Annotated in this window: 67 protein-coding genes and 5 pseudogenes; 32 read left to right on the top strand and 40 right to left on the bottom strand. The window is 62.9% G+C overall.

The genetic code is table 11. The annotated features are described in order from the left end of the window. Positions 1–130, top strand: a pseudogene (locus tag CHB75_RS21425) (IS3 family transposase); the annotation flags it as partial. Beyond that, positions 129–655: pseudogene (locus CHB75_RS22145) on the top strand (IS3 family transposase); the annotation flags it as partial. The pseudogenes CHB75_RS21425 and CHB75_RS22145, both read left to right, overlap by 2 nt. Positions 656–722: 67 nt before the next feature. Here CHB75_RS22145 and CHB75_RS22140 read toward each other — a convergent pair. The 7 genes and pseudogenes from CHB75_RS22140 to CHB75_RS17150 all read right to left on the bottom strand — a co-directional run. Next, positions 723–1,068, bottom strand: a pseudogene (locus tag CHB75_RS22140) (IS481 family transposase); the annotation flags it as partial. Continuing rightward, the gene (locus CHB75_RS17175; protein ID WP_089272743.1) at positions 1,034–1,990 is read right to left on the bottom strand and encodes a glycosyltransferase; all 957 of its coding nucleotides are present in this window, start codon (positions 1,988–1,990) and stop codon (positions 1,034–1,036) included. The gene CHB75_RS17175 and the pseudogene CHB75_RS22140, both read right to left, overlap by 35 nt. Before the next feature lie 6 nt (positions 1,991–1,996). Continuing rightward, positions 1,997–2,890: a glucose-1-phosphate thymidylyltransferase RfbA gene (gene rfbA, locus CHB75_RS17170; protein ID WP_089272741.1), complete on the bottom strand. Its 894-nt coding sequence runs from the start codon at positions 2,888–2,890 to the stop codon at positions 1,997–1,999. Then, entirely contained in the window at positions 2,887–3,738 is an 852-nt protein-coding gene (gene rfbD / locus CHB75_RS17165) for a dTDP-4-dehydrorhamnose reductase (RefSeq protein ID WP_089272753.1), read from the bottom strand. The genes rfbA and rfbD overlap by 4 nt, the downstream gene beginning before the upstream one ends. A gap of 2 nt (positions 3,739–3,740) precedes the next feature. Further along, on the bottom strand, positions 3,741–4,781 hold the full coding sequence (rfbB, locus tag CHB75_RS17160) for a dTDP-glucose 4,6-dehydratase (protein ID WP_089272739.1): 1,041 nt from the start codon (positions 4,779–4,781) through the stop codon (positions 3,741–3,743). 3 nt (positions 4,782–4,784) lie between these two features. After that, on the bottom strand, positions 4,785–5,339 hold the full coding sequence (gene rfbC / locus CHB75_RS17155) for a dTDP-4-dehydrorhamnose 3,5-epimerase (RefSeq protein ID WP_089272737.1): 555 nt from the start codon (positions 5,337–5,339) through the stop codon (positions 4,785–4,787). Between the two features lie 94 nt (positions 5,340–5,433). Beyond that, the gene (locus CHB75_RS17150) at positions 5,434–6,444 is read right to left on the bottom strand and encodes a glycosyltransferase family 10 domain-containing protein (RefSeq protein ID WP_089272736.1); all 1,011 of its coding nucleotides are present in this window, start codon (positions 6,442–6,444) and stop codon (positions 5,434–5,436) included. Positions 6,445–6,668: 224 nt separating this feature from the next. On the opposite strand from CHB75_RS17150, the gene CHB75_RS17145 reads away from it, so the two are divergent. From CHB75_RS17145 to CHB75_RS17120, 6 genes are all read left to right on the top strand, one after another. Beyond that, positions 6,669–7,610 (top strand): hypothetical protein, encoded by a 942-nt coding sequence (locus CHB75_RS17145; protein ID WP_141135135.1) that lies wholly within the window; start codon positions 6,669–6,671, stop codon positions 7,608–7,610. Between the two features lie 65 nt (positions 7,611–7,675). Then, the gene (locus CHB75_RS17140) at positions 7,676–8,980 is read left to right on the top strand and encodes a hypothetical protein (protein WP_141135134.1); all 1,305 of its coding nucleotides are present in this window, start codon (positions 7,676–7,678) and stop codon (positions 8,978–8,980) included. Further along, a complete protein-coding gene (locus CHB75_RS17135; RefSeq protein WP_089272730.1) occupies positions 8,977–9,909 on the top strand; it encodes a sulfotransferase in 933 nt (310 codons plus the stop codon). Before CHB75_RS17140 ends, CHB75_RS17135 begins: the two co-directional genes overlap by 4 nt. Before the next feature lie 71 nt (positions 9,910–9,980). Continuing rightward, positions 9,981–10,145 carry a hypothetical protein gene (locus CHB75_RS21750; protein WP_176439179.1) on the top strand — a complete coding sequence of 55 codons (165 nt, stop codon included), beginning with the start codon at positions 9,981–9,983 and terminating at the stop codon, positions 10,143–10,145. Continuing rightward, positions 10,142–10,861, top strand: coding sequence for a hypothetical protein (locus tag CHB75_RS17125; protein WP_089272726.1), 720 nt, complete (start codon positions 10,142–10,144; stop codon positions 10,859–10,861). The genes CHB75_RS21750 and CHB75_RS17125 overlap by 4 nt, the downstream gene beginning before the upstream one ends. Beyond that, positions 10,861–11,925, top strand: coding sequence for a hypothetical protein (locus CHB75_RS17120; RefSeq protein ID WP_089272724.1), 1,065 nt, complete (start codon positions 10,861–10,863; stop codon positions 11,923–11,925). Before CHB75_RS17125 ends, CHB75_RS17120 begins: the two co-directional genes overlap by 1 nt. A gap of 35 nt (positions 11,926–11,960) precedes the next feature. On the opposite strand, the gene CHB75_RS17115 is transcribed toward CHB75_RS17120, so the two are convergent. The 6 genes from CHB75_RS17115 to gmd all read right to left on the bottom strand — a co-directional run bounded on the left by CHB75_RS17115 (position 11,961) and on the right by gmd (position 21,856). After that, positions 11,961–15,770 carry a glycosyltransferase gene (locus tag CHB75_RS17115; RefSeq protein ID WP_089272722.1) on the bottom strand — a complete coding sequence of 1,270 codons (3,810 nt, stop codon included), beginning with the start codon at positions 15,768–15,770 and terminating at the stop codon, positions 11,961–11,963. Positions 15,771–16,128: 358 nt separating this feature from the next. Further along, a complete protein-coding gene (locus tag CHB75_RS17110; protein WP_089272720.1) occupies positions 16,129–17,550 on the bottom strand; it encodes a mannose-1-phosphate guanylyltransferase/mannose-6-phosphate isomerase in 1,422 nt (473 codons plus the stop codon). Between the two features lie 363 nt (positions 17,551–17,913). Continuing rightward, positions 17,914–18,810, bottom strand: coding sequence for a hypothetical protein (locus tag CHB75_RS17105; RefSeq protein WP_141135133.1), 897 nt, complete (start codon positions 18,808–18,810; stop codon positions 17,914–17,916). Between the two features lie 225 nt (positions 18,811–19,035). Further along, positions 19,036–19,662, bottom strand: coding sequence for a class I SAM-dependent methyltransferase (locus CHB75_RS17100; RefSeq protein ID WP_089272716.1), 627 nt, complete (start codon positions 19,660–19,662; stop codon positions 19,036–19,038). Between the two features lie 93 nt (positions 19,663–19,755). Then, positions 19,756–20,727: a GDP-L-fucose synthase gene (fcl, locus tag CHB75_RS17095; RefSeq protein WP_089272714.1), complete on the bottom strand. Its 972-nt coding sequence runs from the start codon at positions 20,725–20,727 to the stop codon at positions 19,756–19,758. Positions 20,728–20,731: 4 nt separating this feature from the next. Continuing rightward, positions 20,732–21,856, bottom strand: a complete 1,125-nt coding sequence (gene gmd / locus CHB75_RS17090) for a GDP-mannose 4,6-dehydratase (RefSeq protein ID WP_217898804.1) — start codon at positions 21,854–21,856, stop codon at positions 20,732–20,734. Positions 21,857–22,045: 189 nt separating this feature from the next. On the opposite strand from gmd, the gene CHB75_RS17085 reads away from it, so the two are divergent. The 4 genes from CHB75_RS17085 (at position 22,046) to CHB75_RS17070 (ending at position 26,950) form a co-directional block, all read left to right on the top strand. After that, a complete protein-coding gene (locus tag CHB75_RS17085) occupies positions 22,046–23,401 on the top strand; it encodes a glycosyltransferase family 2 protein (protein WP_141135132.1) in 1,356 nt (451 codons plus the stop codon). Next, positions 23,398–25,458 (top strand): glycosyltransferase family 2 protein, encoded by a 2,061-nt coding sequence (locus tag CHB75_RS17080; RefSeq protein ID WP_245841033.1) that lies wholly within the window; start codon positions 23,398–23,400, stop codon positions 25,456–25,458. Before CHB75_RS17085 ends, CHB75_RS17080 begins: the two co-directional genes overlap by 4 nt. Positions 25,459–25,551: 93 nt before the next feature. Beyond that, entirely contained in the window at positions 25,552–26,625 is a 1,074-nt protein-coding gene (locus CHB75_RS17075; protein WP_089272708.1) for a DUF2793 domain-containing protein, read from the top strand. 10 nt (positions 26,626–26,635) lie between these two features. Continuing rightward, positions 26,636–26,950, top strand: coding sequence for a hypothetical protein (locus CHB75_RS17070; RefSeq protein ID WP_089272706.1), 315 nt, complete (start codon positions 26,636–26,638; stop codon positions 26,948–26,950). An 18-nt stretch (positions 26,951–26,968) separates the two neighbouring features. Here CHB75_RS17070 and CHB75_RS17065 read toward each other — a convergent pair whose 3' ends face one another. Beyond that, entirely contained in the window at positions 26,969–28,000 is a 1,032-nt protein-coding gene (locus CHB75_RS17065; RefSeq protein ID WP_425439513.1) for a replication initiator protein A, read from the bottom strand. Positions 28,001–28,507: 507 nt separating this feature from the next. Between CHB75_RS17065 and CHB75_RS17060 the strand changes: the two genes are divergently transcribed. Then, positions 28,508–29,899 carry an AAA family ATPase gene (locus tag CHB75_RS17060; RefSeq protein ID WP_176439178.1) on the top strand — a complete coding sequence of 464 codons (1,392 nt, stop codon included), beginning with the start codon at positions 28,508–28,510 and terminating at the stop codon, positions 29,897–29,899. A 34-nt stretch (positions 29,900–29,933) separates the two neighbouring features. Then, on the top strand, positions 29,934–31,004 hold the full coding sequence (locus CHB75_RS17055) for a ParB/RepB/Spo0J family partition protein (protein ID WP_089272702.1): 1,071 nt from the start codon (positions 29,934–29,936) through the stop codon (positions 31,002–31,004). Between the two features lie 81 nt (positions 31,005–31,085). Here CHB75_RS17055 and CHB75_RS17050 read toward each other — a convergent pair whose 3' ends face one another. After that, positions 31,086–31,904: an ABC transporter permease gene (locus tag CHB75_RS17050; RefSeq protein ID WP_089272700.1), complete on the bottom strand. Its 819-nt coding sequence runs from the start codon at positions 31,902–31,904 to the stop codon at positions 31,086–31,088. Between the two features lie 107 nt (positions 31,905–32,011). Between CHB75_RS17050 and CHB75_RS17045 the strand changes: the two genes are divergently transcribed. Continuing rightward, positions 32,012–33,235: a KpsE/RkpR family capsule polysaccharide export protein gene (locus CHB75_RS17045; protein ID WP_245841031.1), complete on the top strand. Its 1,224-nt coding sequence runs from the start codon at positions 32,012–32,014 to the stop codon at positions 33,233–33,235. Positions 33,236–33,251: 16 nt separating this feature from the next. Further along, positions 33,252–33,935 carry an ABC transporter ATP-binding protein gene (locus CHB75_RS17040; RefSeq protein ID WP_089272698.1) on the top strand — a complete coding sequence of 228 codons (684 nt, stop codon included), beginning with the start codon at positions 33,252–33,254 and terminating at the stop codon, positions 33,933–33,935. On the opposite strand, the gene CHB75_RS17035 is transcribed toward CHB75_RS17040, so the two are convergent. The 3 genes from CHB75_RS17035 to CHB75_RS17025 form a co-directional block, all read right to left on the bottom strand. Then, positions 33,932–34,765, bottom strand: a complete 834-nt coding sequence (locus CHB75_RS17035) for a hypothetical protein (protein ID WP_089272696.1) — start codon at positions 34,763–34,765, stop codon at positions 33,932–33,934. The two genes, CHB75_RS17040 and CHB75_RS17035, sit on opposite strands and share 4 nt — an antisense overlap. Next, positions 34,762–37,149: a rhamnosyltransferase WsaF family glycosyltransferase gene (locus CHB75_RS17030; RefSeq protein WP_176439177.1), complete on the bottom strand. Its 2,388-nt coding sequence runs from the start codon at positions 37,147–37,149 to the stop codon at positions 34,762–34,764. The genes CHB75_RS17035 and CHB75_RS17030 overlap by 4 nt, the downstream gene beginning before the upstream one ends. 64 nt (positions 37,150–37,213) lie before the next feature. Next, the gene (locus CHB75_RS17025; protein ID WP_089272694.1) at positions 37,214–38,542 is read right to left on the bottom strand and encodes a UDP-glucose dehydrogenase family protein; all 1,329 of its coding nucleotides are present in this window, start codon (positions 38,540–38,542) and stop codon (positions 37,214–37,216) included. Positions 38,543–38,854: 312 nt separating this feature from the next. Here CHB75_RS17025 and CHB75_RS17020 point away from each other — a divergent pair, with 312 nt between their 5' ends. Next, the gene (locus tag CHB75_RS17020) at positions 38,855–39,778 is read left to right on the top strand and encodes a hypothetical protein (RefSeq protein ID WP_089272692.1); all 924 of its coding nucleotides are present in this window, start codon (positions 38,855–38,857) and stop codon (positions 39,776–39,778) included. A gap of 12 nt (positions 39,779–39,790) precedes the next feature. Here CHB75_RS17020 and kdsA read toward each other — a convergent pair whose 3' ends face one another. The 8 genes from kdsA to CHB75_RS16980 all read right to left on the bottom strand — a co-directional run bounded on the left by kdsA (position 39,791) and on the right by CHB75_RS16980 (position 47,943). Further along, positions 39,791–40,624: a 3-deoxy-8-phosphooctulonate synthase gene (kdsA, locus tag CHB75_RS17015; RefSeq protein WP_089272690.1), complete on the bottom strand. Its 834-nt coding sequence runs from the start codon at positions 40,622–40,624 to the stop codon at positions 39,791–39,793. Continuing rightward, positions 40,621–41,412 carry a 3-deoxy-manno-octulosonate cytidylyltransferase gene (locus tag CHB75_RS17010; protein WP_089272688.1) on the bottom strand — a complete coding sequence of 264 codons (792 nt, stop codon included), beginning with the start codon at positions 41,410–41,412 and terminating at the stop codon, positions 40,621–40,623. Before CHB75_RS17010 ends, kdsA begins: the two co-directional genes overlap by 4 nt. After that, positions 41,409–42,359, bottom strand: coding sequence for a KpsF/GutQ family sugar-phosphate isomerase (locus CHB75_RS17005; RefSeq protein WP_089272686.1), 951 nt, complete (start codon positions 42,357–42,359; stop codon positions 41,409–41,411). The genes CHB75_RS17010 and CHB75_RS17005 overlap by 4 nt, the downstream gene beginning before the upstream one ends. Positions 42,360–42,578: 219 nt before the next feature. Next, positions 42,579–42,941 carry a hypothetical protein gene (locus CHB75_RS17000; protein ID WP_089272684.1) on the bottom strand — a complete coding sequence of 121 codons (363 nt, stop codon included), beginning with the start codon at positions 42,939–42,941 and terminating at the stop codon, positions 42,579–42,581. Next, entirely contained in the window at positions 42,938–44,215 is a 1,278-nt protein-coding gene (locus CHB75_RS16995) for a hypothetical protein (RefSeq protein WP_089272682.1), read from the bottom strand. Before CHB75_RS16995 ends, CHB75_RS17000 begins: the two co-directional genes overlap by 4 nt. A gap of 132 nt (positions 44,216–44,347) precedes the next feature. Then, positions 44,348–45,055 carry a rhomboid family intramembrane serine protease gene (locus CHB75_RS16990; protein WP_089272680.1) on the bottom strand — a complete coding sequence of 236 codons (708 nt, stop codon included), beginning with the start codon at positions 45,053–45,055 and terminating at the stop codon, positions 44,348–44,350. A 111-nt stretch (positions 45,056–45,166) separates the two neighbouring features. Then, positions 45,167–46,774, bottom strand: coding sequence for a VPLPA-CTERM-specific exosortase XrtD (xrtD, locus tag CHB75_RS16985; protein WP_089272678.1), 1,608 nt, complete (start codon positions 46,772–46,774; stop codon positions 45,167–45,169). A 119-nt stretch (positions 46,775–46,893) separates the two neighbouring features. Beyond that, on the bottom strand, positions 46,894–47,943 hold the full coding sequence (locus tag CHB75_RS16980; protein ID WP_089272676.1) for an acyltransferase family protein: 1,050 nt from the start codon (positions 47,941–47,943) through the stop codon (positions 46,894–46,896). A gap of 237 nt (positions 47,944–48,180) precedes the next feature. On the opposite strand from CHB75_RS16980, the gene CHB75_RS16975 reads away from it, so the two are divergent. Next, positions 48,181–49,137: a glycosyltransferase family 2 protein gene (locus tag CHB75_RS16975; RefSeq protein ID WP_089272674.1), complete on the top strand. Its 957-nt coding sequence runs from the start codon at positions 48,181–48,183 to the stop codon at positions 49,135–49,137. An 11-nt stretch (positions 49,138–49,148) separates the two neighbouring features. On the opposite strand, the gene CHB75_RS16970 is transcribed toward CHB75_RS16975, so the two are convergent. Together CHB75_RS16970 and CHB75_RS16965 are read right to left on the bottom strand one after the other, a co-directional pair. Beyond that, a complete protein-coding gene (locus CHB75_RS16970; protein WP_089272672.1) occupies positions 49,149–50,327 on the bottom strand; it encodes a polysaccharide pyruvyl transferase family protein in 1,179 nt (392 codons plus the stop codon). A 73-nt stretch (positions 50,328–50,400) separates the two neighbouring features. Then, positions 50,401–51,648, bottom strand: coding sequence for a Coenzyme F420 hydrogenase/dehydrogenase, beta subunit C-terminal domain (locus CHB75_RS16965; RefSeq protein ID WP_089272670.1), 1,248 nt, complete (start codon positions 51,646–51,648; stop codon positions 50,401–50,403). A gap of 193 nt (positions 51,649–51,841) precedes the next feature. Here CHB75_RS16965 and CHB75_RS16960 point away from each other — a divergent pair, with 193 nt between their 5' ends. Together CHB75_RS16960 and CHB75_RS16955 are read left to right on the top strand one after the other, a co-directional pair. Further along, positions 51,842–53,257, top strand: a complete 1,416-nt coding sequence (locus CHB75_RS16960) for an oligosaccharide flippase family protein (protein WP_089272668.1) — start codon at positions 51,842–51,844, stop codon at positions 53,255–53,257. A gap of 8 nt (positions 53,258–53,265) precedes the next feature. Next, entirely contained in the window at positions 53,266–54,183 is a 918-nt protein-coding gene (locus tag CHB75_RS16955; RefSeq protein WP_089272666.1) for a hypothetical protein, read from the top strand. Positions 54,184–54,192: 9 nt separating this feature from the next. Here the strand turns inward: CHB75_RS16955 and CHB75_RS16950 are convergent, their stop codons facing one another. From CHB75_RS16950 to CHB75_RS21745, 3 genes are read right to left on the bottom strand one after another with little or no spacing between them, the layout of a single operon-like run. Beyond that, entirely contained in the window at positions 54,193–55,650 is a 1,458-nt protein-coding gene (locus CHB75_RS16950; RefSeq protein WP_141135131.1) for an SGNH/GDSL hydrolase family protein, read from the bottom strand. Then, on the bottom strand, positions 55,650–55,916 hold the full coding sequence (locus CHB75_RS16945) for a spike base protein, RCAP_Rcc01079 family (RefSeq protein ID WP_089272662.1): 267 nt from the start codon (positions 55,914–55,916) through the stop codon (positions 55,650–55,652). Before CHB75_RS16945 ends, CHB75_RS16950 begins: the two co-directional genes overlap by 1 nt. Before the next feature lie 27 nt (positions 55,917–55,943). Next, complete coding sequence (locus CHB75_RS21745) at positions 55,944–56,174, bottom strand: hypothetical protein (RefSeq protein WP_089272660.1); 231 nt, start codon at positions 56,172–56,174, stop codon at positions 55,944–55,946. A gap of 110 nt (positions 56,175–56,284) precedes the next feature. Here CHB75_RS21745 and CHB75_RS16935 point away from each other — a divergent pair, with 110 nt between their 5' ends. The 5 genes from CHB75_RS16935 to CHB75_RS16915 all read left to right on the top strand — a co-directional run bounded on the left by CHB75_RS16935 (position 56,285) and on the right by CHB75_RS16915 (position 64,636). Continuing rightward, the gene (locus CHB75_RS16935; RefSeq protein WP_089272658.1) at positions 56,285–57,532 is read left to right on the top strand and encodes a right-handed parallel beta-helix repeat-containing protein; all 1,248 of its coding nucleotides are present in this window, start codon (positions 56,285–56,287) and stop codon (positions 57,530–57,532) included. 82 nt (positions 57,533–57,614) lie between these two features. Next, entirely contained in the window at positions 57,615–58,697 is a 1,083-nt protein-coding gene (locus CHB75_RS16930; RefSeq protein ID WP_176439176.1) for a sulfotransferase family protein, read from the top strand. 91 nt (positions 58,698–58,788) lie between these two features. Next, positions 58,789–60,198 (top strand): O-antigen ligase family protein, encoded by a 1,410-nt coding sequence (locus CHB75_RS16925; RefSeq protein WP_089272654.1) that lies wholly within the window; start codon positions 58,789–58,791, stop codon positions 60,196–60,198. Next, the gene (locus CHB75_RS16920) at positions 60,195–61,262 is read left to right on the top strand and encodes a glycosyltransferase family 2 protein (protein WP_089272652.1); all 1,068 of its coding nucleotides are present in this window, start codon (positions 60,195–60,197) and stop codon (positions 61,260–61,262) included. Before CHB75_RS16925 ends, CHB75_RS16920 begins: the two co-directional genes overlap by 4 nt. A gap of 461 nt (positions 61,263–61,723) precedes the next feature. Continuing rightward, positions 61,724–64,636 carry a right-handed parallel beta-helix repeat-containing protein gene (locus CHB75_RS16915; RefSeq protein ID WP_176439175.1) on the top strand — a complete coding sequence of 971 codons (2,913 nt, stop codon included), beginning with the start codon at positions 61,724–61,726 and terminating at the stop codon, positions 64,634–64,636. Positions 64,637–64,733: 97 nt separating this feature from the next. Here the strand turns inward: CHB75_RS16915 and CHB75_RS16910 are convergent, their stop codons facing one another. Next, complete coding sequence (locus CHB75_RS16910) at positions 64,734–65,744, bottom strand: helix-turn-helix transcriptional regulator (RefSeq protein ID WP_089272648.1); 1,011 nt, start codon at positions 65,742–65,744, stop codon at positions 64,734–64,736. Positions 65,745–65,862: 118 nt separating this feature from the next. Between CHB75_RS16910 and cysD the strand changes: the two genes are divergently transcribed. Together cysD and cysN are read left to right on the top strand one after the other, a co-directional pair. After that, positions 65,863–66,768 carry a sulfate adenylyltransferase subunit CysD gene (cysD, locus tag CHB75_RS16905; protein ID WP_089272646.1) on the top strand — a complete coding sequence of 302 codons (906 nt, stop codon included), beginning with the start codon at positions 65,863–65,865 and terminating at the stop codon, positions 66,766–66,768. Between the two features lie 56 nt (positions 66,769–66,824). Further along, positions 66,825–68,732: a sulfate adenylyltransferase subunit CysN gene (gene cysN / locus CHB75_RS16900; protein WP_089272644.1), complete on the top strand. Its 1,908-nt coding sequence runs from the start codon at positions 66,825–66,827 to the stop codon at positions 68,730–68,732. A gap of 190 nt (positions 68,733–68,922) precedes the next feature. Here cysN and CHB75_RS16895 read toward each other — a convergent pair whose 3' ends face one another. Next, positions 68,923–69,231 carry a hypothetical protein gene (locus tag CHB75_RS16895; RefSeq protein WP_089272642.1) on the bottom strand — a complete coding sequence of 103 codons (309 nt, stop codon included), beginning with the start codon at positions 69,229–69,231 and terminating at the stop codon, positions 68,923–68,925. 290 nt (positions 69,232–69,521) lie between these two features. Here CHB75_RS16895 and CHB75_RS16890 point away from each other — a divergent pair. Continuing rightward, a pseudogene (locus CHB75_RS16890) lies at positions 69,522–70,299 on the top strand (IS110 family transposase); the annotation flags it as partial. Between the two features lie 151 nt (positions 70,300–70,450). Here the strand turns inward: CHB75_RS16890 and CHB75_RS22390 are convergent. Genes CHB75_RS22390 through CHB75_RS16870 form a run of 4 tightly spaced genes read right to left on the bottom strand, consistent with a single transcriptional unit; the run spans position 70,451 to position 74,353 of the window. Next, a complete protein-coding gene (locus CHB75_RS22390; protein ID WP_089272640.1) occupies positions 70,451–70,993 on the bottom strand; it encodes an acyltransferase in 543 nt (180 codons plus the stop codon). Positions 70,994–71,013: 20 nt separating this feature from the next. Continuing rightward, entirely contained in the window at positions 71,014–71,844 is an 831-nt protein-coding gene (locus tag CHB75_RS16880) for a CpsD/CapB family tyrosine-protein kinase (protein ID WP_089272638.1), read from the bottom strand. Positions 71,845–71,855: 11 nt separating this feature from the next. After that, positions 71,856–73,454: a GumC family protein gene (locus tag CHB75_RS16875; RefSeq protein ID WP_089272636.1), complete on the bottom strand. Its 1,599-nt coding sequence runs from the start codon at positions 73,452–73,454 to the stop codon at positions 71,856–71,858. Positions 73,455–73,456: 2 nt separating this feature from the next. After that, complete coding sequence (locus CHB75_RS16870; RefSeq protein WP_089272745.1) at positions 73,457–74,353, bottom strand: ExeA family protein; 897 nt, start codon at positions 74,351–74,353, stop codon at positions 73,457–73,459. 492 nt (positions 74,354–74,845) lie between these two features. Between CHB75_RS16870 and CHB75_RS16865 the strand changes: the two genes are divergently transcribed. The 4 genes from CHB75_RS16865 (at position 74,846) to CHB75_RS16850 (ending at position 80,294) form a co-directional block, all read left to right on the top strand. Then, on the top strand, positions 74,846–75,475 hold the full coding sequence (locus CHB75_RS16865) for a sugar transferase (protein WP_245841035.1): 630 nt from the start codon (positions 74,846–74,848) through the stop codon (positions 75,473–75,475). A gap of 165 nt (positions 75,476–75,640) precedes the next feature. Continuing rightward, positions 75,641–78,136 (top strand): tetratricopeptide repeat protein, encoded by a 2,496-nt coding sequence (locus tag CHB75_RS16860; protein ID WP_089272632.1) that lies wholly within the window; start codon positions 75,641–75,643, stop codon positions 78,134–78,136. Positions 78,137–78,297: 161 nt separating this feature from the next. Next, a complete protein-coding gene (locus tag CHB75_RS16855; protein ID WP_089272630.1) occupies positions 78,298–78,948 on the top strand; it encodes a polysaccharide biosynthesis/export family protein in 651 nt (216 codons plus the stop codon). Positions 78,949–79,010: 62 nt separating this feature from the next. Further along, the gene (locus CHB75_RS16850; RefSeq protein ID WP_089272628.1) at positions 79,011–80,294 is read left to right on the top strand and encodes a hypothetical protein; all 1,284 of its coding nucleotides are present in this window, start codon (positions 79,011–79,013) and stop codon (positions 80,292–80,294) included. Between the two features lie 66 nt (positions 80,295–80,360). On the opposite strand, the gene CHB75_RS16845 is transcribed toward CHB75_RS16850, so the two are convergent. From CHB75_RS16845 to CHB75_RS16835, 3 genes and pseudogenes are all read right to left on the bottom strand, one after another. After that, positions 80,361–81,575, bottom strand: a complete 1,215-nt coding sequence (locus tag CHB75_RS16845; RefSeq protein WP_089272626.1) for a glycosyltransferase family 4 protein — start codon at positions 81,573–81,575, stop codon at positions 80,361–80,363. A gap of 298 nt (positions 81,576–81,873) precedes the next feature. After that, positions 81,874–82,359 carry a transposase gene (locus CHB75_RS16840; RefSeq protein WP_089272624.1) on the bottom strand — a complete coding sequence of 162 codons (486 nt, stop codon included), beginning with the start codon at positions 82,357–82,359 and terminating at the stop codon, positions 81,874–81,876. Between the two features lie 174 nt (positions 82,360–82,533). Then, positions 82,534–83,376 (bottom strand): annotated as a pseudogene (locus CHB75_RS16835) (transposase); the annotation flags it as partial. Positions 83,377–83,631 lie beyond the last annotated feature (255 nt).

Here is an 83,631-nt window from a genome sequence, read left to right as displayed (position 1 = left end):
GCTGGCACACATCAAGGAACAGTCGCGTTTCAGTCTGGGCAGCTATGGCGGACCAAGAATGACCGAAGAGCTGAAGGAGATCGGCCTGAATGTCGTGCATCCATTGCCCGGCAGGCGATTGCAAAGCAATCTGCCGAGAGGGGGCATATTATCACCAGCTGGCGTGCCGCACGGACCCTACCAAAGCCTCGGCGCGCCATCCGCGGGATCGAGAGCTTTGCCCGGAGATCAAACGGGTCTGGGATGAGAACTACCAGGTCTATGGGGTTCGCAAGGCTTGGCATCAGCTGAAGCGCGAGGGCTTTTCGCTGGCGCGCTGCACGGTGGACCGCCCCCTCTCGTGACATCGCTGCGCGATGCACTGCCGAGCAACGGATGCTTTGAAGAATGCCCTGCACGATCGACGGCCCGTCCAGAAAAGTGGACTGGTTCACCATTCGGACCGCCCCGCTCATGGTTTGCTTTGCAAAGCACTGCCGGGCAGTGGGACGGGCAATATCTGTCCATTCGATACACCGAGCGTTTGGCCGAAGCGGGCATCGAACCGTCGGTCGGAAGCGTCGAGGTCTCCTATGACAATGCCCTCGCTGAGACCATAAACGGTCTCTACAAAACCGAACTGGTCCATCGCCAAGGGCCATGGCGCAACATGCAAGATCTGGTCGCGTGAAATGAAGCTATAGGTCTCCGACAGACCCGGGGCGATTCAAACCGGCGCGGTTCGAATAGATGGTGTTCCGGTTCCCGGACTGCTCGGCTAACTGAATTCTGTTATCCATAAGGATGGTATGGACTTAGTAGGGCACGGCTTCGAGTATACGCTGTAGGAACTCTTAGGCCGTGCGCCGGTCAGCCTTTTCAACGAGTTGGATCACGGCGAATTTGCTCGTGCGGTCGATACCAACGAAAAGGTAAAGCTTGCCCTCTGCGGTTTCGCACCTCGGGAATGTCGATGTGGAAGAACCCGGTGGGATAACGCTTGAACTTCCGCCGCTTCGGCTTGTCTCCATCGACGTCGGGCAGGCGAGCGACCTCAAAGCCACCCAAGAAATGCCGAAACCCACAACGCGATGGTGCTAGCGGTGCTCTGTCGGTAAAGCCGCAGCCGCGCGAGGCCGGTGAGGCGTCCCCAGAGCCGCGCATCATGCACCTCGGCAAAGCGCTCCAACCGGGCGCGGTTCTGCGGCGTGAGCCGGTGGGCCGAGGCCGTGAGGGCGGCGATGTTGATCCGGTTCCACTCGCGAAAGTCTCCGCGCAGCAACTGGCGTACCCGCCTGATCCGCGCCAGCGTCGTGTCATTGGCGCCGATCTGGTTCACCCCGTGCTGGCGGTAGAGCAGCGAAGGCGCGTCGTCATGCGCGACCCAGCCCCCCGCCCCGGTGACAATCTGGTAGAGCCACCAGTCGTGCACCACGACCGCCCCGACCTCGGCTGCCGCCGCCCGGACCAGCGCAGCGGCCGGTGTGTTCAGCAGGATCGTGTTCCCCGACGCGATGTTCTGTACCAGCGCGTTGCGGAACCCCGTCGGGCGCGGGCGCGGCATCGACAGGCGGCGTGTGCTCAGGGTTTCATCGGTGATCCAGGTCCGGCTGCAGTAAAGCCCCGGGCGCCCATCGGGCAGATCGCGTAGCGCCGCCACTCCGCGCGACAGCTTGTCAGGCAGCCAGATGTCATCCTGATCGGAAAAGGCAATCCAGGCGCCGGTGGGCAGATGATCCCCGGCGCGGCGGATCAGCGACAGGAAATTGTCCGCCGAATTGCCCCTGCGCGGGCCTTCCATGCGAGTCAGCTGGTGCTCAGCGGCAAAGCGGTCGAGTTCAGAGCAGCTGCCGTCTGTGGAACCGTCGTCACTGGCCAGCACCTGCCAATCCGCGTGGTCCTGCTGCGCGATGCTGTCGAGCTGTTCGCGCAAATGGCTGGCACCGTTGTAGACCGCCATCAGGATGCCGATATGCGGCTCTGTTCCTGTCCCGGGCAGCTCGTCCGCCATCTCAGGTCAACGTCGCCTGCGGCTCTGGGCCGGCAAGCTGGCAAGATAGGCGCCATAATCGTTCTTGGAAAACAGTGCCGCGCGTTCCATCAGCGCCGCCTCGTCGATCCAGCCCTGGGCAAAGGCGATCTCTTCCAGACAGCCGACCTGCTGGCCCTGCCGGGTTTGCAGCGTGCGCACGAAATTGCCCGCATCCAGCAGGCTGCCGTGGGTACCAGTGTCAAGCCAGGCATAGCCCCGCCCCATGAGTTCCACCGACAGGGTGCCGTCGTGCAGGTACATTTCCAGCAGGGTGGTGATCTCAAGCTCTCCACGCGCCGAAGGCGTGACTTGCCGTGCCCGCTCCGAGGCCTCTCCGTCGAGGAAATAGAGCCCGGTTACCGCATAGTTCGAGGCAGGCACCTTGGGTTTTTCCACGATCGACATGGCATGGCCCTGATCGTCGAAATCCACCACGCCGTAGCGTTCGGGATCCGCCACGCGGTAGCCAAAGACCGTGCCGCCCTGCGTCTTGGCATCCGCCGCCGCCAGCTGTTCAGGCAGGCCGTGGCCGTAAAAGATGTTGTCCCCGAGAACGAGCGCCGAGGGCGCGCCATCCAGGAAATCTTCGGCCAGAAGATAGGCCTGAGCAAGGCCGTCGGGCGAAGGCTGCACCACATAGGTGAAGGTCAGCCCCCATTGCGTGCCATCCCCCAGCACACGGCGGAACTGATCCTGATCCTGGGGCGTGGTGATGATGCAGATCTCGCGGATGCCAGCCAGCATCAGGGTCGAGATCGGGTAGTGGATCATCGGCTTGTCGTAGACCGGCAGCAGCTGTTTCGACAGGCCCATGGTCACCGGATAAAGCCGCGTGCCCGAACCGCCGGCCAGGATGATGCCTTTGCGGGGCTTGCTCATGTCGTCTTCTCCAGATCATGCAGAACCCGGACCAGTCCGGCCTGCCAGTCAGGGGCCCGGATACCGAAAGCCACGCCTATGGCGGCGCAATCCAGCCGGGAATTGAGCGGGCGCGCCGCGGGGGTGGGATAATCGCGTGTGGGAATGCCGGTCACAGTCACACCCCGCCCGGCCCGGTCAAAGATCGCGCGGGCAAAATCGGCCCAGCTGACCGCAGGCTGGCCGCCAAAGTGATAGATGCCGGATTTCGATGCATCCTGGCTCAGCTGCCCGGCGATGTTCAGGCAGGCGGCGGCGATCGCATCTGCGGGTGTCGGCCCGCCGATCTGGTCATCGACCACGTTCAGCGCGTCGCGGGTTTGGGCAAGGCGCAGCATGGTTTTCACGAAATTTGCGCCATGGGCCGAAAACACCCAAGAGGTGCGCAGGATCGCATATGTCCCGCCTGCCGCCACGACCGCCTCTTCGCCCGCAAGCTTGGTCCGGCCATAGGCGTTCTGCGGCGATACAGGGTCGGTTTCGCGCCAGGGCGCCTGCCCGGTCCCGTCAAAGACGTAATCGGTCGAGATATGCACAAAGGGAATGCCAAGCTCTGCGCAGGCGCGCGCCATTGCGCCGGGGGCCTCGGCATTGATCATCCGGGTTGCGGCCTCTTCTTCCTCGGCGCGGTCGACGGCGGTCCAGGCGGCGGCATTGATCACCGCATCGGGCCGGTGCGCGGTGATGGCTGCGGCGCAGGCGGCGGGGTCGGACAGATCCGCCACGTCACGCCCAAGGGCGATCACATCCCCCTGACGCTGCACTTCACTCGCCACCTGTCCGGTCTGGCCGAACATCAGTATCTTCATGCTCATGCTGTGCCCAGCCGCTGACCCACACCGGCGCGGTCCTGCAGGGCGCGCCACCAGGGTTCGTTGTCGAGATACCATTGCACGGTCTTTTCCAGCCCCTCTTCGACGGTCACGGAAGGCCGCCAGCCCAGTTCCTCGCGGATGCGGGTGGGGTCGATGGCATAGCGCGCGTCATGCCCCGGGCGGTCCTTCACGAAGGTGATGAGGTCCGCGTAGGATGCCGCCGCGCGGGGCCGCTTGGCATCGAGCAGGGTGCAGATCGTGCGCACGAGGTCCAGATTGCTGCGCTCGTTCTCTCCGCCGATGTTGTAGCTTTCGCCAAGCACGCCCTTTTCCAGCACCAGCAGCAGCGCATCGGCGTGATCCTCGACATAAAGCCAGTCGCGCACGTTCGCCCCCGCGCCGTAGATTGGGATATCCTTGCCCGCCAGCGCGTTCAGGATCACCACCGGCACCAGCTTTTCGGGGAAATGATAGGGACCGTAGTTGTTCGAACAGTTGGTCAGCACCACCGGCAGGCCATAGGTTTCGCCCCAGGCGCGCACCAGATGGTCAGAACTGGCCTTTGACGCGGAATAGGGGCTTCGCGGATCATAGGGCGTGGTTTCGGTGAACTGCCCGGTGGGACCAAGAGAGCCGAACACCTCATCGGTCGAAATGTGGTGAAACCGAAACCCCTGCGGGCGACCCTGTTCCTGCCAATAGGCACGCGCGGCCTCGAGCAGGTGGAAGGTGCCCATAACGTTGGTTTCGATGAATGTGCCGGGCCCGTCGATCGAGCGGTCCACATGGGATTCAGCAGCCAGATGCATCACGGCGTCGGGCTTGTGTTCGGCAAACGCCGCATCCAGTGCCGCGCGATCGCGGATATCGGCCTGGACAAAGGCGTATTTCGGATCATCCGCCACAGAGGCCACGTTGTCGAGACAGGCGGCATAGGTCAGCGCGTCAAGGTTCACCACCTCGTAGCCGCGCGCGATGGCCAGCCGCACCACGGCGGACCCGATGAACCCGGCACCGCCGGTAACCAGAAGCTTCATCGCTCAAGCCTCCCAAACAAAGGGTGTGTCGAAATCGGCGAGCGCGGGCGCCTTGGCGTCCTTGTCCGACAGCAGCGGTGTGCCGTCAAAACCCCAGTCCACACCGCAGCTGTCCCAGCGCACCGCGCCGTCGCAGTCGGGGGCGTAGTAGTCGGTGCATTTATAGATGATCTCGGTATCCGGCTGCCGCGTGATGAACCCGTGCAGAAAACCCGCTGGAACCAGCAGCTGGCAACCGTTCTCGAATGTCAGCTCGGCGCCGACCCACTGTCCGTAGGTCGGTGAACCGCGCCGGATATCCACCGCCACATCGAACAGCGCGCCGCGCCCGCAGCGCACAAGTTTCGCCTGGGCATGGGGCGGCGCCTGGAAATGCAGCCCGCGCACGGTGCCGACCTGCGCCGAGAGCGAATGATTGTCCTGCACAAAGGTATAATCCAACCCCGCGTCGGCCATGCGCTGCGCGTTCCAACTTTCGCTGAAGAACCCCCTCGCATCGCCATGGCGGGCGGGGGTCAGGATCACGACACCGGAAAGGGCGGTCTGTTCGATCTGCATCGGGACCTCTTACTGTTTACTGTTTCCTCTGGGGCAAGTGTTGCCAAAAACCACTCTCAACCACCAGTGTGAAAGGCCGAAGACCCTTCATGTGTTACCCGGACAGCACCTGTTGCAACTCCAGCGCCAATGCCGCGCGCAGTCTTTCGCGTTCTTGCAGCAGCGCGGCGGGTGTGGCGAAAAGCCCCGCGAGCCTGGTCTGGGCGGCGACATAGGCCTCCAAAACCTCAGTACTGGCGGTGAAATCCGCAATCCGCGCACCCGCCGCCTCTGGGCTCAGCCCATAAAGATTGAGAAAGGCCGCACCGGGCACCACATCCCGCACCCGGTGCGCAGGCCCCGCGATATAAAGCGGCACCGCCCCCACCGCGAAGGCGTCAAAGATTTTTTCCGAAACGTAGTTGTCCTGATGGGTGTTCTCAATCGCCGAGAGCAGGCGGCACTGTCCGTCGAGATCGAGGTACTTTTCGAGATGCCAGTCGGGCAGATCCTGACGCCGGGGCAGAGTGTTCCAGCCCGCCCCTGTGCGCAGCACGGACCCGGTGTTGCAAGCCAGCGCGATGCGGGTGCGCCGCGCGCCCAGGCCAAAGAGGTCCTGCCCGGGCCAGTCCACATCGAACTGTGCCTCCTGACGCAGTTCGGCCATGAAGGCCACGTCCCAGCGGGGCGTTGCCAGACGCTCGCGCCAGTCGGACAGGCTCAACCCCGCATTACGGGCAAACCAGCTCGCGTAGCGGGTGAAGAAGGCCGTATCGGTCAGCAGAAAATAGGGAATCCGCGCAAAATCATAAACCGTCGAGGTGGCGTGGTTGAGCATCGTGAAAGGCACGGCACCTGTTGGTGTGTCCAGGCTTTGCTTGCGGGTCAGGGGATCGGCGGACCAGACCGTATCCCAAAGCGGCTCTTCCGACAGTAGGACCAGCTTTTGATCGCCGTGCAGCGCGGCGGCAGCGGCGGGCAGGTCACGGCTGTGCGCCACAAGCAACAAATCCGCCTGCACCGCCTCTGCGGTCACGGCAATGGATACACTGCACAGATCGCGCAGCGTGTCATAGGCCAACGGCAGACGGTGGGCATAGGCCCCAAAGGGAAAGACCCGGATCATGCTGGCCTGTTGCTCCTTGTCGGCGGGTCAGGTCGGGCGGATTTTGCGGCACACCCGCCCCGGCCCGTCGTTCCCCCAGAGCCGGACATCGGCGCATTGATTACGAATATCCGGACGATTGTTATGAAATTGTAAACAATTCGCAAAGAAAAGGGTAAGTCTGGAATGACTTTGCGCCAGACCGGATGCGCGGCACATGGATCTACGGAAAGGGCGAAACCAGTATGAACATCCCCGCAGAGGCACGGCCTGCCCCGCGTGAAAAACCTGCGGCGGAGGCCCACGCGGATCTGCTGATCTGCTGTGGGGGGCTGTCCGACCAGACCAGCCTTGAAGATGTACTGCGCCAAGCTGGTCCCGGCCACAGGGCGGTGACTCTGTCGCAGGCTGCCGCCGCGATGCGGGCGCAGCCCGAAAGCCGTCTGCTGCTGATCTTTACCCCGGCAGAACCTCGGATCGCCGCCGCCATGATGCAGAAGGTCGCCCCCATGGCCGCGCTCAAAAGCTGGGAGGCCACAGCGTTGGCGCTGCTTGACGTACTGCGCCGCAACCGACGACGCACCACCCTGGTCGACTCCCGGGCGGTGCAGGCCCATGCGGGTGCGCTTGCCGCCGGGCTGAATCTCGAGCCGCAGACAGTTGCAGCCCTCGCCGCCCTGCCCCGACCGCGCCCCGATCCGGTGCTGCTGGCCCTGGCCGAGGTCTGCGTGCTGCGCACGCCCCGCATCCATACCCTGAACGAAGAACTGGTTGCCTGCACGCTGGGGCTGTCGGACGCCCTCCCCCCGGAACAGGATCTGGATGCGGCCTTTCACCACTATCTCAAGACCTGCTCGGCGCTGACCAAGATCCGGAGCGATCTGGAAGCGCGGTATCTGGAGGGTCAGGGCCATGCGGGTGTGCAGACTGCCGGGGCTACCCCCCAGCAGCTGCACCTTAGCGCCACCGGTGGACTGGCCGCCGAGCGCGACAGTCTGCAAACCGCGCTGAGCAACCAGCGTAAGACGGCGGAACAGGAACAGGCCCGGCTGCGGAACCGAGCCGCAGAACTCGAAAGCAAACTGGCCGGGGTCGAAGCCTGGATCCACGGAATCCAAGCTTCGCGTTCTTACCGCATCATGGAACCGCTGCGCCGCCTGCGCGCGGCCACCAAACGCAAAGAGTAGCCCGTATGAACGTCTGGACAGACTGGCTGGCCACGTTGGACCAGAATCATAAGATCGACACGCTCGTGCTGGTCAACGCCGACGGCCCCGGCGCGCTCGAACCAATGCTGGCAACCCGCGCGGCGCGCATAGTTCTGATCAATGCCAACCCCACCCAGCAGGATGCGCTGCAGCGGGCCGCAACGCGCGACGCCCGCCTGAGCCTGACACCGATTGCCGTCGCCGCCACAGATGGCAGCGCGCCCTTCCACGCCCAGAGCTTGACTGGACTATCCGGGCTCTGTCCCCCGCAGGATCTGCGCGACCTGTTCCCCGGCTTACGCGAGACCGCCCGCTCCGACGTGCCCACCCTGCCGCTGGAACAGGTGCTGCGCCAGATCGACCTGCCTGAGCATGGCTGCCACGTACTGTGCCTGGACCTGCCCGCCGACAGCGTTCCCATCGCGCGACAAATCGCGGATCTGCCGTCGGATCTGGCGCCGGAACATGTGTTCCTGCGCACCGCCCTGCCCGGGCTTTACGAAGGCGGCACAGCGGTCGAGCCGGTTCTGGAAGCGCTTGAGGCGCAGGGCTACAGCCTTGACGGGAGCCTGACCGAAGATCCTGACTTCCCCGAATACTGGCTGCGGCGCGACCCGCTGCGGCTGCGCTGCGCCCAGCTCGAGAGCGAGGCGCAAGAGTTACGCCGCGCACTTGAAACGGCGCACGCCGATGCCAAAGAGGTCGGCATGGTCCTGGCAGAAAGCCAGTCAAGACTGGCCTCCAAGGACTCCCGGATCGAGGAACTGGTCAATGAACGAACCGCATCCGACGCACGCAGTCGTGCACATGAAGGCAGAATCCGGTCCCTAGAAACACAGATAGCCGAGGCGAGTACCGCGGCCGAAGCCGAAAAAGAGGTCCTGCGCCAAAAGGTCACCGGTCTGGAGAAAATTCTTGAGACCGCACAGGAGGAAGCCCGCAGCAAAGCGGAAGAGATCGAAAAGGCGCAGGACACGCTACGGAAGGAAAGCGCGGCGATCCATACCAGAGCCCAGCAGGACACAGCCTTGGCGATCCGCCTGCAGACCCTGGCCCGGGAGGATCTGCAGGATCTGCGCCGTCGCTATCAAGAACTTCTTGCGGACAAGACCGCGCAGGACGAGCTGCTGCGCAGCGTCACCGCCCGGCTGCAGCAGGCAGCAGAGTATCTGCAACAGCTTGATCCCGCCGTGCCCCTGCCCGGGGCGGGCTCCGACCAGACCACCCTGTTGCAGCCGAGCGAAGGGGCATCCCCACCCGATTACGGACCCATGCCCCCCCTCCACAAGGTCGCGACAAAGTTTAAGCGGACCAGCAAGGCGCGCGGAAGAAAGAAAGCACGAAAATGAGTCAGGACCCGGCCAACCGGGCCGAGCTTCTCTCGGCGCTAGAGGGTACGCTCGCGCTGTTGCACGAAGCCGGGAGGACCGCAGGTTCCGATCTGCCCGACCTGCCCCTGCCCAGTCTTTTGGCGCAATGCGCCGACCGGGTTGCCGCCCTGGATGTGGCCGCAGCGACGCCGGTGCGTACGCTGCATCACATGGCCTGCAGCGGCGGCACCCTGATATCCAAGGCGCTGGCAGCCATGCCCAACACCGTGATGCTGAGTGAGATCGACCCACTCAGCACCCTCCATCTGCGCGCGCCCAAGCCGCCGTTCCTACCCACCGATCTGATTGCCGGTCTGCGCTACAGTCCCCGCGGCATCGGCGAGCAAACGATCCTGCATATCTTCACCGCCGGCCTGACCGCCCTGCGGGATGATCTGCATACGCAGGGTTTGGCGTTGGTGCTACGCGATCACGCCCATTCCCAGTTCTGCACCGATCAGGACCGCCAGGCCCGCCCCACCCTTCACAAGCTGGTGTCCGATGCCCTGCCAGTGCTCTCGGTGGTGACCGTGCGCCATCCGCTCGACAGTTTTTTGTCCCTGCGCAACAACAAGTGGGCGCATTTCCAACCCGCAACCCTGCAGGAATACTGCCTGCGCTATCTCGATTTTCTGGATGCGCACGTCGATCTGCCGCTCTACCGCTACGAAGATTTCGTGGCCGATCCGGCCCGCGTGACTGCGGAAATCTGCGACGCTCTCGATCTCCCCTTCAACCCCGGGTTCGAACCGCTTTTGCCGCTGATGGCGTTGTCTGGCGACAGCGGACGGGCGGGCGCGCAGATCGAGACGCGTGATCGGCGCGCTGTGTCGGCGGACCTGCGTGCCGATGCAAACCAGAGTCCCGCCTATGCCAGGCTCTGCGCCCGGCTTGGCTATGACGCGTGACAATGTGACGATCCACCGACCAGTTACAGGCAAGCCAGATGCCGAAACACCCAAGGATGACCCCAGAGAGCATGACTACAGTAGAATACATCGCGTTTTTCGGTGCTTCGGTAACAGACCAGGACATCCACCACGCCACCAACGAAGTGACGGGCTTTGTCTCTTATTTCGAACGGAACCTGACCAAGGATCTGGGGGCAGGGTGTCGCGCGTCCCGGCGGGATCAAGCAGCATGATGGATGCGGGCGTCGTCTATGTGGAAAAGGTGCTCGACCTCAAACCCGACATCTGCATCCTTGACTGGGCGACCTCGGCGCTGCAGGACTGCGACCCGCGGATGGTACAGCAGATCTATCACCGGCTCATGGAACACGAAATCCTGCCCGTGACCTTGCTGTTCCCGCCCCGAGATCGGGTGCAGAAGGACATTCCCATCGCCCGGAAAATGGCGCGGATCGCCGACATTCTGACCCGCCCCGAGGCGACGCCGCGCGCCCCGCCCGCTCTCCACTGTGCTGACTGTCGAGCCGATGGAGGGCATGCCGGTCAGTTGCAAGAAAATCACCGTCAACATCCAGAACTCTCACGACGAAGAGGTGCAGCTCTGTTTCCCACTGGAACGCCGTGTCGGCGCCTATTCGTCGCTGCTGGAAGTGGTCTTCATATCCATCGGCGAAAAAGGCCCCACACCTTTGCGGTCTTTGACCCCTGGTGGCACCGCCAATGGCAATGCATCAAGGGAATCATGGACTGCAAGGTCGCCAGAAACCTGTCCAGAGTGGAGTTTTCGACCAGTCAGACCGTGCCCAGCCTGCACGCAGCAGTCACGGTGAACAATCCGATATCGGCCGCGGATCGTCATATCAGGCCGCACGGCCAGCTTTACGTCCTTGCAGCCCCCCATGGTCTGCACCGCGCGCTATGCCTAGACCTCCAAGAGGGACTCTACTAATGGACTGTATTCTTCACGTCGGGATCGGAAAGGCCGGTTCGTCCAGTATCCAGGGCGTTCTGCAAGCACAGCGGGACGCTCTTCTAAAACGGGGAATCCTTTATCCGAGGGATCTGCTGCCCTCGGGCGCAACCGGCGGCGACAACAACAAGTGTCTGGCCGTCAGCAGCATTAACCAGAGCAGGCCGAACTTCGTGCTCCAGCAGCACCGTGTCAGGAATGCCGGTCAGCGCAAGACCTTTGATCGCAAGGTCATGGAGGTATACAGCCGCCAGGTCGCCGAAAATGGCGACGCGCTCTGCCTCCTCTCGGCTGAACATTTCTGGTCCTGCCTGCCCACAGAGCCCGAGATCGCCCGACTTCGCACCCGGATGGCGAACATCGGGCTGAACCCGGTGCGTCTGATCATCTACATTCGACGTCAGGCGGACTGGTTCGAAAGTCATCAGCACCAGCGCATACGCGAGGGCCAGGCTCTGCTGCCGCTAACTGCTGAAGGTCTGGCCAGTACCCCCCCAGCATTGCAGGTGCACTACGACCGCGTGATCGCCAAGTGGGAACAGGGCTTTGCCGGTACCGAGGTGGTGCCGCGCCTGTTCGAACGCAGTGCGATGCGGGACAATGATCTGATGACGGATTTTTGCGATGCGGCCGGGATCGAGCCTATCCATGCCGAAGTCCCGGAAAAGAACGTCTCTTCGGTCTCGAACGCCGGGGTCAATGCGCTGCTGCAGTTGCACGGCTGGTTACAGGCGCGGCGCGGCGCGGGGTTTGAGAATGCGGAATGGCGGCGCCTGACCACCCACATCACCCGGATCATGCCGGGGCGCTGCGCAATCCTGCCGGACTCCGAGTTAGGCCAACTCGACGAAATCTATGCCGACTCGAACGAAGCTGTCCGCAAACGCTTCTTTTCCGACAGGCCGACGCTGTTCTCTTTGCGAACCGACACCGCCCCGAAAGAAAGCTTCAGCCGACTGGACAGTCCCGAATTCAACGAACTGCTCGAAGCGGTGCGGACACGCTGGGAAGAGAAAGAAGAGGCACGCCGCACCGCAGGCTGAGGCAGGGCGCTGTCCCCGTGACTTGTCGACTAACCCTATTTCGCGTTGATCCTCATCTCGGCGGCCATGTTGGCCAAGCCAAAGCCAAGGGCGTCAAAGCTGTTGAACACCTGCGGCGGGGCCTTCGGGCGGCTGCGGTTCCTGGCCAGAAGATCGGCAAACAGTGCCTCATAACCATGGGCCTGTTTCATGAAAGACAGCGTATTCACGGCATGGTCGCGACAGGCCTTGCTCATGTCGTGGCCGCTCAGAACCTCGCGGATGCCCTGGGCCAGCCCCGCGACATCGCCCATTTCGGCGGTGTAGCCGGCCCTGCCCTTGATGGCGAGGTCTGGGATCGCCCCGGTGCGGAACCCTACCACCGGCACACCGCAGGAAATCGCCTCGGCGGTGGTATTGGAAAACGTCTCTTCGAGCGAGGGCACCACGACCACATCGGCGCAGGAATAGGCCCGCGCCAGCCTGTCATTGTCCGCGATATACCCCAGCGCCTTCTTGTCCTGCCGGATCTGCGCGGTGGCGGGTGTTTCGTTGCCCACCAGCATCACGTAGGGGTCGAACCCCAGCTGGGCCGGATCAAGCATGTTCAGCGCCGCCACCAACTCTCTGTAGCCTTTGATCTCGCTTGCGTAGCTGGGCACATAGCCAATGATCTTGCGATCCAGGGGCAGGCCGAACTCACGCCGCCGCGCCTTGCGGTCATAGGGGCGGAAGACATCCGTCTCGATCGAATTGAGGATCGTCTCGATCCGGCAGTCGCGGAAATAAGGCGCGCGTTCGAGAATGCCCCGGGTGTGGTTCGAGATCGTCACAAGCGTCAGGTTGTCGAAATTGTAATGTGCCCGCTTGGCCGCCAGAACAGAGGCGGGAAAATCCGTGTAGGCGCTGGGGATCTGCGGACAGTCGGCGCAATCCGTCTGCCATTTTTCGCAGCCATGAAAGAAATGGCAGCCCCCGGTGATCGGCTGCATGTCGCGGATCGTCATCACCACGGGTTTGTCCGAGTGCGTCAGCGTCGCGATATTTTCCGCCGACAAAAAGCGGGCGTGCCAGTGCAGGCTGATAACGTCATAGGGTTCGACCATACGCAGAAGGTCTTCGGAGTGCAGATGCGTCTGGTTTACAGTAAAGATCGTATTGCCCGGCTTGGCCTGGGGCTGCAGCGTGCGCCAGCGGGTGTTATCCGTGCTGGGGTGCGCGATGGGTCTCACACCCGCTGCGCTCTGGTGGTCGCGTACTGTCGTGAAGATGGTCGGCGCGACACCCGGCAGGGCCACCAGCCCCCGGTGCACACGATAAGCGGCATAGCCTGCCCCCTGCAGTGTCGAGCTTGAGAACAGCGCCACCTTGATCGGATCTGCCATCTTGCGGATCAGCTGGTCGAGCCCGGTGATCTGCTTGGCAGCCGAAAAGGCGTCAAGCCGGTCCTGCGCATAGGGCAGGTTGTCGGTGAAGGTCGCGGGAGCCCCATGCATGTCGCGCAGGGCAGAAAACAGCGCATCCGCATCGCCGTGCGGCACGATGCAGGCCTGGGGGCTGTCCTCTCCGAGGACCTCGGGCAGACCGCCGGCATCGGTGGTGATCACCGGCAGGCCCGCCGCAATCGCCTCGAGCAGAGCAACGCCGAAGGTTTCCGACTTGCGCGCGGAATCCTCGGTATAGGTCGAAGGATGCAGGTACAGGTCGAAACGGCTCAGGAAATCCGGGCTCCTGCCGAAATCCACGAAGGGCTGGAACACCACCGCATCCGTCAGGTCCAGTTCGGCGGCAAGCGCGGTGAGGTTTGCCAACTCGTCATCGCAATTGCCGTAGACGATGGTGAGGCGCACGTCGCGGCTCACCTCGGCGCGGAACCGCGCAAGCGCGCGCAACAGAAGGTGGTGCCCCTTCCAGGGGATCAGCCGACCCATCGACAGCAGTTCGAGCCTGCGCGCGCCGTCATAGAAGCCATCGGTCTTGCGGTGTTTGAAGAACCGCGGATTGACGCTGTTGGGCAGCACAAAAACCTTTTCGCGTTCGATGCCGACGGCGATCAGCTCGTCTCGCAGATAATTTGACACGGCGGTAAAGCAGACATCCCCGCGCGGCGCGAGCTTGCCGCGCACGTAATCGGTGTAGGGCGACTTTTCCTTGAGCAGGAAGACGTCAATGCCATGGGTCATCACAATTGTCGGCAGCGTGATGCCGGTGTCGGCAACACGCCCATGCAGCCGGTGCTCGTTGATCGCAAAATGCGCGATCATGAGGTCGATGCCGCAGGTGTCGATCAGGTATTCATAAAGGGCACGGGCCACCACGCCGCGATATTTTTCCCAGACGATCTGCAGGGATTTGTCATAGGCGCGTTCCTTGCGCAGCTCGGCGTGCTGGAAAAGCACGATATTGTCATGCTCTGTCTCGGCCTCAAGCCGCTGCACCAGATCATAGATGAAGGTCTCGGACGGGGCGGAAAAGACGGTGACGTAATGCAAGATCCGCTGCGCGCCGGGTTTGCGCGGCTTGAGCGGCATATTTGCGATCTGGGCAAGCTGCTGCGAAAGGCATCCGTTGGCGGTGTCCATGCGGATGTGGCGGCGGTCCACGCCCAACTCCTTGGCGACACGCCAGTAGAGGGTGAACCGCTCTTCCTGATCGTAGGCTAGCGCAAATGCGTCCCGGTCGCGAAAGCAATGTTCGACATAGGCCGCAAGGGCGGCGGCAAAACGCGGCTGATCCGGCCCGTAACGCCGCCCGATTTCGGCTGCCGCCTCAAGCCGACTGTCGCCAAAGCGCAGAAGGTACAGCGTTTCAGCCTCTTCCTGGGTCAGGAAGGGGAATTCCACCCGGTAACACTGGCCGTTCTCAAAGATGATCTTGCGGCGCCGTTCCGGGCTGTTCCCCGAGGATGCCCCCCCGGGGGTAAAGCGGAAATGCGCCTCGCTCAGCAGATGGAACCGTTCCTGGGTCGCATAGGCGCGCCGGATCCACACCATATCCGAGACGATCCCCAGATTTTCAGCATAGGGGCCGACGCGGTCATAGCAGTCTCGGTGCACAAGAAAGGTGCAATGGTTGACGTTGAGATTGCCCAGAAGGATGCCGTCGTTCAGCGGCTGCGCGGGCAGCATATTGTCCCCATCCCAGAAGTCGGAATAGACGATGTCGACCGCGCCCACGGGCCCCTGTGCCAGCGCCGCCTCGACCGCGCGTTTCACATGGTCGGGGCCGTGCTGATCGTCGGAATTGAGCAGGCAGACGTAATCCCCGCGCGCCAGACGCAGCCCCTTGTTCATCGCCGAGTAAATGCCCCGGTCGGGTTCCGAGATATAATAGTCAATAAAATCGTCATTGGCGCCGATGACATCGACCGTGCCCTGCGGGCTGCCGCCGTCGACGACGATGTATTCCACGTTTGCGTAGGTCTGTGCGCGGACCGAGTCGATGCAGCGCTGAAAGCTGTCCTTGTTGTCGTAGACGGCCGTCACGATGGTCACCAGCGGCAGATCCGGCTGCGCGGACTTGAGGATGCCGCGCAGACGCGCGCCGCCCTCCGCCTGACGCCGACCGGTCAGATCCGGATAGCGGTCGTATTTCCCGACAAGCCCCGCCCCCACGCGGATACCGTCCAATTCGGCCAGCCTCTCCTCGATCCAGGTGGCGGCAGGGTTGAGCGCGAGTGCGCGGATATAGGCGGCGCGGGCGGTTCCTTCGTCGCCTTCCAGCAGGGCAATCTCGGCCAGACGCTCATGATAGAGAAAGAAATCGGGATGCGCCTTCATCGCCGCCTGCAGCATGGTGCGGGCCGACAGGACATCGCCCTCCTCCAGATGGAGGTTGACGGATGGCAGAATGGCCTGCGCATTCATGAATAATAGCCCTTCCTGATCGTCGGAGGCGGCTGAACGACGATCCTTAAAATGGGTGTGCCCGTTTTTGTGTTAATTTTATCTTTCTTACCTTTTGGTTAATTTTGTCTTTCTACACGCACCCTGCTGCCCGCCGGAGACAGAAACTCTGGGGCGCGGTGCAGAATCATTGCACACAACAGAAGATGCCCCGGCATCAATCCTGCCGGTGACGTTCAGGCCGTCTGATCGAGAAGAGAGCTGTTATGCGACCCCGGGAGAAGGCTGCGCGCAGGGTAGTGGATGGGGGGATCATCGCCCGGGGATGGGCAATGATCTGGATCTTGTGCAGGGGGCTTACTGCCCTTGCCGCGAGGCCTCAGCTGCGGGCGTAGACGTCTTCGTAGCGGATGATGTCATCTTCGCCAAAGTATGTGCCGGTCTGCACCTCGATAAGCACCATCGGCACCTTGCCGGGGTTTTCCATCCGGTGCACAGCGCCCAGCGGGATATAAACCGACTGGTTTTCGGTCACGAGCTTCACGGTCTCGTCCACGGTCACCTTTGCGGTGCCCTCGACCACGATCCAGTGTTCGGAGCGGTGGTGGTGGCTTTGCAGGGACAGGGCCGCGCCCGGATGCACGACGATGCGCTTGACCTGAAAGCGTGTGCCGATGACCAGACTTTCGTACCAGCCCCAGGGCCGGTAGTCGCGCGGCAGTTGCACCGCCTGAGAGGCACCCTTGGCCTTGAGCGCGGAGACGGCTTCCTTCACCCGCTGGGCTTCGGATTTGTGCGCCACGAGAACGGCGTCATCCATGGCGACCACGATGATGTCCTTGAGGCCGATCCCCACCACCTGCAGGCGTTCGGATTCAGACCGCAGCAGCGTGTCGGAGCAACCGATCGCCGTGGCGCGGTCCGCGGCGACATTGCCCTCTGCGTCAGGCCCGGATTCCAGCCAGACCGCATCCCAGCCGCCCAGATCCGACCAACCCGCGCTATAGGGCATGACGGCAAGGTTGTCGGCCTTTTCCATGATCGCGTAATCGACCGAGATATCCTCGATCCCGGCCCATGGTTCTGGCGCGAGACGGGTAAAGCCAAGGTCGGTCTGTGCCCCATCCAAGGCCGCGCGCACGCCTTTGACAAGGTCGGGCGTATATTTTTCATAGGCCGCGCGGATGGTGGCGGCGGTGAACAGGAATATGCCGGCGTTCCACAGGAAATTGCCTGCCGCCAGCATCTCGGTCGCGCGGGCCGCATCGGGTTTCTCTACAAAGCGAGCCAGCTTCTGCGGCTCTGCTGCCTGCGGGCCCGCCCCCTCGGCGAGTTCGAGATAGCCATAACCAGTCTCGGGGCGATCCGGGCTAATGCCGAAGGTGATGAGCTCGCCGCCTTGGGCGCGCGGTACGGCAGCCTGAACAGCAGCGCGAAAGGCCGCCTCATCGGGGATGACGTGATCCGACGGCGCCACCAGCATCAGCGCCTCGGGATCCTTTGCTTCAAGAAACAGCGCAGCGGCCAGGATTGCAGGCGCAGTGTTGCGCCCCTCGGGTTCGATCATGATGGCCGAGGCCGCCTGCTCGATCGCCGCCAGCTGTTCGGTCACGATAAAGCGAAAGGGATCGCCGGTCAGCACCATGGGGGCGGTGAACCCCTCGCCGGACAGACGCTTGGCCGAGGCCTGGAACAGGCTTTCATCACCCATGAGTTTGGCAAATTGCTTGGGATAAGATTTACGTGAAAGGGGCCAGAGGCGCGTACCGGAGCCTCCACATAGCAGGATGGGAGTAATCATCTGGGAGCCTTCTTTAATGAATTAAGCTTACACGGGTTTTGTTGGAGCCGATGGCAAAACTCAAGCCCCGTCAGCCTATTTGCCGGGCAGGAGAATGATAGACGGCACCTCATGCCTAGATATTCAGATTGAGAGGCGTGAAAAAGGTCCGGCAGTCAAAACCGCCAGCCCCTGTTTGGCGCAAAGCGTGTCAAAATAATGCGCACAATTTCGGTTCCGCCTCTTGTGGTCGCTTAACCGCCATTGCTGCCAAAAGCAGTTCATACCCGGTTCTTTCGCAATTCCGGACCGGGTGCTCCAATAAAGCCCCGGTCACAGGACCGAACCCCGACGTAACGTTTGGACGCTCTCTGCGCCTGCTCTCTACCAGTAAGAGGATTGGTCGATCCTGTGATGCAGCCGTGGCAGTTCGGACTGATCGGGCCTGATCCAGCCTTCGCCGAAAACGTCGTCATAGAGCGGATTTTTTTCCCATCGGGCCCCGATGATTCCGAACAGCAGCTGCAGTGCGCCGCCAAAATGCACCGCCCGCTTGCCCATCGTCTTGACGAAGGATCCCAGCGGCATGCCATAGGCACCGGCTCCGACAAAGACGATGTCGAAATCGCGCCGTGCGATTTCGGCGCGGGTCTTGCTCAGCTCCTCTACCCATTTGCGGCCATCTGCTTCCCCTGCAAAGGTGATGGGTGCGCGCAGGGTGTCGAAACTCACATCCTCGGGCCAGAGGTCGCGCACCACATGGATGTCCTGCAACCGCTGAATCTGGGCACGAATATCATTTTCGAATGGATGCACGACAAGGATCTTCTTACCCGAGAGCGCCCGGGTCCAGGGCACCAGCCCGTGCTTACGCAGCGCGACGATAGGGTTGAGGTGATCCAGCCCGCAGATGTGCGGTGGGTTGCAGAACCCGGCAAGCTTGACCTGATTTTGATAGCTCCAAATGGCCAGAAGATCCGTGTTCAAACCCGCCGTCATGGTTTCATAGACGAATTTGCGGATCGTCAGCGGGTTGCGCGGCGAAACGCCCGACTTCATCTGAAGCTCTTGCGCAAAGGCCTCTGATGCATTCGCCTTCTTCTGAAAGACGATTTCGTTGAGTACCTTACTTTCGGACCCGCCGAAGCGGGCGGCCAGAAACGGCTCGTCCCCGGACAGTGACCTGGCGAGAAGATCGTTCGCCGCCTGCGCCCCCCGCATTCGGGGTTGGAGCCGTTCTGGCAGTATCAGAGGAGGTTTCTTGACTGGCTGATCACTCATTACATCACTTCCATATCTGTTGTCTGGCCTACTCAGACCGCCACACGGCAGGCCGCTGTTCAGACGCGACTCTGCGATGGTGGGGCAGCTGATATTTCAGTCGCGTCCCAGAATCGTATTCTTGGACCACTAATTTATCAAGTTTGGACATATTTCCCCCCCGTTCGGGCAGAGTCCGCTGTAGCCCGTCACGAGGTATGCGCGACGGGCCCGCAGTACTGCGGATCACGCCCTGCCGTAGATTAGTGCAAAGGGCTGATTCTGGGGGTTGGGCATGCGGAACAGAGCCCGGTCGAACACCGTCAGCCCCAGTTCGCTGCACAGTGCTTCATAGTCATGACCGAAGACATGGGTCGAGGGGGTGCGCTCGGCCTCGGATTTGGCGCGGGTCGATACATTGGCGTCAAAGACCACCACCCGATGCGAAACACGCAGCATTTCCAGCATGGTCTTGCGAATGTATTCGAACGGCACGTGCAGCAGCACGAAGGACGACACTGTCACGTCAAAGCTCTTGTCCTCGAACGGATAGGGGTCGTCGGGGTTTTTGATGTGGTTCTGCTTCACTGTCAGCCCCTCGGCGGCGGCGGCGGCATCCAGCGTGGCGCGGTGCTGCTCGGTCAGGTCGACGGTGGAAAAGGTAGCATCCCTGGCCCCGGCATAAAGCGGGAACATCCGTCCGATACCCGGCCCCATCTCGAGGATACGCGCGTCAGCCGAAACATGTTTGGCAAAGAAATCCGCGTGGGGCTTGCTGACACCAGGTTTGGCGCCTGTGTTGGGCTGGTCGCGGGTGTTCCAGTATTCGGCGGGATTATATTGTTCCGGTATGAAGTTCTTCTTTTCGGACATGTCTGAAATAAACCTTTGACTGAGAACACACGAAAGATGCCCAGACGTTATGGCCGGGGCAACAAGGGGTCAAGAGTCACATCACCGCAGAAATCAGACCTCGCGCAGGGCATCGCTGCTGCGAAACCAATCATATGTGCTGCGTAGGCCGTCCGGAAGGCCTATACTGGCGCGCCACCCCATGTCCGCTAGGCGGCTCACGTCCATCAGCTTCTGCATGGTGCCGTCAGGCTTGGTCGTGTCCTGGGTGATCTTGCCGGTAAAGCCAGTCACCTTGGCCACCATTTCGGCCAGTTCGCGGATCGATACATCGCTGCCGATTCCGACATTGATATGGCTCAGCATCGGTTCTGTATTGGCGTCATAGACGTCTTTGGGCAGGTCCAGCACAAAGAGCGAGGCTGCGGCCATATCGTCCACATGCAGGAATTCGCGGCGCGGCTTGCCGGTGCCCCAGATCACCACCTCTTCCACGCCATCGCGCGCGGCTTCGTGAAAGCGGCGGATGAGGGCGGGCAGAACGTGGGAATTTTCGGGGTGGAAATTGTCGCCCGGCCCGTAAAGGTTGGTCGGCATGACCGACCGGTAATCGACCCCGTGCTGGCGGTTGTAGCTTTCGCACAGCTTGATGCCGGCGATCTTGGCAACCGCATAAGGCTCGTTGGTGGGCTCCAGCACGCCAGTCAGCAGCGCCTCTTCGCGCATCGGCTGGGGCACGGCGCGCGGATAGATGCAGGAACTGCCCAGCTGCAACAGCTGCTCCACCCCAGCAGCAAAGGCCTGATGGATCACGTTGCATTCGATCATCAGATTTTCGTAGATAAAATCGGCCGGATAGGTGTTGTTGGCATGGATACCGCCCACGCGGGCAGCGGCCAGGATCACCGTATCAGGCGCTTCGCTTTGCATGAAGGCCGCGACCTGCGCCTGGTTGGTCAGGTCCAGCTCGGCATGGGTGCGGGTGATCAGTTCGATTGCCTCACCGGCATTCTTGCGCGCCTGCAGCTGGCGCAGGATCGCGCCCCCCACCATGCCGCGATGACCTGCCACATAGATCTTGCGCATGGGACTAACCGTTCTCCAGAGAGACCGGCAGATCGAATCCATGCTGCTTCAGCAGGGCGTGGCGCTGCGCTGACTTGAGGTCTTCAGCCACCATTTCCTCGCACATTTCCTGTGTGGTGATCTGCGGCGTCCAGCCGAGTTTCTCCTTGGCCTTGATCGGGCTGCCCAGCAGGGTCTCGACCTCGGCGGGGCGGAAATACTGCGGGTCGATGCGCAGGATCACATCGCCGGGTTTCACGCCGGGGGCCTTGTCACCGGTCACCTTTGCCACGACGGCTGTTTCGTTAACGCCCTCGCCCTGGAAATTGAGGCTGATCCCCAGATGCTCTGCGGACCAGATGATAAACTGGCGCACACTATATTGTACGCCAGTCGCGATGACAAAATCGTCCGGCGCATCCTGCTGTAGCATCATCCACTGCATGCGCACGTAATCCTTGGCATGACCCCAGTCGCGCAACGCGTCGATATTGCCCATGTAAAGGCGGTCCTCAAGACCCTGCGCGATATTGCACAGACCGCGGGTGATCTTGCGCGTCACGAAGGTCTCGCCGCGGCGCGGGCTCTCGTGGTTGAAGAGGATGCCGTTGCAGGCATACATCCCGTAAGCTTCACGGTAATTCACAGTGATCCAGTAGGCGTACATCTTGGCGACGGCATAGGGGCTGCGCGGATGGAACGGCGTGGTCTCGGTCTGCGGAATCTCCTGGACAAGGCCGTAAAGCTCTGAGGTCGAGGCCTGATAGAAGCGGGTCTTCTTTTCCAGACCGAGGAAGCGGATCGCCTCGAGCAGGCGCAGGGTGCCAATCGCGTCCACGTCGGCGGTATATTCCGGTGCCTCGAAGGACACAGCCACATGGGACTGCGCGCCAAGGTTATAGACCTCATCGGGCTGCACTTCGGACAGGATCCGCGTCAGGTTCGAACTATCGGTGAGATCGCCGTAATGCAGTTTCAGCTTGGGTTTAGCTTCATGCGGATCTTGATAGATGTGGTCGATCCGCTGGGTGTTGAAGAGAGAGGCACGGCGCTTGATCCCGTGGACCTCGTAGCCCTTTTCCAGAAGAAATTCCGCAAGATAGGATCCGTCCTGCCCCGTGATACCTGTTATAAGGGCAGTCTTGTGCATTCGATTATCCATTCACCTGTTAAAACTGTCGCATCTGGGGTCACACACAATGTCCAGACAAATTCAACCTAGCCTCCGCCCGGACGACTGGCAAGCCTTCCCCCCGGAGCGACGCAAGCCCACAGGCCTCTTGTCGCTGGGCAGGTTCACTGCATAAACTGCCAGCAAAAGAGGCTGTGGAACGGATCAGTGACAGTGACAGGCGGCACGGACAGTGAGACGGAACAGCGCGGCCCCGATGGCTACGAGACGACAGATCTGCTGGCGATCCTGTCACGGCAGGTGCCTTTGGCTGACCGGTTGCGGCATCTGTTGCTGGCCACCGAAGGCCGTGGTCTGTCGGCGGCTGATCTGGCGCAGGTGCTGGCCGCACTGATGGCCGCCGAGGCGCGCAATCATGCGACGCTGACTGCCCAGGCGCAGAAGGCGCAGTTCGAGGCGCAGCACTATCGCACCGCCGCGACACGTGACAGGCTGAGCGGTGATACCCATGCCATGGGCCTGCTGCTGGCAGAGGCAATGCACGCCCTGCCCCGCTGGCGGCGCGGTGCCTTTCTGGATGCTCCGGCCTATCTTGCCGCCAACCCAGATGTGGCCGCAGCAGGTGCCAATCCGCTGAAGCATTATCTGTCAAGTGGTGCGGCTGAGGGGCGCCTGCCCCGCGATCTGGTGGATTATTCTCCGGACAGCTATGCCGACCATGCCCGCCCCGCGACGCTGGAGGCATTGTCAAATGTGGTGCATCCCCGCTTTGCCGCAGAATTTCCCGCATCGCTGCGCGATACAGCTCTCGCCGCCGCACGCAGCGATGGGCGCAACATCAGCGTGGTGATGCCAACCTGGAACCGCGCGCATGTGATCGTCCAGGCGATCAACTCGGCTCTGTTGCAGTCTCGCCCCCCGCAGGAGATGATCGTGGTCGATGACGGCAGCACGGACGGCACGGTGGCGCTCTTGCGCGAGCAGTTTCCCGAACCGCTGGCCGAAGGGCGGTTGGTGCTGATCGAAGCCCCCCATGTCGGCGTCTCGGCAGCGCGCAACGCGGGGCTTGGCGTCGCGCAGGGCGAGATCATCGCCTATCTCGACAGTGACAACATATGGGAGCCGGACCATCTGCTCTTTGCCTGCAGCGGGTTGATCGGCACGGCGGGGCGCAAGGCACCGTCACTGGCGTATACCGCCCTGTGCCGACACAATCTGATCGCGCAGCGGAGCGATATCCTGTTCCACCGCTTCGACCGTGCCGCCCTGGAGGCAGAAAACTACATCGACCTCAACAGCCTCGTGCATACCCGCGCCCTGTATGAGCACCTGGGCGGGTTCGATCCCGCGCTGACGCGGCTTGTGGACTGGGATCTGCTGCTGCGCTACAGCGCGGCCAACCCCGCCGTCGCCATACCCGTGCTGACCGTGCAATACTTCCTTGGCGGCGCGGGCGGGCAGGACAGCATCACCCTGAGCGAGCCCCAGGAACCGAACATGGCCCGCATCCGCGCCAAGTTGGCCGGGAGCCGGTCCGCAGATCGCGGAGCAGGGGCACCGTGACGGAAGAGATCCCGCAAGAGGATCCCCCCGACAGCCAGATCGCCACGCTGGCTGCGCAACAGCGTCTGCTCGGTGCCCAGGTCGATGCCCTACGCGCCGAACTGGCCCGGCGCGATGCTGCAATCGCGGCGCTGAGCGCCCGGCTGCTTGAGCCCGATGCCCCCTTGCCGCACCGATTACGTGCCCGGTTGAGGCGCGCCCGCTTTGCCCGTGCACTGCGACACAGCGGCCTGTTCGATGCCGCGTGGTATCTGCGCCACCATCCCGATGGGGCGCAGGGCGGGCCTGACCCGCTTGCGCATTTCCTGCGCCTTGGCCATGCGCTTGGCCGCGCACCGGGGCCGCAGTTCAGCCCCCGGGCCTATCTGTTGGCCAACCCGGATGTGGCGGCCGCAGGTGTCGACCCCCTGCACCACTACCTGAGCCGGGGCCGGGACGAAGGGCGCGCGCTGGATGTCCAGCCTGCCGTCCAGAGCCGCGCCGGACATCTGCGCGGGCTGCTGGAAACCGGCGGGCTGGAGGAGAGCGGGTCGGGCGGTGGACCGCTGCGCGCGCTCACCGCCCTGGCCGAGGCGTGCCCACCCGATCCGGAGGCCCGTCAGGCGCTTGCGGTCTGGGCACTGCACCAGGGCCAGCCCGCCGAGGCCGCGCGCTGGCTAAGGAATCTTGGCCCCGCCATGGCTCCGCTGCACCTCATCTCCACCGCACAGGCCGGGGACGGCGCAGCGGCCCGCCAGATCCGCGCCACCCCCCCCGTAAGTGACGATCTGGATCTGGCCGCCGCGCATCTCGACCCCCGGCCCGGCGCGCGGCTTGCCTGTCTCAACGCCGCACTGGCGCGCGCAGGTCTCGCACCGATGACACTGCGCGACGGTGATGGCCCCCTGCTCGATCGGTTGACGCCAAAGACGCCTCCGCTTCCGCAGGGGGGCGACGGCCCGCTGGTCAGCGTGATCCTCGCCGCACACAATGCCGCCGCGATGCTGACAACCGCGCTGGATGCGGTCCTGGGACAAAGCTGGCAGGCGCTGGAACTGATCGTGGTGGATGATGCCAGCAGCGATGCAACGGCCATGATCGCCGCGCAACGGGCCGCGCACGATCCGCGCCTGACAGTGATCCGCCTGCCGCAGAACCAGGGGGCTTATGGCGCCCGCAATGCAGGGCTTGCGGCAGCACGCGGCACCTATGTCACCCTCCACGATGCCGATGACTGGTCACATCCCGAACGTATAGCCCGGCAGGTGCAGTTCCTCGAAACTCAGCGCGGCTTTGTCGGCTGTCTGACGCTGCAGGCCCGCGTTACCGCAGACCTTGCCGTCAGCCGCTGGACCGGAGAGGGGCGCATCCTGCACGAGAACATGACTTCGCTCATGCTGCCCCGTGCCCTGCTGACTGACACGCTGGGTGGGTGGGACGAACTGCGGGTGTCGGCGGATGGGGAACTGCTGCGCCGGGTGCGCAGGCTGTATGGCGCCGGATCGGTGCCCGAGTTGCCCGGCGGGCCGCTGGCGCTGCAGCGCGATCACGGCGGCAATGCGACCGCTGATGCGGCGACCGGCATGGGCTGGTTCCTCTACGGCGCGCGGCGGGAATATTTCGAGGCGCAGAGCGCCTATCACGCAAGTGCCGCCACACTGCGCTACACCGGCCGCGCCCCCTTTCCCGCCCCCGCAGTCCTGCATCCCGGATTTGATGCCGAGGCCGAGATGCCGCTGGATCATGTCTATGCCGGACTGCTGGGTCTGCGAAATGACGCCTTCGAGTCCTTGCTGCGTTGGCTCGACGCCGACCGTGCTGCGGGGCGGAGGGTCGGTCTGGTGCCGCTCTATGGCATGGCGCTGCCCACAGGCGCAGGCCTGTCGGTACATGCCAGCTTGCGCGCGCGCATCGACGGGGTCGGACTGCGGGTGCTTTGTTATGGCGAACGTATTCGCTGCGCACGCCTTCGCTTTCTGCCCGGGCAGGAGGATCTGGCGGAGCCTTTACGCTATCTGCCGCAGATCACCGTGGATGGCCGCCTGGTCATGAAGCCGCGCAAGCGCACCACGGATTGACGCTGTCTTAACACCCCGACCGGGGGCCTCACGCTTTGGCAAGCCTCTGCCGCAGACAGTAGCGCACTTGCAGCCAGCCCCGGAGTACCCCCCATGCCCGACAATTCGATCCGCCTGTCCCTGCCCTTTCTCTTGCCCTCGCAGGCGCAGAAACATGTCACCCACAACAGCGCGCTTGAGGTGCTGGATGTTCTGGTACAGCTGCGCCTGCACGGATTGGACTTGGTGACTCCGCCCGGATCGCCACAGGATGGTGCGGTCTTTGCAATTGGCACCGGGGCCACGGGATCCTGGGCTGGACAGGATGGACAGCTCGCGGCCTGGGACAATGGCGGCTGGCTGTTCGTGACCCCGCAGGTGGGCTGGCAGGCGGTCCTGCTACCTGCAGGGTGGATCTATACCTATACCGGCTCCGGCTGGGCCTTGTCGCAGGGCGCGACCCAGAACCTTGACGGGATCGGCATCGGCACAGAATCCGACAGCATCAACCGTCTGACGGTGGCCGGTGACGCCAGCCTCTTCAGCCATGTCGGCGGCGGTCACCAGATCAAGATCAACAAGGCGGCGGCGGGTAGCACCGCCAGCCTGCTGTTCCAGTCCGACTGGATCGGCCATGCCGAGATGGGGTTAGTCGGCGACACCGACTGGGGGCTCAAGGTCAGCCCCGATGGCAGCGCCTGGACCACGGCGCTGCAGGTCAGCAGTACCTCCGGCCATGTGACCGGGGCGGCCGTGCAGACCGATCCCGCGGATGTAACGCCGGGGCGGCTGATGCGGGCGGACTACGGCTATGGCCCCGGCAATCTGGTGGGCGCCGTCTCTCAGCTGGCCGGTCAGCCCACGGGGGCCGTGGTCGAACGCGGCGAAAATGCCAATGGCACCTACATGCGTCTGGCCTGTGGCACCCAGATCTGTTGGATCAGCGGCTTTGGCGCCTATGCAACCAGCATTGCCCATGGCGCACTCTTCCGTTCGGAAAATCAGAACTGGTATTATCCGGCCACCTTTGCCGCGCCGCCCTCTGTGATATGCTCTGCCGAAGGATCAAGCCGCTGGGGCACGGTGGGATCGCGCTCTGCCATCTCTTGCGGCAGCCAGATCTACGCCCCCACCCAGTCAATCACCGCAGGCACCGCCGATCTGCTGGCCATCGGCCTCTGGTTCTAAGGAGGACAGAATGTATCTGACACTGATCCCTCTCCGCCACGACACCCCGCTGATTGCCGAACGGCATGGCGACGTTCTGACACTCAATGGTAAGATACATGATTTCAGCACCCTGCCCGAGGGTGGTGAACTGTCGGCCGAAACACTAGGCAGTCCTTGGATCCCGGAACAGGTGCGCCGCCGGGACGGCGTGCTGCACCTTGTACTGCTGATACCGCACGGGGCGGATGCGCCCGCGATCAGCCGCTATCCCGCACCGCTGACGCTGGAACAGGACGGCCCTCTGGACCTGCCACCCTATGGCGCGACGGGCACGGCGAACTAAGCCGTCAGGAAAGTTTGATCAGGATTTTCTGTCACCCCGAGCCCTGACCCAACCAAGGAAGGCTGCATCGGGATTGCCCAGACGGGGGCGCCCAGTGCTGGCCCACCAGTCCTGCCAGACCGATTGCAGCGCATAGACATCCGCGCCGGGGGCGATCTCGCGGGCGGTGTCCAGCGTGGCGGGTTTCAGCACCGGTGCGCCGCGGGTCTCGGTCACCGCAGTCGCGCGTTCGAACAGGATCAGGTCACCGTCCTTTTCCGACATCACATAGTCAGGCAGATGGGCATCCTGGATCATGCGCCGGATGGCGGCCCGGAACACCCGCACGGGTGCGGTCGATCCGGACTTCTTGTGCAGCACCGCGACGCTCACCGTCCAGCCCGCCTGACGGCCGCAATGCTTGCGGGCGAGTTCGTAGACCCGCCGTTCCAGCGGTTTGCGCAGGCGGAAATAATCCCGGCTGAGTGTCAGGACCGATCGCCCCAACACCGCCCGAAACAGCCAGTCCGACAGGGTCACCGTCACCGAAATCATCCGCCCGCCGCGCGACCGGCGCACAATTTCCCAGGCTTCGATCAGACCGAAGCCGCGCGTCGTTTCGTGCCCACCGGTCGCGATGTTCGTGGTGATGCGGGTCCCGGCCAGCCGTTCAAAGGCTTCCTTGAGCCGGGTGTAGGCATCGCCCGAGGTGTCGCGATTGGTCGCCACAAGCAGGTCATGCGCCTTGAGGTGCAGCGTGCGACTGACGGCGCGCCCCGCGTTCAGCCCTGCCATCAGCTGGCTCACGCAATAGATCAGCACATCCTTGTCGTGGATCGTCGCGCGACCCTTCACGCTGGGCGTGACCTCGACCTGAGTGCCGTTGTGTTCGTAACTCAGCACCCGCCGGTCCGGTCGGGTACTGAGCGAAAAGATCGGATGCTCCATGGTGCCAAGGTCATCCTTGGGGCTGGCCCCGAACATGTCGCAGACAAAGAAGTCCGCTGTCGGATGCCGGTCGGGCATGAGGTTACCCCCGCCCCCGCCCGGGATCATAGCTGATCCGGCCATCTGCCTGTCCTCGCCTTTGGTGCGACTGCTCTGCCGCTTTGCCTGCCCCCGACTTTTTGATGCGATTCCGCTATCGGGGTTTCAGTGACACCCACCCTAGAGTTATCCACAGCATGCGTCCAGCGCGGGCTGCGCCGCGAACCATGGATCAGAGTCGCCTTGTCGGGGGATCGGAGTCGCCTCAACGGGGGATCAGAGTCACCCTTGTCCAAAAGGCGGCATTCCGCGCCATGTAAACAAGGGCTTTGCGACAGCACCGCTTTCCCCGTAACGTATCAACTAACAAAAAATAACAGGGCGAACAGCAAAGCAGTGCTGAAATGCCGCCGCTTCCCCAGATTTCACCTCTGAATTTGCTAAGAAAAAGAGGTCGTGTACGGGTTTTTCTTTCATGTATGACGTTTTGTGTTATGCTGATGAAAAGCGCGTACACCTTTAGAAAAACGCGTAAGTATGAGGCCTATACAGAGGCAGACAAGCCTCTGTATCCGAAGAGGACGCGCAGTGATGAAACCCGACACCCGGGGGCCTCTGCCCCCCTATTTCAACATCGATCCGGACGCCGCCCTGGCGCATCTGGGCAACCCGGCGACAACCAAGGGGTTCGGCGCCATGGCCCGCGCCTGCGAGGCCGGGCGTTCGGATCTGGCCTCGCGCGGGCTTGAGGCGGATGGCCATAGAACCCTGCGGCTGTTTTCAACATGGGAGATCACCCGCTATCTGATCCCCGTCGCCACGGGCCATTTCCGCCGGGTGCTGAAACAGAACCCCGACTTGCCGCAGGGCCGCTCGGAAACTGAAGGCGGCGCCAAGTGGTTCACCCTGGACGAGGTGCTGCGCCTGCGCGCGCATTTCGGAACCGAAGGGTCCAAGGCCAAGGAGTACCTGCCCTATCGTCCCCAGGGCCTGCCGGCCAAGATGGTGGCCGTGGCGAACTTCAAGGGCGGTGTGGGCAAGACCAGCACGGCAGCGCATCTGGCGATGTCCGCGGCCCTCGACGGCTACAAGGTGCTGGTGATTGATCTCGACTCTCAAGGCTCCATGACCTCAATCTTTGGCGGCAAGGTTCAGGACGAATGGCAGACGGTCTTCCCACTGCTCGCGCGCCATTACGCCCTGCACCTGCGCGGTGAAAATCAACGCCGGATGGACCGGGGCGAGGCGCCTCTGCCGCTGGATGACACCCTGTCGGATGCGCTGGATGTGAAGGCCCAGAGCCTCGTGCAGAAAACCCACTGGCCCAACATCGATCTCATCGGTGCACAGCTGAACCTCTACTGGGCCGAGTTCCAGATCCCGGTCTGGCGCATGTCCGGGCGCGGCTGGAAGCTTTGGGATGCGTTGACCGACATGCTTGAGGCAGACGGAATTCTCGATGCCTATGACATCGTCTTTCTCGATACGCCCCCCGCGCTAGGGTATCTCACGATCAACGGGCTGGCGGCCTCGGACATCCTGCTGGTGCCGCTCGGGGCGTCGTTCCTTGAGTTCGACTCCACGGGGCGGTTCTTTGACATGCTGCATTCGACATTCTCCAGCATCGAGGATGCCGAGAATATGGCCGCCCGCGCGCTGGGGCGCGACGAGCTGTCGTTCCAGTGGGATGCGGTGCGTGCGGTGGTCACGCGCTATGACGGGAGCCAGCAGGCGGAGCTTGCCTCGCTGATGCAGGCTTACCTTGGTCAGACCCTGAGTCCCCACCGGCAGGATTTCACCGCCCTGATCGGACAGGCCGGCGAACAGGTGCAGGGCATCTACGAGGCGGATTACCGCGACTTCAACCGCGAGACCTATGTGCGCGGGCGCGAAACGTTCGATGCTACCTATGCCGCCTTCAAGCAGCTGCTGATCGGCGCCTGGCGGCGCGACGCGTTAGGCCTGCAGGAGGCCGCAGAATGACCCCCCTGCCCCACCACATCCAAGGAGCCATGTGATGGCCAAGCGCAAACGCCTTACCCCCGCGAACCCGACTTATCTGGACGACACGCCGACAGAACCCACAGGCATCTTTGCCCGCGCGGCACCCATTGCCGATGTGGCCCGCGCCGCATCAAGTACCGCCGCTTTCGAAGAAATGGCCGACACCCTGACCCGTGCCCGTACCGAGGGGCGCATGGTCCTTGAACTGCCGCTTGATGCTGTCGATGTGGGCTATCTGGTGCGCGACCGCATCGTGGTGGAGGACGCCGAGATGGAATCGCTGCGCGCCTCTGTGCTGGCGCGCGGCCAGCAGACCCCGATTGAGGTCGCCGATCTGGGGGGCGGGCGTTATGGGCTGATCTCGGGCTGGCGGCGCTGTCAGGCGCTGCGCCAACTGGCCGAACAGACCAATGATGCGCGGTTCACCCAGGTGCTGGCCCTGCTGCGCCGGCCCGATCAGGCCTCGGATGCCTACCTCGCCATGGTCGAGGAGAACGAGATTCGCGTCGGTCTTAGCTATTACGAACGCGCCCGCATCGTGCTGAAGGCGGTCGAACAGGGCGTCTTTGATACTCAGAAGGCGGCCCTGCAGCAGCTGTTTCACGCCGCCTCGCGCGCCAAGCGGTCCAAGATCGGCAGCTTTCTGGGGATCGTTCAGGCGCTGGACGGCAGCCTGCGCTTTCCCCAGGCTTTGGCTGAACGCACGGGGCTGACTCTGTCACACGCGCTTGAGGATGATGCCGGACTGGCCGGGCGGTTGCGTAATGCGCTTGACGCGGCGGCCCCGGACACGCCAGAGGCAGAACAGGCCGTGGTCCAGTCGATCTTGACGCCGCAACCTGCGCCTGAAGGGGGTGGCACCTCCCCTGCCCCCGTCGTCGCGGCACCGGCCGTCTCCACCTTGCCCGGTGTGCCGCAGAACATCGCCCCAAAGGGGGGCAGACCACAGAACGAGGTCGAGGAGGTGGCGCCTGACCTCTGGTTGCGCCAACACGGGAATGGCGCGCTGACCCTGTCTGGGGCAGCCCTGACCGAAGACCTGCGCCACGCCCTGACCCAGTGGTTGCGGCGGCAGGTGGATTAATTTTTTTGACCAAATGGTCAAATGTTTCGCGTGCGAAACAAATCCCTGCCCCTGCCCCTGCCCCGCGGCACGTCGGCAGGTTCATATGTTGACGATGTCGCGGTGATAGCGGCGCAGCAGCAACAGCCCAAAGGCTAGCATCGCCGATGACAGACCGAAGACATACAGCGGTGAGACATAGCTGTGGTCATAGGTGGTATAGATCCCGCCGCGCACCTGACCCACCACATGCACGAGGGGGTTCCACCACAGCCAGTCACGATAGGGCAGCGGGATGGTTTCAAAGGTGAACAGGATGCAGGATATGAGGAACATCGGCCGGTTCAGGATTGCCCAGACCCGTTCCCAGACAGGATAGAGCGAGAGCAGGTAGCAGTTCAGGGTTCCCACCGAGACGGCCACCGAAAGTGCCATGAAAAAACCAAGCGCGATAGCCGGAATGTCCAGGATGACGTCAACGTCGTAGGCCACCAGGATGCCGATAAAGACCAGCCCCGAAATCAGGATCTGGGTCATCGTATTCAGTAGGACGCGCGCAATCATCGCATCCACAAAGGTGACGCCGGGATAGAACAGCAGCTTGCTCGAAAACTTGAGCGATGCGGCCAGCTTGCTCGATATATCCATATAGGCCATGAACGGGAGGACCCCTGAGGCAAAGAACAGCGGAAAGCTGGTGCCGAGTCTGGGGGTTCTGAAGGCCATGGAAAAGATCAACGTCATCAACATGATCCCGAGAACGGGTTCGAGAATGGCCCAGAGATACCCCAGCGCCGAGCGACCATACGTGGTCGACATCTCACGCAGCATCAGCGCCACGATCACGCGCAATGTCACGAACCGCCGGTGCGGCGGGCGCGCGCGTTGGGAGGGAAGCGAGAGGGGCGCAGGCTGGTTCATGGCAGTGATTGGCTTTTCCTCATCTTCGATAAGGAATTATTAACGCAAACTCGGATAATAAAAGATTAACGCGGGATGGCCCGGCGGCGCAGTTGAAGAGGCCTATTTTGAAACACGCGATCCCAGGGAGCGACAGCACCTCGGCCACTGTGCCGCAGGGACGGCAGGATGCTGCCCCGCGCCCAGCTGCAGGCCCCACACGCGTCCGGCGCCGTCACCGGCTGCTGATGCTGAGCTTTGTGCTATGGGTGGTGATCCCGCTTGTGGCGACGGGCTGGTATCTCTTCACCGTCGCCCACGACCAGTTTGCCAGCAAGGTCGGCTTTGCCGTGCGCACCGAAGAGGTCGGTTCGACACTCGCATTTCTGGGGGGGGTCGCCGGGCTTTCGGGGTCCTCCTCGTCCGATACGGACATCCTTTATGAATATATCCAGAGCCAGCAGATGGTGCGCGCCGTAAGTGCGCGGCTGGACCTGCGCGAAATCTATACTGTGCCGGGAGATCCGGTCTTTGCCCTAGGCGAGGATGCCCGGATTGAGGCGCTCTGGACCTACTGGCAGCGCATGGTCAAGGTCTTCTATGATCGGGGTTCGAGCCTGATCGAGGTGCGGGTCCTAGCCTTCGATCCCGCCGACGCCACGGCCGTGGCCACGACGATCTTTGACGAAAGCAGCGCGATGATCAACACGCTCTCGACCATCGCACGGGCCGATGCCACGCGCTATGCCGAGGGAGATCTGCAGCGTGCCCAGGAGCGGCTCAAGCAGGCGCGCCAAGCCACCACGGCGTTTCGCAACCGCACCGGGATGATTGATCCCCTAGCCGATATCCAGGGGCAGATGGGAGTGGTCAACGCGCTGCAGAGCCAGCTGGCCGACGAACTGGTGTCGCGCCAGACCCTGCTGGACGCTGCCACCAGCGTCTCTGATCCGCGGGTGACGCAGCTGGACGGCCGGATCGAGGCGATCCGCAAGCAGGTCGTCGAGCAGCGCAGTCAGTTTGGTGGCAGCGTGAACGGCCTTGTCGGGTCGGCTGCGGACCAGGTTAGCGGCGATGCGGCGTATGCCACCCTGCTCGAGGAATACGAGGGGCTGGAGATGGATCGTGAATTCGCCGAGAAAAGCTTTCTCGCGGCACTGGCGGCGCGCAATGATGCTATGGCAAAGGCACAGCGCCAGTCGCGCTATCTGGCGAGCTACGTGGCCCCGACCCTGGCGCAGACGGCAGAGTATCCGCGCCGGTTCGTGCTGATGTTCACCATCGGGGGCTTTTTGCTGATCTCGTGGTCGATCGCGGCAATGATCTATTATTCGCTGCGCGACAGGCGCTGAAGCGGGGATCGACCGGATGATCCAACTGCGTAACCTGTGTAAGACCTTTGTGCTGGACGGGCGACGCAAGATGGTGGCGGACAATCTCAATGCAGTCTTTCCCAGCGGGGCTTCCGTGGCGATCCTGGGGCGTAACGGGGCAGGAAAGTCGACCCTGATGCAGATGCTGTCCGGCGCGACGGAACCGGACAGTGGCGAAGTCCTCTCAACGGGGACAATATCCTGGCCGGTCGGGTTTGCCGGATCTTTCAACGGCGATCTCACGGGGTTGCAGAACGCCCGCTTCATCGGACGGGTCTACGGCGTGGACACCGACGAGCTGGTCGATTTTGTTGAGGGGTTCGCAGAGCTGGGCCAGCACTTCCGCCTGCCAATCCGCACTTATTCCTCGGGGATGCGGTCGCGGCTGGCGTTTGGCGTATCCATGGGGCTGCGGTTCGACACCTATCTGGTAGACGAGGTGATGGCGGTGGGAGATGCTGCCTTCAAGGCCAAGAGCGAGGCCCTGTTCCATGAACGGATGCGTACCAGCGGGGTGATCATGATCACCCATTCGCTGGGCCAGGTGAAACGCATGTGCTCCAAAGTATACGTGCTGGAAAAAGGTCGGCTGAGACGCTTTAATAATGTGGACGATGGCATTGCCTTTTATAAGGCGCTGATGCGCAGGCCCCACCCGGACACCATCGCGGCAGGTTAGCTTTCGGGCAGCCGGTTATCATAGCCGAATTTTTCCAGCAGGGCGGTATTCTCTGCGGCAAAGGCACCCTCGATCCGGGCGATGCGTTCGGGCGTGCGCCCGCTATCCGGTGCGCGTGTCTTTCGAAATGCCGCGCGGAACATGCTGCGAATAGCTCTGTCCGTTACGGCAGGGTCGTGCATTGCGACGGTAATGCGGTCGCAGTCTTCCATACGCAGGGACGGATTGGTGCTGTGATGCGGCACCTCCCAGTCCAGCGCCGCCCCCGCTCCCAATTCATGCTCCAACACGTTGCGCATGGCGCGGTGGCTGCTGACGCGTATCGCGGTGTCCGGGAATTGCTTTTGCCAGTTCGTCAGGAAGGCGGATGGTTTGAGCGTGCGCACGCGCCGCTGCACGAAGGCGGGGAAATCCATACCGCCATAGGGCTTGCGCTTGGCGAGGAAGGTTTCGAAGTGCTGCTTCATGAATTGTGAATAATCGCCAAACAGGAATTCGCTGAAGGGGCGCAGAAACGCCAGGACCTGTACGGTGGTGCCATCCTCGCGGGCCAGGGCTGCCAATGGTTTGGCCAGACCGGCACGGGAGTAAAGATCCTCGTGGCTGAGCACCACGGTGTGCGCGCCGCCCGCGAACAGCGCATCGAGCCCCGCGCGGTCGATCTGGTCCAGATCAGCGGCGTTGCCAGGATGGTCCGGTGCAGCAGGGCGGTCGTGTGGATAGCGGATGCCACGCAGGGCCAGAGCCTTGGCGTTTTTCAGCATCACCTGTTGAAGGTAGGTCGATCCGCATTTGGGAGAGCCTATATGCAGCAATATCCGGCGGCTCATGAGGCCTTCTCCGAAGTCGTGTCGGAAGGTTGTACCGATTGGGGGGCGCGGTGCAGCTTGGCCGTCGGCGTGCAGGACAGCATCCGGCCCAGCCGCTCTGCCAGCCCGTCGATCATCACCTCTGGCGACAATCCAAGTGTGGTGAGGTCGATGGCGCGATCAGTGGCTGTGACAGGGCCGCTGTGCCATGCCTGCGACAGGGCCGCGGCCAGGGCAGGGGCGGTGGCTGGCGCCGACAGGATCGCGGGGGTGAGTGTGCTCAGATCCTTGGGGCCAAAATGGTTGGTCACAACCCGTACGCCCGAGGCCGCCATTTCGATAGGCGGATGGCTGGGGTGTGGGGAATACATCAGCGACAGACCCAGATCGGTGCCCAGCAGATAGTTGGGGTAATCCTCCCATGGCAGCTTGCCCAGGCTTTCCAGCAGCACGCCGCCGGGCAGGCGCACCGGATCATGGCGCAGACCGACAGACACCGGGGCGATGTCCTGCGGTCCCAGTTTTTCGGTCTCGATAAAGCGCGACAGTGCCTCGATCGCGGTGGGGTACATGTTGCGCGCCACTTCGGGGCGGCCATAAAGCGCCAGACGGCGCGGCCCGGTTGTGTCGCGGCGCGCGCCCGCCGCGTAGCGCGCAATGTCGATGGCCGGGTGAAAGGCCAGCGTATCCCCGGTCGCAAAGCCAAATCCCTGCTGTGCAAAGTAGTCGCGCAGCAGGGTGGTGTTGAACACTGGTTCGAAATCGAAGTCATAACTTGCCATGGCATCGGCACAGTCCGATCCCCAAGCGTAGAAATTCGGCTCGAAATCCTGAAGGAGATAAAGAAACCGGCTTTGGGAATAGCCATGGTCGCGGATCAGCCTATCGGCCAGATGCGCGCTCCACCAAGCGGTGGCGAGAAAAACATCACCCCGGTGGGCTGACAACTGGCCCCCCCGCACGCCACACTGAAGCGAGACGCGCGCGGCGGCCTCGGCCGCCAGCCCGGGCTGGCGCTGCAGCACGAAGCTGCGCGAGACAGCGGGGGATGAGACCGGCAGGTCCGTGGCGACAAAGCGCACATGGAACCCCCGTGCCGCCAGCCCCAGCCCAATATCCAATGCGGTGACGATGCCGGCAAAGATCTCGGTCGGGTTGAGCGTTGGCACCATCACTGTCAGCGCCGGAGCAGGGGCGTCGAATTGCGGGTGCCAGCGCGGCACCTTGCGCTGATCAATCAGCCTGTCGTGCTCCACTGGTTTCAGGACCCGGGCGATGGCGGCCCGGGGTGGTTTCGGTGCGATACCGGGTGCCATGGAATAGAGCCGTGTATCAAAATCGCCTATCGCCTTGTCTCGTCCCGGTCCCAACGCCTCGCGCAGGATCCAGGCCGCGCGGCCCAGATTGACCACGGCAAAGCCACCCGCGATGCGCGCCAGCGCCAGATGGCCGCTGAGCGCCAGTTTCGCGCTGTCCCACAGATGGGTTGCCGCCCCGTCCATACGGCCCAGATAGGGCCGCAGCGCCCGCGCCTGGGCATCCCCGGCGGGCAGCCGCCCGTCATCCACCGCATCGCTGATCCGATTGTGGGCGGACTGGGCCAAATAGCGGGCCAGCGCATAGGCGGCGGCCTCGTGGCGGATCCACATGCCATTCGGCAGATGCCGTTTTCCAGCGCGCAGCCAGCCTTTCTGCCGGTCCACGGCGCCGATGGCATTGGCGCCGTGCTGACGATAGTCGACAAGTTTTGCGCCGATCAGCCCGACGCCTCCCGTGGCCGCCGCGATCAGCCCGAGCCATAGGTCATGGTAGTAATGCACCCCCGACTGCGGTGGAAAGGGCAGGGCGATGCGCGCCACCCGCGCTCGCATGGTCAGCGTCATACCGGTGATGTTGTTGCGATAGAGTAACCCGCGCAGGCCGGGATGGCGATGGCGACGCTCAAAACGAAACATCGAGCCATGTGTCTGCGCCGCGCCATCCGGTCCCACCAGTCGGGCATCAGAATGTACCATCTGGGCTGGGCTGTCGGTCAGTGCAGCCACCCCGCGCGCCAGCCGGTCGGGGTGCCAGATATCATCCTGATCCGACAGGGCGATCAATGGTTCCGGATCGCCCTGGGTATTCAGCACCGGGATCAGGTCCAGCGCGTTCGCCAGCCCGGCTTCGACCGCGCGTACGGCGTCAAGCTCGGCATCGCAGGGCACGCAGGTGCAGGGCAGATCAAGCTGTGCAGCGAGGCCGCACACCAGATCGGCGGATTGCATATCGGCAATCACCGCCACCAGATGCCGCTCCTGATGGCTTTGCGTCTTGATAGAGGCCAGCTGCGCGCGCAACTGGTCGGGTTTCGGCCGGTAGACGGCCATGACAACTAGGATCAGCGGCGGCTTGGGGGCGGTCATGGATGTCCTTCTGGACCTTGGGAGAGTGGGCCCAAAAGGAGCTTATGTGCAGAATGTTGCGCTGTCACGCAGCGCTGCCACCCAGGGCCGCGCGCCCGATGCTGTCGTAGCAGGAAAAGCCCGCAGCCCCGGCATCTTCGGCTGAATAGACGTTGCGCAGGTCGGCCATATGGGGCGTGGCCATGCCAGTGGAGATCCGCTTGAGATCAAGCGCGCGGAATTCATTCCATTCGGTCAGGATCACCAGCAGATCGGCACCCTCGCTGGCGGTATATGCATCCTCGATCCAAGTGACTCCGGGCAGGAGTGCCTCGCCTTCATGGCGGCCTTGGGGATCGCAGACACGCACCTTGGCTCCGCCGCCCACCAGCGCGGGCACAATGGTTAGGCTGGGCGCATCGCGCATATCGTCGGTGTTGGGTTTGAAGGTGACGCCCAGAACCGCAATCGTCTTGCCGTTGAAGGACCCGCCGCAGAGATCGCGCAGCTTGTCGATCATCCGGCGCTTGACCTCTTCGTTGACCTTGATCACCGCCTCGGTGATCTGCATCGGGATGGCATGCTCTTGGCCAATCCGGGCCAGCGCCTTGGTATCCTTGGGGAAACAGGATCCACCATAGCCGGGGCCGGCATGCAGAAACTTGTTACCGATGCGCCCGTCCATGCCCATGCCGCGGCTGACCTGCTTCACATCCGCACCGACCTTTTCGCACAGGGCGGCGATTTCGTTGATGAAGGTGATCTTGGTCGCAAGGAATGCGTTGGCAGCGTATTTGATCATTTCGGCGGATTCCAGATCGGTGGTGACGATCGGGAAGTCGCGCAGATAGAGCGGGCGATAGATATCGGCCATGACCTGTGCGGCACGGTCGGACTGCACGCCCACAACCACGCGGTCGGGTTTCATGAAGTCGTCGATGGCCGCCCCTTCGCGCAGGAATTCGGGGTTCGAGGCGACATCGAAGTCGAGATCGGGGTTGGCAGCGGCGACCACGTCGCGCACCTTGCGGTTGGTGCCCACCGGCACGGTGGATTTCGTGACGATCACCACATAGTCCTTGGCGACCTTGGCGATCTCTTCGGCTGCGGCCATGACATAGGTCAGATCAGCGTGACCGTCCCCGCGCCGGGTGGGTGTGCCCACGGCGATGAATACCGCATCGGCGCCCTCGACCGCGCTGGCCAGGTCCATGGTAAAGGTCAACCGGCCGGCTTCGACATTCTTGGCCATGAGCTGATCGAGGCCGGGTTCGAAGATAGGCACTTCGCCGCGCTCAAGCATCTCTATCTTGCGGGGGTCCTTGTCGACACAGATAATATCGTGGCCAAAATCCGAGAAGCAGACCCCAGAAACAAGGCCGACGTAGCCGGTACCGATCATTGCAATTTTCATAAAAAGTCTCCTTCAAACCCCGTAGGCTTAATAGCATGTATGGCAGATCGGGTTTGACCCAGACCGGTGATGCCGTCAATGCGCAGAGGGGCGGATTGCGCTTTGCTCATACGGCTGTGCCTAGGAGCCGCCGTTTTCCGCGCCGCTGGTCTGTGAAAGGGACTAATGTAGCCTCTGGCGGGTCTGGATTGGGGCGTGCCTTGTAGACATTCGTCGGGACGACACGGTATTGGATATTGGCCAGCAGAGTAAGAGGCGATTCCGGCTGCCGCCGACACCCGAATGCAAGAAAAATGCAAAAGAGTAGACAGGATGGATGCCTCCCTTCCCCAAGTCCAGAAGGCCCACCAAGCGCTGACAGTACCCCCCTTTCTGATCTGTCAGAGCTTTCCAACTGCCGCGCAGAGAGCCCTTGTCGCTCTGCTGGATAAGGCAGGGGCGCTGGTCGGGCCAGGGCTGTGCGTACCGCAGGCAGGCGAGGCGCTCGTACAGAATCCCGACTGCGATCTTGTGGTTCTGACGTACTGTGCGCGCAATGCCGTGGCCGACGCGATGAGCGAGGGGACCTTGGCCGAGCACGCCCTGGCGCAGTGGATGACCGAGACCGGGGCGCTCTTGTCGTTGTGGCGCCAGAACCGGCGTCGGGTGATCCTGCTGCAGATCGATTCCGGAGGGACGCAATCCGCTGACCTTGCCGCGCGCCTCGGCCTGGACCCGAACAGTGCGCTGGGACGGGAGATCGCGGCGCTGCCCACCCCGGCGCAGGATCCGGTCATCCTCTGTCTGGCCGAACTGGTGCTGATGCAGTCCGCCGAGGCGCACGCCCTGTGCGCAGACTTTGCCGCAGCCGGTCACGATCTTACGCCGAATCCAGTCTCTGGGTCGGTGAATGTCGCTGCTGCGGCGGCGCTCTATGCCGCGCAGCAGCGAGGTGCCCGGATGCAGGGGGAGCGCGCCACGCATGATGCCGATCAGATCCGCGTGCCGGAGCTGCCACAGGAAGAGCAGCAGGACGCGGCCTCTCTGTTGCGGCAGCAGGAGCTGCTCATGACGCAACTGCGCGCCGGTCAGGCTGGGCTTGAAACGCTGTATCTGAGGCACCGCAAGGCAGAAGCCGACAATGCCGCCCTGCGTGCCGAACTGGGGCAGGCGCGGCAAAGACTTGCAGGGGTCAGGCGCTGGACCCACGACTTCCTGAGGCGGCTGCGTCTGGCGGCAGGGCGGAAAGGCGACTGAGCGGAGGCGGCCTCAGCCGGGATTCTTGGTCAGATCGTCGATGGCGCGCAGGCCTTTCAGCATCTTTGCCAGCCGGTTGATCGGCACCATGTTTGGCCCGTCTGACGGCGCGTTGTCCGGGTCTTCGTGGGTTTCGATGAACACCGCAGCCGCGCCCACGGCAAGTGCCGCCCGCGCCAGCGGTTCCACATACTGCCGCTGCCCGCCCGACGATGTGCCCTGACCACCGGGCAGCTGCACCGAATGGGTGGCGTCCATCACCACCGGATAGCCGGTTTCGGCCATGATCGGCAGGGAGCGCATGTCCGACACCAGCATGTTGTAGCCAAAGCTTGCGCCGCGTTCACACAGCAGGATGCGCTGGTTGCCGGTGCTGGCGATCTTGTCGGCCACATGGGCCATGTCCCAGGGGGCAAGGAACTGCCCTTTCTTGACGTTGATCGCAGCACCGGTTTCGCCCGCGGCCAGCAACAGGTCGGTCTGGCGGCTGAGGAAGGCGGGGATCTGTAGCACATCGACGACCTGTGCCACCGGGGCGCAGTGGTCGGGGGCATGCACGTCCGTCAGCACCGGGCAGCCGAATTCAGCCTTGATCGCGGCGAGGATTTCCAGACCGGCGTCCATGCCAAGACCGCGCTTGCCGCCCAGCGACGACCGGTTGGCCTTGTCGTAGCTGCCCTTGAAGATCCAGGGCGTGTTCGCCGCCTCGGCGGCCTCGGCAATCCGCGTGGCCAGCATCCGGGCATGGTCAAGGGATTCAAGCTGGCAGGGGCCGGCGATCAGAGCAAAGGGCGCGTCGTTTGCGACCCTGATATTGCCGATGGAAACGGTTTTCGGGGCTGTCATGGCTGTCCTTCCCGGGCCAGCACCGCTTCGATGCGGGCCACGTCGATGGGGTTGTTGAGTTCCCAGAACACCCGGCCCCGGCCTTCGACCGCGACGCAGTTGACGGGGGTGCCGTTTTCAAGAAACCGCAGTTGTTCAAGGCCTTCGGCGCGTTCCAGCGGCCCCTCGGGCCATGTGCCATAGGCATCAAGCGCTGCGGGGCGGTAGCCGTAGACACCGACATGGTGCCAGACCTCGGGCGGGCTTTCCAGCGAACCGACGTAGGGCAGCACTTCCTTGGAGAAATAGAGCGCTCTGCCATCGGCGCGCATCACCGCCGTGGTGCCGCCGACGCGGCCATTGCGGCGGTCGGTGACAAAGTTTTCCAGCGTTTCGGTATCGCATTTCAGCACCGGGGTGGCCATCTGCACCGATGGGTCCGCGGCCATGCGGTCGATCAGCGCCTCGACGAACCAGCCGGGGGTCAGGGGGGCGTCGCCCTGCAGGTTGATCACGATGTCGGGCTTTGTCTCCAGTTGGGCAAGGCCCTCGGCGCAGCGTTCGGTGCCGTTGCGGGCAGCCTCGGAGGTCATCAGAACCTTTGCGCCGAACGCCTGCGCGGCGTCCGCGATGCGGGCATCGTCGGTCAGGACATAGACGGCATCAGCGCCTTTGACCGAAACTGCCGCCTCCCAGCTGCGCTGGATCAGGGTCTTTTTGACGCCCGTCGCACCCGTCAGTTCCACCAGCGGTTTGCCCGGATAGCGGGTCGAGGCGTAGCGCGCCGGGATGAAGATTACCGCACTCATGCGACACCCGCCCGCAGCGCGTCATGGATATGGACAAGTCCCACAAGCTGTTCCTTTTCAACAACAAAAAGCGCGCTGATCTTGGCGGCGTTCATCAGGCCCAAAGCCTCGATCAGCAGGATGTCGGGGCTGATGCTGCGCGGATTGGGGGTGGCCACGTCGCCGGCGCGGCGCTCCATCAGCCCATCAAGATTGCGGCGCAGGTCGCCGTCGGTGATGACGCCGGTCAGGCGGCCGTCTTCGACCACGGCGGCGACGCCGAAGCCTTTTGCGCTCATCACCAGAAGGGTTTCGCCCATGTCGGTGTCGGGCCTGACGATGGGGAGGGCGTCGCCTTTGTGCATTACGGCGCGGACCTTGATCAGCTGGGCGCCGAGGGTGCCGCCGGGGTGGAAGGTCAGGAAATTTGCGCGGTCAAAACCACGGTGCTGCATCAGCGCCACGGCCAGCGCATCCCCCAGGGCCATAGTCATTGTGGTTGAGGTAGTCGGCGCCATGCCGATGGCGCAAGCCTCGGGCGCATCGGGCAGGGTGAGGGTGAAATTTGCCTGCGTTGCCAGGGTACTGGACGGGTTTTTCGTGATCGCGATCAGCGGAATGGCAAAGCGGCGGGTGTGGGCTATGATATCGGCCAGTTCGCGCGTTTCACCGGAGTTAGAAATCAAAATGACTGCATCAGACGCCGTGATCATGCCCAGATCACCATGGCTTGCCTCGCCGGGATGCACGGTCTGGGCAGGCGTGCCGGTCGAGGCAAGGGTGGCGGCGATCTTGCCCGCCACATGGCCGGATTTACCCATGCCCGACACGATCACACGCCCCGGGACCTGCAAAAGGCGCGTCACTACATCGTTGAAATCACTTGGCAATTCTTCACCAAGACGCGTCAGGGCCGCGGCTTCGGTCGACAGCACGCCACGGGCGATATCGGCGGGGGTCTGGGTCATCTCGGGGTGGCATCCTGTGCTGGTCTTGGGATGTCATACCGGGCGGGCCGGGGCGTGTCCAACGGATCGCGGCAGAGCGGCGTGGGGCAGGGCAGGGGGCGCAAACAACCGTATGGAACCCGTATGGCAAGCGTATGGAAAGCGTATGGCTGGGATATGGCTGTTGGGGGACAGGGTACGGGGTAGGGCGCGGGGGGCGTGTGGCGGGGGAAACCCCGCCTAGGGGCGCGCGAGGCCGGCATCGCGCAGGCACTGGCGGGCGCGGGTCTGCGGCGGGCTGCCCGCGTCAGAGACCAGCACGCAGTCCATCGCAGAGGCCAGCGCGGGCATGTCGCAGGACAGGGTCTGGTACAGGCCGGCCGAGCCGTCCACCCGCGCCAGTGCCGGATCGATCACCGCCGGGTCACCCGAGCCGAGCGTGCCGAGCAGGTCGAGCCAGTGCGACAGGGCGATCTGGCCGAGCAGGTAGCACCGCTCGGGGCTGGGGCCGGGACCCGGCTGCGTGGTCTGCGCCGGGCCGGCGGTGGCGGCCAGGCTTAGCGCGGCGGCCAGGCTAAGCGCGGCGGCAAGGGCCGGTTTCATGCCCGGGGGGCGGCGGCGCGGCGCGCCCAGCCCAGGGCCATCAGCCCGGCGAGCATCAGCCAGACACCGGCGGGCAGCGGCACGGTTGCCGGGCTGCTGTAGAGGTAGGCCGAGCCGCTGTTGCTGCCATTGTCGTCGTCCAGATATGCCCCGACGAGGACGGTGTTGCCGGAGATGGCAACGGAGCTGCCGAAGGAGTCGGACGCCGCGCCGTCACTTGCCGTCAGCTTGGCGAGTTGTGCCCCGGTGGGGATGTCGAACAGATAGGCAGAGCCGCTGTTGCCGCCATTGTCGTCGTCGCCATATGCCCCGACGATGGCGGTGGTGCCAGAGATGGCAACGGACCTGCCGAAGTAGTCACTCGCTGCGGCGTCACTTGCCGTCAGCTTGGCGAGTTGTGTTCCGGTGGTGATGTCGAACAGATAGGCCGAGCCGCTGAAGCTGCCATTGTCGTCGTCGCCAAATGCCCCGACGAGGGCGGTGGTGCCAGAGATGGCGACAGAAAAGCCGAAGTAGTCATACGCCACGCCGTCACTTGCCGTCAGCTTGGCCAGCTGTGTGCCTGTGGTGGTGTCGAACAGATAGGCCGAGCCGCTGGCGCTGCCATTGTCGGCGTCGCCATATGCCCCGACGAGGGCGGTGGTGCCAGAGATGGCGACGGACGTGCCGAAGTAGTCATTCGTCGCGCCATCATTTGCCGTCAGCTTGGCGAGTTGTGTGCCTGTGGTGGTGTCGAACAGATAGGCCGAGCCGCTGTCGGCGCCATTGTCGTCGTCCGCATCTGCCCCGACGAGGACGGTGGTGCCAGAGATGGCAACGGACCTGCCGAAGTAGTCATTCGTCGCGCCATCATTTGCCGTCAGCTTTGTGAGTTGTGCTCCGGTGGTGGTGTCGAACAGATAGGCCGAGCCGCTGTTGCCGCCATTGTCGTCGTCCGCATATGCTCCGACGATGGCGGTGGTGCCAGAGATGGCAACGGAGAGGCCGAAGTAGTCATTCGTCGCGCCATCACTTGCCGTCAGCTTTGTGAGTTGTGTGCCTGTGGTGGGGTCGAACAGATAGGCAGAGCCGCTGTTGCCGCCATTGTCGTCGTCTCCATGTGCCCCGACGAGGACGGTGGTGCCAGAGATGGCAATGGAAAACCCGAAGGTGTCACCCGCTGCGGCGTCGCTTGCGGTGATCTTGCTCTCGGTTGAAAAGGTGGCGGCGCGGGCGGCCGGGGCCGCGGCCAGACAGGCCAGGGCGACAAGCGCCGGTTTTGCAAAAGCTGTCATTCTGGAAATATCCCTGAAGAAAATAAAATTGCGAAGAGTCTTAAAAAGACTTCGCACAGGGTCAGGCGCAAAGAAAGGTACATTCTGCCCCGGCCCGCCTCGGGCGCGGGGGGAGGGACAGAGGTTCTGGGGTCAGTCGGAGGTGGGGGCCCGGGCCGGGCGCCTGTCGTGGGGCAGGATCAGCGCAAAGAGCGCGCCGCTGAGGAAGCCGCCGGTATGGGCCTGCCAGGCGACGGGGGTGCCAAGCAGGACCCGGCCGGCGATGTCGAACAGGATCAGCGCGCCGGCGCAGGCCAGCAGGTTCAGGAACTGGATCAGGGGGCGGGGGGCGGCCATGGGCCCCTTGGGCGAGAGCAGGCCTGAATCCACGGCCCAGGCCCCCAGCAGCCCGAACAGCGCACCCGAGGCGCCGACCATCGTGGCATGGGGCGGCCCCACCAGGGTGAACATCACCGCCGCGCCAGTGGTCGCGACCAGATACAGCCCCCACAGCCCCCGGCCCGAGCGGCGTTCCAGCGTCAGCCGCCCAAGATAGAGCAGCGCGGCCATGTTCCCGGCCAGATGCAGCAGGCCGGTGTGTATCACGCTGTAGCTGAGGAACATCACCACGGGCTGGGCGGCATAGACTTGCAGGCCCTGACCGGTCAGCAGATCCGGTTGGAAGGCCCCCAGCTGGTAGGCCAGCAGGCGCAGATAGGGCGGGCCGACGACCCCCTGATCCGCCAGCGTCAGCACCAGTTCGGGCAGGATGCTGGCGAGCAGCAGCACCAGCAGCATCGGCGGCCAGGGCAGCCAGCGGGACGGGTGTTCATGGTGATAGTGCGGTGCAGGAGAGCGCATGCGGCAGGATGTTACCAGGCTGGGGCAGGATGCAAGCGCGCTATCACGTTTCCCCGACGCCCGGGAAGGGGGCAGGGGTGGTTATGTCGGCCAGAGGTATTTGGGCGAAGGCTATTCCGGAATGAACCGTGGCAGCTGTGGCAGCATTTCGGCCATGAAGCCCTGCAGGCGGGTATCGGCCTCTGCCTCGGACTCGCCAGCAGCGAACGGCGTGACAAACCGCACCAGCGCGCCGTCGGTGCGCCCGATGGTCAGGCTGTCCCAGACCACGCCGGCCTTGGCGACATAGTCGTTGGTCTGCCGCTTGCCGCGCTGTTCGAACCAGTAATAGACCAGCTGACGCGACAGGCCCTTTTCGATCACCGCCCGGTTCAGGGTGAAGGTGCCATAGACCGTGTCCGGAAAGGACACCTGCGTCGGTTCGATGGAAAATACCTCCCAGCCGCCGACGGGCAGGCAGACCTCGGGGGAATGGATGCCCGAGCCTTCGGTCTGCTTGTCGTAATAGGCCGAGAAGAAGTTCACATAGCTGTCGGATTTTCCCGGTTGGGCATAGACCGCGTTGATGTAGTCCGAGGCGTTCAACACCTTTGCCGTCTCGGCGTCGAGGGGGATGGTATAGCTGTTCCAGTCACCGATGCCGCGCGGAAACAGGGTAAAGCTGTCGCGGTGCGGCAGGACCCGGTCGGGCGCGGGGGTGAACAGAAAGGCCGCTGTCACGGCAAGGCTGACAAGGGTGGCAATGGCGATACCGCGCGCCGGGCGGATCGACAGGATCCGCGCGGCCTGGGCGCCCAGCCCGTCGAAATCCATGTCGATGGTGTCACGCAGCCCCATCGGGTTGGGCGTCAGGCGCTGCAGCAGAATGGCCGTCAGGAACAGGATGCCGATGCAGGCGCCAAAGATCACCCAGCCTTCAAAGAAGTGCAAAAATCCTTCGGCCTGACCGATGCCATAGCTGTTGACCAGCACTCCGATCATGCCGATGCGGAAGGAGTTCATGAAGATGGTCAGGGGGGCCGCCATCGCGAACATCACCACCTTGTGCCAGAACGGCCCGCGGTAGAGGATGGCGAAGAGGTAGGAAAACGACAGGATCGGGAACAGGTAGCGCAGGCCGGAACAGGCCTCGGCGACCTGGAGCTTGTAGATGCCGAGGTCGATTACATTGCCCTCAAGGAACACCGGGATTCCGGCCAGCTGGATAAACCAGACGCCGAGTTCCGAGGACACCAGCTGCAGAAAGATCGTGAGCTGCCAGTAGACGAACTGCGGCAGGGGCAGCATGAAGACCAGATGCAGCACCGGCAGCTGGTGGGTTTTGCCACGTTGCCAGCCAAAGCCGGTCAGCACCACCCCGCCAAGCCAGATGATGAAGGCATAGGTGACGATATCGGGAATCTGCACCAGATTTCCGAAGATGCCAAAGATCAGCCCGACCGCAATCACCGCGATCCCGGGCCAGCGGTTCACCGGAGCGGAAGGGTCACGCGGTGGCGCGCGGCGCAATTCGCGCAGGAACAGATAGAGCGATATCAGCGGGATCAGCGGGCCGTGGCTGTATTCCGGGGTGATCCAGGCGCTGGCGAGCGACTGGAACCCCAGCCAGAAGATCGGCAGGGCGACCGCGATGAGTGCTGCGAAGAGCAGCACCCCGAGGGGATTGACGGCCCGGCTACCGGACAGATCAAGACGGTGGCGACTGGTGACATCTGACATCGGAGAAATCCGCTTCCTGGTACAAAATACGCGACAGCGGAACAGGGGGACCGCTCCGGATGGTCCTATAACAAGATTATCGGCTGGAATCGATTCCTGTTGGCTTAAAAAGACGCAGGTTACGCAGTTGTGTTGTGGTGTGCCGAAACCCGGAGCGGGGTTTGGCGCAGGTTGCGGGTGGCCAGCGCGCTGTGCAGCACCGTCAGGATATGATGGATGAGCGCCGAGATCGCAAAGGCGCCAAGGCATCCCAGAGCGGCCATTGTCAGGCTGTCGGGGGCGATGTCGGTGGTTCTGTGCAGGATCGACAGCACCATCGGATGGGCAAGATAGATGCCCATCGCCGCCCCGCCCAACCGGCTGTGCAGCGCGCCGGGTCTGCCGGGCTGCGCGCCTGGGCGGTTCGGCAGGGCGATACACAGGGCAAAAACCCCTGCGGCAAGGGCGATCTGCAGGCATCCCGATGTCCAGCCCGCACCAAGGGCCAGGGCAAAAAAGCCGGTCAGCAGCGCCGCCATTCGCCCCGGCCGGTTGCCGGTCAGCATGAAGGCGAGCCCCAGACAGACCGGTGGCATGGCATAGAGCCACTGGGCCAGGGGCGCGGGAAACACCTGTCCCTGCCGCAGGGCCAGAAAGCCGAGGGCCAGCGCCGCCAGAGCGGCGGACAGCAGATCGGCGCGGGCGCTGTGCCGGTCCTGTGCCATCCCTTGCGCCGTGGCCTGTGCCGACAGGCGGATCAGGGGATGCACAAGCAGGCAGGCGACAAAGGCGAAGGGCAGGAACCACAGATGCAGCGCCGGGCCGGTCAGGATCATGCGCGGCGCGAATTCAGATTGCAGCGGTGCCCCGGTCACGGCCAGTTCGGCCAGTTTCAGCCCGCCATAAAGCGCCGACCAGGCGAGCCAGGGTTTCAGCAGGCGGTTTGCCCGGCCGCGGGCATAGTCACCAAACCCCTGACGGGCCGCGGTCGGGGCGGCCAGCACCACAAGCACGATCAGGAAGAACGGCAGCGCGGCATAGCCCACAGCGGCCCCCGGCGCGCCGGTATGGAAGACGACGATGCCGCAAGCGGCCAGAAGCCGGGCGTACTCAAGCGATGTATTGCGTCCTATGGCACCGGCCCTCTGCAGCGTTTGCGCTGCCCTTCTGACAGCCCGCGCAGGGTGCATGTTTTCGATTAATGAGGTCCTAACCGGCAAAAGATCGCAGATCGGGCCACGAAGGGGTGGGGGCAAGGCTGCGGAACGGCCCGGCAATTCCCGTCGCCATGTCCGCCCGCCGCATAATCCCGCTGCAATGACGGGCAATGGCCGGCAATGGCCGCAGGGGGCGTTTTAAACGTTGTGGATACTGGCCGATCCTTTAGTAATCGTGTTGAAATATTGCCCGGATACCCGCCCGACCCAATGACACATTCTGAAAATCCAGGCCGCGACGACGCGCACACCCCGGATGCCGCGCGCATTTCCGTGGTGATCCCGCACCTGAACCAGCCCGAATTTCTGAAGCGCTGCCTGCTGTCGCTGCAGGCGGGAAGCCGCGTGCCGGAAGAGATCATCGTGGTGGACAACGGATCGGTGGCGCTGCCCCGGGATATCTGTGACGCCTTTGACGGTGTGCAGCTTTTGCATCAGCCCGAACCCGGCCCCGGGCCTGCGCGCAATCTGGGCACGGCGCGGGCCACTGGCGACATTCTTGCCTTCATCGACGCCGATTGCCTTGCCGATCCGGAGTGGCTTGCCGTGGCTGAACGGGAAATGGCCGATCCGGATGCGCAAATTCTGGGCGGCGATGTGCGGATTGCCTATGACGATCCCGACAGGCTGACCATGCTCGAAGCTTACGAGAGCATATTCGCCTACCGGATGGATCGCTATATCGCGCGCGAAGGCTTTACCGGGACCGGCAATCTGGTGGTGCGGCGCGCCGTGCTTGATGCGGTGGGACCCTTCGCCGGGCTTTCGGTGGCCGAGGACCGCGACTGGGGCCAGAGGGCGACCCGGGCTGGATATGTCATCCGCTATGTGCCCGGGCTGAAAGTGTTTCACCCGGCCCGCAAGAGTTTTGCCGAGTTGCGCCAGAAATGGGACCGCCAGATGGCCCATGATTTTTCAGGCGTCCGCGGGAATGTCCGCAAAGGCTTTGTCTGGACGCTGAAAACCCTGGCGATGATTGTCTCACCGCTGTTCGAATTGCCCCGGATCGCGACATCCGATCGCATTGCGGGGCTGCGCAGCAAGGGGCTGGCTCTGGCCATGCTGTTCCGGATCCGGCTCTACCGGTTCCGCTGCATGGTCCTGCTGCTGGCGGGGGCGGATCCCGATCGGCTGTCGGGCAGCTGGAACCGCCCCGGTCCGGGCTGAGGCCCGCCCTTTCAGGCGAAACCCTTCAGGAAGTCCCGAAGCCGGGTTTCATAGGTGGTCAGTTTCTCGCGGCCTTTCTTCAGCGCCGCGTCGGCCTCGGCCTTGAGGGTCGTGCGGTCGGTATAGCCCTGGACGATCGCCTCAAGGATGGCCTCGGCGGATTGCGAAGTGCAGTCCACCGTGCGGGTGTAGCCCATGGTGCCGAACAGGCCTTCGAATTTGCGCGAATAGGCCATCGGCACCACCGGCACGCCCGAGGAAAACGCCGCGATGCAGGCATGCATCCGCGCCCCCATGAAGAAATCGAGGCCCGCGATATAGCTCTTGGCCTCGGACGGGGATTCAAAAGCCGGGGCCAGCACGGTGCCGGGGAATTCGGCCGCCAGCGCCTCGCAGGCGCGGTAGTCGTCTTCGCCGGTCATCGGACCCGAGCGCACGATCACATGCGCCACCAGATGCACCTCGCAGCCGTCGGGGTGGGACTGGAAATGCCGGATCAGGTCGCGGATCAGGCCGGGGTAATCCATGGTCAGGCCGAATTCGTTCTTGCCGGTATAGCCGCCGCCCATCAGCAGGCCCGAGACGTTGATCCCGACCCGGACCGGCCCGCCGGGGGCACGCGGGGCAGGGGGATCATAGGGCAGGCGCAGCGCCACATCCGAGGCTTCGATCACATCCTTGCAGCCAAGCGCGCGGGCGGCGTCGGTGGACAGGCGGTCGCGGCTGGCGACCACGGCGCAGAACCGCATCGACAGACGGGCCAGCGCCTTGGACCAGCCCCGGGTAAAGGGGCCCACGGTCTGTGGCGCCATGACCAGCGGCGTGCCCGACAGATGGGTGAGGTATTTCAGTGCGAACATCCGCTTGAGCCGCCCCGTGCCGTAGATATCGGCAAAGCTGTCGCCCGCGCCGATGTCGATGACCAGATCCGAGGCCCGCGCGATGGCAAAGAAGCCCGAGGGGCTGCGGATGAATTTGCCGTCCACGTCGATCACGGTGATATCCGGCCCGGTGACATAGGGGGCGCGGGCATCCTTCCAGTCGAGCACGGTGATGTCGATGGCGCGGCCGATATCGCGGGAAATATCGCGCAGGATCTCGACCTCGGACACGGTCAGGGCGCCAACCCCGAGGTTGTCAGAGCGGGTCGAATGCATGATCAGGCAGATGCGCAGCGGTGTTTGGGTCATGTAAATCCTGTTCTACTCAAAATCATCAGCCCCGATAGGGGCCTGTCACAATCTGCATGCGCCGTCTGCCCGGTCATCGTTTGGCCGGGCGCAGGCGTCGGCGCAGGGTGCCCAGAAAATTCTTCAGGTTCCGCGCCATAGGATTTTGCCGCGCCGCAGCACCTATTTGCAAGCCTTGATATCGCGGGACCGGCATGCCCGTCAGCCTGAGCGCCAGAAGCCGGGCAAACAGCGCGCGGCGGCGTTCGCGCTGCCCGGGCTGGATCGCATCCAGCGTGGCAATGTCGAAGGGTTCGGTTGTGATCCGCCCGGCGTCGCGCGCGCCCGCCACCAGCCGCGCCCCGAGGTCTGTGCGCGCCATGATCAGGCTGACGCCATCGGCCTCTTCAAAGACCGGATAGCCGGCGGTGTCGCTTTCCCAGGCGTCGGCGCAGACGATATCGGCGGCGACGCCGGTGCCATCGGCGCAGATCTTGCAGCGGTGCTGGACATGTTTCGACAGGATCTTGCCCCAGCTGTCGTGGTAGCTCATGGCGCGTTCGGTGCCGTCATGGGCGCGGGCAGTGGCCTTGCCCGGCCAGCCATTGCCACGGAACCGAAAGCTGGCGGTGGCGGGCAGGTCGGTGCCAAGCGCTGCCAGAACCGCGGCACCCCCGGCATGGGACGGCACGCCGGCGCAGAAAAACGACAGGATCACCGGAAAGGCGGCGGCCACCTGCGGATCACGGGCACACATGGCCCGCAGCGCGACGGCATCGCAGGGTTTGCCGACAAAGGCAAAGCGCCGACCCGTGGCGGCATGTTCGGCCAGCCTTGCGGGCAGGTCCGACAGCGGGGCCGAGGGGGCATAGCGCGATCCGGCGGCCCGGGTGATGCCGTCGGCATCGGCGGTGATCACGGTGGCATTGCCGATGGCGAGATCGGGCGAGGCGGCGGTCTGCACCACCGCATCAACCGTGCCGCTGTCCAGCAGATGTACCAGCATCATCGACAGCGCCCCGCCCGAGGCCCCGGAAAAGCGGATCTCGGGGTCGTTGGCCCAGCCGGTATTCACCGTCCGGTAGGGCCCCCAGAGCACCGGATCGGGGCGGCCATCGGCGGAAACCTTCTGTCCGAGGCCGGGGCAGACCGCGGCAATGGCGGTGTCTTCCTCGGCGCTGAGCGCGGCTGTGACCACCGGGCGCAGATATCCCGGGGCCTGCACCGCCATCGTCACCTTGCCGGGCGCGAGCGCCGCGCAGCCCCCGCAGCCGGCACAAAGATCGCCCCGCGCCACCCGGGCAAGGGCAGGGCTTTGGTCGGGCTGAGGCGTGTCGGTCATGGGAAAAGCGCATCCTTGGGTATGGAAACTGTGGTTACGGGCTTTGTTAAGCAGAAAACACCCAATGCGCACCAGTCCTTATGCATAGAACTTGACCCCGGCGGACCAAACCGAAACAAGCAGACTGAATTCTGTCAGACTTCCGGGGGGTGCGCCCCTTTGTTCGGCCATCCGTGAAAGGCCCGCATATCACATGCTGCGCTCTGCCCTGCTGATCCTGTCCGGCAATGCCGTGACATCGCTTATGCTGCTGGCGCGCAATCTGCTTGTGGCGCGGCTGATCCCGGTGGCCGATTACGGTGTCGCGGCGACCTTTGCCATCGCCATGGCGGTGGTCGAGATGGGATCGCAGCTGGGCTTGCAGCAGCAGATCGTGCAGGCCCGCAACGGCGAAGACCCGCGGTTTCAGGCCGCCCTGCAGGGGTTTCAGGTGCTGCGCGGCGTCATCGGCGGGATCGTTCTGTTTGCGCTGGCCGGGCCGATTGCCGCCTTTCTGAACGTGCCCGAAACGACCTGGGCCTATCGGCTGATGGCGCTGGTGCCGGTGTTCAACGCCTTTACCCATTTCGACATCCACCGGCTGAACCGGACGATGGTGTTCTGGCCCGCGATCCTGAGCGGCGCCGTGCCCGCCTTTCTGGCGCTGCTGGTGGTCTGGCCGCTGGCGATGTTCTACGGCGATTACACCGTGATGCTGTATTCCATCCTGCTGCGGGCGGCGATGATTGCCGTGACCTCGCATCTGGTGGCGCGGCGGCCCTACCGGCTGGTGCTGGACCGGGCGGTGATGGGGAATTCCCTGCGCTTTGGCTGGCCGCTGCTGATCAACGGCATGCTGCTGTTCGCCGTCTTTCAGGGTGACAAGCTGATCGTCGGGCGCGAGCTGGGGATGGAGGTTCTGGCGATCTTTGCCATGGGCTTCACCCTGACGCTGACGCCGACGCTGGTGATGGCGAAATCGGCGCAGAACTTTTTCCTGCCGCAGCTGTCGGCGGTCGATCGGGATACCCCCGAAGGACAGGCGCGGTTTCAGTATCTGTCGATGGTGACGATGCAGATCAGCCTGCTGAATGCGGTGATCCTGGTTGTGGTCTTTGCGCTGTTCGGCGCGCCGGTGGTGCATCTGCTGCTGGGGGTCAAATACGCGGCACTGCCGCCGCTTCTGGTGGCGCTGGCGATCCTGCAGGGGCTGCGCGTCGCCAAGGCCGGGGGCGGGGTTGTGGCGCTGTCCTGCGGACACACGAGCAATGCGATGCAGGCCAATCTGATGCGGGTCGCGACGCTGCCGATCATCTGGTATGCGGTGGTGCAGGGGGCGACGCTGCCGGTGGTGGTACTGATCGGCATCCTTGGTGAAACCGCCGGATATGCGCTGTCGCTTTATCTGGTGCGGCGCAATCCCGGGGTCGCGCTGGGGCAGATGCTGGGGCCGGTGCTGATGTCGGTGGCGCTCATGGTGGCGGCGGCGCTTGGGGATGCGGTTTCGGGGGATGTCTTGCAGGGGCAGGGCTGGATTCAGCCGCTGGCACTGATCGTGCTGCTGGGCCTGACCGTCCTGACAATGAAAGATCTGCGCCGCTACATCACGCGGCGCCGGAAAAACCGCTGAGGAACACCATGGCGCAGCCTCTCGTCATCCATATCGGATACCACAAGACCGCCACGACCTGGATGCAGCGCCTGCTGTTCACCCCCGAGCACGGCTATCGCCAGATTGCGGACCATGGCGATGTGTTTCGCCATATCGTGCAGCCGCATGGTCTGTCTTTTGATCCCGAAGACATGCGCGCGCTGATTGCCGAGCGTCTTGCGCCGGTTGGCCCGGCCGAGGTGCCGGTGATCTCGTCCGAGATCCTGTCGGGGCATCCGTTCTTTGGCGGTCACGGCAGCGATGTCTATGCCGAACGGCTGGCGCGGATCGCACCGGGGGCGCGCATTCTCATATCGATCCGCGCGCAGCTGAGGATCCTGCCGTCGGTCTATATGCAATACGTGCTGCGCGGTGGCACCATGCCCTGGCAGCGGTTCTTTGACGGGACCGAAGAGCCGGGATATTTCGGCTTCAGCCCGCGGCACTTTGAATATGATCTGCTGGTGGCGCAGTATCAGCGGCTGTTCGGGGCGCAGAACGTCCATGTCCTGACCCAGGAAAGCCTGAGCGCGGATATGGACGCAGCGGCGTTGCGGGTCGCGGAATTTGCGGGAAATACCGGGTTCACGACACTGGCCGCCGCCGCGCGCCGGGTCGATGCACCAAGCTATCCGGAATTCGGCGCGCCGTTGCTGCGCCGTCTCAACCACGTGCAGTCCAGCACGCTGAACCCCTGGCCGATCCTGAGCCTGGGCCGCACCCCCAAGGGACTTTACAAGGGAGCGGGCTATCTGCTCAAGCGCAAGTGGGTGCGCGGCATGATGTCGGGGCGCAAACCGGTTTCGGACCACGTCCGCGAAAGGTTTGCGGGGTGTTTTGACGACAGCAACGCGCGGCTTGCCGCGCTGGTGCCCCATCCGCTGGATCTGTCCGGCTACAACTGACCGGCAGTGCTAGAGCCCCGCTGCCACCCCGTATTGTGGCGTGTCGCCTCCGGTCACGCGCAGCCTTGCGCCAAGCGGGCCGGGATGGGTGCTGTCGCCGGCATAATAGGTCGTGTCGGCGGCATCGTCCGAGGTCAGGAACACGCTTTGACCGCCCTGTTCGATCAGATCGGTCGACACGATGGAGACCTGGTCGGCAAAGGCCTGACCCGGGCCGCTGGCGGTGTCGGTCAGGAACTGCGCTGCGCGCAGAGCGGCACGGTGCGCGGTGATTTCGGGCATGTTGCTGGGCGATCCGGCGATATTGGCCATGGCGCGCACGCTCCAGCCCCGCTGCAGGATCCCCGTGCTGGCAGAGTTGAGGTAGGCCACGACATTGGCATAGTGCTGCGCCGCGCTCTGGCCGCCCGACACGAAATCGTTGCGCCCGATTTCAAAGGCCATGACATTGCGGCCCGGCAGCAGCTGTTCGGTCCAGCTGTTGGACGTGTCGCGCTTGATCACCAGATCACTGACCTGATTGCCCGAGATGCCCTTGTTGATCACCCGCCAGTTGCCGGGAACATGCGATGCCCCGGGATCGGTCAGGATCGCGGCGGCCGACAGCGCCTCGGTTACCGCGTCCGTGCCCTGCATGATGCTGTCACCCTCAAGCACCAGCTGATGTTCGACCGGGCTGATCCCGTGGGCCTGCATCAGCGCCTGACTGACCGCCAGCGCATCGCTCTGGTCCAGACCGGGCGAAAAGACCACAAGTTCGTAAAGGTCGAAGATGCCCCATTTTCCCGACGCGCCGGGCGACCAGGCATAGCGCCCGATTTCGGCACCGCTGACGCCTGTCGCATTGTAGGCGGCGGCCACATCGACGAAGCGTTCGTTCAGAAAAAGCCGCGATCCGGAGGCCTCCGTGGCGGTGCCGATGACCTGCATCTGCGCCCCCGGCACCATCCATTCCGCCCCGGAGGCGGCGGTATAGGCGTTCTTGCCAAAGGTTGAGATATGTCCGGCGCTCTGGCTGACCGACCGGCTTTCCAGCGGCGCGTTCAGGGTGTTCACGGCACTGCCCTGCGCCACGTTGCCGATGCTGAAATACCGGTTCCACGAGGCTGGATGCCGTGGCACGCGACCGACCATGAAGGCCGACATGTTGCGCGTGTCGCAAACAAGACCGGCGGCGACGTTCAGGAACTCTGCCCCGGTAAAGCGCCAGAACTTGCGGCCCAGCCCGTCGGTCATTTCACGCGGGCCGATCCCGGCGCCGCCCTCGGTCAGTCCGGCCAGCCCGGCAAGGTCGCTGGCGGAAACGATGCGCCCCTGCGCGGTGGTGACGTCGGAAAAGCCAGGATGCCAGCGCGCGGTGGCCGCGACCGGCAACTGGGCCGGTGCGGCCACGGGGGGCGGCGGCGTGATCTGCGGTGCAGAGGCCCCCGGCGTGTCAAAGCGCAGGCCTGTTCCAAGTCTGATCATCACCAGCACCCGACAATGTCGGTTGCGGTGGTTCCCGTGGCGCGCACCCGTGCCACCCGGATCGGGTGCCAGCCGACAGGCATGCCGACAAATGTCACCGTGCTTCCGTCCGCAAGGTCGATGCGCAAATCACCCGCGCCTCCGACATAGATCGCCCGGGTCAGTCGCGTCAGGTCGGCGGTGTCGCTGGGGGTGATGGCGACGGCATGGGCGACAGGACTTTCCATGCCCGGTGAATAGCTTTGAAAATCGTCCACTGCCGGCATGTGTCTCTCCAGTATTGTGATGTCAGTTCATTCGAACGCTCTGGCTAACATGGCGGCGTCCGGGGTTGCACAAAGCGGGGAGGAGCGCACGGTCGCCACCAGCACCAGCGGTGGTTCCGGCACCAGCACCAGCGGTGGTTCCGGCACCAGCACCAGCGGTGGTTCCGGCGGCGCCGGGTTTTCCGGATTGTGACGGCGGCCATTTTCGGCGCGAAAACACAGGGTTTGCTTTGGCGCAGGAGCATTCCGGAATTGCATCGGCGTTTTTACGCGTCTTTACCAGAGCCACAGGGGATTGGCTTATCAGTGGCCCTGATCGGGTATAACGAATAATATAAAGCCCCAATAGCTATCGGAAAAGGTGACGCATGCGGCAATTTCCAAGTCTGGCGGCGGTCCTCGCTGTTCTGATTGTGCTCTTGCCCGCCGTGGGCCGGGCCGGCGAAACCCTGCGGGTCGGATCGGCCAGCGAATTGCAGCAGATTCTGAAGACGCCTTCCAGCGGCCTGACGATCGAGCTTGCGGGGGGGGAGTACGGCATCCTGTCGCTGCGCAATCGCGACTTCGGCGGTGACGATGCCGTGGTCTTGCGGTCAGCCGATGCCGGATCACCGGCCCGGTTTTCGGGGATGACCCTGCGCCGCGTGAAAAACCTGGTGATCGAGGGGGTGGTCTTTGACTACCGCTTTCAGACGGGTGACAAGCTGCGGTTGCGTCCTTTCGACATAGCCAACAGTCAGAATATCAGGATTCGCGATACGCTGTTCGATGGCGACACGGCCCGGGGGCTGACGGCGGCTGACAACGGCTTTGGCGCGGCCTTCGGGCTGTCGGTGCGCGATGTGTCGGGGCTGACGCTGGAGAACAGCGAAATTCGCGACTTCTACAAGGGGCTGGTGATCAGCCAGAGCCGCGATGTGACGGTGCGCAACAATGACCTGCACAGCATGCGGATGGATGGCATGAACTTCGCGGGCGTCGAAAACGTGCTGATCGAGAGCAACCGCATCCACGATTTTGCCCGCTCGCCCGAAAGCAAGGATCATGCCGACATGATCCAGTTCTGGACCAAGGGTACGGAAACACCCTCTGTCGACGTCACGATCCGGGGTAACCTCCTGAACTCGGGGCAGGGCCTTTACACGCAGTCGATATTCGTGCGCAACCAGGAGGTGGATCAGGGCCGGGCCGGCGCGGAAATGTTCTATCGCAATTTCACGATTGAACAGAATGTCATCGTCAACGCCCACCTGCACGGCATCACCGTGGGCGAAACCGATGACCTGGTGATCCGCGCCAACACCGTGGTGCGCAACGCCCGGTCCCTGGACCCGCGCAAAGGCATGGGGCGGTGGACACCAATGATCCGCATCGCGGAAACGGCCCGCAACGTCAGAATCCTCTCGAACGTCGTGCCCAAGATCGTTGGCCACGGGGGCCAGCGCGACTGGCAGGTGGAGGATAATTTCATCGTGCAGAACAACGGGCGTGGCCTTGCCGGTTTCTATGGCGCGGTCTTTGCCGGAGACCCGGCGGACCCGGCCGCGTTTCGCTATCGCAGGGGCGGTCCGCTGGACGGCGCGGGCATCGGTGCCGCGCGGTTGCAGCCGCGCTGATCCATCAGACCTGCGCGCCTTGCGCGCCGCACAATTGCGGTGGTATGTGTTCCGGCGTAAATTTGGTTTGAAAGGGTTGCAGATGGCACTGCCTGACACTTGGCAAGGACCGCTTTTTGTTGTGGGTGCCTCGCGGTCCGGAACGACGATGCTGCGGTCGATCCTCAACCGCGCCCCGGAAATCCAACTGGCCGGCGAAACCCATTATTTTGACGATCTGCGCCCGCGTTTCGACGGCAGGGCGCTGAGCGGGATGAGTGCCGAAGAACAGGCCGTCTGTGCCGATTATTTCCGCTCCCAGTCGATCCGCCCCTATGGCGTACGCGCCAACCCCGAGGAAAGTCCGTTGTCGCGCGACGATCTTCTGGGACCCGCCGCCGCGGTCGACGGGCCAACCCGCGACAGCGTTGATGCGGTGTTCGAAACCTATTGCCGCTGGCACATGTCGCAGGCGGGTGCACGGATCTGGGGCGAAAAGACCCCGCGCCATATCTTTCGGATCGACGACATCCTGGCCGCCTATCCCGAGGCGCGGATCCTGTGTACCGTGCGCGATCCCCGCGCCGTGGTCGCATCCTACCGGGATTGGGAATATCAGGGCGGATTGCGCAAGGCCGAGGGCAATGCGGATTATCAGGCTGCCATCGCCGAAGACCAGAAGCGCAAGGAAACATCTTATCACATCGTCATCGCCTCGATGATGTGGCGGGCTGCGGCGCGGGCGGCCTTTGCCGCGCAGGCAAAGCATTCCACCGACCGGGTGCGCGTCGTGCGCTATGAGGATGTTGTCGGTGCACCCGCCGATACGGTGCGCCCGATCGCAGAGTGGCTTGGGGTTGGTTATGATGACAGCCTGCTTGAAATCCCGCTGCACAACAGTTCAACCACGCGCTTTGACGAAAAGGCAGGCCCGAGTGCCGCCCCGAACCGGCGCTGGCATAAAGTGCTTTCGCCACAGGAAATCGCGATCATCCAGCGCGTCGCGGGCAAGGCCCTGGATGACGCGGGATATGCACGCGAACCGGTCAAGGCGGGACCTCTGGACCTATTGGCAGCCTATGCGAGCCTTCCCGGAGTCGTCGTGCGCGCCGCGCGTGCGAACCGGTCGCGTTACACGTCGCTGCCGGCCTACGTGATGCGCCGCCTGAAGGCCGCGCTTGGGTGATCATCGACGCGGCGGGAACCCACCCCGTCCGGGAATGGAAGGCGCGGGTCACAGGGCGCGTCCGGGACACTGAGGACGGGGCTGTCACGACTTGGCCATTGCAGAAAATCTCGCAGGAGCACGGAAGCTGCCGCTGACCGCCGGTCTTCAGACCAGACTGCCCTGGCAGGCCCTGGTGTATCTGCTCTGTGTCGTCACGCCGATATGGTTCAACCTGGGGCCTCTCAAGCTGTCGGTGCTGCGCCTCTTTCTGCTGGTCATGGTCCTTCCGTTGACCTTCCAGCTATTGTCCGGGCGCTTTGGCCGCGTGCTGGTCACCGATATACTGATGTTCCTGCACATCATGTGGGCCACCGTGGCGCTGGCCGTGAACAACCCTGAACAGGTGGTGACGCAGATCGGATCGGTCGGTGTGGAGTTCATTGGCGGCTACGTGGTGGCGCGGGCCTACGTCCGCACACCAGAGGCATTCCTCGCGCTGTGCCGCTGGATCGTGCTCATTATCATGTGTCTGACGCCCTTCGCGGTATACGAAACCCTGACCGGCCATCCGCCGCTGATTCAGATGATCCGTGCCTTGCCCGGCATCGATTCCGTGACCATCGGTCATCAGGAAAAACGTCTGAATCTGCACAGGGTGCAAGCGACCTTTGCTCATCCGATCCATTTTGGTCTGTTCTGTTCGGTCAGCGTGGCGCTGACATTTGTAGCCCTGAAAGACGTCATGTCCACGCCGGCGCGCTGGTTCCTTGCCCTGCTCAGCGGGGCTACCGGGTTTCTCGCGCTGTCCAGCGGTGCCCTGCTGGCCATTGCCCTGCAAGTTGCGCTGATCGCCTGGGCGACGGTCTTTGATCGCATCCGCTGGCGGTGGTGGCTGTTGCTGGGGCTGTTTGCCCTGGCCTGGGTGGTGATCGACATCCTGTCCAACCGCACGCCGCTGCAGGTGTTCATGAGCTATGCGACGTTTTCGGCCCATAATGCCTATTGGCGCAGCATCATCTTTGAATGGGGCATGAAAAGTGTCTGGGCGCATCCGGTCTATGGCATTGGTCTGAACGAATGGGAACGCCCGCATTTCATGCATTCCGGCAGCATGGACAATTTCTGGCTCGTGATGGCGGTGCGATACGGCATCCCGGGCTTTCTTTTCCTCGCCGTGGGGTATGCTCTGGCCGTGTTCCGGATCATGCGGCGGAACTTTGATGACGATCCGATCCTGAGCCATATCCGCAGGGCCTGGGTGTTCACCTTTCTCGGGCTCAGCTTTACGCTGTTCACCGTGCATGTCTGGGCCACGATCTATTCCTTTGTGTTCTTCATGTTCGGGGCGGGCATCTGGCTGATCACCATCCCGGCAGGCGCGCACAAGGATGCCGACCCGGACGAGTCCCCCCGGGACCCGGTCCCCCGAGAGGGCGGCGGAAGCCGTTTCAGCCGCTCGCCCATCATAACCCCGGCGTATCGCGCGCGATCAGCCCAAACAGTCACGGACACTGAATGACCCTTGCTCCTCTCGGCGTTGTTGTCGTCACTTATAATGCGGCGGACGTCATTCTCGACTGTCTTGAAACGCTTCTTGGTGCCGCCGCCGCTGATGGTGCCGCGCTGCGCGTTGTCGTGGTCGACAATGCCTCGACTGACGGCACGCCTGCGGTGATCCGGGACTGGGCGGCAGGCCGGGTGCCCTACGTGGCGCCGGACGATCTGCCGTTTGCGCATCTGCCGGTCGCCAAGCCGCTGCCGCTGGGCAGCGCAGCGATACCCGGGGGGGCGCGCTGCGAAGTGGCGCCGCTGACGCTGATCGAAACCGGATCCAATGGCGGTTTCGCCGCCGGGGTGAACATCGGACTGGCGCATCTGGCGAGTGACCCGGGAATCGAACGGTTCTGGGTGCTCAACCCGGACAGCGCCGTTCCCGCAGGCACCCCGGCGGCATTTGCGACGCGGGATCCGGGGCCTTTCTCTCTTATGGGGGGGCGGGTGATCTATCTGGACGCGCCGGACAAGATCCAGATCGATGGTGGCTTGCTGGATCGCCGCACCGGCGTCACGCACAACAGCAACCAGTTTTGCCCACCTGACGTGCCGCCCCCCGATCCTGCCGCGCTGGATTTCATCACAGGCGCCAGCATGGTGGCCAGCCGCGCCTTCTATGAGGCGGTCGGACCGATGTCGGAAGACTACTTTCTCTATTACGAAGAGGTCGACTGGGCCCTGCGCCGGGGGGATCTGCCCCTGGCCTACTGTCCCGGTGGCATCGTCTACCACCGCGCGGGCTCTGCGATCGGATCGCAGGCCGTGAACCGGCCCGCCTCGCCATTCTCGCTCTATTTCATACACCGGGCACGGATGAGATTTGTGCGGCGGTTCTTTCCGGCAAGCCTGCCGCTTGCCTTTGCCTTTTCCCTTGCCAAGGCTGGGCAGCTTGCGCTCAAGGGCTACCGGCGCGAGGCGGGTACGCTTCTGCTGGCCAGCCTGAATCGCCCGCCGCCCGCCCATGTGCGCATCATGCTGTCGGATGATGCTGCGCGCCGTGCGATTCCCGAGCATATCGGCAAGTCCTGATATTTCGCCATGTTCGCGCCGCAAACGTGGCAGATCTGGAAACAATGGACAGGATAAGAACAGACTGTCGCCATACCTCCGCCATGCCGCCTGCCTAAAACCTTAAAAAATGGTTAAGCAGAGGCAGGTGCATGCAAATTTCACGATCCCGGAAGTTTTTTGGTGCCGCCATCAGTGTTGACAGCCCGCAGCCTGCGGTGTCGCACCGCCGGGGGCGCGCAAGCCTGCGGTTTATCCCTTATAGCTATGGCCCAAAGCGATTTTCCGGAGTGGGAAAAGAAAGCCCGGGCCAAGGGTCCGGAGCTGCCGCGCGTCGCGCTTTAGTTCTTTGAGATTGCCCGACGTGGAAAATTTTCCCCAATATTCCCAGTTTCGCCTGAATTTACCCATTTCTGGACCACGGCCGCACCCCAGAAACCGGTCAAGCCTCATCAGGGGTAACATTCATGCCGGAGCCAGATATGTCTGACACACTCACAGTTTCCTCCCTTGCAGAACTTCACACCGCGCTTGCCAATGCCCAGGGCGGAGAAACAATTCTGCTCGAAGGTGGAAACTACGGCGATCTCTACATCGGCGCAAAATCGGGATATGACGTCACCTTCCCCGACAATGTGACCATCGCTTCAGCCGACCCCTCGAACCCTGCAACCTTTTCCGGTCTTGATGTCCGCGATGCGGCGAACCTGACCTTCGACGGCATCCTCTTTGACTATACCTTCGAAGCCGGCGATCCGATCTGGTTGCGTCCGTTCAGTGTGACGGATTCGGACAACATCACGATCCGCAATTCGACCTTCGACGGCGATCTGGCTCAGGGTGTTTCGGATATCGCTGACGGCTATGGCTACGGGATCGGCCTGTCCCTGAAGGGGACGACCGGCGCCACGATCGAAAACAACGAGATCTTCAATTTCCACCGCGGCCTGACGGTTACGGAAAGCGGTGACGTGACAGTGCGTGGCAATGACGTCCACTCCATCCGCTCGGATGGCATGGATTTCTCTGAAATCACCGGCGCGCTGATCGAAGATAACTATCTCCATGATTTCCGCGGTTCGCTGGAATCGGGTGATCACCGCGATATGATCCAGTTCTGGACCAAGGGAACCGACGCCCCGAGCACCGACATCACGATCCGCGGCAACACTCTGGATATCGGTGAGGGCGACGCCACACAGTCCATCTTCATGCGCAATGACCAGGTCGATCAGGGTCTGGCAGGATCCGAGATGTTTTACAGCAACATCCTGATCGAGGACAACGTCATCGTGAACGGCCATATGCATGGTATCACGGTGGGGGAAACGAATGGCCTCGTAATTCGCGGCAATTCGGTTCTGCATGCAGATGGCGGTGCCGTGGACGGTCTGGACGAGAGCTACGAGATCCCCAAGATCAATGTGGCGCCGACCTCGACCGGTGTGCTGATCCAAAGCAACGCCACAGCAGAAATCACCGGTTGGTCCGACCAGTCTGACTGGATGGTGGACAACAACGGCTTCGTGCAGGATCAGGACAGCGCGGCAGACGGTTTCTATGGCGATGTGTTCCTCAACTCCTCTCTGACTGCGGTGGACGGTGTGCATGATTTCCGCGCCCTGTCTGACAGCCTTCTCGTGCTGGATGGGATCGGCGCTGCCGCCACCCTCGAGATGCCGACCTCCGCCGAGGCTTCGGCCGATTTCAACGTGGACGGTTCGGAAGATAACGCCACCCTCTACCATTTCGACGGTACTTTCAGCTCTGCCGATCTGGGCAACCTTCCCGAAGGCACCGAGTTTCTCTGGGACTTTGGTGACGGCCTGACGGCATCCGGAGCAGAGATCGACCATGCCTTTCTGGCGGGCGGATCGTACACCGTCAGCCTGACCATTGAACTGCCCGACGGGCGGACGGATACCAGCAGCGTGGTCGTCGAAGTGCAGGGGTCCGGTGTTCTGACCTATGTACAGGGCACGGGGTTTATTGCCTATGACAATGGTGTGGAAGTTGTGCTCGGCTCGGTTGCGGACGACACATCCGCCGCTCTTGCTCTTGCAGGCGATCTGAGCCTTGGCCTTGCCGATGCGGGCGGTCTGATCCTTGCCGACGCTGACGTTGACGCCGACGCCGAAGCAGAGGGTCTGAAGCTGGGCGCGACAGGCGTCGCGGTCAGTGTTGCCCGGGAAAATGTGAGCGCACTTCTTGGAGAGGACGAGTTCCGCATCTCCATGAGCCTCACCGCCGATGGCGCAGAGAGTGCCGGAGAAGTGGTTCGCCTGCACGGCAGTTTTATCGCCACGGTCACGGCGAAGGGCGAGCTGCAGTTGAAGGTCTTCACCACCGATGGCACCCAGATCCGTCTGACCACAAGCGGCGCGGACCTGATCGACACGGCAACGCATGACATCGACATTTCGCTGGAAGATGGCGTGCTTGCAATCATGGTCGACGGCACGGTTCTGGCCGAGACAGAGATGTCCGGTACGCTGGCCTCGACGGGTAATCAGGACCTTTCCTTTGGCAATGCCTGGGGCAAGGACAACTTTGCGGGTACGCTGTCGGCATTCGAGATCACCGTGAACGAAGATGACTTTGCCGCGGCCAATCTGGCCAGCGTCATGGCGGCCAATCTGGAGAGCGTCGACACTCTGGACGGCCTGCAGCTGGGCGCGACAGGCGTCGCGGTCAGTGTTGCCCGGGAAAATGTGAGCGACCTTCTTGGCCAGGATGATTTCAGCATCTCCATGAGCCTCACCGCCGATGGCGCGGAGAGCGCCGGAGAAGTGGTTCGCCTGCATGGCAGCTTTATCGCCACGGTCACGGCGAAGGGCGAGCTGCAGTTGAAGGTCTTCACCACCGATGGCACCCAGATCCGTCTGACCACAAGCGGCGCAGATCTGGCTGACACGGCAACGCATGACATCGACATCTCGCTGAAAGATGGCGTGCTTGCAATCATGGTCGACGGCACGGTTCTGGCCGAGACAGAGATGTCGGGTACGCTGGCCTCGTCGGGCAAACTGGACATGACCTTTGGCAATGCCTGGGGCAAGGACAACTTTGCGGGTACGCTGTCGGCATTCGAGATCACCGTGAACGAGGACGATCTTGCCACGGCCAATCTGGACAGCATCATGGCCGCCGAGGAAGAGCGCCTGGCCGTCGAAGCCGTAACTGTCGACGCCGAGTCAGACGCTTTCATCTTCGTATCCACCGACACATCCGATCTGGTTCTGGGTGATACGACAGAGACCCTCTATGCCGCCGATGACCTGCTCATCTCTTCGGATGTCGACGTTGCAAGCGTTGAAATGGCCGACAGCAGCCTGGCGCTTCTTGAAAGCCAGATGGTTCTCACTCTTGTGGATGCGGCCTACGATACACTCTGAGGAACACGCGGCGGCAGGTTCATAAACAACACCCCTGCCGTGTTCTCTTTTGCCTTCAGGTTACCCCGTTTGTTCCGGGTATGCCCTGCACACAGGCTTAGGACAGCCAGACGGCGCTGCCCAGCACCTTTCGCACCACGCCGGGCTGACCCGAGACCCCCATCCGTGCAAAGATCTGCTTTGAGCAGCTGCGCGCGGTTTCAATGGTCCAGCCCAGTTCCACGGCTGCGTCCTGCAGGCTGAAGCCATCGCAGAGCAGCATGGTCAGGCGCGCCTCGCTGCGGCTGAGTCCGAAGTATTCCGCCACATGTTCCACCGGCAGTGACCGGGCAAGCAGCCCCTGTCGCAGGATCGCGACCAGCGTCCGTTCGTCGGCGAGGGTGTCTTCGCAGATCACCAACTGCAGGGGTGGGTTGCGGGACAGCTCCACCATACCGGATGCGGCAGGGCCGACCTGCGCTGTCGCAAGCGCCTGGCGAAATGCGAGCGCCGCTGCGGGGTCTGAAAATTCGAGCCAGCCATTGGGCTGGAGCCGCAACCCCGAGAGCGAGGCAAGCCGCGCGCGCATTTCCGGCGCCATGTCGATCACCCGGCCCGAGGGGGTGAGGCGCAGCCAGAAAGCACCCAGATCCTGACCCAGCCGGCGATCCAGCGCGGCGCGGGACCGTTCCCGGCCAAGCGCACGCCAGCCGCTCAGGGCCGGGCCCAGATAGGGCGCAAGCCGTGACAATTGTGCCGCGTCGGCTGCCCGGAAATCCCGGGTCCGGCGGCGCAGGACCAGGGCGGCAAAGCCATTAGCCCCAACTGCCCACCGCAGGGCGCGCAGCGGCTGTTCCGTATCTTCGGCGCCGGGCAGGTCAAGCTGGGAATAGACCCGTCCGGTGCGCATCTTTTCAAGGTTTGCGATTGCGGGCTCTGTCTGCGTGGCACCGATCTGCCAGACCTGCACCAGCCGACCCTGCGACACGACCTGCAGGCTGACGCTTTGCGCCCCGAGCGCCGCGCCGAGCTGCTTGAGGAAGGCCGGCCAGAGATCCACGGGATGGTTTGCGCCCGCAGAATCAGCGTCGGTATAACCCGAAGCGGCCGCGAACAGCGTCTTCACCATGTCTGTTTCTGCCGAAATGATGCAGATCCCTTTACTAAATTACCCCCATATGGGGGGTTTCTGACGTTTTGCGCGGGTCTAGGTCTTGGGTCAACAGCCTTCTGACAGAGATTTTCCCATGACCGATACATCCCTCACGCACCTGCAGCGCCTGGAAGCGGAAAGCATCCACATCCTGCGCGAAGTGGCTGCCGAAGCCGAAAATCCCGTAATGCTTTACAGCGTCGGCAAGGACAGCGCCGTCATGTTGCACCTGGCGAAAAAGGCATTCTATCCGGCGCCGCCGCCCTTTCCGCTGCTGCATGTGGACACCACCTGGAAGTTCCGCGACATGTATGCGCTGCGCGACCGCGCCGCTGCGGATGCGGGCATGGAGCTGCTGGTCTACAAGAACCCCGAAGCCGTCGAGCGTGGCATCAACCCCTTTGATCACGGCGGGCTGCACACCGACATGTGGAAGACCGAGGGCCTGAAGCAGGCGCTGGACAAATACGGCTTTGACGTCGCCTTTGGTGGCGCGCGCCGGGACGAGGAAAAATCCCGCGCCAAGGAACGGGTGTTCTCCTTTCGCTCGGCCAACCACCGCTGGGACCCCAAGAACCAGCGCCCCGAGCTTTGGCGGTTGTACAATGCCCGCAAGGCCAAGGGTGAAAGCGTGCGGGTCTTCCCGATCTCGAACTGGACCGAGCTGGACATCTGGCAGTACATCCACCTTGAGGGCATCGAGATCGTGCCGCTGTATTTCTCGGCGCCGCGTCCGACGGTCAAGCGTGACGGGATGATCCTGATGGTGGATGATGACCGGTTCCCGCTGGAAGACGGTGAAACACCTGAAATGCGTTCGATCCGGTTCCGCACGCTGGGCTGCTACCCGCTGACCGGTGCCGTGGAAAGCGAGGCGACGACGCTTCCGCAGGTGATCCAGGAAATGCTGCTGACCACGACATCGGAACGTCAGGGCCGCGCAATCGACCATGATCAGGCCGCCTCGATGGAGAAGAAGAAACAGGAAGGCTATTTCTGACGCCCCCGTTTTTCCGGTTCTTTTTTCCTGGCCCTCTATTCCAAGCAGGTATCCCCATGACGACCCAAGATACGATCTACAAGACAGACGCCCTCATCGCCGAAAACATCGACGCCTACCTTGAGACGCACCAGCACAAGAGCATGCTGCGCTTCATCACCTGCGGATCGGTGGACGACGGCAAATCCACACTGATCGGGCGGCTGCTGTATGACAGCAAGATGATCTTTGAAGACCAGCTTGCCACGCTTGAGGCCGACAGCAAGCGGGTCGGCACGCAGGGGCAGGAGATCGACTTTGCCCTTCTGGTCGATGGCCTCGCGGCCGAGCGTGAACAGGGCATCACGATCGACGTGGCCTATCGGTTCTTTTCGACCGAAAAGCGCAAGTTCATCGTCGCCGACACCCCGGGCCACGAACAGTACACCCGCAACATGGTGACCGGTGCTTCGGCGGCGGACCTTGCGGTGATCCTGATCGATGCGCGCAAGGGCGTGCTGACCCAGACCCGCCGTCACAGCTATCTGGTGCATCTGCTGGGCATCCGCCACGTCGTGCTGGCGGTGAACAAGATGGACCTTGTCGGTTATGATCAGGCCGTATTCGACCAGATCGTCGCGGATTACCGGGCCTTTGCGGACAGCATCGGCATCACCGAATTCACCGCCATCCCGATTTCGGGCTACAAGGGCGACAACATCACCACCCAGAGCGAGAATATGCCCTGGTACACCGACACGCCGCTGCTGCCGCATCTGGAAACGGTCACGCTTGACGATACGATCGAGCAGACCGGACCATTCCGGATGCCGGTGCAGCTGGTGAACCGGCCCAACCTGGATTTCCGCGGATTTTCCGGGATGATCGCGGGCGGTCAGGTGCGTCCTGGCGATGCGATCCGCGTGCTGCCCTCGGGCAAGACGTCAACGATCGCGCGCATCGTCACCCTGGGCGGTGACAAGGATGTGGCGGTGGCAGGCGAATCCGTGACCCTGACCCTGACGGATGAGATCGACTGTTCGCGCGGGCAGGTGATCGTCGCGGCGCAATCGCCGCTTGAGGTGGCGGACCAGTTTGAATCCACGCTGGTCTGGATGGACGAGGTCGAGATGGTTCCGGGCCGGGCCTACTGGCTCAAGATCGGGACGCAGACGGTTTCGGCCACGGTGCAGCCGCCGAAATACGAGGTCAACGTCAACACTCAGGAACATATGGCCTCCAAGACGCTGGATCTGAACGCCATCGGCGTGGCCAATATCACCACTGACCGCGAGATCCCCTTTGCGCCCTATGCCGAGAACCGCGATCTGGGTGGCTTCATCCTGATCGACAAGATCACCAACCACACGGTTGCCGCCGGCCTTATCAACTTTGCCCTGCGTCGCGCGCAAAACATCCACTGGCAGGCCACTGATATCGGTCGCGATCACCACGCGTCGATGAAGCACCAGAAACCTGCGGTTCTGTGGCTGACCGGCCTTTCGGGATCGGGCAAGTCGACCATTGCCAACATCGTCGAAAAGAAGCTGGCCCGGATGAACCGCCACACCTTCCTTCTGGACGGGGATAACGTGCGCCACGGTCTGAACAAGGATCTGGGGTTCACCGAAACCGACCGGGTGGAAAACATCCGCCGCGTCGGCGAGGTGGCGAAGCTGATGACCGATGCGGGTCTGATCGTGATCACCGCCTTCATTTCGCCCTTCCGGTCGGAACGCGACATGGTGCGCGGCATGATGCAGCCGGGCGAATTCGTCGAAGTCTTTGTCGACACGCCGCTTGAGGTCGCTGAAAGCCGGGATGTGAAGGGGCTTTATGCCAAGGCACGCGCCGGACAGCTGAAAAACTTTACCGGGATCGATTCACCCTACGAGGCCCCGGATGCCGCGGAACTGCGCATCGACACCACCGAGATGAGCCCCGAAGAGGCGGCAGATCTGATCATCGCGCGACTGATCCCGTAACCGCGAAGGGAATAATGATGAAATCGTCTGTGTCCTCTACAGTATCGCTTCTCTGCTTTTAGGCACGGTCCGCATCCAGCCCGTCTGAGTGATCAAACTGCGGGAAGGTCAACCGCAAGTGAGGACACTTGGGGTAATCCGCCCATTTTCAATGGGGCCCAGCCGTAGAACTTACGCAGCCATTTTAGGTTCATTGCGGGGTGAATGGCGCTTGGGGTTCAAGGTTGAACGCCGGGCCCATGAGCGCCAACATCAAGGAGCCGACCGCATTGGTCTTCGCCCTCGTACCATGCGCTTCGGCAAACCGGCGCTCCTGCAGGGGTTCGCCTTCACCAAGAGGGCATATCACGACCCTCGCCACCTGGGCGTTGCATAGCCATCTGGCCAACGCGCGAAATCCCGCGACGGAATTATCAAAGCGTTTCGTCATGCTATCTTTCAGTTGGAAAACGCCGAGATGGGATTTTGAAATGTCCACGCCAATGTTATGATCTGTCATCTTCTCCGTGTCCTGTGTTTTTCATGCGTGACTTGTCCCACGCATATCCGTTCAGGCCCTTTGGCAAGACGGCGGCTGATCAAACTCTGAAATGGTCCATCACGAGCCAGCCACTTGCGACCCAACCGCTGCCACTGCCCGGCAGGGTATGCGCAGCAATTTCCCGAGAGGGAGCTTGCCACGAATGAATTCGGGGCAATAGCACGTCGGGAAGAAGGGCTGTTTGTAGGTTATGCTCCCCAGATGTGCTATTTGGCGGCTGCGCAGACGGCCATAACCGCTATTAATCTATCCCTTCGACCTTGTTGGTCGCCATCGATATTTCCAAACACCGTCATGAGGTGCTGGTCGGCATCCCTGGCAAGAAGCGCCGCCGTCATCTGGCGATCACAAACACCTTGGACGACTTTGAGCGCCTTGCACGGTTTCTTGCCGGTTATGACCTGCCAGACCGGACCGGATCGGGTTCGAGGCAACGGGCAATTATCATCGCACTCTTGCCCATAATCTCGGCCAGGCAGGGTTCGATCTCAAACCTGTCTTTTTTGTTCCGGCGGCGCGAACCCGGGAGGCCCTGCGCGACAGCTGGAACAAGAACGACCCGAAGGATACTCAGGTCATCCTGCACATGCTGGAGATCGGTGCGGTGCAATTCTTCCATGATCCATTGGTCACCGGCTCTGCTGACATTCAAGAACTTTCAAAACCGCATGAGATTATCTCGCGTTCGAAGGCCGAACTATGGCATCCATTGCCCGGCAGGCGATTACAAAGCAATCTACAGAGAGGGGGCATCCTGTCGCATTAGCTGCCGCTCTATTTTCCAGAATCCGAGCGGTTTCATCGCAGCTCGCGTACGGACTGGTTTCAGGCCTTTCCGGAGAAGTACCCATCACCGCATGTGATCTCAGCGATGAGCCGGGACGCATTTGTCAAAGACGCATGCATGTCGTGGGGCGCGAAGTTTGCAAAGAGCAAATGCTCTCTGATATTCAGACTACAGCTGCGACGTGTGTAGGCCTGCCGGTTCATCCAGATTCCGACGCATTGCGCATGTTCCGCAGCATTCGGGGCTGAAGATGCGCTCACCACGTGAGTTCATCACAGCCCAAACCGCGACCGGCTGAGTGTCCGGTGAAACAGGGGTAACATCGCCTATCATTGATACCATCAGAGTGGGCGCTGCCATCAACTGCTACGCCTGTCAAAAAATACGCTCTCACGCACGCATCCGGATCACCCGGGCTGGAGCGCCTGCCGCGATGGCGCCTGCGGGTACATCGCGGGTCACCACCGACCCGGCACCGATCACGCAGCCATCGCCCAGGGTGACGCCGGCCGTGATCACCACCTTGGTGCCGATCCAGCAATCCGCGCCGATGGTCACGTCCCGTTCGAGCATTTCCTGTTCAGTGATGCGCTGATCCGCTGCCAGTCCGTAATTCGCCGCGGTGACGAAACAGCCCGGGCCAAAGGTGGTGCGGGCGCCGACGCGGATCCAACTGCTGCTGCGTCCGGCCCAGAGCGCGCAGTATTCCCCAATCTGCACCTGCTCCCCCAGGGTGATCCTTTCGCCATTGCGGAACGAACTGTTGGGCGCCAGCCGCACATTCCGGCCCAAGGTCAGCAGGGGGCGCTGAAGCGCGTGGCTGTAGCCATAATAGTGCAGCATCCGGAACGGGTGGATCAGGACCTGCGGATGCGAGAAAGACCGCAACACACGCCCGATCTGCGTCATCAGGCCGCTTTTCCTGGCCGCCATGTCCGTTCCCCGCCTTACGCTCAGTCGTAGTAGCCCGAGCCGTATTCCTGCCCCATGTAGCGGCACTTGTTCAGAATCACACCCATCACATTGGTCTGCCCGGCCAGTTCGCGTTCGCACATGTCGATTTCCTTGATCGTCGTCGCCTCGGCGGCAGCCACCAGAAGCACGCAGTCGACCTGACCGGCAAAGGCCATCGTGTCATCGGCAGCCAGCATCGGTGGCGTGTCAAAGATCATCAGCGTCGGATCATAGCGCGCCTCGATATCCGAAAGCACCTCTGCCACATGCGGCCCGTTCAGCAGTTCGGCCGGGTTGCGGCTGGGGCCCCGATTGGTCGAGATCGCCAAATTGTCGCCATGGCGCAGGGCGTTATCCTCGAAGCGGCGCGAACCATCCAGTACGCCGGCAAAGCTGATGTCCCGGCTCACGCCCAGCATGGAGCCAAGCGTGGGCCGCCGCAGGTCGAGTTCTATCAGCACCGTGCGCAGATCGGGCTGGCGCGCCAGGCTGAAGGCCAGGTTGAGCGAGACGGTGCTCTTGCCGCAGTTGGCCGAGGGCGAAGTGATGGCCAGCCGCCGCCAGTTGTTGGCCCGCATCTGCTGCAGCACCCGGGTGCGCAGCATGTCCACCGCGCTCGCCGGGCTGCCGCCCTGAAAGGCGACGATGCGTCTGCGCTCCATTTGGCGCTCGTTCAGCATCAAGGTCGGCAGAGCCTGCCAGGCCGCTTTGACATCCGCAGAGGGATCGGGCGCAGTGCCAACACCGCTGCGAGCAGTCTGGCCGATGTGCGGCGGAGTGCCGGAACGTTCGGCCCGGGCCTTGGCGATGGCGCTTTGTATCTTGTCCATATGTTTTTCCCTCAGACCTGTGCCGTCGGCAGCGGATCAAGCAGCCCGGCCAGACCGATCCGCTGAGCGAGCGCATCCAGCAGCTGATCCAGCGGTATGTACCAGGTGTTCATCGCCCAGAGGGCTACGGGAATCCCGACGAGAAAGGCCCCCAGAACGATCAGGATCAGACTACGGCGGCGCAGCACCTCGTAGCGGGTACGGTAATAGGGCAGCGTCGCAAACGGCTGGATCCCCAGATGCGTGGTCAGATCCACAGGCCGACGAATCCCGGCATTCAAAAGCTCCAGCAGCACCACCGTGCCGAGGCCCAGCAGCGCGCCGAGACCAACCCCACCGGCCGCAATCAACGCACGATTCGGGCGTTCCGGTTCGACCGGAACCACCGCTTGTTCGATGACCGTGATCCGCTGCCCCTTGGACAGCGCCTCGATCACGTCGCCGGTTTCGGCGCGGGCCTTGTTCGCCGCGGCCTGGTCGTATTGCATGCGTACGTTGGCATAGTCGCGCTCAAGCGTGTCCAGACTGATCGCATTTCCCGGGGTCGCCTCTATCGAGCGGGCCAGTGTCTCAAGCGTGGCGTTCACATGGGCCTTCTGGGTGGCGATGAAGGCCAGCTGACCGTCAATATCGGCCAACTCGATATCATATGGGTTCATCGCCACGCCGCTCTCGGAGGCACTCGCGCGCGATTGCTGATCCCGTACCACCGCCTCCATCGCGGAAATGCGCGTTTCAAGCAATGTGATCTTGGGGTTTTCCGGGGACAGGACTGCCATCAGGCCGGACAGTTCGTCCCGCATGCTCTGGAGCTGTCGTTGCTCCGGGGTTTGGTCCCGGACCGGGGTATTGTCCTGCAGCCCGCTGTTCGCATCACGCAGGCTGAGGCCCCGCGTGCGGCGATCCTTCAGCGCGGCCTCGTCCCGCTCCAGCTGGAGCAGGCGCTCCTGGCTGGCTGCCTGTTGCGAGCGTCTGAAATCCAGACTGTCGGGAAGGGCCTCCTGATTTGCTTCCTTGAAGGCCAGAATCGTGGCGCCCCGCTGTGCAAGTTCCTTGTCCAGCCGCGCCACTTCCTGCTCGAAGAATTCCAGAGTCTGTCGGGCGACGCGGGTCCGCATCGCCACATCCTCGCGCAGAATCTGTGTGACAAGTTCGTTTGTGACAATGGCCGACAGGCGGGCCGAGGGGGCCTCGAAGCTCACCGAGACCAGAGTGGCACGCGCCGGGCCACGCGGCGTCGGGCCGCCCGAGGTGACAATGGAGATGCGCTTGCGCATGTCTGTGACCAGGGCGTCGGCGTCCAGTGCCTGCTGCGGCTGCCCGGCCGGGACGGCGTAGATCTGCAGGCGATTGGCCATGTCCACCAGCGTGTCGCGGGTGAGGATGCGCTGCTGGATGATCTCAAGCTGTTCGGTCGCCTCGGTCTGGACGGTCGAGGCGGCGAGATTGTCGGGGATCTGTTCGGATTCCACCAGCAGCCGCGCCTTGGCCACGTAGACCGGCGGCAGGACCTTGGCGAGGGTCAAGCCGATGGCCGAACCGATCACCAGGAACAGCAGGAACCAGTGCACACGCCGCAAAAACAGGGAGAAATAGAACTTCAGGTCCATGCTTACTCGTCCGCCTTTATCTTCTGATGCTGCCCGAGGATCGCCGGCGTGGCCGCCGTTACCTGGCTGGGAAAGAATACACCGTCGTCCAGCACTTGCTGCACGGTCAGCGCTGTAACCATATGTTCGCTCCGGGTGAAGGCATAGACCATAGACAGATCACATAGCTGATTGACCAGCCGTGGCACCCCGCCTGTCGTCTCGGCGATCAGCACACAGGCCTCGGGGCTGAAAATCTCGGTCTCGGTCTCGGCCCCGGCGACCGTCAGGCGGTGGGTGATGTAGTCCCGTACTGTCGCGGCCTCCATCGTCGACAAGTGAAAGGCTGAAGATACCCGCTGTGCGAACTGCCGCAGGTCAGGGCGGCGGATCATCTCGCGCAGTTCAGGCTGTCCCACCAGGACCAGCTGCAGCAACTCGTCCTTGTTGGCGTTTATGTTGGTGAACATCCGCAGCTCTTCCAGCGATTCACGCGACATGTTCTGCGCTTCGTCGAAGATCAGGATGACCCGGCGCCCGGCGGCATATTCCGCGATCAGAAAGGCCTGGAAGCGGGCGAACAGATCGACATACCCCTCCTCCGCGGCGGCGGGCTGCCCCAGCGCCTGCAGCACCCAGCGCAGCAATTCACCCCGGTCGCCATGAGCATTGGCGATCAGCCCGACGTGCACATCCTCTCCGACCGAGCGCAGCAGGTGGTGCAGCAGCGTTGTCTTGCCTGCGCCAACCTCTCCGGTGATCAGGGTGATCGGGGCGCGGGTCAGGATGCCGTATTCCAGCATGGTGTAGGCACGGCTGTGCTGATCCGACCAGAAGAGGAAATCCGGGTCCGGCACCAGCGAAAAGGGTCTTTCCGAAAGTTTGAAATAGGCCGTGTAGATATCGAGAGTGCTGTTCATACCAAGCCTGAAATCTGCCGTGAAAATCTTGCCGCATGAGAAGGGCGAACTTGTGACTGCCCGCTGATAAACAAACTGGACCTGTTTCACCTACCGTGTCCGGTGCATCCGGACAAGCGCGACCGGGGTGCCGTTGCGTCGATTGCAGTAGCCCTCCTCCTAATTTGGCCGGCTGCAATTGTGGCGGGCCTCCAGCGTCTTTTCTAACCGACTGTCTCTGAAAATCCTTTTTTTCAGCAGAAAAATATGGTTAACAAGTTTTAGGCACAATTTAGCCTTATTGTAGTCATTATTTTTGGTGCTTAGGCCGGGTTATCTCTGGTCATGAGTTTGGATATGTATTTTGGAAAAGTTTTCTTGTTCGATGGATCGTCTCGTCAGCACCTGCCGCGTCGCAGCGGCAGCAATCTCCGCCTGCCCCGAAGGGGCCTGGTCGTGACCGCTTATTGCCAAAATACCGCAGCCCAGACGACACCCTCTGCCATCCCGGTGATGCGACAGCGGACTGGAAATGCCGGCATTTACCGCAACGTCGGCAAGCGCATGCTCGACCTCACGCTGGTGATGCTGGGCGCGCCCATCGTCCTGCTTCTGGTGGCTTGCCTCGCGGTTGTCGTGGCCCTGGACGGCGGCCAGCCATTTTATAGCCAGACCCGGGTAGGCCGTAACGGGCGCCTCTACCGGATGTGGAAACTTCGCTCGATGGTGGTGGATGCGGATACGCGGCTGGAAAGCCATCTCGCCTCGGATCCCGAGGCGCGGGCCGAATGGGACCGCACCCAGAAGTTGCGCCATGACCCGCGAATAACGGCCTTCGGGCGGATCCTGCGCAGCAGTTCACTGGATGAGCTGCCGCAGCTGTGGAATGTACTGCTCGGCGACATGTCCCTTGTGGGGCCGCGCCCGATGCTGCCCTGCCAGACCACACTCTATGCCGGCACCGCCTATTACCACCTGCGCCCCGGTCTTACCGGCCCTTGGCAGGTGTCCTCGCGCAACGCCTCGGCCTTTGCCGACCGTGCCCGTTTTGACACCATCTACGACGACGAACTGTCGCTGAGCGCCGATCTGGGACTGCTGAGCGCCACGGTTCAGGTGGTCTACCGCGGCACCGGGTGCTGACCGAAATAGCGGCTCCGCGGGCCGAATTGGTGCCTCGAAATCACACAGTTTTGAAATTTCATAAATCTTTCTGACACTTTTACAATTCAGTGTTCGCAAGAAGCGGTGTAAGTCGGCATCGGTTGATGCATATCGCCCTTCCTTGAAACGTAGTAACAGAGTGGCATGATTACCGATTTCCCGCGCTTTCGCCCGATCCTCATCCTTGTTGTCCTGTGCAGCGGCCTGTTTCTGGCTGCCTGCGAAAGCTCTGAAGAAAAGGCCGAGCGCTATTTTCAGTCGGGTATGACGCTGCTTGAGGCAGGTGATGAAGACCGTGCGCTGATCGAATTCCGCAACGTGTTCAAATATGATGGCTTTCACAAGGAAGCACGGCAAGCCTATGCCGATATCCTGATGAAAAAAGGCAAGCCGCAGGAAGCCTACAGCCAGTATCTGCGCCTGATTGAACAGTATCCCGACATCCTCGAAGTGCGCCGCACCCTTGCGGAAATGGCCATTCAGACCGGCAATTGGGAGGAAGTGGAGCGCCACGGCAAGGCCGCGCTTGCGCTGGCCCCGGACGACCCGCAGACTCGAGCCATCGGCTTGGCGCTGGATTACAGGCAGGCCTCTGTCGACCGGGACCAGAATGCGCGCGCCCGTATCGCTGGGGATGCCGATACCCTGCTGGCAACGTTGCGCGCGGGCGGCGGGCCGGACAATGCGGCGCTGGTGCGTATCGTGATCGACAACCTCGCCTCGGGCGAGGATCCCGCCGCAGCGCTGCCCGCTATAGACGAGGCGCTGGCCCGCACGCCGGATGCGCTGGATCTCAACACCATCAAGGTGCGAATGCTGGCACAAATCGGCGATACCGAAGGCACCGGCGCACAACTGCGCCGGATGATCGAGATGTTCCCGGACAGCCGCGAGATCCAGCAGGCGCTGATCAATTGGTACATGTCCCAGAACGATATCGACGGCGCAGAGGTTTTCCTGCGCAAGCTGGCCGGGGACGACACCGCTGACAGCGCCGACCATCTGAGCGTGGTCCAGCTGCTGCGGACCGCACGCGGGGATGACGCGGCGCGCGCCGAACTCAACCGCCTGAGCGCGGTCAATGCTGGCACGGAAAATGGCAGACTCTATACCGCGATGCTGGCATCGATGGATTTCGAGGCCGGGCAAACAGCGGACGCCATCACCACCATGCAGGCAGCCCTGGAGGGGGCAGAACCCAACGCGCAAACCGGGCGGTTGCAGGTGATGCTGGCCCGGATGCTGGCGAGCACCGGTGCAATCGATGATGCCCACACCCTGGTGGACCAAGCACTTGCCGAGGATTCCGGCAACGTTCCGGCGCTGAAGCTTCAGGCAAGTTGGCTGATCGACGCGGACAAGCCCGGCGAGGCAATCATCGCTCTGCGCACAGCACTGAACCAGAACCCGCGGGACCCCGAGACGCTCACGCTCATGGCCATGGCGCATGAGCGCGACGGCGACGTCGATCTGATGGGCGAACGCCTGGCCCTGGCGGTCGAGGTCTCGGGTTCGGCACCGGCGGAAGCCCTGCGTTATGCCCGCCTCCTGCTCGAACAGGGACGCAATCAGGTGGCGATTGCCGTGCTCGAGGATGCGCGCCAGCGCGCGCCGCTGAACCTTGATGTGCTGTTGCTGCTAGCCGAGACGCATCTGCGCGGCCGTTCCTGGCCCCTGGCCCAGAACATCGTGGACGCCCTGCGTGCCATCGACACGCCCGAGGCACAGCAGGCCGCGCCGACGCTTCAGGCGGCGATCCTGCAGGGCCAGAACCGGACCGAGGACAGTCTGGCCGTGCTGCAGGCCGAAGTCGGCGACAATGTCTCCGAAGCGGATCGGCAGGCCACCCGGGCCGTGGTACTGATCGTTCAGACCCAGATCCGCAGCGGCAAGATCGAAGAGGCGCGCGCCTATCTGGACGATATCCTGGGCAAATCCCCCGACAACGCGGACCTGCAGCTGCTGGATGCCAACCTGCACGCGCTGATGGGCGAAATGGACCAGGCCGAGTCCGGTTACCGTGCCCTGATCGAACGCTTTCCGCAGAATGATCTGCCGGTGCGTCTGCTTCTGAGCGTGCTGTCCGCCACCGGACATGGAGATCAGATCCCTGACGTCATTCAGCAGGCGCTCGAGCGGATGCCGGAGGCCCCCAACCTGCTCTGGATCCAGGCCAGCCTGCTGGAACGCGATGGCGATATCGACGGCGCGATCAAGGTCTACGAGGCGCTCTATGCCCGCGATAGCGGCAATGTGGTGATCGCCAACAACCTCGCCAGCCTGATCACCTCTCACCGCGACGATCCGCAGAGCATCGAACGGGGATTCACCATCGCACGGCGTCTGCGCGATACCAAGGTTCCGGCCTTCCAGGACACCTACGGTTGGATCGAATATCTGCGCGGCAATTTTGACGAAGCGCTGCGCTATCTCGAGCCAGCCGCTGCAGGGCTGACCACTGACCCGCTGGCGCAGTATCACCTGGGCATGACCTACGCCAAACTCGGGCAAACTGCGCAGGCCGGAGCAGCGCTGACCCGGGCACTGGACATGGCGGGCGACAGCCCGCTGCCCCAGTTCGAAAAGGCGCGCGAAACCCTTGCCGCACTCCGAGAACCTGCGGTGCCATCCGACCCCTGATTCCGGCTGCACCATCCGATTGTTGCTCCGTCGGCACAATCGGACTTTGATGGGCCGTTCTGGGGGGATGATTCCCGGAATTCCTTTGAATTCGCCCACAGTCCGGCCCTACAATTTACCAGATACCGCAAGAGGGCGCAGGCCCCGGGAGACAGAGCAGAATGACCTTTCTGAAATCAATTCTGTCGGGCCGCGCCACGCGCTGCCTGCTATTGCTACTGGGCCTTGCCGGGTTCGCTGTGGCCGGAATTGCCGATGCGCAGGGCTATAGTGTCCAGCCCGGTGACACTTTGCGGATCGAAGTGCTGGAAGATCCCAGTCTGAACAGAACCGTTCTGGTCGCGCCTGACGGGCGGATATCAATCCCCCAGGCCGGGAGCCTTGAGGCCTCGGGACGTACGGTCGAGGCCATCGAGAGCGATCTGATCAGTCGTCTGGCGGGGGCTTTCGCCGCGGCACCCAACATTTATGTCTCGCTTGAACAGCTGGCCCCCCGTGAGCCAAGCGCCGCCTTCAGCCCGCAGGCACCGGCGTTGATCGGAATCTATGTGATGGGCGAGGCCAACAGCCCCGGCCTTACCGAGGTCGCCACCGGCACAACCGTGCTGCAGATGTTCGCGGTGATGGGCGGATTCACGAAGTTCGCTGCCACCAAGCGGATCCAGCTGCGCCGTACCGACCCGGTGAGCAGAACCGAAACGATTTACAAGCTGAACTACCCGGCGATCGAGGCCGGGACTGATCCCAACGCGCTGACCACACTGTTGGATGGCGACGTAATCGTCATTCCCCAGCGCCGCCTGTTCGAGTGACACCACAGGCCGACCCGCCTGTTCCGGGAGCGGGACAGCGCCGAGCGGCCAGGGGAAACCGCATGACACAGCTCTGGAACAAGGTATCGGCCAGGTTCCCCGCCCTGATCGCCGCCACGCTGATCACGGCGGCCAGCGTACCCGCCCCAGCTGTCGCCCAGTCCTATGAAACGGGCGGCATCCAGCTGACCTTTGGCGTCCTGCTCAGCAGCTCGGCCGAGGACAACCGCGCCATGGCTTCCGAGAGCGCCGGAAACAGCACTGAAAGCACGGCCCGCCTGTCGCTCGGCCTACTCAGCGAAACCCGAACGCAGCGCCTGGCCTTGGATCTCAATGGCAAATTGCGCGCGCTCGACATGCCCGATGGGTCGTCGCAGGGCAACGGATTTGCCGATCCTGGCCTGTCCTTTTCCTATGATCGCAGCAGCATCAACGCCAGTCTGGCGCTGAGCGCCTCCCTGCGCGAATCCGAACTGTCGCAGGACTCTCTTGACGAGGACGGGCTGGATTTCGTCACCGGCACCGCCACCCGCCGCCAGACCGGGGCCGAGGCCAGCCTGAACTGGGGCGAGAACAGCCCGCTGGGCTTTGGCACCTTCGCCCGCATTCAGAACACGACCTATAGAGACGGCACCGCCAGCGGGCTGGACGACACCGCGCTGGACGACAACACCAGACGCACTCTTGGCGCTTCGGCACGGATGAATCTGGACCCTGTACGTCGGCTCGAGCTGGGTCTGACCTGGAGCGATTTCGAACAGGACAGTGTCCCCGGGCGCCGCGAGGCGCTGTCGCTGAACACTTCCGTGACGCAAGATCTCATTGCGGGCACCATTACCGCCAATCTGAACATCACCGACACCGAAGATGGCGAACGCTATTCTGCCACCGTCGGCCGATCACGTGCCCTGCCGCTGGGATCGCTGTCAGGACAGATCGGCCTGAGCCGCAGCGCCAGCGGCGACACCTATCTGAGCGGCGGCCTGGACCTGAGCCGCGATCTGGTGCGGGGGGCTCTGACCTTTGGCCTGTCGCGCGCCGTTTCCTCCAGCGACACGGAAGACAACGAAGTGCTGCGCACCCGAGCGTCGCTGGGGCTGACCCAGGACCTGACGCCTGTCTCGGGAATTCGTTTCGGTCTTAACGTGAGCCAATCCGAGGAAACTGCCAGCGGTGCTGAAACGTCAGGCGCGGATTTCGGTGTGACCTACAATCGAGAGCTGCCCAGCGACTGGACCTTCGCAACTGGCTACAATCATCGCATCCGCGAGGCCGACTCCGGGGATACCGCCCGTTCAAACCGGGTCTTCCTGCAGCTGCAGCGCAGTTTCGTCACCCGCTTCTGATCCGCTACACAGTCTGCGCCGTGTGCCTGCCGTCCTGCTGGCCGCTCCTCCGGGACCCTGTCGCTATTAGGACCTGCGCCCCATCTTTGCAAAGATCCGCTCGTACGCCGCCAGAAGCTTTGGCGTGGTATGTGCCCAGGACAGATCGTTCAGCACCCGGGCACGCCCCAGCACCCCCATCCGCGTGCGCGCGTCGGGATCGTCAATCAGCTCGGCGATCTTGGCGGCAAAATCCTCGGGATCGTTGGCCCGGGCATAAAGCGATGCCTCGCCGGCCGAAACGCGCCCCTCGGTCAGATCGAACTGCACCACAGGCTTTTCCAGAGTCATGTATTCCATGACCTTGTTCATGGTCGAGATGTCGTTCATCGGGTTCTTCGGGTCCGGTGACACGCCGATATCGATCACGTTCAGCGCGGCCAGCAGGTCGGGGCCATACAGCGCACCGGTAAAGGTGAAATACGCCCCCAGCCCCCGGTCCGCCACGTCCTGTTTGACCTCTTCCAGCGTCGGGCCAAAGCCGACGATGATGAAATGCACATCCGTCTTGCCCAGGGTCTGGATCAGATGCTCGGCGGCCAGCATCAGAAGGTCCATGCCCTCCTGTTGACCGATCACGCCGACATAGCCCATCACGGCGCCTGCGCCGCGGCGCATCTCGGGGTTGCCGGGGCCGGGCGTGAAGGTTTCGATCTTGGGCGCCGAGCGGACGACAAAGACATCCTCGGGCGCCATACCGCCGCGCCGGATCGCGATGTCGCGGAAACTGCCGTTGGTGGCCATCGACACGGTCGCGGTCTTGAAGGTCAGCCATTCCCAGACCCGCATCACGCCATAAAGCAGGCCGCGCTTGCCGAACTTGGCCTCGAACAGCTCGGGGCAGACGTCGTGATGATCGAACATGTAGCGCACGCCCCAGAGCCGGTACCACAGCGCCAGAACAAAGATCAGATCCGGCGGGTTGCAGCCCTGGATCACGTCGAATTTCTGCTTGCGCCAGATCAGCCGCGCCAGCCGGAACCAGTGCCAGACCGCCTGCCCCCATTCCCGGGCATAGGCCACAGCACCGGAATGGGCCTCGGGCGGTTCGGGGTGGCGGTAGATGTTCACCCCCTCAATCACCTCGAAGGGCTCAGTCCAGCCCCGCCCCATCGGTGAGATGACCGAAACCTCGTAACCCGCGTTCACCAATGTCGTGGCTTCCAGCCAGACACGGCGATCCAGGGGAACCGGCAGGTTCTCGACAACGATCAGAATATGGCGGTCTGGGGAAACAGTCATCGATCTTCCTGAAATTACAAAGGGGTCAAACTGAGTCTTGCCTACTCAATTACAATTAAGAGAGCGGGTTTCAGGATGAAAGCGCTTTCGCACATGCAGCACAGAGTGTGACCCAAAGGCACAACAAGGGATACACTGACGCTGTTGACCTGCCGCCCGCAAATTTCCTCAGTCTAATGTAGAGTCTGCTCCAAATACGCAGGAGCAGACGAGATGAGGAAAAGCCGTTTCACCGAAGCGCAGATTATCCGCTGCCCGGCAGGCGCATGCGAAGCATGCTGCCAAGTATCCGTGATGATCAAGCAGGTTCTGGAGCCCATTTCAGCCTGTCTCTCAGGAGGGCATTCGCGAGGACGATGAGTTTTCGCATGACAGCGGTGACAGCAACTTTTCGCGGCTTTCCTGCTTGAACGAGGTCTTCGAACTTGGCCCTGGCAGCACTCTTGTGCTGGATGGCGCAGAGTGTCGGCATGAAGAGCGCCTGCCGGACAGCTCTTCGGCCTCCCTGGATCCGTTCCTGACCTTGCCATTGCCCTGATTGGCGCGACATAGGAGCCAGCCCGGCCAGGGCAGCCGCTTCCTTTCCAGTGATTGCACCGAGCTCCGGCATGTCTGCGAGCAAAGCCGTCGCGGAGGCAATCGATATGCCGGGGATGCTGACCAAGATATCCAGGCGTGCTACCGGCTCCGCATCAGAGGCGACGAGCGCGTGCATCGTGGCCTCCACCCGCGCAACCTGTCGCTCGATCTGTGCCAGCCGTTGCGCGAGGAGACGCCGCAGCATGGCCTGCCTTGCGGTCTTGAGCCGCGTCTTCGCCGCGGTCCGATCCTTGATCTGGTCTTGTCGCGCTTACGTTCCGGTCTCTCAACTCATTCAGGCAGCCTTTCGTTCGAAGGCCAAGGGGCTTTTGCCACCTAACGACGCGTCGGTGTTTGTCAAAGATGTTGTCCGCTGATTTCATGCGGCGGCTCTGATTTCAGGGGCGCTGATTTCGTTTTCGGGGTTGAGCCAGACGGGCCCGACCAGTTGCCAGTTGCGGGTTTTACCTGACCAGCGTTCCGGATGTTGTGCGCGTGCATTTGCATAGAGAGTGGCGCGGCTGGCGAGCGTTGCGCGATCTTGAACAGCATGACGCGCATTTGGCGAAACGAAGCGGATGGCGCTGTGCAGATACGCGTCGTTATACCAGCTGGCGAAAGATTTCACCCAGGCCTGTGCATCAGCCTTGGTGGTAAAACCTTTGGTCGGCCAGTCTGGGCGGTATTTGCAGGTTCGGAACAGCGCCTCTGAGAAGGGGTTGTCGTTGCTGACGCGAGGCCGGCTGTAGGACGCGGTGATGCCAAGCTTCTCCATCGTGGTTTTCATCGTCGCGCCTTTCATGGGACTGCCGTTATCAGCGTGCAGCACCAATGGGCGCGCGATGCAGCCCTCGGCCAGAACGGCCTGACGGATAAGGGCGGCCGCCAGTTCCGCGCCTTCGCGCTCATGGACTTCCCAGCCCACGATTTTGCGGCTGAAGATGTCCACGATCAGGTAGAGATAGAAGAAAATGCCCGCGACCGGCCCGGGCATCCAGGTGATATCCCAGGTCCAGACCTCGCAGGGCCCGCTGGCCTGATAGCTGGTGGGTGGTTTGCGCCGGACCGGAGGCTTGGCCCGGCCCCGGTGATGCTGCTGCCCATCTGCGCGCAGGATGCGGTAAAAGCTGGATTCCGAGGCCAGATACCGTCCCTGATCGGCCAGTTTTGGCACGATCTGACTGGGCGGAAGGCTGGCGAATTCCGGTGAATATCCCAAGTCATCGTCCTATCCCGCCCACCTGAAAAATAGAGGAAAAGTAGAGCGGCGGACAACATCCCTGACGCAGGGGGGGATGATCATGAACCACAAGCAGCTGTATAGGCTCTACCGGGAGGAAGGGCTGGTCGTGAAGCGACGGCGGGGGCGCAAGCGGGCCCGGGGTTCGCTAACACAGAAGGCCTGAACATTATCTACGAGTTCGAATGGTCGCCTCTACGGCCCTTACAGAGAAAGGTCCTTCTGCGATCGATCACC

This window comes from Puniceibacterium sediminis (assembly GCF_900188035.1).
Classification (GTDB): Bacteria; Pseudomonadota; Alphaproteobacteria; order Rhodobacterales; family Rhodobacteraceae; genus Puniceibacterium; species Puniceibacterium sediminis.
This window is presented reverse-complemented; position numbering and strand designations above follow the sequence as displayed.

What these genes read in the sequence shown, in the direction of transcription:
- CHB75_RS16975 (WP_089272674.1), top strand. Translation starts at nt 48,181, where the DNA reads ATGACACATTCTGAAAATCCAGGCCGCGACGACGCGCACACCCCGGAT.
- CHB75_RS16845 (WP_089272626.1), bottom strand. Translation starts at nt 81,575, where the DNA reads ATGACTGTTTCCCCAGACCGCCATATTCTGATCGTTGTCGAGAACCTG.
- CHB75_RS16850 (WP_089272628.1), top strand. Translation starts at nt 79,011, where the DNA reads ATGACACAGCTCTGGAACAAGGTATCGGCCAGGTTCCCCGCCCTGATC.
- CHB75_RS16840 (WP_089272624.1), bottom strand. Translation starts at nt 82,359, where the DNA reads ATGCTGCGGCGTCTCCTCGCGCAACGGCTGGCACAGATCGAGCGACAG.
- rfbA (WP_089272741.1), bottom strand. Translation starts at nt 2,890, where the DNA reads ATGAGCAAGCCCCGCAAAGGCATCATCCTGGCCGGCGGTTCGGGCACG.
- CHB75_RS17075 (WP_089272708.1), top strand. Translation starts at nt 25,552, where the DNA reads ATGCCCGACAATTCGATCCGCCTGTCCCTGCCCTTTCTCTTGCCCTCG.
- gmd (WP_217898804.1), bottom strand. Translation starts at nt 21,856, where the DNA reads ATGCACAAGACTGCCCTTATAACAGGTATCACGGGGCAGGACGGATCC.
- CHB75_RS16920 (WP_089272652.1), top strand. Translation starts at nt 60,195, where the DNA reads ATGACCCTTGCTCCTCTCGGCGTTGTTGTCGTCACTTATAATGCGGCG.
- CHB75_RS17005 (WP_089272686.1), bottom strand. Translation starts at nt 42,359, where the DNA reads ATGACCCAGACCCCCGCCGATATCGCCCGTGGCGTGCTGTCGACCGAA.
- CHB75_RS21745 (WP_089272660.1), bottom strand. Translation starts at nt 56,174, where the DNA reads ATGCAATTCCGGAATGCTCCTGCGCCAAAGCAAACCCTGTGTTTTCGC.
- CHB75_RS16965 (WP_089272670.1), bottom strand. Translation starts at nt 51,648, where the DNA reads ATGACCGACACGCCTCAGCCCGACCAAAGCCCTGCCCTTGCCCGGGTG.
- CHB75_RS17100 (WP_089272716.1), bottom strand. Translation starts at nt 19,662, where the DNA reads ATGTCCGAAAAGAAGAACTTCATACCGGAACAATATAATCCCGCCGAA.
- CHB75_RS17135 (WP_089272730.1), top strand. Translation starts at nt 8,977, where the DNA reads ATGAGTCAGGACCCGGCCAACCGGGCCGAGCTTCTCTCGGCGCTAGAG.
- CHB75_RS16995 (WP_089272682.1), bottom strand. Translation starts at nt 44,215, where the DNA reads ATGACAGCTTTTGCAAAACCGGCGCTTGTCGCCCTGGCCTGTCTGGCC.
- fcl (WP_089272714.1), bottom strand. Translation starts at nt 20,727, where the DNA reads ATGCGCAAGATCTATGTGGCAGGTCATCGCGGCATGGTGGGGGGCGCG.
- CHB75_RS22390 (WP_089272640.1), bottom strand. Translation starts at nt 70,993, where the DNA reads ATGGCGGCCAGGAAAAGCGGCCTGATGACGCAGATCGGGCGTGTGTTG.
- cysN (WP_089272644.1), top strand. Translation starts at nt 66,825, where the DNA reads ATGACGACCCAAGATACGATCTACAAGACAGACGCCCTCATCGCCGAA.
- CHB75_RS16860 (WP_089272632.1), top strand. Translation starts at nt 75,641, where the DNA reads ATGATTACCGATTTCCCGCGCTTTCGCCCGATCCTCATCCTTGTTGTC.
- CHB75_RS17120 (WP_089272724.1), top strand. Translation starts at nt 10,861, where the DNA reads ATGGACTGTATTCTTCACGTCGGGATCGGAAAGGCCGGTTCGTCCAGT.
- CHB75_RS17105 (WP_141135133.1), bottom strand. Translation starts at nt 18,810, where the DNA reads ATGAGTGATCAGCCAGTCAAGAAACCTCCTCTGATACTGCCAGAACGG.
- CHB75_RS16875 (WP_089272636.1), bottom strand. Translation starts at nt 73,454, where the DNA reads ATGGACCTGAAGTTCTATTTCTCCCTGTTTTTGCGGCGTGTGCACTGG.
- CHB75_RS16980 (WP_089272676.1), bottom strand. Translation starts at nt 47,943, where the DNA reads ATGCACCCTGCGCGGGCTGTCAGAAGGGCAGCGCAAACGCTGCAGAGG.
- CHB75_RS16910 (WP_089272648.1), bottom strand. Translation starts at nt 65,744, where the DNA reads ATGGTGAAGACGCTGTTCGCGGCCGCTTCGGGTTATACCGACGCTGAT.
- CHB75_RS17000 (WP_089272684.1), bottom strand. Translation starts at nt 42,941, where the DNA reads ATGAAACCGGCCCTTGCCGCCGCGCTTAGCCTGGCCGCCGCGCTAAGC.
- CHB75_RS17150 (WP_089272736.1), bottom strand. Translation starts at nt 6,444, where the DNA reads ATGATCCGGGTCTTTCCCTTTGGGGCCTATGCCCACCGTCTGCCGTTG.
- CHB75_RS16990 (WP_089272680.1), bottom strand. Translation starts at nt 45,055, where the DNA reads ATGCGCTCTCCTGCACCGCACTATCACCATGAACACCCGTCCCGCTGG.
- CHB75_RS17065 (WP_425439513.1), bottom strand. Translation starts at nt 28,000, where the DNA reads ATGGCCGGATCAGCTATGATCCCGGGCGGGGGCGGGGGTAACCTCATG.
- CHB75_RS17060 (WP_176439178.1), top strand. Translation starts at nt 28,508, where the DNA reads ATGAAACCCGACACCCGGGGGCCTCTGCCCCCCTATTTCAACATCGAT.
- CHB75_RS16970 (WP_089272672.1), bottom strand. Translation starts at nt 50,327, where the DNA reads ATGACCCAAACACCGCTGCGCATCTGCCTGATCATGCATTCGACCCGC.
- CHB75_RS16960 (WP_089272668.1), top strand. Translation starts at nt 51,842, where the DNA reads ATGCTGCGCTCTGCCCTGCTGATCCTGTCCGGCAATGCCGTGACATCG.
- CHB75_RS17025 (WP_089272694.1), bottom strand. Translation starts at nt 38,542, where the DNA reads ATGAAAATTGCAATGATCGGTACCGGCTACGTCGGCCTTGTTTCTGGG.
- CHB75_RS17030 (WP_176439177.1), bottom strand. Translation starts at nt 37,149, where the DNA reads ATGACCGCCCCCAAGCCGCCGCTGATCCTAGTTGTCATGGCCGTCTAC.
- kdsA (WP_089272690.1), bottom strand. Translation starts at nt 40,624, where the DNA reads ATGACAGCCCCGAAAACCGTTTCCATCGGCAATATCAGGGTCGCAAAC.
- CHB75_RS17145 (WP_141135135.1), top strand. Translation starts at nt 6,669, where the DNA reads ATGAACATCCCCGCAGAGGCACGGCCTGCCCCGCGTGAAAAACCTGCG.
- CHB75_RS16935 (WP_089272658.1), top strand. Translation starts at nt 56,285, where the DNA reads ATGCGGCAATTTCCAAGTCTGGCGGCGGTCCTCGCTGTTCTGATTGTG.
- rfbD (WP_089272753.1), bottom strand. Translation starts at nt 3,738, where the DNA reads ATGAAGATACTGATGTTCGGCCAGACCGGACAGGTGGCGAGTGAAGTG.
- rfbB (WP_089272739.1), bottom strand. Translation starts at nt 4,781, where the DNA reads ATGAAGCTTCTGGTTACCGGCGGTGCCGGGTTCATCGGGTCCGCCGTG.
- CHB75_RS17070 (WP_089272706.1), top strand. Translation starts at nt 26,636, where the DNA reads ATGTATCTGACACTGATCCCTCTCCGCCACGACACCCCGCTGATTGCC.
- CHB75_RS17110 (WP_089272720.1), bottom strand. Translation starts at nt 17,550, where the DNA reads ATGATTACTCCCATCCTGCTATGTGGAGGCTCCGGTACGCGCCTCTGG.
- CHB75_RS16895 (WP_089272642.1), bottom strand. Translation starts at nt 69,231, where the DNA reads ATGACAGATCATAACATTGGCGTGGACATTTCAAAATCCCATCTCGGC.
- CHB75_RS17050 (WP_089272700.1), bottom strand. Translation starts at nt 31,904, where the DNA reads ATGAACCAGCCTGCGCCCCTCTCGCTTCCCTCCCAACGCGCGCGCCCG.
- rfbC (WP_089272737.1), bottom strand. Translation starts at nt 5,339, where the DNA reads ATGCAGATCGAACAGACCGCCCTTTCCGGTGTCGTGATCCTGACCCCC.
- CHB75_RS17020 (WP_089272692.1), top strand. Translation starts at nt 38,855, where the DNA reads ATGGATGCCTCCCTTCCCCAAGTCCAGAAGGCCCACCAAGCGCTGACA.
- CHB75_RS17175 (WP_089272743.1), bottom strand. Translation starts at nt 1,990, where the DNA reads ATGGCGGACGAGCTGCCCGGGACAGGAACAGAGCCGCATATCGGCATC.
- CHB75_RS16945 (WP_089272662.1), bottom strand. Translation starts at nt 55,916, where the DNA reads ATGCCGGCAGTGGACGATTTTCAAAGCTATTCACCGGGCATGGAAAGT.
- CHB75_RS16865 (WP_245841035.1), top strand. Translation starts at nt 74,846, where the DNA reads ATGCGACAGCGGACTGGAAATGCCGGCATTTACCGCAACGTCGGCAAG.
- CHB75_RS21750 (WP_176439179.1), top strand. Translation starts at nt 9,981, where the DNA reads ATGACTACAGTAGAATACATCGCGTTTTTCGGTGCTTCGGTAACAGAC.
- CHB75_RS17055 (WP_089272702.1), top strand. Translation starts at nt 29,934, where the DNA reads ATGGCCAAGCGCAAACGCCTTACCCCCGCGAACCCGACTTATCTGGAC.
- CHB75_RS17040 (WP_089272698.1), top strand. Translation starts at nt 33,252, where the DNA reads ATGATCCAACTGCGTAACCTGTGTAAGACCTTTGTGCTGGACGGGCGA.
- CHB75_RS17115 (WP_089272722.1), bottom strand. Translation starts at nt 15,770, where the DNA reads ATGAATGCGCAGGCCATTCTGCCATCCGTCAACCTCCATCTGGAGGAG.
- CHB75_RS16955 (WP_089272666.1), top strand. Translation starts at nt 53,266, where the DNA reads ATGGCGCAGCCTCTCGTCATCCATATCGGATACCACAAGACCGCCACG.
- CHB75_RS17125 (WP_089272726.1), top strand. Translation starts at nt 10,142, where the DNA reads ATGATGGATGCGGGCGTCGTCTATGTGGAAAAGGTGCTCGACCTCAAA.
- CHB75_RS16880 (WP_089272638.1), bottom strand. Translation starts at nt 71,844, where the DNA reads ATGGACAAGATACAAAGCGCCATCGCCAAGGCCCGGGCCGAACGTTCC.
- xrtD (WP_089272678.1), bottom strand. Translation starts at nt 46,774, where the DNA reads ATGTCAGATGTCACCAGTCGCCACCGTCTTGATCTGTCCGGTAGCCGG.
- cysD (WP_089272646.1), top strand. Translation starts at nt 65,863, where the DNA reads ATGACCGATACATCCCTCACGCACCTGCAGCGCCTGGAAGCGGAAAGC.
- CHB75_RS16930 (WP_176439176.1), top strand. Translation starts at nt 57,615, where the DNA reads ATGGCACTGCCTGACACTTGGCAAGGACCGCTTTTTGTTGTGGGTGCC.
- CHB75_RS16950 (WP_141135131.1), bottom strand. Translation starts at nt 55,650, where the DNA reads ATGATCAGACTTGGAACAGGCCTGCGCTTTGACACGCCGGGGGCCTCT.
- CHB75_RS16870 (WP_089272745.1), bottom strand. Translation starts at nt 74,353, where the DNA reads ATGAACAGCACTCTCGATATCTACACGGCCTATTTCAAACTTTCGGAA.
- CHB75_RS17010 (WP_089272688.1), bottom strand. Translation starts at nt 41,412, where the DNA reads ATGAGTGCGGTAATCTTCATCCCGGCGCGCTACGCCTCGACCCGCTAT.
- CHB75_RS16855 (WP_089272630.1), top strand. Translation starts at nt 78,298, where the DNA reads ATGACCTTTCTGAAATCAATTCTGTCGGGCCGCGCCACGCGCTGCCTG.
- CHB75_RS17035 (WP_089272696.1), bottom strand. Translation starts at nt 34,765, where the DNA reads ATGAGCCGCCGGATATTGCTGCATATAGGCTCTCCCAAATGCGGATCG.
- CHB75_RS16915 (WP_176439175.1), top strand. Translation starts at nt 61,724, where the DNA reads ATGTCTGACACACTCACAGTTTCCTCCCTTGCAGAACTTCACACCGCG.